This window comes from Citrobacter sp. RHBSTW-00599, assembly GCF_013784065.1.
GTDB lineage: Bacteria > Pseudomonadota > Gammaproteobacteria > Enterobacterales > Enterobacteriaceae > Citrobacter > Citrobacter braakii.
This window is the reverse complement of the sequence record NZ_CP056717.1, coordinates 573,764-689,106: the sequence shown is the minus strand read 5'-3', so window position 1 is coordinate 689,106 and position 115,343 is coordinate 573,764. Positions and strand designations below refer to the sequence as shown.

Genomic DNA, 115,343 nt, shown 5'->3' with positions numbered 1-115,343 from the left:
TAAACGACACCCTGACCGAGGTCGCGGATGGCCTTCTGCGCGACCTCGGGCATGATGTTAAAATCGTGCGCGCCGACAGCGACTATGACATTTCTGATGAAGTACAGAACTTCGTCTGGGCCGATGTGGTTATCTGGCAAATGCCTGGCTGGTGGATGGGTGCGCCGTGGACCGTGAAAAAATACATTGATGACGTGTTTACCGAAGGTCACGGTACGCTGTACGCCAGCGATGGTCGCACGCGTTCAGATGCGTCTAAAAAATACGGCTCCGGTGGGCTGATTCAGGGCAAAAAATACATGCTGTCACTGACCTGGAACGCACCGATGGAAGCTTTCACTGAAAAAGATCAGTTCTTCCATGGCGTTGGCGTTGATGGCGTTTATCTCCCGTTCCATAAAGCAAACCAGTTCCTGGGAATGGAAGCGCTGCCGACCTTTATCACCAATGACGTGATTAAAATGCCGGACGTCCCGCGTTATATCGCAGAATATCGCAAGCATCTGAGCGAAATTTTTGGTTAACTGGTAACCTGGAATTAGAAGGAGTTAACCATGCTTACCGTTATTGCAGAAATCCGTACACGTCCAGGTCAACATCACCGCCAGGCGGTACTGGATCAATTCGCTAAAATCGTTCCAACCGTACTGAAAGAGGAAGGCTGCCACGGCTACGCGCCGATGGTCGATCATGCAGCTGGCGTTAGTTTTCAGACCACAGCCCCGGACTCAATCGTGATGGTTGAACAGTGGGAAAGCATTGCGCATCTTGAAGCGCATTTGCAGACACCGCATATGAAAGCCTATAGCGAAGCCGTGAAAGGCGACGTGCTGGACATGAGTATTCGTATTCTGGAGTCTGGCATTTAAGATTGTCGATTTGCCGGATAACGCCATAAACAGACGTATCCGGCTTATATTGCAATCCTCAGGCCTGGTAAGCCCAGCGCCACCAGGCATTCACGGTCAATTACCCTTCGAGATCCGCCAGGTCGCCTTTCTCCTGCAACCAGTTACGGCGATCTTCAGAACGCTTCTTGGCCAGCAGCATATCCATCATTGCGTTGGTACGCTGATCGTCTTCGTCCTCAATGATGAGCTGCACCAGGCGGCGGGTATTCGGATCCAGCGTGGTTTCACGCAGCTGCATCGGGTTCATTTCACCCAGACCTTTAAAGCGCTGCACGTTCGGCTTGCCTTTCTTGCGCTTTAACTGCTCCAGCACGCCCGCTTTCTCTTCTTCCGTCAGCGCGTAATACACCTCTTTACCGAGGTCGATACGGTATAACGGCGGCAGCGCCACATAGACGTGACCGTGTTTCACCAGCGTACGGAAGTGTTTCACAAACAGCGCGCACAGCAGCGTGGCGATGTGCAAACCATCGGAATCCGCATCCGCCAGAATACAGATCTTACCGTAGCGCAGCTGGCTCAGATCATCACTGTCCGGATCGATGCCGATCGCCACCGAAATATCGTGAACTTCCTGCGAAGCCAACACTTCATCGGAAGAGACTTCCCAGGTGTTGAGGATCTTACCTTTCAGCGGCATGATCGCCTGATATTCACGATCGCGCGCCTGTTTCGCCGATCCGCCCGCCGAGTCACCTTCGACGAGAAACAGTTCGGTGCGATTAAGATCCTGTGCGGTACAGTCCGCCAGTTTCCCCGGCAACGCCGGACCGCTGGTCAACTTCTTACGCACCACTTTTTTCGCCGCACGCAGACGACGTTGGGCGCTGGAAATCGCCATCTCAGCCAGCAGTTCGGCTGATTGCACGTTCTGGTTCAGCCACAGGCTGAAAGCATCTTTCACCACGCCAGAGACGAATGCCGCGCACTGCCGCGAAGAGAGGCGCTCTTTGGTTTGTCCGGCAAACTGCGGATCCTGCATTTTTACTGACAGCACGTAAGCACAGCGATCCCAGATATCTTCCGCCGACAGCTTCACGCCGCGCGGCAGAATATTGCGGTATTCACAGAACTCGCGCATTGCATCCAGCAGACCCTGGCGCAGGCCGTTAACGTGCGTACCGCCCTGCATGGTTGGGATCAGGTTCACATAGCTTTCAGTCAGCAGCTCGCCGCCTTCCGGCAGCCAGAGCAGCGCCCAGTCCACGGTTTCTGTTTCACCGCTGAAATTACCGATAAACGGTTTTTCCGGCAGCGTCGGCAGGCCATTCACCGCTTCGCTCAGATAGTCATTCAGGCCATCCTGGTAGCACCAGCGCTGTTCACTGTTATTGACCTCATCCTTAAAGGTGATCTCAACGCCTGGGCACAGCACCGCTTTGGCTTTCAGTACGTGCGTTAAGCGCGAAACGGAAAAACGCGGGCTGTCAAAGAAGCTTTCATCCGGCCAGAAGTGCACGCTGGTTCCGGTATTGCGTTTACCGCAGGTACCGACAACCTGTAAATCCTGCACCTTATCGCCGTTCTCAAACGCGATGTTGTACACCTGCCCGTCGCGGCGCACGTTCACTTCCACACGCTTCGACAGGGCGTTGACCACGGAGATCCCTACCCCATGTAAACCACCAGAGAACTGATAGTTTTTGTTGGAGAACTTACCGCCTGCGTGCAGACGACAGAGGATCAGCTCTACCGCCGGAACGCCCTCTTCAGGGTGAATGTCTACCGGCATGCCGCGGCCATCATCAATAACTTCCAGAGACTGGTCGGCATGTAAAATCACGTCCACGCGTTTTGCGTGGCCCGCCAGTGCTTCATCCACACTGTTATCAATCACTTCCTGTCCAAGATGGTTCGGACGGGTTGTATCGGTGTACATCCCCGGGCGACGGCGTACCGGCTCAAGCCCAGTGAGTACCTCAATGGCATCAGCGTTATAAGTTTGCGTCATGGTTTAAATAAGCAATTCGAATTGATCGTCAGAAACTGTGCAGTCCAAGGAAATCGACAATCGGGTTGAAATAATCTTCGAAGCCCGTGAATGCGTGGTTTCCGCCCTCAATAACTGTCTGGCGGCAGGAGGCGTAATACGCCACCGCCTGGCGGTAGTCCAACACTTCATCGCCCGTTTGTTGAAGCAGCCAGATCAAATCCGGCGCTTCCAGCGGGTCAATCTGCATGACTTTAAGATCGTAAATATGGCGTGACTCTAGCACATATTGCTGCCCCGTGTAGGGGTTCTCGTTTTGACCGAGATAGTCGACCAGCAGTTCATAAGGTCGGACAGCAGGGTTCACCACCACCGCGGGCAGCATAAAACATTGCGACAGCCAGGTGGCGTAATAGCCTCCTAGCGAGGAACCGACAATTCCCAGCGACTCTCCGCCATGTTCAAGAATGATCGATTCCAGCATCTCTGCGGCCTGGGCCGGATACGGTGGCAACTGGGGTACGATCATCTCAACGTGCGGATGATGCTCCGCCAGCCAGTTTTTCAGCAAACATGCCTTCGCCGAACGAGGAGAACTATTAAATCCGTGAAGATAAAGAAGCGTAGACATCAGTAGCCTTCTGAAGCGGTATCAGGGTGGAACCGATTACCCTGCAGACGGCGTACCTGAGTCTGCAACGTCCCGTCAGCAAAAAGCTCCAGCGTCCGCCAGCCGGGGCTGATGGTATCTAGCGTAAAGTTTGAACAGTGTGGCTTAAACTGCACACAGGTCGACGGCGTCGCCAGCAGGCGGCGTCCGTTCCAGTCCAAATCCAGTTCCTGATGAATATGCCCGCACAACAAATACTTGGCACGAGGATAATTCACCAGCACGTTATCCAGCTCTGCGGCATTACGCAGGCTATGCTGATCGAGCCAGCTACAGCCTGCTGGCAGAGGATGATGATGCAGAAGCAGCAAAGTATTGCGCTCAGGCGCATCGGCAAGTTTACGTTCCAGCCATTCGAGCTGAAATTCGCTTAATTCACCGTGGGGAACGCCGAACACCTGGCTGTCCAACAACAGGATTTGCCACTGTTCACCAATAAAGACGCGTTTAGCGGGTGAGATCCCCGCGTCCTGTAGCGCGCTGTACATTGCCGGCTGAAAATCGTGATTGCCCGGTAGCCAAACGCAGGGCGCACGAAAGCTTGCGATGCCCTCAGCAAAATGCTGATAGGCCGCAGCGGATTGATCCTGCGCCAAATCACCAGTCGCGACGATCAGATCGTATTCAGGCGACTCTGCATGTATTGCATCCAGTACGGATTGATAGCTGTCCCAGGTGTTTACACCCAGCAGCGTTTCATGCTTTTCGGCAAACAGGTGAGTGTCTGTAATTTGTAAGATCCTGACTCTGGCCTCACCAGCCAAAGGAAGGGTTAACAGGCTTTCCAAATGGTGTCCTTAGGTTTCACGACGCTAATAAACCGGAATCGCCATCGCTCCATGTGCTAAACAGTACCGTAACCAGTCGGCCAGAAACTGATTAATTTGATGCTTTTCGTCGCGTTGATGCAACTTTTTATTTGGATAATCATACCGCGCTTTGAAGCGAAAGATCTGCTGACTCGAACACACTTCGGCCACCCTCGCGTCATGATACAGGCGGACTGTCAATGACGGCAGGCTCCAGTAAGTGACCGCGGGTGCCGTTTGTTCGATCGCGACAAGCGTAGTGTATCGGGTCGATTCAACGATCGTTAACCGATATTGTGCGTTTGCGACCTGATAGCTCACTGTTTCATCGGCTGCGTCATTACGCGGCAGCAGACGGCGCAATTGCGAATAGTTGGTTTCGCACAGGCGCATCATTTCAGGGAAGTCAGGTGTGTAACGCTTCATTTTTTCCACTCAGTTTTTAACTCTTGATAGTGCAGCTGTAACCATTGCAAGGCGATAACAGAAGCCGCGTTGTCGATTTTCCCCTCTTCAACCCATTGATAAGCCTGCTCCCGGCTCACCACATGAACACGAATATCTTCGTTTTCATCAGCCAGACCGTGGATCCCGCTCGCGGTCGTGGCGTCCACTTCGCCAACTAAAATAGACAGGCGCTCACTGGTGCCGCCAGGGCTTGCCAGATAGCTCAGAACGGGCTTGGTACGTTTAACTTCCAGCCCGGCCTCTTCCATCGCTTCACGACGAGCCACATCCTCAACGGTTTCGCCCTCTTCAATCATTCCGGCCACCATTTCCAGGAGCCAAGGGCTTTCGCTGGTATCAAACGCTGCGATACGGATCTGCTCGACCAAAACAACTTCGTCCCGCTCAGGGTCAAAGGGTAGCAAGACTGCCGCGTGTCCGCGCTCAAAAATTTCGCGCTTTACCTCACCGCTCATACCGCCGTTAAACAGGCGATGGCGGAACCGATAAAGATCCAGTGAAAAAAAACCGCGGTATAGCGTTTCTCGTGCAATAATTTCTACATCATTTTTAGTGAAAGTCATTGGCAAGTTGTCTGGTTTACGCATTGTGCTGTCCTGAAACCAATAGTGATTAAAATGTGAATTTCAAGGTCGTTTGACTGATGTTTGAACGCCCTTGTGTTAAATTGATGCAAATTAACGCCGTATGGCACGTAACGCCAACTTTTTGAAGTGGCGGATTCTGCTAGAATCAGCAAATATTTTTACAATTTGATCAGCGCTAAATACTGCTTCACAACAAGGAATGCAAATGAAGAAATTGCTCCCCATCCTTATCGGCCTGAGCCTGTCGGGGTTCACTACTTTGAGCCAGGCAGAAAACCTGATGCAGGTTTATCAGCAAGCACGCCTGAGCAACCCGGAATTGCGTAAATCCGCCGCCGATCGCGATGCTGCATTCGAAAAAATTAACGAAGCGCGTAGCCCATTACTGCCGCAACTAGGTTTAGGTGCCGATTACACCTACAGCAATGGCTACCGTGATGCAAATGGCGTCAACTCCAACGCAACCAGCGCGTCATTACAATTGACTCAGACGCTGTTCGACATGTCTAAATGGCGTGCCCTGACGCTGCAAGAAAAATCAGCAGGCATCCAGGACGTAACGTATCAGACCGATCAGCAAACGCTGATCCTGAATACCGCTACCGCTTATTTTAACGTACTGAACGCGATTGACGTGCTGTCTTACACTCAGGCACAGAAAGATGCGGTCTATCGTCAGTTAGATCAGACCACACAGCGTTTTAACGTGGGCCTGGTCGCCATCACTGACGTACAGAACGCCCGTTCACAATACGATACCGTACTGGCGAACGAAGTTACCGCGCGTAACAATCTCGACAACGCGGTAGAACAGCTGCGCCAGGTGACCGGTAACTACTACCCGGAACTGGCTTCGCTGAACGTTGATGGCTTTAAAACCAACAAACCGCAGGCGGTGAACGCGCTGCTGAAAGAAGCAGAAAACCGCAACCTCTCATTATTGCAGGCGCGTTTGAGCCAGGATCTGGCGCGTGAACAGATTCGTCTGGCGCAGGATGGTCACTTACCGACGCTGGGTTTGACCGCCTCTACCGGCGTTTCTGACACCTCCTACAACGGGTCGAAAACCAACACCTCCCAGTATGACGACAGCAACATGGGCCAGAACAAAATTGGTCTGAACTTCTCGCTGCCGCTGTACCAGGGCGGGATGGTTAACTCGCAGGTGAAACAAGCGCAGTACAACTTTGTTGGTGCGAGCGAACAACTGGAAAGCGCGCACCGCAGCGTGGTGCAAACCGTGCGTTCTTCGTTCAACAACATTAATGCTTCTATCAGTAGCATTAACGCGTACAAACAAGCGGTTGTCTCTGCCCAAAGCTCTTTAGATGCGATGGAAGCAGGCTATTCCGTAGGTACCCGTACCATCGTGGATGTGTTGGATGCCACCACCACGCTGTACAACGCCAAGCAGCAACTGGCGAATGCGCGTTATACCTATCTTATCAACCAGCTTAACGTCAAATCTGCGCTCGGTACGCTGAACGAGCAGGATCTGGTGGCGCTGAACAATACGCTGGGTAAACCGATCCCGACTTCTCCGGATAACGTAGCGCCGCAAAATCCGCAGCAAGATGCCGCGGTGAATGACTTTAACAGCAACGGCAATATGCCTGCGGCTCAACCAACGGCTGCACGTTCAACCAGCAGCAACGGTAACAACCCGTTCCGTAACTGATGCTGATGACGGGGCTTCGGCCCCGTCTGAACGTAAGGCAACGTAAAGATCCGCCCCTTCTTCCGCATTCTCGCCTCTTCCCGCTTCAATTTCGACCAGTCATCCTCTATTCTGAGCAGAGTTACCACTGGGTCCTGGAAGACATAAATGAAACGGACAAAATCTATACATCACGCCTCGTTCCGCAAAAGCTGGAGCGCGCGCCACCTGACTCCTGTCGCTCTGGCAGTTACCGCTGTTTTTATGCTCGCGGGCTGTGAAAAGAGTGACGAAACGGTTTCGCTTTATCAGAACGCGGACGACTGCTCTGCAGCTAATCCGGGTAAAAGCGCCGAATGTACCACTGCGTTTAACAATGCGCTGAAAGAAGCTGAACGCACCGCGCCAAAATACGCCACTCGCGAAGACTGTATCGCTGAATTCGGCGAAGGCCAGTGCCAACAGGCACCTGCACAAGCGGGCATGGCGCCGACCGGTGAAGGCCAGGCTCAGGCGCAGAATCAAAGCAGCGGCAGCTTCTGGATGCCGCTAATGGCAGGCTATATGATGGGCCGCATGATGGGTGGCGGTATGGGCGCTCAGCAGCCGCTGTTCAGCTCGAAAAATCCGGCCAGCCCGGCATACGGCAAATATACGGATGCCGGCGGCAAAAACTACGGCGCCGCAACGCCGGGTCGCACCATGACCGTACCGAAAACCGCCATGGCGCCGAAACCGGCTACCACCTCTACCGTAACCCGCGGTGGATTTGGCGAATCTGTGGCTAAACAGAGCACCATGCAGCGTAGCGCAAGCGGTACTACCACACGTTCAATGGGCGGCTGATCGTCATGGAAAGAGTCAGTATTGTTGAGCGCCCGGACTGGCGCGATAAAGCCACCGAATACGGTTTCAACTTTCACACTATGTACGGCGAGCCGTACTGGTGTGAGGATGCGTATTATAAGCTCACGCTTGCTCAGGTCGAAAAGCTGGAAGAGGTCACCGCAGAGCTGCATCAAATGTGCCTCAAAGTGGTGGAAAGGGTCATCGCCAGCGATGAGCTGATGACTAAGTTTCGCATTCCGAAGCATACCTGGGGCTTTGTCCGCCAGTCCTGGCTGACACAGCAGCCGTCGCTCTATTCGCGTCTCGATCTGGCGTGGGACGGCACGGGCGAGCCTAAGCTGTTAGAAAACAACGCCGATACGCCAACCTCTCTGTACGAAGCTGCGTTTTTCCAGTGGATCTGGCTGGAAGACCAACTCAATGCAGGCAACCTGCCGGAAGGCAGCGATCAATTCAACAGTCTGCAGGAAAAGCTGATCGAGCGTTTCGCCGAGCTGCGTGAGCAGTATGGTTTTCAGTTGCTACATCTGACCTGTTGTCGCGATACGGTGGAAGACCGCGGAACGATCCAGTATCTGCAGGATTGCGCTGCCGAAGCTGAAATCGCCACTGAATTCCTCTATGTCGAAGATATTGGTCTTGGTGAAAAAGGTCAGTTCACGGATATGCAGGATCAGGTCATTGCTAACCTGTTCAAGCTCTATCCGTGGGAATTCATGCTGCGCGAAATGTTCTCCACCAAGCTGGAAGACGCTGGCGTTCGCTGGCTGGAACCAGCCTGGAAGAGCATCATCTCCAACAAAGCGTTATTACCGCTGTTGTGGGAAATGTTCCCGGATCATCCGAATCTGCTGCCTGCGTATTTCGCCGAAGATGACTATCCTCAGATGGATAAATTCGTCGTAAAGCCGATCTTCTCACGTGAAGGCGCGAACGTTTCCATTATCGAAAACGGTAAAACGATCGAAGCAGTGGAAGGGCCGTACGGCGAAGAAGGTATGATCGTGCAGCAGTTCCATCAGCTACCGAAGTTTGGCGACAGCTATATGTTGATCGGCAGCTGGCTAATCAACGATCAACCAGCTGGCATTGGCATTCGCGAAGACCGCGCGTTGATCACGCAGGATCTCTCGCGTTTCTATCCGCATATTTTTGTCGAATGACTGAGAGTGCCGGGTGGTGGCTGCGTCTTACCCGGCCTACAGCATGAACTGTAGGCTCGATAAGCGCAGCGCCATCGGGCATTTATCATCCGACCTGCACCGACAACATACTCAAACTTCCCATCTCAATCCCGTCAACAGGAATAGTCACCGGCTCTTTGCCGTCCCAGGCACCTAATACATACAGCAGCGGCAGATAGTGATCCGGTGTCGGGTTCGATAACGATCCCCCTTCATGATCGAGATAGTTCACCAGCGGGTGCTGTTCAACCGGTCCCTGCCATGTCAGATTTGCTTTAACATATTCGTTGAATGAGGTCGCCCACGGATATGGCGTGTTCTCACCATGCCAACGCGCAGTGCGCAGGTTATGTACCACGTTGCCGCTGGCTACCAGCATAATGCCCTCATCACGCAGTGCCGCCAGCTTGCGGCCAATTTCAAAATGCCAGGCCGCAGGTTTAGTACTGTCAATGCTCAGCTGCACCATCGGAATATCCGCATGCGGGTACATCTTGATCAGCACGCCCCATGAACCGTGGTCAAAACCCCACGCCTCTTTGTCTAAGGTAACGGGCACCGGGGCCAGCAAGTCAACCAGATGCTGCGCCAGTTCCGGTGATCCAGGAGCCGGGTAATGGGTGTCATACAGCGCCTGCGGAAAACCGCCAAAATCGTGGATCGTTTTAGGCGCTTCCATCGCCGTCACGCCCGTGCCACGAGTGAACCAATGCGCCGAGACCACCACAATGGCTTTCGGGCGCGGCAACGTTTCCCCCAGTTGCTGCCAGGCGCGGGTATAAACGTTATCTTCCAGAACATTCATCGGGCTACCGTGACCCAAAAACAATGCTGGCATACGAGTTGAAGACATGATGATATCCTTACTGAGGGAGTCATTTTGATACCACCACAATACGCTTATTCGGCTGATGAAGAACTCAGATAACCATGATGAAGATCATCAGTTATTTTGACGATCCGACCCGGACAGCAGATTGATAAGGAGTTTTATTTGTCGATGTCAGTACCTTTACTTCTGACTTTACTGGCAGGCGCCGCCACGTTTATCGGCGCATTTCTCGGCGTGTTAGGGCAAAAACCCTCCAACCGCGTGCTCGCCTTTTCGTTAGGCTTCGCCGCAGGGATTATGTTACTGATCTCACTGATGGAGATGCTCCCAGCCGCACTGGCTGCTGAAGGCATGTCGCCGGTATTGGGCTACGGAATGTTTATCGTTGGCTTACTGGGATACTTTGGCCTGGACCGCCTATTGCCGCACGCGCACCCTCAGGATCTGGTACAGAAAACCACGCGGCCACTGCCCGGCTCCATTAAACGTACCGCGATTTTATTAACGCTCGGCATTAGCCTGCACAACTTCCCGGAAGGGATAGCGACGTTTGTTACCGCCAGCAGCAACCTCGAGCTGGGCTTTGGTATTGCCCTTGCCGTCGCATTACACAATATTCCTGAAGGATTAGCCGTTGCGGGTCCAGTCTATGCAGCCACGGGCTCCAAACGTACGGCGATATTCTGGGCCGGAATCTCGGGCATGGCGGAAATCCTGGGCGGCGTACTGGCGTGGTTAATTCTGGGGAGCCTGATCTCACCGGTAGTGATGGCGGCAATAATGGCAGCAGTCGCAGGAATTATGGTGGCGCTGTCCGTCGATGAGCTAATGCCGTTGGCAAAAGAGATCGACCCGAATAATAATCCCAGCTATGGGGTACTTTGTGGAATGTCGGTGATGGGGTTAAGTCTTGTCATCCTCCAGTCCATGGGGATCGGCTAATTCAGAGGGCGGATGCCACCCTGCTAATTTACAGCATCCGCTCATCCATAGCAGAACGTGAAGGACTATTCCTGTTCCTTAACCGCGCTGTTATCTTCGCCAGAACGACGAAAGAGTTTGTTTCGCGCCTCGAGTAATGCATCCCGGTCTTGCCGAAATGCCCGACAATAACGCTTCATATGGCAATAATAACCAACTGCAACGAGTGCAATTAATACAATCCAGTACCAGGCGATAAACATTCTTTTACCCTTAAAATTTAACATCATTAAACATTTAACGTTAAAATTTTACACAACCTTATTCTTACATACTCCTATAGTGGCATATTCCAGAAACAAATATATGATTTCGATCATATAAATCAGCAGCTATGCAAATAGTTGACACAGTTATAAAAAATAAAACAATGTCGACAAGATCACACTGCGCAATAATAAATATTGCCCTTAAAATAACGCACTCATACCATCCAAAAAATAATAAAAATTAGCGCCTGCAAAATAATACACCTCATCAATATTAATATATTCACCATAAAAGTAGCATCGGCAATACCATTTTTTATTATATTCACATCGTAAAAACATAATATATTCAGCACTGTTATATCTAAAGATAATATAAGGAGATATATCCATGTTTACACAGTACCGAAAAACACTTCTAGCCGGAACGCTTGCACTGACGTTTGGCTTTGTCGCAGGTAATTCATTTGCCGCTGGTTTCCAACCAGCCCAGCCCGCAGGAAAATTGGGTGCGATAATCGTTGACCCATACGGAAACGCCCCTCTTACCGCACTGGTTGAATTAGATAGTCACGTTATTTCGGATGTTAAAGTTACCGTTCATGGTAAAGGTGAAAAAGGAGTCCCAATTACCTATGCCGTCGGCAAAGAATCCCTCGCCACCTACGATGGGGTTCCTATTTTTGGCCTTTATCAAAAGTTCGCTAATAAGGTCACTGTTGAATATAAAGAAAATGGCAAGGCCATCAAGGAAGATTACGTGGTGCAAACATCTGCCATCGTTAATCACTACATGGATAACCGTTCTATTTCCGATTTACAGCAAACAAACGTTATTAAGGTCGCACCTGGCTTTGAAGACCGTCTCTATCTGGTGAATACCCACACCTTTACCGCGCAGGGCGCAGAATTCCACTGGCATGGTGAAAAAGATAAAAATGCCGGTATCCTGGATGCAGGTCCGGCCGGTGGCGCATTACCCTTTGATATCGCACCCTTTACCTTTGTCGTTGATACGGAAGGTGAATATCGTTGGTGGCTGGATCAGGACACTTTCTATGACGGTCATGACATGGATATCAACAAGCGCGGTTACCTGATGGGCATACGAGAGACACCGCGCGGCACCTTCACCGCCGTACAGGGCCAGCACTGGTATGAATTCGATATGATGGGCCAGATTCTGGCCGACCATAAGCTGCCGCGCGGATTCCTCGACGCATCGCATGAGTCCGTCGAAACGGTGAACGGCACCGTACTGCTTCGCGTGGGTAAACGGGACTATCGCAAGGAAGATGGCATTCACGTCCAAACTATCCGCGACCAGATTATTGAAGTCGACAAATCCGGTCGTGTTGTTGACGTGTGGGATCTGACAAAAATTCTCGATCCGATGCGTGATGCACTGCTGGGTGCGTTGGATGCGGGCGCGGTATGCGTCAACGTGGACCTCGCTCATGCCGGCCAGCAGGCAAAACTGGAGCCAGATACCCCCTACGGTGACGCCCTCGGCGTGGGTGCTGGTCGTAACTGGGCGCACGTTAACTCCATCGCCTTTGACGCCAAAGACGACGCCATCATTATCTCTTCCCGCCATCAGGGGGTTGTCAAAATCGGTCGCGATAAACAGGTGAAGTGGATCCTTGCACCGTCTAAAGGCTGGAATAAGGCGCTGGCAAGCAAGCTGTTAAAACCGATTGATGATAAAGGCAACGCACTGAAATGTGATGAAAATGGCAAGTGCGAGAATACCGATTTCGATTTTACCTACACTCAACACACCGCATGGCTCTCCAGCAAAGGAACGCTTACCATTTTTGACAACGGCGATGGCCGCGGACTCGAACAACCGGCGTTACCAACAATGAAATACTCCCGTTTCGTCGAATATAAAATTGACGAGAAAAAAGGGACCGTCCAGCAAATTTGGGAGTACGGAAAAGAGCGCGGTTATGATTTTTATAGCCCTATCACCTCGGTTATCGAATATCAAAAAGATCGCGACACCATGTTTGGCTTTGGTGGTTCGATTAATTTATTTGACGTTGGACAGCCAACCATCGGCAAAATCAACGAAATTGACTACAAAACAAAAGAAGTCAAAGTCGAAATTAATGTCCTGTCCGATAAGCCAAATCAAACTCACTACCGTGCATTGCTGGTTCATCCACGCCAAATGTTTAAATAATTACATTAGATTAAGGATTAATTATGTCATCTAAATGGATCACTTCATTATTTAAAAGCGTGGTATTAACCGCCGCGCTTGCCTCACCGTTTGCAGCATCAGCGTTTACTGAAGGCACTGATTATATGGTTCTGGAAAAACCAATTCCCAACGCCGATAAGACGTTGATCAAAGTATTCAGTTACGCCTGCCCATTTTGCTACAAATATGATAAAGCCGTGACAGGGCCCGTGTCAGACAAAGTCGCCGATGTCGTTACTTTCACTCCGTTTCATCTGGAAACCAAAGGGGAATACGGTAAACAGGCCAGCGAAATCTTTGCCGTAATGATTGCCAGGGACATGGCTGCAGGTATTTCATTGTTTGACGCCAAATCACAGTTTAAAAAAGCCAAGTTCGCTTATTACGCCGCCTACCACGATAAGAAAGAGCGCTGGTCAGAGGGTAAAGATCCCGCCTCATTCATCAAAACAGGGTTGGATGCAGCGGGCATGAGCCAGGCTGATTTTGACGCGGCATTGAAGGATCCAGCCGTCCAGCAAACGCTGGAGAAATGGAAAGCAGCATATGATGTCGCCAAAATCCAGGGCGTTCCGGCTTACGTCGTCAATGGTAAATACCTGATCTACACCAAAAATATCAAATCTATTGATTCCATGGCTGAGCTTGTCAGAGAGCTCGCGAAAAAATAAACAGGGACCCGGCTATGGCTTTCATAAAAGGATCGTGGCGAGACTTATGTAATACACCGGTTGATACCCTGGTGAGATGGCAGGAACAGCGCTTTCTGTGGCTGTTGATGGCTTGCGCAATGGGTGGATTGATTATTCTGGCGCATTCGTTCTTCCAAATCTATCTCTACATGGCCCCCTGCGAACAATGTGTCTACATTCGCTTTGCCATGCTGGTGATGGTTTTTGGCGGATTGATTGCGGCAATCAACCCCAAAAATGTTGTTCTGAAGCTCATCGGTTGTATCGCGGCATTTTACGGCAGCATCCTGGGCATTAAGTTCTCCATCAAACTTAACGGCATTCATTATGCTGTACATAACCCGGACCCGGATTCGCTGTTTGGCGTACAGGGATGCTCCACCGATCCGACATTCCCTTTTAATTTGCCTCTGGCCAACTGGGCACCGGAGTGGTTTAAACCCACAGGAGATTGCGGCTATGACGCTCCCATTGTTCCCGACGGCGTGGCGCTCAGCAGTACGCAAAAGTGGTTTGTCGATCTGTACCAGCAGTCAGAAGGCTGGTATCTGATCCCGCCTTGGCATTTTATGAACATGGCGCAGGCCTGTTTGTTGGCCTTTAGTTTGTGCTTACTGTTGCTCGTCATTATGAGCGGCGCATGGGCATTACAGCGGGTGAGAACCAAATAATCGGAGCAAGAAACAAAAAAACCGAAGCCTGGAAGATGGCTTCGGTTTTTTATGCTTACCGCGACTAACGTGGTAATTTGCGATTAGCTGGCTTTGCGCTCATGCGCCTGACGATAAGCCACCAGGTCTTCGATAGTAACTACCGCCATATTATGCTTGCCGGCAAATTCGATACATTCTGGCGCACGCGCCATGGTGCCATCGTCATTGGTCAGTTCGCACAGCACGCCTGCCGGTTTAAACCCTGCCAGCGTCATCAGGTCGATGGTTGCTTCAGTGTGACCACCGCGGGTCAACACGCCACCTGCCTGAGCACGCAGCGGGAAAACGTGCCCCGGACGGTTAAGATCGGAAGGTTTAGCGCCATCCTGAATTGCCGCACGCACCGTAGTAACACGGTCCGCAGCGGAAACGCCGGTAGTCACGCCTTCTGCGGCTTCAATGGTCACGGTAAAACCGGTACCGTAAGCGCTGGTGTTATTTTCCACCATCATTGGCAGATCGAGCTGTTTGCGTCGGTCTTCAGTGATGCACAGGCATACAATACCGCTGCCGTGACGGATGGTCAGAGCCATCTGTTCAACAGTCATGGTTTCTGCCGGGAAAATCATATCGCCTTCGTTTTCACGATCTTCGTCGTCAAGCACCATCACACCGCGTCCTTCACGCAGCGCAGACAGCGCAAGTTCAACACGTTCGAAAGGCGTACCAAAAGAGGAAAGTAGCGTCTGATTCATGGTAAAAAAACCTCACTAAAATTATGGTTACCAGAATCAGGGCAGTCTTAGGAGTACCGTCTAAGCGGCAAAAAAATAACGTGAGCGGGTCCATGCCCGACTGGATCGTTACTCTCTCCCATCCGGACTCTAACCGTCGGCCCCGGAATTACACCGGATCTGCTGACCTTTGAGTTTGCACCCAAAGCGCTCGCGGGCTTTCAACCTGAGTTGATTTACCGCCGGTGGGGAATTTCGCCCCGCCCTGAGAATAAGCGAGTTAACTATAACGCTATTGATTACCTTCATCAACGCCTTTGCTCGTCTTAGCTTCACACAATTCTGGTTTATGCCTGTGCCAGTTCGCACTACAATAGGCAACAACACGTACCAGTTCAGGGAAACCACAATGATTGACCCGAAAAAAATTGAGCAGATTGCTCGTCAGGTTCACGAGTCGATGCCGAAAGGGATCCGCGAGTTTGGCGAAGACGTCGAGAAGAAAATTCGTCAAACGCTGCAGTCACAGCTGACCCGTCTGGATCTGGTAAGCCGTGAAGAGTTTGATGTACAGACTCAGGTTTTGCTGCGTACCCGTGAAAAGCTGGCGCTACTTGAGCAACGTCTGACTGAGCTGGAATCGCGTGAAAAAACGGCAGAAGTTAAACCTGCTCCCGCGATCCCGTCAGTCGATCCGCAAGAGTAAAAACGACAACGGGCCGCAAGGCCCGTTTTTTCTGTTAGTGTTCCAGTTCTAGCTTCCTGGCCTCCGTCGCCTGCTGGCAGTACAGCGCATAGCGTTTGCAAAACCAGCTACGATGTTCTTCATCCATATTCCCAGTTATCGCCTGGATATCTACGGGATGGCCCTCAGCTTGCATCCTGGCAAAACTACGGGCCAGGAAATCGAAATTGTTCATTGAATACATATTGCTGTTCATGAGCATACCCTCCAGTTATTGAATATCTGTTAAGGCCATATGCTTTTTCTAATTTCAGTATTTCCCTGGATGCGAAGTTATTCTGTACATATTGTGCGCAAAAGCACTGCGCTGGTTCACAGTTTCCCACGAAATCTAAGAGGGGTCGGATTTAAGGTCAGCGTGACGCACGCTTATTGTAACGTCATGTAAAAGTAAATCGGGAGGAGAAATCCCCTCTCCCCTTATTCCTTTACTTTAGGTTGAAGAAAACAGCAGCATCAATAGCAAGAAACGTATCGAATCCAAAAGTTCGATACGTTTCCAGCATTTGTTATTTATCGCTGTCTTTTTGGATCTTCTTGATGATATTGGTCGTTGAGCAGCCATCTTCAAAGTTCAGCACCAGCACTTCTCCGCCGTTCGCCCACACTTCTTTGCTGCCCGCAATATCTTCCGGCTTATAGTCGCCGCCTTTTACCAGCAGATCCGGCAGGATGCCGGCAATCAGACGCTGTGGTGTGTCTTCTTCAAAAGAGACCACCCAGTCGACGGCTTCCAGCGCGCCCAGCACGATCATGCGCTGTTCCAGCGGGTTGACCGGACGCGTTTCGCCTTTCAGACGTTTGGTCGAAGCATCGCTGTTTACCGCCACGATCAGACGATCGCCCAGCTTGCGCGCATTCGCCAGATAGGAAACGTGGCCCGCATGTAGGATGTCGAACACGCCGTTGGTCATCACCACTTTCTCACCGCGCTTGCGGGCGCTGGCTACGGCCTGTTTCAGCTCAGACTCGCTCATCACGCCAAAGCCAGTGTCGGCCCGACCGCGCACGGCGTTTTCCAGTTCAATCGGGGAAACGGTTGAAGTCCCCAGTTTACCGACGACAACACCCGCTGCGGCATTAGCAAAATAGCACGCCTCTTCCAGAGTGTTCCCCGCCGCCAGCGTCGCAGCCAGCACGCCGATCACCGTATCGCCCGCCCCCGTCACGTCATACACTTCCTGCGCCTGCGTCGGCATATGCAGTGGCGATTTGCCCGGTTGCAGCAGCGTCATACCCTGTTCGGAACGCGTGATCAGCAGCGCGGAAAGGTCGAAATCTGCAATCACTTTCATGCCGCGCTCAACCAGTTCATCTTCGCTTTTGCACTTACCGGCCACCGCTTCAAATTCAGACAAATTCGGCGTCAGCAGCGTTGCGCCACGATAGCGTTCAAAATCGGTCCCTTTCGGATCGATAAGCACCGGCACCCCAGCCTTACGCGCCAGAGCAATCATCTGCTGCACGCTTGCCAGCGCGCCTTTGGCGTAATCGGAGAGTACCAAAGCGCCAATGGAGCCCAGAGCCTGGTTAATACGCTCATGCAGTGGCTGCGGATCCACGCCTTCAAAACCTTCTTCGAAATCCAGGCGAATCAGTTGCTGGTTGCGGGAAAGCACGCGCAGTTTGGTGATCGTCGGATGAGTTGGCACAGAAACGAAGTCACATTTTACGTTCACATCCGCCAGCGTTTTGCTCAGCGCACGCGCCGCGTCGTCAATCCCAGTCAGGCCAACCAGACGCGAATTCGCTCCCAGAGAGGCAATGTTCATCGCCACGTTTGCTGCGCCACCGGGACGTTCTTCAATGGTATCAACCTTCACCACCGGAACCGGCGCTTCAGGTGAAATACGGCTGGTAGGACCGTACCAGTAGCGATCTAGCATCACATCACCGACAACCATGACTCCTGCACGTTCAAACTCTGGCAGCGTTACTTTCATTCCTGTCTCCTGAGAGATTCTCTGAGGGTCTTAAAATTTGCGCGCGATAATAGCACACTTCACTCGGCAACCAGCCACTTCTGCCAGCTGTCACGCACCAGCGTACGTTCAGCGTCGAAGTGCTCCGGCGCCACATGGCCCGGAAGTTCCTGCAATGCAAGATGATGAAGTTCATCGCGCAGCGTCGTATAAGCACGGGTAAGCGCCAGCGCTTCCTGCTCATCCATAATGTCGTTTTGCGCCAGTAACTCCAGAATGCGCACGTTATCCGACCAGCGCGTCAGCTTCGGTTTTTCATGCGCATAGCGCAGCACCAGGTATTGCGTAATAAACTCAATGTCGGTGATGCCGCCTTCATCCGCTTTGATATCAAAACGATCGCGATGCTTATTGCCCAAATGGGCCCGCATTTTCTCACGCATTTCGCGCACATCGGTCTGCAAGGTTTTCGCATCGCGGACGAGGGTCATGATATCGCGACGAATCGCATCAAACTGAGAGGTCAACCGTGGGTCGCCGTACACCACTCGAGCGCGCACCAGCGCTTGATGCTCCCACGTCCAGGCTTCGTTGCGCTGGTAATCAGCGAAAGCCTCGGTTGATGTCACCAGCATTCCCGCCGCGCCGGACGGACGCAACCGCGCATCCACTTCATACAAAATACCGGATGAGGTGCGGGTGCTGAAAAGGTGCATAATGCGCTGCGACAGACGCAAATAGAACTGTCGCCCGTCAATCTCACGCTCACCATCCGTCATCACGTCCATAGGACAGTCATGCAGGAAGATCAAATCAAGATCCGAACTGTAGCCCAGCTCCCAGCCGCCCAGTTTGCCATACCCGACGACGGCAAAACCGCGCCCCTCGCGCCCGTCAAGATGAGTGGGTTGCCCGTAGCGAGCGACCATCTGCATCCACGCCTGCTGGACTACCGCATCAATAATAGCTTCCGCCAGCCAGGTTAAGTGGTCGCTCACCTTCATCACCGGCAGCGTACCAGCGATATCTGCCGCGGCAATGCGCAGCAACTGCGTTTGCTTAAACTGACGCAGCGCTTCCAACTGCTGCTCTTCGTCATCTTCCGGCACGCGCAGCAAATACTGACGCAGTTCATCACGGTAGGCATCCGTCGCAGTGGGTTGATACAAGGTGTTCGGATCCAGCAGTTCATCGAGCAACAGCGGATACCGCGCCAGCTGGCTGGCGATCATCGGCGAAGCGGCACATAACGAAATCAGATGCTTAAGCGCTCCGGGGAATTCGCTCAGCAGCTCCAGATAGGTCGTACGGGTCACAATGCCTACCAGCAGCGGTGTGATGCGCGACAGCGGGACTGAGGCGTCGTCACGCGAACAGACATCGCTCAGCAGATGTGGCATTAAGTGATCCAGCACCTGGCGTCCGCGTGGGCCAATGGTGCGTTTATCCAGCTCTTTGCGAAAATCGGCAATCAGAGACAGCACGCGCCGGCGATCGTCATCCGCCAGATGCGTCAGCACCGGCGTGGTGTCATCTTCCTGTAATGCGTCCTGCCACAGTTCACGCCACTGTTCTGAGAGCGACTCTTCCTGGGTTTCTGCTTCGTCATCGCCAATCAACTCGTTAAACACCCGGCGCACGTTGTCCATATGACTGGCCAGCACATCGGTTAGCTGCTGCCAGTCATCGACGTTCATCCCCCACGCCAGCCGCGCGCGGTTCAGTTCATCGCCTGGCAACGTCTGGGTCTGCTCATCATTGATACTTTGCAGCAGGTTCTCCAGACGACGTAAATAGAGATAGGCTGCGCGCAGTTGTTCCGCGTCGGTATCTGACAGCAGGTGCAACGCATTGATGGCGCTGAGCGTGGGTAACAGCGAGCGGGATTGCAATGACGGCTCGCGCCCACCGCGAATAAGCTGGAATACCTGCACGATAAATTCGATTTCACGAATACCGCCCGCGCCCAACTTAATGTTGTCTTTCAGGCCACGGCGGCGCACTTCGCGGGCAATCATTCCTTTCATGTTACGCAGAGACTGGATCACGCTGAAATCAATATAGCGGCGGAAGACAAAAGGCCGCAGCATAGCGCGAAGCTCACTGACGTAAGTACCGTCGGAATCGCCCATAATGCGGGCTTTGACCATCGCATAGCGTTCCCAGTCGCGCCCTTGTTCCTGGTAATAATCCTCCAGCGCGGAGAAGCTCAGCACCAGCGGGCCGCTGTCGCCAAACGGGCGTAAACGCATATCCACCCGATAGACAAATCCATCCATTGTGGGCTGATCCAGCACTTTGATAAGCCGCTGGCCCATACGGGTAAAGAACTGCGCGTTATCCAGCTCGCGACGTCCACCCTGCGTACTGCCGTGCTCCGGCCAGGCAAAAATCAGATCGATATCAGAGGAAAAATTGAGTTCGCCGCCGCCCAGTTTCCCCATGCCTAAAATCAGCAGCGGTTGCGCAACACCTTGTGGATTACAGGGCGTACCCCATTCACGACAGCAGGCGGCGTATAACCAGTCACGCGCGGCGACGATCAACGTTTCAGCCAAATGGCTTAGCTGCTGCAAGATACTCTCTTCCGTCACCAGCGACAGCGTCTGCGCCCAGGCGATACGCACCATGATGCGACGGCGAAACAGGCGCAGCTCACGCATAAGCGTGTTTTCATCGCTAACGTCGACCAATGCTTGCTGTAACCAATCAGCATAGTGTTGCCATTCATCCGCCCCGGGTGGCGTGCTCTCCAGTTCGACCAGCCATTCGGGATGGGCAATAATGCTGTCGCGAAAAAAATCACTGAATGTAAGCACTGACTTCGCCTGAATGCTAAGCGAGGACTCAGATATTGCTGCTGGCAGCCGCTCAACAACGGTCGGCCAGTACTGCTGTAACGGTGAAGAGAGCTGCTTCATTTATGGATTATCCTTTGAATAGTACCGGGCAGCGGCATGTTGCCTTATCCAGCCTGCATGACGCTTCCGCCCATCGCGTAAGCCTGATAAGCGCAGCGCCATCAGGCATCCCGGCCTCACCCTGATTATCGTTTTCCGCTGTGCAGCCAGAACGGTTCCAAAGCAATCGCCTCGTTGCGGAAGTGTTCAATTTCAATGTATTGGTTGGCCGCAATGGCGTGACGTAAACCCTGCCAGGTGGCGATCCATTCCGATGCGACCTTTTCGTCGTAGTATCCCGCCAGCATCAGCATGCTATCAATGTTGCGCGTCAGGCGCGGAAGCTGATCGGCGTACTGATCGCCCAGCGGCTGAGCAAAAGCTGTTTTCAGCTCAGCGGCATGGCGCGAGAGATGGGTATCTGAGAAACGCTTAAAGGAGTCGGCTATTTTACCCTGCGCCTTCGCATCAAGGAACGGCTGCCACCCTTTGGTCACCAGCCATTCGGTCAGCGCCAGCTTGGCCATCGCCGTTTGCGTGCTGTAAACCGCGGAAACGGCAGAAACGTCAGACGCAATGATCGCTTCCGACTGGGTCAGCAAATCACGTAAGTGAGCACTCGCTTTTCGCGGCACATTACCGCCAAACAGCATCAGAATGTGACGCACCAGGCCCATCGCAGCCAGCACCTCGGCTTTCGCCCCTTTGACGCCGCGCACCCACAGCTCTTCATGGTACTGCCACTGTGATAATGCCAGCTCCAGCGCCGCTTCCAGCCCTTGCTCAATACTCGCTTTTGCCGGAACCTTCAAAATGCGCGTCGGTTTGAGTTCACGCGGTGCATTCCCCTGAGCCAGATGATAGCCGCGCGCCGCTTTACTCAGGCTGCCCTGGCGTAAACCGGTTTGCGATACCAGCTGGTTTGCCAGCTTCAATACCGCACGGGTATCGCCGCTTAACAGCTCCAGTTCAAGCTCACAGATAGGTTCAGCCAACTCGCCCGCTTTCACTTCCCCGAGATCGAGGGCCATTTCAATGCGGCTACCGTCGATATCAAGGTGCCATTTCTCACGGTAAAAATCGGTGCTGAAGAGCGGCTGTACCTGAGAGGCAAGTTCAGCGGGCAGTTTGCCATCAGGCCAGACTTCCGTTGGAAACAGGGAGAGATCCAACTCTGGCGCGTTCAGCGCAACGTTAAACTCCGGCCGCTGATGCAGGCCACCCGTCACTCGTCCGGCAATTTTCATGGTCATTTCGTAATGACCGTTCTCACCGCGAATACGCAGCCCCATATCGTGACCACGCAGCCACGCATCCGGCGTTTCGTAGTAGATATTCAGCAACTGGCTGGGCGCATGATGCTCTCCCCCCAGCGTATTCAGACGTTCACGTAGCGCATCTACAGCGTCACTATTGACGATAAATTTTAATTCGATTTCCTGGGCCATGGTCTTGTACTTATGGGTTATGTCACAGTTGAGAAAACTGACTGCGAACTAAGCTCGTTCTTTATGGTCAGTAGATAGTATTTTGCGCCAAATTGCCATGCAACGAGCAATTTGACGGGCGTAAAAGTTTTGGGTGGTGGCAAAAAGGACACAGATGATTCCGATTGATGTCGAATGCTTTGCGTAGAGACACTGATGCCACTACTATCGTTCCACTTTCTATGACAATAACGACAGCCTGATGCCAAAATTACGCCTGATTGGATTAACTTTACTCGCACTTAGCGCCACTGCAGTCTCTCATGCCGAAGAAAAGCGCTATGTTTCTGACGAACTGAACACCTGGGTCCGCAGCGGTCCGGGAGATAATTATCGCCTCGTGGGTACGGTTAACGCCGGCGAGGAAGTCACGCTATTACAGACCGATGCCAACACTAACTACGCCCAGGTGAAAGACAGCACCGGACGTACCGCCTGGATCCCACTGAAAGAGCTGAACAGTACGCCGAGCCTGCGTACCCGCGTTCCCGATCTGGAAAACCAGGTCAAGACCTTGACCGATAAGCTCAATAATATCGACACCACGTGGAATCAGCGCACCGCCGATATGCAGCAAAAAGTGTCGCAAAGCGACAGCGTAATCGACGGGCTGAAACAAGAAAACCAGAAGCTGAGGAACGAGCTTATCGTGGCGCAAAAGAAGGTCAGCGCAGCCAACCTTCAGCTTGATGACAAACAGCGCACCATCATCATGCAGTGGTTTATGTACGGCGGCGGCGTGCTGGGTCTTGGTTTGTTGCTCGGCCTGGTTCTGCCACACATGATCCCCAGCCGTAAACGCAAAGATCGCTGGATGAACTGAATCGCCTTCTCCGCCGCACTGACATATGATTAAGGGATCATAATTTCAAAAGGAAAGTGGCGTGAAGATTTATCTGGTCGGTGGTGCTGTTCGGGATGCGTTATTAGGGCTACCGATTAAAGATAAAGATTGGGTTGTTGTCGGCGCCACGCCGCAAGAGATGCTCGACGCGGGCTACCAGCAGGTAGGCCGCGATTTTCCCGTGTTTCTGCATCCGCAAACCCGGGAAGAGTATGCGCTGGCGCGTACCGAACGCAAATCAGGCTCGGGGTATACCGGATTCACCTGCTACGCCGCGCCGGATGTGACGCTGGAGGCCGATCTTCAGCGTCGCGATCTGACCATCAACGCAATGGCCCGCGATGACGACGGCGAGATTATCGATCCGTATAACGGATGCGACGATCTGGAAAACCGTCTGCTACGCCATGTGTCCCCCGCCTTTAGCGAAGATCCATTGCGCGTGCTGCGCGTGGCGCGCTTTGCTGCCCGCTATGCGCACCTCGGTTTTCGTATCGCTGAAGAAACCATGACGCTGATGCGCGATATGAACGCCGCAGGGGAACTGGAACACCTGACGCCAGAGCGGGTGTGGAAAGAAACGGAAGGTGCTTTAACCACCCGTAACCCACAGGTATTTTTTCAGGTCCTGCGCGACTGCGGCGCACTGCACGTCCTGTTTCCGGAAGTAGATGCCCTGTTTGGCGTTCCCGCGCCCGCGCAATGGCATCCGGAAATTGATACCGGTATTCACACGCTGATGACGCTGTCGATGGCGGCCATGTTAAGTCCGGAGGTCGACGTGCGTTTTGCCACGCTGTGCCACGATCTTGGCAAGGCATTGACGCCAAAAGCGCTGTGGCCACGCCACCACGGTCACGGTCCGGCTGGCGTGAAGCTGGTCGAACAACTGTGCCAACGCCTGCGCGTGCCGAATGACATCCGTGATTTAGCCAAACTGGTAGCCGAGTTCCACGACCTCATTCATACCTTCCCGATCCTGCAGCCGAAAACCATCGTTAAGCTGTTTGATTCCATCGATGCCTGGCGCAAACCGCAGCGCGTGGAGCAAATCGCCCTGACCAGCGAGGCCGACGTGCGTGGGCGGACCGGTTTTGAAGCGGCGGATTATCCGCAAGGCAGGCTGTTGCGTGAAGCCTGGCAGGTTGCGCAGGCGGTACCAACGAAAGACGTCGTTGAGGCGGGATTCAAAGGTCAGGCTATTCGCGAGGAACTGACCCGGCGTCGGATCGCGGCGGTGGCCGCCTGGAAAGAACAACGTTGCCCGAAAGCGTAGACAGAGCATTGCCGGATAAGCGTTAACGCCGCTATCCGGCAAGCTAGCAAAATCAGAAGAACACGACGTAAACGGCTGCCGCCACAATAAAGCGGTAAATCGCAAACGGAATAAACGAGATGCGCTTAATCAGCAGCAGGAAGGTTTTGATCGCCACCAACGCCACGATAAACGCCGTCACGAAACCAACTGCAAACATCGGAATATCTGATGCGCTGAGGAACGTCCAGCTTTTGTAGAGATCCAGCGCCGTTGCGCCCATCATCATCGGCACGGCCAGCAGGAAGGAGAATTCGGAGGCCGCGTAACGGCTTACTCCCATCAGCATACCGCCAGAAATCGTCGCCCCGGAACGAGAAAAACCCGGCCACAGCGCCAGACACTGGAAACAGCCAATCATAAACGCCTGGCGATAGGTCATATCATCCAGACCCGGCGCACGCGGCTCTTTCGGCTTCAGGCATTCTGCGGCAATCAGCAGCACGCCCCCTACCACCAGCGCATACATGACGTTGATCGGGTTAAACAGCGATTTGATGATGTCGTGGAAAATCAGTCCCAGTACGACGGCAGGAACCATCCCCAACAGGATATGGCCCAGCGTCAGCCGACCTTTGCCAGTGCCTTCATGTGGGACCTTACCGAAGTGAATGCCAATCAGGCCAAACAGACGTCGCCAGAACATCACCACGACCGCCAGGATAGAGCCCAACTGGATAACCACTTCAAATGTTTTTGCGGTGTCACCCTCAAAACCCAGCAAGTGGCCAACAATAATCATATGGCCGGTACTGGAAACGGGTAAAAACTCCGTCAATCCTTCGACCACACCCAAAATTGCCGCCACCAGCAGCGAGTGCATATCACTCATTAATGAACCTCTAGATAGATAAACCACGGCGAAAACGAGCCGACATAAAGACCCTTTTATACCCGTTTGGTTTAGATATTATTATTTTAATTATTTTCTTTCAGATTATTGCCACGCTCAATGATAACCCCGACGTTCGCCGCACGGGCAACCGCGCCAGGTTTACTGAGTTTGATCCGCACCCATGGAGAATTAAAACGGCTAAGCAGCAGATCCGCCACCTCTTCCGCCACGCGTTCGACCAGCGCAAAGCGCCCGCCTTCCACATGATTAACAACCGTTTGAGCAATATCAGCATAGCTCAGGCAATCAGCCACATCATCGCTTTTAGCCGATTTACGGTTGTCCCACGCCATTTCGATATCGAACACCAACTGTTGTTCGATCGTTTGTTCCCAGTCGTAAACACCAATAGTGGTGATTACAGAAAGTTGCTCTATAAATACAATATCCATCACGACCTGCCTGCTTTTTGGCTAACCCGGATACCACTTCCGGCGAAATATGCGTATTATCCACAGAAGTAGCGTTTTACACGACATTTTCAAAACGGAACAGCTTATGAGTGCAATCGCGCCTGGAATGATTATCTTCGCGTACCTCTGTGGCTCAATTTCCAGTGCTATTCTGGTATGCCGCCTTGCTGGATTACCGGACCCGCGTGACAGCGGATCTGGGAATCCGGGCGCGACAAACGTATTGCGCATCGGTGGCAAAGGAGCCGCCGTCGCGGTGCTGATTTTCGACGTCCTGAAAGGTATGTTACCCGTCTGGGGTGCCTATGCGCTAGGCATTAGCCCCTTCTGGCTGGGATTGATCGCGATCGCCGCCTGTCTGGGTCACATTTGGCCGGTCTTCTTCGGCTTTAAAGGTGGGAAAGGCGTTGCCACCGCCTTTGGCGCAATTGCGCCGATTGGTTGGGACTTAACCGGCGTGATGGCCGGAACCTGGCTGCTGACCGTCTTATTAAGCGGCTATTCATCATTAGGCGCTATCGTCAGCGCGCTGATCGCCCCCTTTTACGTCTGGTGGTTCAATCCCCAGTTCACTTTCCCGGTGTCCATGCTGTCGTGCTTAATTCTGCTACGCCACCATGACAACATTCAGCGTCTGTGGCGTCGTCAGGAGCCAAAGATCTGGACCAAGCTGAAGAAAAAACGCGAAAGAGACCCAGAGTGATTTTAATGTCGGATAGCGACGCAACAGCGTCTTATCCGGCGTGGGGAATGTGATACCCCTCTACCGGTTTGCCTAATCGGTGCTGGCACCACGTCGCCAGAAACTCCACGCACACCCGAAGCTTCACGCTGCGATACAGCGGCTCCTGATAAACCGCCCAGATATTGGCGCTTTGCGCATAGTCCGGCAGCACGCGCACCAGTTCACCGCTTGCCAGAAACGGCTGCAGGTCCCATTCGGAACGCAGCATAATCCCTTTTCCCTGTAGCGCCCACTGCAACACAATCTCGCCGCTGTTAGAGGAAAGATGTCCCGCCACCTTGACCGACTTTTTCTCCTGGCCGTTATCCAGCTCCCACACCCCGTGGGTCATATCGCGTTCTTTAGTGACCAGGCAATCATGACGACTTAATTCCTGCAGCGTTGTCGGCTCACCGTATTTTTGTAAATACGTCGGCGCTGCACATAATATTCTTCTATTTTTCGTTAACAAATGCGCAATATAATAATCCGGAATCTCGTCATTAATACGAATATCCAAATCGATATTATCCTGCGCCAAATCAATTTGCCGATCATAAAGTTCAAAATGCACCTGTAATTCAGGATAGCTATGCATCAGTTCGGTAATAGCCGGTGCAATATAACTGCGCCCAAAGCCAAAGCTACAGCCGATACGAATCATCCCTGCCGGGCGCGTTTTGAGTTGCGTGACGTCATCGACCAGATGCTGATAGCCCGCAAGAATAGCCTGCGCATGTTCATAACAACGTTGACCACTCTCCGTGAGTATCACGCCGCGCGCGGAGCGGCTTAGCAGCGTCGTCCCCAGCGTGGACTCAAGGATCTGAATGCGTTTCGTCACAAACGCGGGTGTTTGGCCCAGCGCCGCGGCGGCGGCACTGAAGCTGCCGCTATGAACAATTTCAACCAGGACCTGCAGGTCTTTCGCGAGGGGATACGTGTTCAGCATGATAGGTATATCCGTAAAGTTGTTAACCGCAGTGTAATTCCCTCATGCGTATTAAACCCTGCCTTTGCGCAATTTTTATTGCTTATCTGAACATCATTCACGATCTGTTAATTGGATATTCACAGTGGCAAATAATATAAACCCACATTTTTAGTGGTAGTTTGTGGCGGAGAATTTATTTCCAGATAAATAAAAGAACTGGAGTTAACAAGATGAGCAATCAAAATAACCAAAATGCGATAACTACGCTGACAAACATTGTCGCCGATTTTACCGCCATGATTTCTACCCGCATGCCTGACGACGTCGTAGATAAATTAACACAGCTGCGTGAAGGCGAAACTTCGCCGATGGGTAAAATCATCTACCACACCATGTTTGACAACATGCAGAAAGCTATCGACCTGAACCGTCCGGCCTGTCAGGACACCGGCGAGATTATGTTCTTTGTGAAGGTCGGCTCCCGTTTTCCGCTGCTGGGCGAACTGCAAAGCATCCTGAAACAGGCCGTTGAAGACGCCACGGTAAAAGCGCCGCTGCGCCATAACGCGGTCGAGATTTTTGACGAAGTGAATACCGGCAAAAATACCGGTACCGGTGTGCCGTGGGTCACCTGGGACATCATCCCTGATAACGACGACGCGGAAATCGAAGTCTACATGGCAGGCGGCGGTTGTACGCTGCCGGGACGTTCAAAAGTGTTAATGCCTTCTGAAGGCTACGAGGGCGTGGTGAAATTTGTCTTCGAAAATATCTCCACGTTGGCAGTCAACGCTTGCCCGCCAGTGCTGGTGGGCGTAGGTATTGCCACCTCCGTGGAAACCGCCGCCGTCCTTTCTCGTAAAGCGGTGCTACGTCCTATCGGATCACGTCATCCGAATCCAAAAGCGGCCGAACTGGAACTGCGTCTGGAAGAAGGGCTGAACCGTCTGGGCATTGGCCCGCAAGGGTTGACCGGGAATAGCTCGGTGATGGGCGTGCATATCGAATCCGCCGCACGCCATCCGTCGACTATCGGCGTTGCCGTTTCTACCGGCTGCTGGGCACACCGTCGCGGCACGCTGTTGGTTCATGCTGACCTCTCCTTCGAAAACCTGTCTCACACCCGGAGCGCGTTATGAAAAAGATCCTCACAACCCCGATCAAAGCCGAAGATCTGGCCGACATTCGCGTTGGCGATGTCATCTACCTGACCGGTACGCTGGTGACCTGCCGTGACGTGTGTCACCGCCGCCTGATCGAACTGAAGCGCCCGATTCCTTATGACCTGAACGGCAAAGCCATTTTCCACGCGGGGCCCATCGTACGTAAGAACGGTGAAAAATGGGAGATGGTCTCCGTTGGCCCAACCACCAGCATGCGTATGGAAGCGTTTGAGAAAGACTTTATCGAGCAGACGGGCGTCAAACTGGTGGTCGGCAAGGGCGGCATGGGACCGCTAACGGAAGCAGGCTGCAAGCAGTTTAAAGCGCTGCACGTAATCTTCCCGGCAGGTTGTGCGGTCGTGGCGGCAACCCAGGTTGAAGAGATCGAAGAGGTACACTGGACCGAACTTGGCATGCCGGAATCCCTGTGGGTATGTCGGGTGAAAGAGTTCGGCCCGCTGATCGTTTCCATCGATACCCACGGCAATAACCTGATCGCCGAAAACAAAAAGCTGTTCGCCGAACGTCGCGATCCTATCGTCGATGAAATCTGCGAGCACGTGCACTACATCAAATAACCCTCCCGGAGAGGCGCTGCGCCTCTCCCTTTTCGTAGGGATACAACAATGGCACCTTTAGCTGGTTGGTGGCGATACCTGGCTCCGCTGGTGGTCATCGCCATTATTGCTGTACTGCCCGTCCCCAACGGCCTTGAGAGCCACACCTGGCTCTATTTTGCCGTTTTTACCGGTGTGATTGTGGGGCTTATTCTGGAACCTGTACCGGGCGCGGTGGTGGCGATGATTGGCATTTCGATCATCGCCGTCCTTTCACCGTGGCTGCTGTTCAGCCCGGAGCAACTCGTGCAGGACGGTTTTAAATTTACCGCCAAATCGCTGTCATGGGCGGTCTCTGGTTTTTCAAACTCGGTAATCTGGCTTATCTTCGCGGCCTTTATGTTTGGTACCGGCTATGAGAAAACCGGGCTCGGTCGACGTATCGCGCTGATGCTGGTGAAAAAGATGGGGCACCGGACGCTATTTCTTGGCTATGCGGTGATGTTCTCTGAACTTATCCTCGCTCCCGTCACGCCATCCAACTCCGCGCGCGGGGCCGGAATAATCTACCCGATTATCCGCAACCTACCGCCGCTGTATAACTCGCAGCCCAATAGCGCCAGTTCTCGCTCCATTGGCTCGTACATTATGTGGATGGGCATTGTCGCCGACTGCGTCACCAGCGCCATTTTCTTAACGGCGATGGCGCCAAACCTGCTGTTAATCGGCCTGATGAAAGGCGCGTCCCACACGGCGCTGAGCTGGGGCGACTGGTTCTTAGGCATGCTGCCGCTGAGTATTTTACTGGTGCTGATTGTGCCCTGGCTGGCGTACGTGTTGTATCCACCGGTGCTGAAATCCGGTGATCAGGTTCCGCGCTGGGCGGATACAGAGCTAAAAGCAATGGGACCGCTCTGCGCACGCGAGAAAAAGATGTTGGTGCTGATGGTCGGCGCACTGGTGCTGTGGATCTTCGGCGGCGATTACATTGACGCCGCGATGGTCGGATACAGCGTAGTGGCGTTGATGCTGGTACTGCGCATCATTAGCTGGGATGACATCGTCAGTAATAAAGCCGCGTGGAACGTCTTTTTCTGGCTGGCCTCGCTGATAACGCTGGCGACCGGACTCAATAACACCGGTTTTATTACCTGGTTCGGCAAGCTGCTGGCAAACGGGTTGAGCGGCTATTCGCCGATGATGGTGATGGTGGCGCTCATTGTGGTGTTCTATCTGCTGCGCTACTTCTTTGCCAGCGCCACGGCGTATACCTCCGCCCTGGCGCCGATGATGATTGCCGCCGCACTGGCAATGCCGGAAATTCCACTTCCGGTCTTCTGCCTGATGGTCGGCGCAGCCATTGGTCTCGGCAGCATTCTGACCCCGTATGCCACCGGTCCTAGCCCTATCTACTACGGCAGCGGCTATTTGCCTACGGTGGATTACTGGCGACTCGGTGCTATTTTTGGCCTGATTTTCCTTGTGCTACTGGTGATTACCGGTCTGGTCTGGATGCCCCTCGTTTTACTGTAAAACCCCATTGGGGCGGCATATTGTCGCCCCTTTATCCATAAGCTTCTCATATGATCGATTTCCCGATGTGCTGAGGCATACTTTTTTGTATGCAAACACCCTCATGCTGATAAGGGAAACGCTCTGGACACGGTTGCGCACGAGACACTCACACGGGGCTGGCAGGCCGAACTGGATCTGCATTTCACCCGCACTGGGCACAACACGGTGCTCGCCTCGGCGCGTCATCATGGTCCATTGACGGTTCAGCGCCCGTTTTACCCGGAAGAGGACGTCTGCCACCTCTATTTGCTTCATCCACCCGCGGGGATCGTCGGCGGGGATGAACTACACATTGCCGTAACTCTCAACGAAAACAGCCATGCGTTAATCACCCAGCCCGGCGCGGGAAAGTTTTATCGCAGCGGTGGGCCGCAGGCGTTGCTGCGCCAACATTTCACGCTCGCGCCGCACGCCACGTTGGAGTGGCTCCCCCAGGATACGATCCTCTTTCCCGGCGCCAACGCCACTATCCAGTCCGTCTTTCACATCGCGTCAGAGAGTCGACTGCTGGCCTGGGATCTGCTGTGCCTTGGGCGACCGGTTATGCAGGAGTCCTTCAGCCACGGCACGCTGCAAAACCGTCTGGAAGTGTGGCGAGATGGGCAGCCGCTGCTGATAGAGCGCTTGCAGTTGCAGAAGGGGGAGCTGAGCGGCGTCGCGCACCATCCCTGGGTCGGCACGTTGCTGTGTTATCCGGCCACTGAAAACATGCTGGAAGGTACGCGCGAGCGGCTGACGCCGCTTGGCGATTACGCCGGGGCAACGCTTAACGACTCACTGCTGACGATCCGCTTTCTTGCCGACGACAACCCGATTGTTCAGCGCGTTATGCGTGACATCTGGCAATTTCTGCGCCCGCTTTTGACACACAAACCGCCCGTACTACCGCGAATCTGGCAAACCTAAGAGACCCCGTATGGAACTGACCCCCAGAGAAAAAGACAAGTTGTTGCTGTTTACCGCCGCGCTGGTGGCAGAACGTCGCCTGGCCCGCGGGCTGAAGCTGAACTATCCGGAATCGGTGGCGCTAATTAGCGCTTTCATCATGGAAGGGGCACGCGATGGTCAAACCGTGGCCTCGCTGATGGAAGACGGGCGTCACGTCCTGCGCCGCGATCAGGTGATGGAAGGCGTTCCGGAGATGATCCCAGATATTCAGGTTGAAGCGACGTTTCCGGACGGATCAAAGCTGGTCACCGTCCACAACCCGATCGTTTAAGGAGCGGCAATGATCCCTGGTGAATATCAGATAGCCAAAGGCAATATCGCGCTCAATCAGGGGCGGGAAACCTGTACGATCGTGGTGGAAAACCATGGCGACAGACCCATCCAGGTGGGATCGCACTATCACTTTTCCGAGGTGAACCCGGCGCTGCGCTTTGACAGGCGGGCTGCACGCGGCTTTCGTCTAAACATTCCTGCGGGCACGGCGGTACGTTTTGAGCCGGGACAAAAACGCGAAGTCGAACTGGTACGCGTCGCTGGCGCACAAAGGATCGTGGGTTTTCGCAGCGAAGTGATGGGCGCGCTGGAGGCAAATGATGAGTGAAATTTCACGGCAGGCGTACGCCGACATGTTTGGCCCAACCACCGGCGATAAGGTACGTCTGGCGGATACCGACCTGTGGATTGAGGTGGAAAAAGACTTCACCACCTACGGCGAAGAGGTCAAATTCGGCGGCGGGAAAGTGATCCGCGACGGCATGGGCCAGGGACAAATGCGCGCGCAAGCGTGTGTGGACCTGGTGATAACCAACGCCCTGATCGTCGATCACTGGGGGATCGTGAAAGCGGATATCGGCATCAAGGACGCCAGGATCTTCGCCATCGGTAAAGCGGGTAATCCTGATATTCAGCCCGACGTCACGATCCCGATCGGCGTGGGAACTGAAGTCATCGCCGGGGAAGGCAAGATCGTCACCGCGGGCGGCGTGGATACGCATATTCACTGGATCTGTCCACAGCAGGCACAGGAGGCGCTGGTTTCCGGCGTAACGACGATGATCGGCGGCGGCACCGGCCCGGCAGCAGGAACTAACGCCACCACCTGCACGCCGGGTCCGTGGTACATCGCGCGCATGCTGCAGGCGGCAGACGCCTTGCCGGTTAACATCGGTTTGCTGGGTAAAGGCAACGGCTCAAACCCTGACGCCCTGCGCGAGCAAATCACCGCGGGCGCCATTGGCCTGAAAATCCATGAAGATTGGGGCGCCACGCCAGCCACCATCAACTGTTCCCTGGAAGTGGCAGAGGAGATGGATATCCAGGTGGCGCTGCACAGCGATACGCTCAATGAGTCCGGTTTCGTTGAAGATACGCTGGCGGCGATTGGCGATCGCACCATTCATACCTTCCACACCGAAGGCGCGGGCGGCGGCCATGCGCCAGATATCATCACCGCCTGCGCGCATCCGAATATTCTGCCCTCCTCCACTAACCCGACGCTGCCCTATACCGTCAACACCATCGACGAGCATCTCGACATGCTGATGGTTTGCCACCACCTCGATCCGGATATCGCCGAAGACGTGGCCTTTGCCGAATCACGCATTCGCCGGGAAACGATCGCTGCCGAAGATGTGCTGCATGACATTGGCGCGTTTTCCCTGACCTCGTCCGATTCACAGGCGATGGGGCGCGTGGGCGAAGTGATCCTGCGCACCTGGCAGGTGGCGCACCGCATGAAGGTTCAGCGTGGTCCGCTGGCGGAAGAAACAGGCGACAACGACAACCAGCGCGTTAAACGCTACGTCGCCAAATACACCATCAACCCGGCGCTAACCCACGGCATCGCCCACGAAGTTGGCTCCGTTGAGCCTGGCAAACTGGCCGATCTGGTGCTGTGGTCCCCAGCCTTTTTTGGCGTAAAACCAGCGACGATCGTAAAGGGCGGGATGATCGCCTGTGCGCCGATGGGCGATATCAACGCCTCGATCCCCACCCCGCAGCCGGTGCATTACCGCATGATGTTCGGCGCACTTGGCGCGGCGCGGCATCGTACTCGGCTGACCTTTATTTCGCAGGCCGCTAACGCGCAAAACATCCCGCAGCAGCTCAATTTGCAAAGCGCCATCGCCGTCGTCAAAGGCTGTCGGACGGTGAAAAAGGCCGACATGATCCACAACGGCCTGCAACCCAATATCACCGTCGATGCTCAGACTTATGAGGTGCGCATTGATGGCGAACTTATCACCAGCGAACCGGCAGACGTTTTGCCGATGGCGCAACGCTATTTCCTGTTTTGAGGAGTGACGATGATCTACCTGACCCAACGCCTTGACCACGCCCACCGCGTCACCGCAAGCGTCACGCTACCCATTGATATTCGAGTAAAAAGCCGTGCCAGAGTGACGCTGAACGACGGTCGCGAAGCCGGGCTAATGCTTCCGCGCGGTTTGCTGTTACGCAGTGGTGATCTGCTGACCACCGAAGATGGCAGCGAGGTGATCGAAGTGATCGCCGCGCCGGAGTCGGTTTCCGTGGTGCGCTGCGCCGATCCTTTCCTGCTCGCCAAAGCCTGTTATCACCTCGGCAATCGCCACGTTCCGCTGCAAATTCTGCCGGATGAGTTGCGCTACCATCACGATCATGTGCTGGACGCCATGTTGCGCCAGTTCAGCCTGGAGGTGACGTTCGCTCAACTACCGTTTGAACCGGAAGCAGGCGCTTATGCCAGTGAATCACACGGGCATCATCACGCCCATGCGCACTGATGCATAACATCCAACAGCTGCGTCTGATGCAGCTCGCCAGCAGCGCTCTCCCGGTGGGGTCGTTTACCTGGTCCCAGGGTCTGGAGTGGGCGGTTGAAATCGGCTGGGTGAAAAGCGCCGATGACTTCTCTGACTGGCAAATCCAGCAGATGGAGCAGAACTTCTTTACCGTCGACCTACCGCTACTGGCGAGACTGTATCGCGCCTGCGAGCAGGACGATCTCGCTGCAGCACGCCGCTGGAGCGCTTACCTGTTGGCCTGTCGGGAAACCCGCGAACTACGGGATGAAGAACGCAGTCGGGGCGCGGCGTTTACGCGGCTGGTCACCGACTGGGAAGCGGATTGCTCGCGGGAGTGGCGCGCGCTCTTTGTCGACAGCCAACTCTGCGGTATGGCCTGGCTGGGCGTGCGCTGGAAAATCCCCCTGACGGAGCTGGCGTTAAGCCTCGGCTACAGCTGGATTGAGAGCGCAGTGATGGCTGGCGTCAAACTGGTCCCTTTTGGGCAGCAGGCGGCCCAGCGTTTGATCTTTGCGCTCTGCAACCGGTATGCACAAGGTCTGGCACAGGCGCTGGCGTGTCCTGACGCCAGCCTCGGCTCCGCAACGCCGTTGGCGGCCATCGCATCTGCCCGGCATGAAACCCAATATTCCCGATTATTCCGCTCCTGAGGAGAAAAAATGAGTAACAACAAGCATCCCCTGCGCGTGGGCGTTGGCGGCCCGGTTGGCTCCGGCAAAACGGCGCTGCTGGAAGCGTTATGCAAATCCATGCGCAGCAGCTATCAACTGGCGGTGGTAACCAACGATATCTATACCAAAGAAGATCAGCGCATTCTCACCGAAGCAGGCGCACTGGAGCCAGACAGGATCGTCGGCGTGGAAACCGGCGGTTGCCCGCATACCGCTATCCGTGAAGATGCGTCGATGAATCTGGCCGCCGTAGAGGCGCTGAGCGAGAAATTCGGCAATCTGGATCTGATTTTTGTGGAAAGCGGCGGCGATAACCTGAGCGCCACCTTCAGCCCGGAATTAGCGGATCTGACGATCTATGTGATCGACGTTGCCGAAGGTGAGAAGATCCCGCGTAAGGGTGGCCCGGGGATCACCAAATCTGATTTTCTGGTGATCAATAAAACCGATCTGGCCCCTTACGTGGGCGCCTCGCTGGAGGTGATGGAGCGCGATACCCTACGCATGCGCGGCGAGCGTCCGTGGACGTTTAGTAATTTAAAATCCGGAGAAGGTCTGGAAAAAATTATCGCGTTTCTGGAAGAGAAAGGGATGCTGCGGGAGTAGAGTATTGCCCGGTGGCGCTACGCTTACCGGGCCTACAATATTATGTGCTTATGCCGCCGGTAATTCCGCCAGCGGCCAGCGAGGACGCACGGTCACGCCAAGATCCGCCGTTGCACCCGCTTTAAAACGCACCATGCCCGCGTAGGCGATCATCGCCCCGTTATCGGTGCAAAATTCCGGACGCGCGTAAAACACTTCGCCACGACGCTTTTGCATCATCTCGGCCAGTTTTGCACGCAGCGTACGGTTAGCGCTCACGCCCCCCGCCATCACCAGACGTTTAAAACCGGTTTGATCCAGCGCGCGTTTACACTTGATCATCAGCGTATCAACCACAGCATCTTCAAACGCACGGGCGATATCTGCACGCGTCTGATCGTCATTTTCGTTATTACGAATGGTATTCGCGGCGAAAGTTTTCAGGCCGGAGAAGCTGAAATCCAGACCCGGACGGTCGGTCATCGGGCGCGGGAAGACAAAGCGTTTTTCAACGCCTTGCGATGCAAGCTTTGACAGCATTGGGCCGCCAGGATAATCCAGCCCCAGCAGCTTGGCCGTTTTATCGAACGCTTCACCAGCGGCATCATCTATCGATTCACCCAGCAATTCATACTGCCCAATACCGGTGACGCTGATCAGTTGCGTGTGACCGCCGGAAACCAGCAGCGCAACGAACGGGAAAGCAGGGGGATTATCTTCCAGCATCGGCGCCAGCAGATGCCCTTCCATATGGTGTACAGGAATTGCCGGTACGCCCCAGGCGAACGCCAGCGAACGTCCTACGGTTGCGCCGACCAGCAGCGCGCCAACCAGACCAGGACCTGCGGTATACGCCACCGCATCAATCTCTTTTGCCGTCAGTCCCGCTTCTTTCAGCGCGGCCTGGATCAGCGGTACGGTTTTACGTACGTGATCGCGCGAGGCCAGTTCTGGCACTACGCCGCCGTAGTCAGCGTGTAATTTCACCTGACTATACAATTGGTTGGCTAAAAGACCTTTTTCATCGTCGTAAATGGCGATGCCGGTTTCATCGCAGGATGTTTCAATACCCAGTACACGCATGACTTGTTTTACCTCGCTCTATTACCGCGCAGTGTAGGACCAATGCGGGTTGATGTAAAACTTTGTTCGCCCCAGGAGTTCCGCTCGTGTATACTCCTTATCCTTATAAAAGTCCCTTTCAAAATCGCGTCGGTGCTTTACAAAGCAGCAGCAATTGCAGTAAAATTCCGCACCATTTTGAAATAAGCTGGCGTTGATGCCAGCGGCAAACCGAATTTATAAAGGTGAGAGTTACATGCCGGTAATTAAAGTACGTGAAAACGAGCCGTTCGACGTAGCACTGCGTCGCTTCAAGCGTTCATGCGAAAAAGCAGGTGTTCTGGCGGAAGTTCGTCGTCGTGAGTTCTATGAAAAACCGACTACTGAACGTAAGCGCGCTAAAGCTTCTGCTGTGAAACGTCACGCGAAGAAACTGGCTCGCGAAAACGCACGCCGTACTCGTCTGTACTAATCCATTGAGAGCCAAGGCTCTCAATTCAGACAGAGTTGTAGTTGTAAGGCCGTGCTTCCGGAAGGAATGCGCGGCTTGTTTTCGTTTATACGCGTCATCATTCAAGCTGCCTCTGCGTTGGCTGCAGTCGTTCCCTCCAGTCACGTACTGATGTACGCTCCTGAGGATTCGCTCCCTTGCCGTATTGAAGCATCTTGAATGATTTTGTGTATATAAGTCATAAAAAAATAAACGGGGCATATGGCTGGACGAATTCCACGCGTATTTATAAATGACCTGCTGGCAAGAACCGACATTGTCGATCTCATCGACGCGCGGGTAAAGCTGAAGAAGCAGGGCAAAAATTATCACGCGTGCTGTCCGTTCCATAACGAAAAAACCCCCTCTTTCACCGTAAACGGTGAGAAACAGTTTTATCACTGCTTTGGGTGTGGCGCACATGGCAACGCCGTCGACTTTCTCATGAACTACGACAAGCTCGAGTTTGTGGAAACCGTCGAAGAACTGGCCGCAATGCACAACCTTGAAGTGCCCTATGAAGCAGGCAGTGGCCCTAGTCAGATAGAGCGCCATCAACGGCAAAGCCTTTATCAATTGATGGACGGCCTGAACACTTTTTATCAACAGTCTTTGATGCAACCCGCCGCTACCCCCGCGCGCCAGTACCTGGAAAAGCGAGGATTAAGTAGCGACGTTATCACCCGTTTTGCTATTGGTTTTGCGCCCCCCGGCTGGGACAACGTCCTGAAACGGTTTGGCGGCAATGCTGAGAATCGTAAATCGCTGGTCGATGCGGGAATGTTGGTCACCAACGATCAGGGACGCAGTTACGATCGCTTCCGCGAACGGGTGATGTTCCCCATCCGCGACAAACGTGGGCGAGTCATTGGTTTTGGTGGACGCGTGCTGGGCGATGCCCTGCCGAAGTATCTCAACTCCCCGGAAACCGATATTTTCCATAAAGGTCGCCAGCTGTATGGCCTTTATGAAGCCCAGCAGGATAACGCCGATCCGCAGCGCCTGTTAGTGGTAGAAGGCTATATGGATGTGGTGGCGCTGGCGCAATACGGCATTAACTACGCTGTGGCATCCCTCGGGACGTCAACCACCGCCGATCACATCCAGTTGTTGTTCCGCGCGACGAACAACGTAATTTGCTGTTACGACGGTGACCGTGCCGGACGCGACGCAGCATGGCGCGCGCTGGAAACCGCACTGCCCTATATGACAGACGGACGCCAGCTACGCTTTATGTTTTTACCTGACGGCGAAGACCCCGATACGCTGGTGCGTAAAGAAGGGAAAGAGGCCTTCGAAGCCCGGATGGAGCAGGCGCTGCCACTCTCCGCGTTTTTATTTAACAGCCTGATGCCGCAGGTGGATTTGAGTACTCCAGACGGACGCGCACAGCTCAGCACGCTGGCATTACCGCTGATTACACAGGTACCAGGCGAAACGTTACGCATTTATCTGCGACAGGAGTTGGGAAACAAGCTCGGCATTCTGGATGACAGCCAGCTTGAACGTTTAATGCCAAAACTGGCAGAAAATGGGGCTTCCCGCCCTGTTCCACAGCTAAAACGTACGACCATGCGTATACTTATAGGGTTGCTGGTACAGAACCCGGGTCTCGCCCCGCTGGTTCCGCCGTTAGGTGCACTGGATAGCAATAAGCTGCCTGGACTTGGCTTATTCAGAGAACTGGTCAACACTTGTCTGGCTCAGCCAGGTCTGACCACCGGACAACTTTTAGAACACTATCGTGGCACAAATGATGCTGCGACCCTTGAAAAACTGTCGATGTGGGACGATATAGCAGATAAAGATATCGCAGAAAAAACCTTCACCGACTCACTCAACCATATGTTTGATTCGATGCTTGAGCTGCGCCAGGAAGAGTTGATAGCTCGTGAGCGCACACACGGTTTAAGCAGCGAAGAACGCCGGGAACTCTGGACGCTGAACCAGGAACTGGCCAAGAAATAACAGAAAGACAAAAGTATTTAACGGCTTAACTGCCGAATATCGCTCGGGAAGCCCCCGACAGCCGCACGGAGAGGCAGCGGCAAAATATAAGTATGCCCTCGTTTTGCCGTTGGCGGTTTTACCGCCCAACACCAATCAAACGAATTAAGTGTGGATACCGTCTTATGGAGCAAAACCCGCAGTCACAGCTGAAGCTACTTGTCCAACGTGGTAAGGAGCAAGGCTATCTGACCTATGCCGAGGTCAATGACCATCTGCCGGAAGATATCGTCGATTCAGATCAAATCGAAGACATCATCCAAATGATCAATGACATGGGTATTCAGGTGATGGAAGAAGCACCTGATGCCGATGATCTGCTGCTTGCTGAAACCTCCAACAGCACCGATGAAGACGCGGAAGAAGCGGCTGCCCAGGTTCTGTCCAGCGTTGAGTCCGAAATCGGTCGTACAACTGACCCGGTCCGCATGTACATGCGTGAAATGGGTACCGTTGAACTGTTAACCCGTGAAGGCGAAATCGACATCGCTAAACGCATCGAAGACGGGATTAACCAGGTTCAATGCTCCGTTGCCGAATACCCGGAAGCCATCACCTACCTGCTTGAGCAATACGATCGTGTAGAAGCTGAAGAAGCGCGTCTTTCCGATCTGATCACCGGCTTTGTCGATCCGAACGCGGAAGAAGACATGGCGCCAACGGCGACACACGTCGGTTCTGAGCTCTCTCAGGAAGAGATGGATGACGATGCAGACGAAGATGAAGAAGATGACGACGACAGCAGCGATGACGACAACAGCATCGACCCTGAATTAGCGCGTGAAAAATTCGGTGAACTGCGTACTCAGTACGAAATCACTCGCGACACCATCAAAGCGAAAGGCCGCAGCCATGCTGCCGCGCAGGAAGAAATTCAGAAGCTGTCTGAAGTGTTCAAACAGTTCCGCCTGGTACCGAAGCAGTTCGACTACCTGGTAAACAGCATGCGCGTCATGATGGACCGCGTGCGTACTCAGGAACGTCTGATCATGAAGCTCTGCGTTGAGCAGTGCAAAATGCCGAAGAAAAACTTCATCACCCTGTTCACTGGCAACGAAACCAGCGAAACCTGGTTCAACGCGGCAATCGCGATGAACAAACCGTGGTCTGAAAAACTGCACGACGTGGCAGATGATGTTCACCGCGGACTGCAGAAACTGCAGCAGATTGAAGAAGAAACCGGCCTGACCATCGAGCAGGTTAAAGACATCAACCGTCGCATGTCCATCGGTGAAGCGAAAGCCCGCCGTGCGAAAAAAGAGATGGTTGAAGCGAACTTACGTCTGGTTATCTCTATCGCCAAGAAATACACCAACCGTGGTCTGCAGTTCCTGGATTTGATTCAGGAAGGTAACATCGGTCTGATGAAAGCGGTTGATAAGTTTGAATACCGTCGTGGTTACAAGTTCTCTACCTATGCAACCTGGTGGATCCGTCAGGCGATCACCCGCTCGATCGCGGATCAGGCACGTACCATCCGTATCCCGGTACATATGATTGAGACCATCAACAAGCTCAACCGTATCTCCCGTCAGATGCTGCAAGAGATGGGCCGCGAGCCGACGCCGGAAGAGCTGGCTGAACGCATGCTGATGCCGGAAGACAAGATCCGTAAAGTGCTGAAGATCGCTAAAGAGCCTATCTCCATGGAAACGCCGATCGGCGACGATGAAGATTCGCATCTGGGTGATTTCATCGAGGATACCACCCTCGAGCTGCCGCTGGATTCTGCTACCACCGAGAGCCTGCGTGCCGCAACGCACGACGTTCTGGCTGGCCTGACCGCCCGTGAAGCAAAAGTTCTGCGTATGCGTTTCGGTATCGATATGAATACCGACCACACGCTGGAAGAAGTCGGTAAACAGTTCGACGTTACCCGCGAACGTATCCGTCAGATCGAAGCGAAAGCGCTGCGTAAACTGCGCCACCCGAGCCGCTCTGAAGTGCTGCGTAGCTTCCTCGACGATTAATCTCGCCGCATAAGCATAAACGCCACCGCAAGGTGGCGTTTTTCTTTATAGTCCCCGTCTGGCCAGGGCGTCATTCACTTCCCGATACGCCTCCACCAGTTTATCCAGCGTAATCCGGCTTAACCCGCTGGGATTCGGCAAAACCCATATTTGCGTCGCGCCAATAGTCAGCGTTTGTTTTCCCCACTGCGCCCCACGCTGGCTGAGGCCCTGCTCAAATGCCTGCTTCCCAAGGATTGCGAGTCCGGCGGGCTGATACTCTTCTATTTTCTCAATGAGCTTACGACCGCCGTTGCGCATCTCCTGTAACTTCACTTCATTGGCTTGCACCGTCGGTCTGTCGACAAATTTAGTCACGCCGCAACGGAAGTCCAGCAAGTGTTGTGCCTCTTCGGGTTTGAGCTGGCGATCGGTAAATCCCGCCTGATGGATGACCTTCCAGAAGCGATTAGCGGGATGTGCAAAGGGGAATCCTGTACCTGCGGAAGACAACCCCGGATTGATGCCGCAAAACACCACCCGCAGCCCCGGCGCCAGTATGTCCTTAACCATAATTACTCCCATCAATACATCAGAGGAACAAGTATAACGGACTGAAAATACATTGTTTATAAAAACAGCATCCGTACGCTTATGTCTGGATTGCAACGCGGAGTTACTTTATAATCCACCGCCACGGCCCCTTAGCTCAGTGGTTAGAGCAGGCGACTCATAATCGCTTGGTCGCTGGTTCAAGTCCAGCAGGGGCCACCAAGATTCAAGGGCTTGCGAGAAATCGCAGGTCCTTTTTTTTGAGGGCTCTTCCGTAGATGTTGGCACGAGCCAAAAGGATTCCTGCTGGAACAAATCAATATCTGTTCGCACTAAAATGTGAAATAAGAGCCGGGAAGAATACGGCAGGCGGGGCCTGAAGATATATTACGGGATGCCTCTGTCCAGCAACAAGCTGGTCACTGTCCCCCTCTGGACGTCGCCATCCAGAGATGGAAACGTCCGTTAGAGTTTGATTCGATAGTCAGCTCAAACTAGCTCTTTGAGCTGCTCCTGCATATAAGTTGAAAAATACTCTGGGTTCTTGATAAGGATGCGGTTACCGGAGGCCACTTTTTCTGCCCATCCGGCCACTTTTTTCGTGAACTCGGGATTCCATCCCTCCTGCTCACCCCGTGCCATCACAGCTTCTGGACTTGCTGGCACACCTAAGTCATGCAAATACTTTAAGATTCCCTTAGCGGTACTTTCATCCATTGAATGGGGTACTGACGCCGAAGTGTTCATACCACCAATAAAATCCAATGCTTTCTCAATTGCTGTTGGCATGCTCTTATCCTTAAAATTAACCACGTGAGAGACACATTTATACTATGTACCCAACTCCGCCGGGATATCAAAGAGAACATCACCTTTATTTGATTTACCCCGCAGCTAAACGCTTGCGGCGGCTGTTTTCTGCACGATTAATTCGCTATCCCGGCCAAAACCAGCCCGGTCGCTACCGCATTACGCGGCCCTTCGGTACCACGGATGTTGCCCTGTCCGGCAACCACGCCGTAATGCGCCAGCGCGTCGGTGATCATCTGCGGGATTTCGAAATCCAGCGAGGAGCCGCCCACCAGCACCACAAAAGTCATATCACGAATAGAGCCCCCGGGTGATACCTGGCGTAAAGCGCGCAGGCAGTTGGTCACAAAAACCTTCTCTTTGGCCTGTCGGCGCACCAACCGAATTTTTTCCAGCGAGGTCTGGTTATCTACGGGGATCAGCTCGCCGTTTTTCAGATAAACGACTTTGGCAAACACTGACGGACTGAGCGGTTCGCGAAAAAACTCCACCGCGCCGTTTTCGTGGCGAATGCTGAACAGGCTCTCCACTTTTGCCAGCGGGTATTTTTTAATTTCCTCCGCCAGATACGGATCGCTTAAGCCCAGCTCGGTTTGAATCAACAGGCTGACCATATTCCCCGCGCCAGCCAGATGGACCGCTTTCACAACGCCATCGCTATTGATAATGGCGGCATCGGTGGAGCCTGCGCCTAAATCGAGGATCGCCAGCGGTGCAGCACATCCGGGCGTTGTTAACGCACCGGCGACAGCCATGTTGGCCTCCACGCCGCCGACTTCAACCGGGATGTTTAAACGGGCGCTCAGCTCACTGGCGATGGCCTGCATCTGTAAGCGATCGGATTTCACCATCGCCGCAATGCCTACGGCGTTCTCCATTGAACACTCCCCGGCAATACCGCCCTGCACCTTGCGGGGAATAAACGTATCCACCGCCAACAGATCCTGAATATACACCGCGTTCATGTCGTGACCGGTCAGCGAGGCCATCACCTTACGCACTCGCTCCAGCATGCCGCCTGCATGCGTACCTGCTTCACCACGAATATCGCACACGGGCGCACAGGTGCTCATCGCCTGCATAATGGCCTGTGCGCCTTGCGCTACGTCGGCTTCGCCGCCGCGCTTTTCGCCGCGGATAAAGATCTTACCCGCCGGGATCACCCTTGAGCGCACATCACCCTGCGGGGTTTTCAGCACCACGGCGGAACGGTTGCCAATTAGCGCTCTGGCGATGGGGACGATAGTTTGCGTTTCCTCGGGCGTCAGGGTAAAGAAGGTCGCGATGCCGTAAGGATTCGACAGCACTCGCACCACCTGTCCAGGGGCCGCCACTTCCACCGCCGCCAGCACACCTTCCGGCACCTTCTCCAGCAGGGTGACTTCATCTACCACCGGCATTGTTCGACGCAGACGATTGTTCACCAGCACGCCATCATCTTTTTTGAGGATCGCCGCTACCACGTTGACCCCGCGATCCAGCGCCTCATTGATAAACCAAACCGCCTCGAGGAAATCCCTCTCCTCACCGACCAGTGGGATCCAGCCCTGGGCAAACCTATCTTCACTCAACGCCGCCAGCTTCTCCACGGCGATGATGGTTCCCATTCCCACGCCAACGCCGCCGGGCGTTTGCGGGTTATGCCCAATCATTGTTGATTCGGTAATGATGGTTTCAGTGATGGTTTCCATCGCCACATCGCCAATCACCGGTGCCGCCTCGTTGATGCAGATTTTCGCCACGTCCTGAAGCGACCACGGGGTGTTATTCAGCGCCTGCTGCAGGGAGGCCACCACCCCGGCAATATTGTCCCGTGTGCCTTTCATACCGGTCGTGGCGACAATTCCGCTGGCGATAAACCGGCCATGCTGCGCCAACGCCACTTCGGTGGTGGCGTTGCCGATATCAATCCCTGCAATTAACGGCATACAACCTCCGTCACTGGCTGCCTTTACGCAGCTTGTTTCTCTGCTGATACACCTCTGCCGACTCGCGGACAAACTCGGCGTTCACCGTGGCATGCCAGGTATGTTCTAGTTCATCGGCAATGGCCTGAAGCTCGGCGAATGAAGAACGAAACGGCCGCAGCGCGTTGTAAATTTCAAGAATACGGGCATCCGGGATTGCTATAAGCTCCGCCGCACGACGGAAATTACGCGCCACGGCGTGACGCTGCATCTGTTCGGCAATCTGCGCCTGGTACTCCAGCGTTTGCTGAGAAATACGCACATCCTGCGGACCTACGCGGCCCGCCAGCACATTCTCAAGGGTAATCTCGGTTAGCGGTTTGCCGGTAGGAGTCTGGATTTTCTCCGGGCAGCGGGTCGCTAATGGATAATCCTGCGCGGTCATGATGTTGTCGTTCATGGTCATTCCCTTACGAGTGCAATATGCAGCGTGACAGGCGCAGCATCCTGCACCACGTGTTTGGTTTCTTTGATATGAAACAGCGCGGCCTTGGCCATAAATTTGGGGCGTACCATCTGGTCATTAACCACTGGCACTGGCGAAGGCGACTCTTTACGTGCATAGCGCGCGGCGTTTTTACCAATCTGTCGATAGGTTTCCAGCGTCAGCAGCGGAGCCTGAGAGAACAGCTCAAGGTTGCTCAGAGGCAGCAGATCGCGCTGATGAATCACCGTGGTTCCTTTCGACTGGATACCAATCCCGATGCCAGAACCGCTGAGATTTGCCGCATCCCATGCCATAAATGAAACATCCGAGGTGCGCAGAATCCTCACCACCCGAGCATGCAGGCCCTCTTCTTCAATGCCGGCAACCAGTTCTTTCAAAATCGCTTTGTGCGGCATATCAATCAATGTTTTGTGCTGATACTTATCAAAGGCCGGGCCGACGCCTATCACGACTTCATCCACGCGTTCGTCCGCTTTAGCCGCCTCGCCTTCGCTCACCTGCAAGGTGAAAACCGGCTTACGTTCAGTTGTGCATTCCACTGTGTACCGCCTTATTCGATCGAGCCGGGCTGAACCACGCCCGCAATATTTTTAATTTCCGCCCAACGTTCGGCAGAGATGCGATAGCCGGTGCCGGGTCCCTGATAATCGTTGATGTCATTAACGGCGCTGACGACGTCGAACTGACGATCCAGAATGGCCGACGTTTGCAGATAATCACCAGTAACACGCTGCCTCAGCATGTTGAGGATATTGCTGGCGATGTCTTCGAAGCCGCTGGAACTCAACGCGCCGACGATATCCAGCCCGGTGATATTGCTTTTCATCATCTCTTCCACGGCAGCCAAATCTTCCACCACATTGCGCGCGGGCATATCTTTGCTGCCGTGAGCGTAAGTGGCGGCGTCCACCTCTTCATCGCTAATCAGCGGCAGGCCCAGTTCGCGGAACACCGCCTGAATGGCGCGCGCGGCCTTATTGCGGATGGCGATTGTCTCCTCTTCCGTGACCGGACGCAGGCCCCCGTCAACCATCAGATCGCGTTGCAGAATGTTGTAATCATCGAAGTCTTCAGCGTCGAAGTTCGACCCGGCAAACATGTTGTCGTAGTTCGGTACCGCGCTATAGCCGGAGAAGATAAAGTCGGTGCCCGGCAGCATCTGCATCAGGGTGCGGGCAGTACGACGAATATCGGAGTGGGAAAAGGTCTGGTCATTGGCGGAGGCCACTTCAAGGTCGAGCATTGAGGCAATCAGGTTTTCCGCCAGCACCGCGCGAATCCCCGACGGCACAGCGCCGGTCATGCCGATACAGCTGACCGCACCGTTTTGTAACCCCTGTACGCCCGCGCCTTTGGTGATAAAAATGCAACGCGACTCCAGATAAAGCATCGATTTACTTTCGGAATAGCCCATCAGCGCTTCCGAGCCGGTGCCGGAGGTGTAGCGCATCTTCAGGCCACGAGAAGCATACGCCGAGGCAAGAAACGCTTTTGACCACGGCGTATCATCGCCATCGGTAAACACCGACTCCGTGCCATATACCGACACCGTTTCGGCGTAGCTGGTTAGCCCGCGCATTCCCAGTTCCAGCTCCGTGGCCTCTTCAACGGAGCATTGCGTCAGCACGCCGGGGCGACCGCATTGGGACCCCACCAGCAGCGCCAGGGCGTTAAACGGCGCATAGCGGGCGATCCCGACCGTTGTTTCCTGTTCGGAAAAGCCACGGATCCCCGCTTCAGCAGCGTCGGCAGCAATCTGTACCGGGTTATCTTTCAGGTTGGTCACGTGGCACTGATTGGAGGGGGTGCGTCTGGCGCGCATTTTTTGCAGCGCCATCATCATCTCCACCACGTTCATTTGCGCCATCACCTCCACCGCTTTCGCCGGGGTGATGGCAGTCGTAATGGCAATGATCTCTTCCCGACTGACGTGGATATCCACCAGCATTCTGGCGATCTCCAGCGCGTCGAGCTGCATGGCGCGCTCGGCCTCGGGCACGTTAATCGCGTAATCGGCAATGAACCGGTCAATCATGTCGAACTCGGCGCGGCTCTTGCCGTCCAGCTCAACAATACGACCATTTTCCACCTTCACCGACGAAGCCGGATCGTAAGGGCTTTCCATTGCGATCAGCCCCTCTTCAGGCCATTCGCCAATTAGCCCATCCTGATTTACAGGCCGCTGGGCAAGCACTTCGAATCGTTTTGATCTTCTCATAGTTTATGGACTCAAAAGATAAAAAATAGGGACGCCGGGCCGTATTGCCGGGGACACAACACCCGGCATTCGCCTTTCATCAGCAATAGCCGAACTCTAAATGAGCAGGACAATAAAAAAATAAAATTAATTTCGTTCCAATTTGGCACGTAATAAAAAACCATCGTTTCATATTGAAACGCGGCTCAGGAATATTCACCGCGAATTGTGACGAGGTTAAATGATCATTATCAATAAACACCGCAACAGGAAACTGAACGTAATATTTTTGAAATTCCCACCCTATTGACTTAATAACGCGGGGCGAGAAAATAAGATAAAGCCAATGATAAAAATAGCTGTTGCGCGATATTTTCGTGACCTCAGCCCTACAACCTTTTCAGGAGAGACTGTGAATAAGAGCCAACAAATCGCCACCATTACGCTGGCGGCTGCAAAGAAAATGGCGCAGGCCGTCGAGGCTAAAGCGCTTGAAATCAACGTTCCGGTGGTGTTTTCCGTGGTGGATCACGGCGGGAACACGCTGCTAATGCAACGTATGGACGACGCGTTTGTCACCAGCTGTGATATCTCTCTTAATAAAGCTTATACCGCCTGCTGCCTGCGACAGGGTACCCATGAAATTACCGATGCGGTACAACCAGGTGCCTCTCTATATGGCTTGCAGCTCACCAATCAACAACGAATTGTTATTTTTGGCGGCGGTTTACCTGTCATATTAAACGGCAAAGTAATCGGTGCCGTTGGCGTAAGTGGCGGTACCGTCGAACAAGACAGATTATTAGCAGAAACCGCATTGAATTGTTTCTCTGAATTATAATTTAAATCTAAGAAGGTATATTATGAGCTATCGTATGTTTGATTACCTGGTGCCAAATGTGAACTTCTTTGGCCCCAATGCTATTTCCGTGGTCGGCGAACGCTGCAAACTGTTGGGCGGTAAAAAAGCGCTGCTGGTCACTGATAAAGGTCTGCGGGCGATTAAAGACGGCGCGGTAGATAAAACCCTCACACATCTGCGTGAAGCCGGTATTGACGTCGTGGTTTTTGACGGCGTTGAGCCAAACCCCAAAGACACCAACGTGCGCGACGGCCTGGAGGTCTTTCGGAAAGAGCATTGCGACATCATCGTTACCGTTGGCGGCGGTAGCCCGCATGACTGCGGTAAAGGCATCGGTATCGCCGCGACTCACGAAGGGGATCTCTACAGCTATGCCGGAATTGAAACCCTGACCAACCCGCTGCCGCCGATCGTAGCGGTGAATACCACCGCCGGGACCGCCAGCGAAGTCACCCGCCACTGCGTGCTGACCAATACCAAAACCAAAGTGAAGTTTGTGATTGTCAGCTGGCGCAACCTGCCGTCGGTCTCTATTAACGATCCGCTGCTGATGCTCGGCAAGCCAGCCCCACTGACTGCGGCCACCGGGATGGACGCCCTGACCCACGCCGTGGAAGCCTACATTTCCAAAGATGCCAACCCGGTCACCGACGCTGCCGCTATCCAGGCGATCCGCCTGATCTCCCGTAACTTGCGTCAGGCCGTGGCGCTGGGCAGCAACCTGAAAGCTCGCGAGAACATGGCCTACGCCTCCCTGCTGGCGGGTATGGCCTTCAACAACGCCAACCTCGGCTACGTTCACGCGATGGCGCATCAGCTTGGCGGTCTTTACGACATGCCGCACGGCGTGGCGAATGCCGTACTGCTGCCGCACGTGGCACGCTATAACCTGATCGCTAACCCGGAAAAATTTGCCGACATCGCAGAGTTTATGGGCGAGAACACGGACGGACTCTCCACCATGGATGCCGCCGAGCTGGCCATTCATGCTATTGCCCGCCTCTCCGCCGACATCGGTATTCCGCAGCATCTGCGCGATCTGGGCGTCAAAGAAGCCGATTTCCCGTATATGGCGGAAATGGCACTGAAGGACGGCAACGCCTTCTCCAACCCGCGCAAAGGGAACGAGAAAGAAATTGCCGAGATCTTCCGTCAGGCATTCTGATAACGCAGGGGGCGCAATGTCACTTTCATCACCGGGCGTACATCTGTTTTATCACTCACGCTGGCAGGGTACTCGCGTGCTTGATGAGCTGTGCTGGGGGCTGGAAGAGCAAGGCGTTCCCTGCCGGGCAATCTGTTGCGACGATCATGACTGCGCGCTGGCGCTCGGCAAACTGGCGGCCAAAAGTTCGGCGCTGCGCGTGGGTCTCGGTCTCAACGCCACCGGTGATATTGCCTTAACCCATGCCCAGTTGCCCGAGGATCGGGCGCTGGTCTGCGGACATACCCGCGCCGGGACAGCACAGATCCGCACGCTCGGTGCCAATGCCGGTCAACTGGTTAAAGTTCTTCCCTTCAGCGAGATAAAATAAATGTACCGCATCTATACCCGAACCGGTGATAACGGCACGACCGCGCTGTTTGGCGGCAGCCGTATCGATAAAGACGACATCCGCGTTGAGGCCTACGGCACGGTGGATGAACTGATTTCCCAGCTTGGCGTCTGCTATGCCAGCACGCGCCAGGCCGAGCTACGCCAGGAATTGCACGCTATGCAGAAGATGCTGTTCGTACTGGGGGCGGAACTCGCCAGCGATCAGAAAGGACTCACACGCTTAAAACAGCGTATTGGCAAAGAGGATATTCAGGCGCTGGAGCAGCTTATTGACCGCAATATGGCGCAAAGCGGCCCGCTCAAAGAGTTTGTTATTCCGGGGAAAAATCTGGCATCGGCACAACTGCACGTTGCGCGAACCCTGACGCGTCGGCTGGAGCGGATCCTCATTGCGATGGGCAGAACGCTGACGTTACGCGATGAGGCCAGGCGTTATATCAACCGGCTGTCGGATGCGCTGTTCTCGATGGCCAGAATCGAAGAAACTACTCCAGATGTTTGCGCTTAAACTGGCTGGCATCAATGTCGTACTGCTTCATCTTACGCCACAAGGTGGTGCGACCAATATTCAGCAGTTGCGACATCTCCTGAACACGCCCACTGGTCACGCGGGCGGCATGGATAATCGCCTCTTTCTCGATGGCGGTAAAGGTCAGGCTGGCGGGCAGCAGTGAAGACGCCGTTTCCAGACCAGGACGTTCGGCAAACAGATAATCCGGCAGATTGCTCAGCCGAATATGGCCGTTATCACTGCTGATGGCGATGTTTTCAATAATGCTGTTCAGCTCAAAATCATTACCCGGCCACGAATAGGCCACCAGCTGTGCCAATGCGTCGTCGTCGATCTTCAGGCTGGATGAAAAGCGTTTTTTCAGGCTATTCAACCGCGTATAAATCAGCGATGGAATACTGTTACGCCGCGCCCGCAGCGGCGGGATAACGATCTCAAAAGAGTGCAGCGCGTAATACAACTGACGGCTAAAGCGGTTTTGCTCCACCAGATTCGCGAGATCAACCGTGGTGGTAGCGATCACTTTGACATCCACCGGAATCAGCCGCCGGGCATCCAGGCGTGTTAAAACGCCCTGCTTAATCACCTGCAGCAACGCGGATTGTAACTCCGGCGCCAGATATTCAATTTTTTCCAGAAACAGCGTGCCGCCGTTCGCCAGTTCAAGACGGCTCAGCCGACCGTTTTCATCATCAGTAGGCGCACTGCCCATAAAATCCTGCCCCAGTACGCTGTTGGCATACAGCTGGCAGTTCACGGCGATATACGGCCCGCTGGCGCGTTCGCTTTCATTGTGAATGGCCTGACTCAGTAGCTCTTTACCGACGCCCTCTTCCCCGCACAGCAGGATCGGGAAACTTCCCCTCGCCGCCTGACGACCGAAATGGATCAAGCGTCGGGTTTCTGGATCGTCTGTCGACATCTGCTCAAAGGTGTGGCTCACCTTGCCGAGCTGGCTGGTCATCAGTTGACGCATTTGCTCCACCGGATGCAGCAGCAGGATAAAGCTGTTGCCCTGCTCTTCAACAATCGGTTTCAGGGTGATGACGGCATCAACAAACTGGTGCTGGCTTTCAAAGGTGACTTCGACATGATTCAGGCCGCGGGCATGTTTGATCGCCCGACGCAGCAGCATGGGGAGATTGAGCAGGTCGTTAATATTCTTCCCCTGGCTGGCCTGCGCGTCGAGATGCAAAAGCAGCGCCGCGCGCGCATTGAGGAACTGCAATACGCCCTGTTCGTTCCAGGCCATCACGCCATCATCCATACTCTCCAGCAGCCCGTACATCTGGTTCAGATGGCGGTTGGATTCAGCCAGCAGGCTGTCAGTCAGCAATGAGTTGCCGACTTCTCTGGCAATCGCCAGCGTCAGGGATAAATCAGAAACGCACTCATGCTCTACCAGACAGCACAGCGAGATGGAGCCAAACAGTCGACCATGGTTATCGAATACTGGCGTAGAGCAGAACGACCACGGATGCAACGCCTGTTTAAAGTGCTGATCGCCAGAGGTTTTTGTCGGTTGCCCCGGCATCGTCGCCAGCGACAACGCGCAGCTGCCAATAATGCTTTCCGCACAGTAACTGCCGTCGCGAAAACCGAGCTCCGCCAGTTGCTCCACCGTCTGCGGATCGCCGCAACGGCTGAGAATACAGGCTGATTCATCCAGAATTAGCAACGCGCACGGACGGCCGTCCATAAACTCCCAGGCATCTTCCAGCGCGGCCTGAGCAATCGTCAGCAGCGCCGTTTTGCGACGACAGATCGACTCAAAGGTCAGGCCCTGCGCCTGATGCGGCGCCTGCCAGGTTTCCCGCTGCATAAACTTGCCGCAACGATGCCATGACTGGGCAATGACCGAAGAGACTTCCTTCCCAATGTCCTGAGTGTGCGTCGTCATATCCCTTTCCGCTGTTTTACCATAGACAACCCCTCCGGCAGAGACTGTCAGAGGGGGGAGAAGATGCCGGATAAAAACTTACCGACGACTGATTAACGCGCCAGCCACTGCTGTCCCAGCAGGTCTGCCGTCAGTATCGCGGCATGTACGCTCTCAGGCGTCACCGGGAACGGCATATTGTGGATGGTTTCACCTTCTGCGCAGGTCGCTTTGGCTACGGCCATGATCTTGCCGTCAATGTCGTCTTTCACGCCCATTTCCGCTAACGTTACCGGCAGGCCTACTTTCTGACAGAAATTCAGCACGGTTTCGATCTCTTCCATCGGGCTGTTTTGCAGCACCAGCTGCGCCAGCGTACCAAAGGCGACTTTTTCACCGTGGTACAAATGGTGACACTCTTCCAGAATCGTAAAACCGTTGTGGATAGCATGCGCCCCTGCAAGACCGCTGCTTTCAAAGCCGATGCCGCTGAGGTAAGTGTTCGCTTCGACAATACGCTCCAGCGCATCAGTCACCACGCCAGCCTGCGCGGCAAAGCGTGCCTTTTCGCCTTCCGCCAGCAGGGTATCATAGCACAGGCGCGCCAGGCTCAGCGCCGCTACGGTGGACTGTCCGCCCGCCATGCTGGTCGCTCTGGCGTCATAACAGGCTTTCGCTTCAAACCAGGTTGAGAGCGCATCGCCCATCCCGGCCACCAGCAGGCGTACCGGCGCTTTGGCAATGATTGCGGTGTCCATCACCACCATATCCGGGTTTTTCGGGTAGATCAGATACTCTTCAAACTCACCGGCTTCGGTATAGATAACCGACAGCGCGCTGGTTGGCGCATCGGTAGAGGCGATAGTCGGGATCACCACCACCGGTAGCTTCTGGTAGTAACCAATCGCTTTGGCGGTATCCAACGTTTTCCCGCCGCCAATCCCAACCACGCCGCGGCAACCGTGCTGTTTCAGAATGGCAATCAGGCGATTAATTTCAATATGGCTGCATTCACCGTTGAAGCGTTCCGCGTGGCAGCTAATGTCGTGGCTGTGCAGGCCATTGAGTACCTTCTCTCCCGCCAGCTTCATCACGAAGTCATCCGCAATCACGAAAAAGCTGTCCGCCAGATTTTTAGCGTATTGACCAAATAAGGTGGAAGCGTCAGGGCCCTGGAGATATTTGGCTGGAGATTGAATAACTTTTAGCATTCCTTTCATCCTCAAATAAGTACATGTTTTTACATGGTGAGCCCTGGCGTTAACCTGTTTGGCCTGTTGCTGTCGGCAAAAACAGGAGGTACCGGAGCGATGCAATAACTGTATGGCGAGGCGTGAACAAAAAAATCTTTCGTCATTTTGTTCTGATATGAAACAGATAAAAACGACGAACGTTCCATTCTGGAACGCTTATCCACAAAAATGATAAGGTTTGCGATCCCGATCCGTACATTTACCCCCAAATCTCCGGCAAACACGAAGCTCAGTTCCTCTTTTACTCATGCAGTTGTATTAAAACCGGCAAAAAAAAGGCTGACTGCGCCGTATGAGCGGCGCTGATCGCAGGAGAAAAAAGTCGAGCGAGCTCGCATTATGATCATTCCCCGTCTTTTTAAGTTTCATTTCGGAACAAAAAACAGCATCAACGTTCCGTAATGAAACTCATTTTAGCGTTGTTTTTTTCCACGCTGACTTCGCCAGAATCTCTTCATTGCCTCCGCACCATGATCCTACATTCGGGGGTTTGTCTTTCACTCAACCTCGAGGAGCCGTTATGTCTCAATTCTTTTTTAACCAACGCACCCATCTTGTGAGCGACGTCATCGACGGGGCGATTATCGCCAGCCCGTGGAATAACCTGGCGCGTCTGGAAAGCGATCCGGCCATTCGCATCGTGGTCCGTCGTGACCTTAATAAAAATAACGTAGCGGTCATTTCCGGCGGCGGTTCGGGACACGAACCCGCGCACGTTGGGTTTATCGGTAAAGGCATGCTAACCGCTGCGGTCTGCGGCGATGTTTTCGCCTCCCCGAGCGTGGATGCAGTACTGACCGCCATTCAGGCGGTGACCGGTGAGGCTGGCTGTTTGTTGATTGTGAAAAACTACACCGGTGACCGTCTTAATTTCGGTCTCGCCGCCGAGAAGGCGCGTCGCCTTGGCTATAACGTTGAAATGCTGATTGTCGGCGACGACATCTCCCTGCCGGATAACAAACACCCACGTGGCATTGCGGGAACTATCCTGGTGCATAAAATCGCAGGCTATTTTGCCGAACGCGGCTATAACCTCGCCACCGTCCTGCGTGAAGCGCAGTACGCAGCCAGCAACACCTTTAGCCTGGGCGTAGCGCTTTCCAGCTGTCATCTGCCGCAAGAAACCGACGCAGCCCCTCGTCATCATCCGGGTCATGCGGAGCTGGGTATGGGCATTCACGGCGAACCAGGCGCATCGGTTATCGACACCCAAAACAGTGCGCAAGTGGTAAACCTGATGGTGGATAAACTGCTGGCCGCCCTGCCTGAAACCGGTCGTCTGGCGGTGATGATTAATAATCTTGGCGGCGTTTCCGTGGCCGAAATGGCCATCATCACCCGCGAACTCGCCAGCAGCCCGCTGCACTCGCGTATCGACTGGCTAATTGGCCCGGCCTCGCTGGTCACCGCGCTGGATATGAAAGGCTTCTCACTGACGGCCATAGTGCTGGAAGAGAGCATCGAAAAAGCACTGCTCACCGAAGTGGAAACCAGCAACTGGCCGACGCCGGTCCCACCACGTGAAATCACCTGTGTAGCGTCATCTCAGCGTAGCGCCCGCGTGGAATTCCAGCCTTCGGCAAACGCCCTGGTGGCCGGGATTGTGGAGCTGGTCACCGCAACCCTTTCCGATCTGGAGACTCATCTGAATGCGCTGGATGCCAAAGTCGGCGATGGCGATACCGGTTCGACCTTTGCCGCCGGCGCGCGTGAAATTGCCAGCCTGCTGCATCGCCAGCAACTGCCGCTGGATAACCTTGCCACGCTGTTCGCGCTGATTGGCGAACGTCTGACCGTGGTGATGGGCGGTTCCAGCGGTGTGCTGATGTCAATCTTCTTTACCGCCGCCGGGCAGAAACTGGAACAGGGCGCTAACGTTGTCGAAGCGCTAAATACGGGGCTGGCGCAGATGAAGTTCTACGGCGGCGCAGACGAAGGCGATCGCACGATGATTGATGCGCTGCAACCGGCCCTGACTTCGCTGCTCACACAGCCGAAAAATCTGCAGGCCGCATTCGACGCCGCGCAAGCGGGAGCCGAACGAACCTGTTTGTCGAGCAAAGCCAATGCGGGTCGCGCATCGTATCTGAGCAGCGAAAGCCTGCTCGGAAACATGGACCCCGGCGCGCACGCCGTAGCGATGGTGTTTAAAGCGCTAGCGGAGAGTGAGCTGGGCTAAGATGTAACAAGGAGCGCTTCTCAGGTATTTACTGCCTGATGGCGCTTCGCTTATCAGGCAGAACGTTAACGATACACGCGGATCCCGCCCTCTACGCCGCGACTAAACAGTACCTGCCAAAGTTCAATATCTCTGGCGCGGAAAGCCCCGGCGCAGGCGCATAAATAGTAGTTAAACATTCTTCTGAAGGTGGCGGAATAACGTGATGACAGCTCCGGCCATGCTTGATTAAAGCGCTCGTGCCACGCCATTAGCGTTTTATCGTAATCGCTGCCAAAGTTATGCCAGTCTTCCATCACAAACCGCGATTCGCTGGCTTCGGCAATATGGGAGATCGCCGGTAAGCAGCCGTTCGGGAAAATGTATTTATTGATCCACGGATCGACGCTCATCCCTTTTTTATTGCTACCAATGGTATGTAGCAGGAACAGTCCGTCCGGTTTTAAACAACGGTCGGCGATGCTGAAATAAGTGTCGTAGTTTTTTGGCCCGACATGTTCAAACATCCCCACGGAGACAATGCGATCGTAGTGTTTATCGAGGTCGCGATAATCCTGCAGCAGAATCTTAACGTCCAGTCCTTCACAGCGCTGCTGCGCCATTTTTTGCTGCTCTTTGGAAATGGTGACGCCTTCCACCGCCACGCCATAATGACGCGCCGCATATTCCGCCAGCCCACCCCAGCCACAACCAATATCGAGTAAACGCATACCCGGTTTAAGTTGTAGCTTCTCACAGATCATTTTTAATTTAGCATTTTGCGCATCGTCTAATGTGGTCGCATCTTTCCAGTAAGCGCAGGAATATTGCATATGCGGATCAAGCATCAGCGCAAAGAGATCGTTACCAATATCATAATGTTCTTTGCCGACAATCCACGCGCGGCTCCGCGACTGCAAATTAAACAGGCGTGCGCTGGCAATACGTAAAATATCTTTCAGGTTACCCGGCATCTGCTGGTCAAGTTTTGCTTTCAGGATTTTGCAGAACAGAATATCGAGCCGCTCGCAGTCCCACCAGCCTTCCATATAGCTTTCGCCAAGCCCTAATGAACCTTGTTGCAGTACCCGTTTAAAGAAACCGGCATGATGAAGTTGAATGTCCCAGGCACGGGAGCCATTAATCCTGATATCTGCTTGCGAAAGCAGCTCTTTTCCCATTCGGGTCCAGTTATCATTTGTTTCATTGACGATGACAGCATCTGAACAAAGCGAGTTCATGGTATTTACCAAAGGTGGGCTAAAAATTCTTACGCAAGATTATTATGGAAAAAAGAGTGTATGTATTATGATCCGCGGACAAGATCTATCGAGCAGCGGACACACCATCGGGAGCATTGACGATCTATTTATGGAAACTCTCGTGCAAAAACAGTGGAACTCCTTCCCGGATAACTCCATGACGGAACTGCCGCAGGATGTTTACTTTCGCTCGTATGTCCTGGAAGCCAATCATCATGTTCCACAGCATTCACACTCTTTTATGCAGTTTCATTTCGCCCGCAAAGGCAGTATGCGTATTGATGTTGCCGGCAAGTGCTGGATAATCCCGGCGCATTATGGCATCTGGATCCCGAATCATACGGAGCATGCGGTTTGGGCATTGGATGATGTGCATTTAGAGAATCTGGATATTAAACCGAGCTTTCTTGAAGAGAGCATCAATGAATGTAAAGTGGTGGCTATCAGTGATTTCGCCAGAGAGTTTATTCATTACGCCACGAATTTAATTTCGGGCCATTATGATAGCCAGTCAAAAGAGGGCAAGCTGGTTAGCGTCCTGGTCGACATTATTCTGCAGCTTCCGGAAGTCGCTTTTGTATTACCCTGGCCGCAGGATCGCGAATTAACCAAAGTTTGCCGAACAATACAAGAATCCCCGGCGCTGGAGCATTCGGTTGAATACTGGGCGCAGCATCTGGGTATGTCTGCCCGTACCTTTTCACGCCATTTCAAAAAAGAAACCGGATTGCCTTTCAGCGTCTGGAAGCAAAAAATGCGTATTCTGGAATCCGTATTAATGCTGAAGAAAAATAAAAGCGTGACCGCCGTGGCGCTCGACGTAGGGTATTCAAGCACCGCGGCATTTAGCTACGCATTCCGCCAGGCGTTTGGCGTTCCGCCATCTAATTACTGATTAACGACGCTGATGCCAGTAAGCCGCTGCGCGAACAAGTTGCTGATCGAACGCCTCGCTTTCAAAGCGAGCACTCAGGTTTTTGACCACCTTACCTTCGCCGGTAATCCAGATGTAGTAATCATCTGCGGGTACGCTTAGCTGCGATAAGTGTTCATTCACCGCCTGTTCGTCATGGCCGATAAACCACTGAATAGTAAATCCGTCAAGATGGGCAAAATAGTCCTGGTACGCGGCATCCTGCACACTTACCAGCGCCGTGATGTTCGGACGTACCGCTAAACGGCTGAGCGACTCCAGGCGTCGGCGCAGCGCAGGCATTCCCGATTCATCACACACGTAAACCTGATACGCATAGTCCTCTGGCACCACCAAAGAACCGCGCGGTCCACCTACCGTCAGCTTGTCACCCTCGCGGGCATTCATCGCCCACGTACTTGCCACGCCACCGTCATGAATATAGAAATCCAGTGCCAGCTCATGGCGTGCTTCGTCATACAACGGCGTGTAATCACGGGATATCGGACGCACGCCGTCAGCCCAGACAATACCTTCATCGGTGACAACCGGCGGCACAAAGTGGCTGCCCGGTTCAGGGAAAAAGACCTTGGTATGGTCATCAAAGCCGTGTGAGCTAAAACCATCCAGAGCGTCACCGCCCAGTACAATGCGCTGAAATCCCGCGCTAATACGTTCGACGCGCAGGACAGTAAGTTCCCGAAAACGCAGTTCATTGCGAACGCGCTGCGGGTAGCGTGAGGTGTTTTTTGTCATTTTTTCGCCTTCGGAAAGATAATACGATATATCTAAATTAATTTTTAAATGATAATGATTGCTAATCAGCAAGATTGCAAGCACTTTTTTGATATAGTCGACTTCTGATTAACTGACTAACGCACGCCTTTAAAAAAGATAAAAATCATCAAGTTAAATAAAAAATATTTTATAGCCTTGCACCAAAACAATATTTAGATATAAATTAGATATATCTAAAACACATCAGGAGACGATGATGCAAAACCATCATGAAGGTTGCTGCAAGCATACAGAGCACCAACACGAAGGCTGCTGCAAGGGTGAAGGACATCACCACGAAGGCCGCCACAACGAACACCATGCAGGTTGCTGCAAAGGTGAAGAACATCGCCATGAAGGCTGCAACAAAGAACATCACCACGAACAGGGTTGTGGACACCGCCACGGTCGCGGCGGCGGTCGTCGCCAGCGCTTCTTCGGTCACGGAGAATTACGCCTGGTCATTCTGGATATCCTGACCCGCGATGCCAGCCACGGCTATGAGCTGATTAAAGCGATTGAAACCCTGACTCAGGGCAACTATACCCCGAGCCCGGGCGTCGTCTATCCGACGCTGGATTTCTTGCAGGATCAAGAGCTGATCACCATCAGCGACGAGGAAGGTGGGCGTAAACAGATTGCGATCACAACCCAGGGCCAGCAGTGGCTGGATGAAAATCGTGAGCATCTGGAACATATCCACGAACGTATTAAAGCCCGCTGCGTGGGTTTTGAATTACGCAAGAACCCGCAGATGAAACGCGCGCTGGAGAACTTCAAAGCCGTGCTGGACCTACGGGTCAATCATGGTGATACCAGCGATGCGCAGATCAAAAAAATCATCGGTATTATCGATCGCGCTGCGCTGGATATTACTCAACTGGATTAATCTACAGAGCAGGCGGAACGCGTTTGCCCTGCGTTCCGCCTTTATCGTTAATATTAATGTAGCACCGTAACCGCATCTTCCAGACGACCAGCGCGATGTTTCACCATCGCGGAAATCTGGGCGCTCTCTTCAACCAGTTCGGCGTTTTTCTGCGTAATGTTGCTTAATTCATTCACTGCGCGAGTCAGGCTCGAAAGACCATCTGACTGTTCCAGCGTTGAGTGACTGATTTGGGCGATCAACTGCGTCACGTTTTGCACCTGCGCCACAATATCATCCATCGTGCGCCCTGCGGCGTGAACCTGGTCGGATCCGGACTGCACCTTATCGGCGCTGGCATCAATCAGCTTGCGGATATCATTGGCTGCACTGGCGCTGCGGCTGGCAAGATGACGCACTTCTCCCGCCACCACGGCGAACCCTTTCCCCTGCTCACCCGCCCGTGCGGCTTCAACAGCGGCGTTCAGGGCCAGAATATTAGTCTGGAAAGCAATATCGTTAATCAGCGTGGTAATGGTGCCGATCCGCTGGGTGCTGTTGGCGATATCGTCCATAGTTTTGATGACGGTATCCATCGCCTCGCCGCCGTGCGTCGCCGCGCTGCTGGCTGCAATGGAGAGCTTGTCGGCCGCGGCGGCGGTCTCTGAGTTTTGCTTCACCGATGCCGCCATCTGATTCATGGTGGTCACCGTTTCCTGCACGTTCTCTACGGTCTGCTGCGTATGCTTGTTTAAATCATCGCTGCCTTTCGCCAGCGTTTCGCTGTCGCTGCGCACACAGCTCACCTGACTGGAGACATCATGGATGAGCCAACGGCACATTAGCCCCAGTTGCCCAACCGCTCGCAGCATCAGGCCCAGTTCATCACTGCGGTTAAGATGCGACACGCTGTTTCGTTCACCGGTCGCCACTTTTAGCGCCTGACGAGCGACATTCTCAATAGGACGCACAATCTGCCATTCGAAAATAGCCGTTCCCAGCATCATCACCAGCGCGCTTATCAGCATTAACGGCCATTCGGCGCCCATTTGCTGCAATGCGGCCGCCAGTACGATAAACATAATTGCCATTACGCTGCGCACTCGCCAGCGAATCGGCAGCGCCGGGAGTTTACCCAGCCAGCCTTTGCGTACCACCAGTCCTTTATGGATACGTCGGTTGCAACGCCCTTCATTCAGCGCTTTATATAAAGGCTCTACCGCCGCAATCTCCTCGTCAGTGGCCCGGGTACGAATCGACATATATCCGGTGACACGACCTTCCCGCACCATCGGCACCGCATTGGCCCTTACCCAGTAGTGATCGCCATTCTTACGCCGGTTTTTCACAATCCCGCTCCATGGCTCGCCCTGTTTCAGGGTGTACCACATATCCGCAAACGCCGCTTTTGGCATATCCGGATGACGAACCAGATTGTGCGGCTTATCAAGCAATTCATTCAGTTGATAGCCACTGACCTGGACAAAAGTATCGTTCGCGTGGGTGATATAGCTTTGTAAATCGGTGGTCGACATGAGGGTGATATCATCATCCAGCGGTGTATTTTGCTGACTAACGTAGGGATGAGAAGACATGATTGCGTCCTGTGCAGGTTATCTGGTTGTTAACTCTTTCGGCTTATGTTATTTCGGCGATAATTTTTTTATCTTTAGTTGTTAAATTTGATTTAGATCGCAATTTGCGATTAAACCTCAAAATCTGTACGCATTCTAATCCATTGATTTAAAATACTTTCATCCAGTAACTATTCAACTGCACTTCTACCAACGCACCGTCACAGTGCAAATATTGCTCACTTTTAGCGCAGAAAAGTGCTTTTCCGATCTGTTTTCGCGGTCTTAACCTGGGCAAAATGCCAGCAAATGTTAAACATCAGCATTAAATGTTGCGTGAATGAGATGTTTCCTGGTGTTTATCCCGATTTTTGCTAAGCGCGCCGGAATGGCGCAATCACTGCAATACTTAAATCAGTATCATGTGATACGCGAGCTCCGGGAGCATATTTTGAACAGGTTACCTTCCAGCGCATCGGCCCTGGCCTGCAGCGCACACGCACTGAATCTCATCGAAAAGCGCACGCTTGATCATGAGGAAATGAAATCATTAAACCGAGAGGTGATTGAATACTTCAAGGAGCATGTCAATCCGGGGTTCTTAGAGTATCGAAAATCTGTAACTGCAGGCGGGGATTACGGAGCCGTAGAGTGGCAAGCGGGAAGCCTGAATACGCTTGTCGACACCCAGGGGCAGGAGTTCGTCGATTGCCTGGGTGGATTTGGAATTTTCAACGTGGGGCACCGTAATCCAGTCGTGGTTTCCGCCGTACAGAATCAACTCGCGAAACAACCTCTGCACAGCCAGGAGTTACTTGACCCTCTGCGGGCCATGCTGGCAAAAACCCTCGCCGCGCTGGCACCAGGTAAACTGAAATACAGTTTTTTCTGTAACAGCGGGACCGAGTCGGTTGAAGCCGCTCTGAAGCTGGCGAAAGCGTATCAATCGCCGCGCGGTAAATTTACGTTCATTGCCACCAGCGGCGCATTCCACGGCAAATCATTGGGAGCACTGTCCGCCACGGCTAAATCAACCTTCCGCAAACCCTTTATGCCGCTGCTGCCAGGTTTCCGCCATGTACCGTTTGGCGATATTAACGCGATGCGCACCATGCTCAGCGAGTGTAAAAAGACTGGTGACGACGTCGCAGCCGTGATCCTCGAACCTATCCAGGGTGAAGGGGGCGTGATCCTGCCACCGCAAGGGTATTTGCCCGCCGTGCGTAAACTTTGCGATGAGTTTGGCGCGCTGATGATCCTTGATGAAGTGCAGACCGGCATGGGTCGTACCGGCAAAATGTTCGCCTGCGAGCACGAAAACGTGCAGCCCGACATTATGTGTCTGGCCAAGGCGCTGGGCGGCGGCGTGATGCCAATTGGCGCAACTATTGCCACCGAAGAGGTGTTTTCCGTCCTGTTCGACAATCCCTTCTTGCATACCACCACGTTTGGCGGCAACCCGCTCGCTTGTGCGGCTGCGTTAGCCACCATTAACGTCCTGCTGGAGCAAAATTTACCGGCTCAGGCGGAGCAGAAAGGCGATATGTTGCTGGATGGTTTCCGCCAGCTTGCGCGGGAGTACCCAGACCTGGTGCATGATGTACGCGGTAAAGGCATGCTGATGGCAATTGAGTTTGTCGATAATGAAATCGGCTACAACTTTGCCAGTGAGATGTTCCGCCAGCGGGTACTGGTTGCCGGCACGCTAAACAATGCAAAGACGATCCGTATCGAACCGCCGTTAACGTTAACGATCGAGCAATGCGATCTGGTATTGCGATCGACACGCAAAGCCCTGGCAGCATTACGGGTGAGCGTGGAGCAGGTGTAATACATGTCGGATGGCGCTGCGCATCTCAGGCTTACGGGATCAAATGTAGGTCGGCTAAAAGCCGTAGCCGCCATCCGGCAATTAGCACAACTTAAACAATCCGCACACCCGCAGGCATAAGGCGTTCTGGCGTCAGCAGCACGCTTTCGCTGCCATCGTCCGTCTCAGCGCAGAGCAACATGCATTCTGACGTTTCCCCGCGCATTTTGGCCTTTTGCAGATTACACAGCACCACCACCGTTTTCCCCATCAATTCCTCTTCGCTGTAATAAGGCACCAGGCTGGTCACGGTTTGCAGCGTACGCTCTCCCACATCCACCTGCACGATATACAGCTTATCAGCATTGTCATGGCGCTTTACCTGTGCGATTTTTCCAACACGTATTTCCATTCGGGCAAAATCAGCAAATGCGACGGTATCCATTGTGTTCTCCTTTGGTAAAATTTTACTAAATACTAGCAAAATATTTCCTTGGCATGGTTCTCAAAAGCGGGAAAATGACGTAGTCATCACACTCTAAAAGCCCAGTCTTACCCCAGGCATGTCAATTAAACGTACTTTTTTTACTGAAAACAGATGAATAGATAAGCACTTCATTTACAATGCGCAGGTAAATCAGGGAAAAGGCAAACATGGCAACACTTAAAGACATCGCAATCGAAGCTGGCGTGTCCCTGGCGACAGTGTCCCGGGTTTTAAACGATGACCCCACGCTGAATGTAAAAGAAGAGACCAAGCATCGCATTCTGGAGATCGCGGAAAAACTGGAGTACAAAACCAGCAGTGCTCGTAAAAACCAGACCAGCGCGCTCGGCCCCCAGCATATTCTGGCGCTCTACAGCTACCAGCAGGATTTGGAAATCAACGATCCTTACTATCTCGCGATCCGTCACGGAATAGAAACCCAGTGTGAGAAGCTGGGGATCGAACTGACCAACTGCTATGAGCACAGTGGGCTGCCGGAGAGCAAAAACATTACCGGCATTCTTATTGTCGGCAAGCCTTCTCCGGTTTTGCGTAATGCAGCAGCAGCGCTTACTGACAACATCTGCTTTATCGATTTCCATGAACCCGGCAGCGAATATGACGCCGTCGATATCGATCTGGCCCGCATCAGTAAAGAGAGTATCGACTACTTCATCGCCCAGGGCGTCACTCGCATTGGCTTCATCGGCGGTGAAGACGAACCCGGCAAGGCAGATATCCGTGAAGCCGCGTTTGTCGAATACGGTCGTCTGCAGCAGGTCGTTTCTGAACAGGACATCTATCGCGGCGGTTTCTCCAGTTCATCAGGGTATGAACTGGCCAAAAAAATGCTGGCGAAAGCCGACTATCCCGGTGCCCTGTTTGTGGCTTCAGACTCGATTGCTATTGGCGTTCTGCGCGCCATTCACGAGCGTGGCCTGAACATTCCGCAGGACATTTCGCTGATTAGCGTTAATGATATCCCGACAGCGCGCTTCACCTTTCCTCCGCTTTCCACCGTTCGCATCCATTCAGAAATGATGGGCAGTCAGGGCGTCAACCTGCTGTTTGAGAAAGCCCGCGATGGGCGTGCGCTTCCTCTGCTGGTTTTTGTTCCCAGCAAGCTGAAACTGCGCGGCACCACCCGCTAAAATCCCCAGTAAACACGCCCGGTTTCTTCTGATGCCGGGCGCGCATTGTCATGCATTATTTTCTGCGCCCCATTATTTTCGTGATCCAGTTAAAGTAAATCACCTCACTCACTATATTTTAGTAAAACTTTTACTAAAATCACCATCAATTACACTTACTCACCATTACAATGAATGGTTCCGATTTTTCTCCACCGGGAGGCCTTATGAATCGCTGGGAAAACATTCAGCTCACCCACGAAAATCGACTGGCGCCACGCGCATATTTTTTCTCTTATGACTCCGTTGCGCAGGCTCGCTCGTTTGCCCGCGAAACCAGCAGCCTCTTTCAGTTGCTAAGCGGTCAGTGGAATTTTCAGTTCTTTGAGCATCCGCTGCAGGTGCCGGAAACCTTTACGTCGCAGTTTATGAATGACTGGGGCAGCATCACCGTCCCAGGCATGTGGCAGATGGAAGGACATGGCAAACTGCAGTATACCGACGAAGGTTTTCCTTTCCCGATTGATGTCCCCTACGTTCCGACCAATAACCCCACCGGAGCCTACCAGCGCATTTTCTCCCTCAGCGAAGGCTGGCTGGGCAAACAAACGCTGATTAAATTTGATGGCGTAGAAACCTACTTCGAAGTTTACGTGAATGGTCAGTACGTCGGTTTCAGCAAAGGCAGCCGCCTGACGGCTGAATTTGATATCAGCGCGGTGGTGAAGACCGGTGACAACCTGCTGTGCGTTCGCGTAATGCAATGGGCTGATTCCACTTACGTTGAAGACCAGGACATGTGGTGGTCGGCGGGAATTTTCCGCGACGTCTATCTGGTAGGCAAACAGGCGACCCATATTCAGGATTTTACCGTTCGCACCGAGTTCGATGATGACTATCGCGACGCTACCCTCACCTGCGACATTGCGCTGGAAAACCTGGCTGCCACGCCAGCGATGGCGTCGCTCGAATACACCTTGTTTGACGGTGAGCAGGCGCTGCATAGCGGCGTGATTAACAATCTGGCAGTGGATCAACACACCCTCACCGCTTTTAATTTCAAGGTTAGCGCGCCGCAGCAGTGGTCAGCGGAATCGCCGTATCTTTATCATCTGGTGATGACGCTGAAAGATGCCAACGGCAATCTCCTTGAGGTCGTGCCACAGCGGGTCGGATTCCGCGATATCAAAGTTCGCGACGGTCTGTTTTACATCAATAACCGCTACGTGATGCTGCATGGCGTTAACCGCCACGACAACGATCATCTAAAAGGCCGTGCGGTTGGCATGGATCGCGTTGAAAAAGATCTGCTGTTAATGAAGCAGCACAACATCAATTCCGTGCGTACCGCCCATTACCCGAACGATCCGCGCTTCTATGAATTGTGCGATATCTACGGTCTGTTCGTGATGGCCGAAACCGACGTTGAATCTCACGGCTTCGCCAATATCGGCGATATCAGCCGGATAACGGACGATCCGCTGTGGGAAAACGTCTACGTTGAGCGCATCGTGCGCCACATCCATGCACAAAAAAACCACCCGTCGATCGTCATCTGGTCGCTCGGCAACGAATCCGGATACGGCTGTAACATCCGCGCCATGTATCACGCCGCGAAAGCGCTGGATGACACGCGTCTGATCCATTACGAAGAAGATCGTGACGCCGAAGTGGTGGATATCATCTCCACCATGTACACCCGTGTGCCGCTGATGAATGAGTTTGGCGAATATCCACATCCTAAGCCGCGCATCATCTGCGAATATGCTCACGCCATGGGCAACGGTCCCGGCGGGCTGACGGAATATCAGAACGTCTTTTATCAGCATGACTGCATTCAGGGACACTATGTCTGGGAGTGGTGCGATCACGGGATTCAGGCCAAAGATGACGACGGCAACGTCTGGTACAAATATGGCGGCGACTACGGCGACTATCCGAACAATTATAACTTCTGCCTTGATGGCCTGATTTATTCCGATCAAACCCCGGGGCCGGGTCTGCAGGAATACAAGCAGGTGATTGCGCCAGTAAAAGTACGCGCACAGGATCTGGCTCGCGGCGAGCTACGGGTAGAAAACAAACTGTGGTTTACCACGCTTGACGACTACACCTTGCATATTGAGGTTCGCGCCGAGGGAGATACGCTTTCTGCTCAGCAGATAAAACTGCGCGACGTCCCTCCTGACAGCGATACCCTGGTGCAATGCACACTGCCGGAGCTGGATGCGCGCGAAGCGTTCCTCAACGTCATCGTGACGAAAGATTCCCGTACGGCATACAGCGAAGCCGGGCACCACATCGCGACTTATCAGTTCCCGCTGAAGGCCAGAACGGCGGCTGCCGTACCGTTTAGCCAGCAAAACGCTACCCCTCTGACGCTGGAAGACAGCCGCCAGAGCTGCACCATACGCGGTTATAACTTCCTTCTGACCTTCTCAAAACTGAACGGTAAGCCCATTAGCTGGACCGTTAACGGTGAGGAGCTGATTACCCGCGAGCCGAAGATTAATTTCTTCAAACCAACCATTGATAACCACAAACAAGAGTTCGAAGGCCTTTGGCAACCAAATCATTTACAGATTATGCAGGAGCATCTGCGCGATTTTGCCATTGAGCAAACCGATGACGCGCTGTTGATAACCAGCCAGACGATTATCGCCCCGCCGGTATTTGATTTCGGTATGCGCTGTACCTACCGCTGGCGGATTGCCGCAGACGGTCAGTTGAACGTGGAGCTTTCCGGCCAGCCTTACGGCGAGTACCGGGACATTATTCCGTGCATCGGCTTCACGATGGGCATCAACGGCGATTTGGGGCAAGTGGCGTATTACGGACGTGGTCCCGGTGAAAACTATGCCGATAGCCAGCAGGCCAACATCATCGATATCTGGCGCAGCAGCGTGGATGAGATGTTCGAAAACTATCCGTTCCCGCAAAACAACGGCAATCGTCAGGACGTGCGCTGGGCAACGCTAACCAACCGCCACGGCAACGGTCTGCTGGTGGTTCCGCAGCACCCTGTCAACCTGAGCGCCTGGCGCTATACGCCAGAAAATATCTTTACCGCACAGCACTGTAATGCGCTGCAGCGCAGCGATGACATCACCCTGAATCTGGACCACCAGGTGCTGGGCTTAGGCTCCAACTCCTGGGGAAGCGAGGTGCTTGATTCCTGGCGCGTCTGGTTCCGTTCGTTCAGCTACGGCTTCACGTTGTTGCCGGTTTCCGGTAGCGAATCTAGCGCTCAAACCGCCGCCAGCCGCGTCTTTGGTACCGGGTTCTTTTCCACGAATTTGCACAGTGAGAATACAAAATGAGGATCATCGACAACTTAGCGCAGTTCCAACAAATTTACGCATCCGGGAAGAAGTGGCAGCGCTGCGTCGAAGCGATTGAAAATATTGATAATATTCAACCAGGCGTCGCCCACTCTATCGGTGATTCCCTGAGCTATCGCGTGGAGACAGACTCCGCAACCGATGCGCTGTTTACCGGTCATCGTCGTTATTTTGAGATCCATTACTACCTGCAAGGACAGCAAAAAATAGAGTATGCCGCCAAAGAGGATCTCCAGGTGGTTGAATATTATCGCGATGAAACCGATCGCGAATATCTGAAAGGCTGTGGAAAAACCGTAGAAGTGCGCGAAGGACAAATGGTTATTTGTGACAACCATGAAGCCTATCGTTTTATTTGTAATAACGCAGTGAAAAAAGTCGTACTCAAAGTCACCATCGAAGATGGTTATTTTCATAATAAATAAAAACACAGGCGGCGCCGACGTTGCGCCGCCAGTACCCTATAATAATCAGGAATCGGAGATGTGCTATGTCTGATACCAAACGTAATACCATCGGCAAGTTCGGCTTACTTTCACTCACCTTTGCCGCGGTTTATAGTTTTAATAACGTTATCAACAATAATATTGAGCTTGGTCTGGCATCCGCACCGATGTTTTTCCTCGCGACGATCTTCTACTTTATTCCGTTCTGCTTAATCATCGCTGAATTTGTTTCGCTGAATAAAAACTCCGAAGCCGGTGTCTATGCATGGGTGAAAAGTTCGCTGGGCGGACGTTGGGCATTTATTACCGCCTACACCTATTGGTTCGTTAACCTGTTCTTTTTTACCTCGCTGTTACCCCGTGTTATCGCCTACGCCTCATATGCTTTTTTAGGCTACGAATACATTCTGACGCCGTTCGCAACCACTGTATTAAGTATGGTGCTGTTTGCCTTCTCCACCTGGGTTTCGACCAACGGCGCAAAAATGTTAGGACCAATTACTTCGGTCACCTCCACATTGATGCTGCTGCTGACCCTGTCCTACATCCTGCTGGCGGGTACTGCGCTGGTTGGCGGCGTACAGCCTGCTGACCCTATCACCGTAGACGCAATGATCCCGAATTTTAACTGGGCCTTCCTCGGTATCACCACCTGGATCTTTATGGCGGCAGGCGGTGCGGAGTCGGTGGCAGTGTACGTCAACGACGTCAAGGGCGGGTCCAAATCGTTCGTGAAGGTTATTATCATTGCCGGGATTTTTATTGGCGTGCTCTATTCCATCTCCTCGGTACTGATCAACGTCTTCGTGAGCAGCAAAGAGCTGAAATTTACCGGTGGTTCGGTACAGGTATTCCACGGCCTGGCGGCATACTTTGGCCTGCCGGAACTGATCGTTAACCGCTTTGTCGGCCTGGTCTCCTTTACCGCGATGTTCGGCTCTCTGCTGATGTGGACCGCAACGCCGGTGAAAATTTTCTTCTCTGAAATTCCGGCGGGTATTTTCGGTAAAAAAACCGTCGAACTGAATGAAAACGGCGTTCCGGCCCGCGCAGCCTGGATTCAGTTCCTGATTGTTATCCCGCTGATGATTATCCCAACGCTCGGCTCCAATACCGTGCAGGATTTAATGAACACCATCATCAACATGACAGCCGCCGCATCGATGCTGCCGCCGCTGTTTATTATGCTGGCTTACCTGAATCTGCGCGCAAAACTGGACCACTTACCGCGCGACTTCCGTATGGGTTCGCAAAAAACCGGCATTATTGTGGTATCGATGCTGATTGTCCTTTTCACCATCGGGTTTATTGCCTCGACCTTCCCGACCGGTGGTAACATCATGACCATTATTTTCTATAACGTCGGGGGGATTGTTATTTTCCTCGGTTTTGCCTGGTGGAAATACAGTAAATACATCAAAGGGCTAACCAAAGAAGAAAAAGCTATTGAGGCGGCTCCCGCGTCAGATATTAATTAAAATATCAATAACGATTAGAGCTGTCTGTTTTCTTGCTCACCTGAAATACAATGTGAAATTAAATATACAGACTTGCAGGGCATTTATTGCCCTGCAAGTCTGTTGCGTATTTTCATTATTTGCAGAAAAGATTCGTCCACCAGCGGCCGCAACGTGTGAATCGATACCCCTTGCCAGAAGGAGGTTTAGCAACCCAGGACGCTCTGCGGCATTTATTCAACCCCCAGATGCCGCCACAGTTTGTCCAGCGGCATTGTCGCCAGCGCCACACACTCATCGGCGGCGCCGTACCAGACGTGCAGCGTCTCATCGCGGATCAGCGCCCCACAGGTGAACACCACGTTGCCGAAGAAGCCTTCGCGCTCGTAGGGCGCATCTGGCTCCAGCAACGGTACCGGTGATTTCGCCAGAATGCGGGTCGGCTCGTTGAGATCCAGCAGCAGCGCGCCAAGGCAGTAGCGCTGATCGGCATCCACACCGTGGTAGATCTCCAGCCAGCCGCGATCGGTTTTTAATACCGGCGCGCCGCCGCCTGATTTACGGCAGTCCCAGGCATCGCCGGACCGTCCCAGCAGGTGGCGATGGTTGCCCCAGTGCAACATATCCGGCGACTCGCAGATCCAGATTTCCGGATGACCGAAGTGGCACGGGGCCGGACGGGTCAGGGCGTGATATTTACCGGCGATCTTTTCCGGGAAAAAGCAGACGTCGCGGTTGTCCGGGCAGAGGATCAACCCTTTTTTCTCCACCGTGACAAAATCTTTGGTCACCGCTAACGCGGTAGAGATCCCCAGCGACGACACCGCCGAGTAGTTGATGTACGCGGTATCATCGATGCGGGTGATCCGCGCATCTTCGCAGCCGAACTCTTCATATTGCGTATCGGCGATGATAAACGGCTGGCTGTCAATCCGGAAGTTCACCCCGTCGCGACTGCGCGCCAGACGCAGATGCGACATAGAGGTCAGCCACACCCGCGCCGGATCGCTTTTCAGCACGATCACCCGCGGATCGCTGAAATCATAGCGTTCATCGCGACGATCGAAACTCGCGGTGGCCTGTACCCAGCCCGCATCGGTTTTTTCCAACAGCGGTACGACACGCTGCTGCGGGTCGGAATTGATCACGCTTTCCGCCACTCGCAGCAGCAAAACGATCTCCCCGTCACACTCCGTTACGCCAGCATTGAAAACACAATCGACCTTCCTTCCGGGCAGTGAAGGCGTCACGTCCGCCGGGGTAATCAACGGGTTTTTACTGTGCCTGTCCATGTACTCTCCTTTTGATCAAACATTGATTCTTGCCAATCCATTGCGCGTCCTCTCCGTACAGCACTTCAGCCTCAATCTCCTGCCACGGATTGCGAACGGGCGCACCAAAGTTGATGGCGACCCAGACCTGCTCCGCCGCCGTCGAACGGGTAAACCAGACGCATTCGTCAGTGAGGTCAAGCGAGTCCTGCTGTCCCTGATGCAGCGCCGCAACGCGGCGGCGCAGGGCGATCAGCCGTCGGTACTGATGCCAGAACGATGTCTCATCCTGCTGCTGGCGCTCCGCGTTAATCAGGGCGATATCGCCGCCGACGGGCATCCACGGCGCGACGGAGGAAAATCCGCCAAAGGGGGCGTCGCGCCAGGGCAGCGGCGCGCGCGAACCATCCCGCGAATGTTCAATAGCCAGCGCCAGCGCCTGCTGTGGGCTGCTGCCTGCGGCAAGGGCGGTGCGGTAATGGGTTTTTCCCTGAATATCAAAAAGCTGCTCTGCCGTTTGCGGACGGTAGTCGGTCACCCCCAGCTCTTCTCCCTGGAAGATAAACGGCACGCCGCTCACCGTTAGCTGAAGCGCCAGCACCGCCAGCGCCCGCCCGGTATCGCGCTCGTTTTCGCCAAAGCGGCTGATCATCCGCGACATATCATGGCTGGAGAAAAACAGCGTCGGTAAACCCGACTGCGCAGCCAGCGTGGTTTTTAACTGGCTGAAAAGACGGGAAACATCAAAGGTTTTCTGGCTGCCGATATTAAAATTAAACACCACGTCCATCAGCTGAGGGCTTTGATAGCGGCTGAGCACGTCAGGGTCTTCGCTGCCGATTTCGCCAATCAGGAAATAGTCCCCCTGCGCCCGAACATGGGCACACAGTCGTTGCAGCGTCTCCGGGAGTCGCGGCTGATTGATGTCAAATTCATGGCGCTGCTCGCCGTTCTCTTCCGGGTTATCAGGCCCAATGCCGTCGGTAGTAAGAAAGTTGATGACGTCAAAGCGAAAACCGTCCACCCCCTGCGTAACCCAGAAATCCACCACCCGGTAAATTTCCTGTTCCACCGCGGGGTTGGCCCAGTTGAGATCCACCTGGCCGGGCGCGAATTTATGGTAATAAAATTCGCCGGTGTCAGGCTCCGCGGTCCACGCGCTGCCGGAAAAGAAAGAACGCCAGTTATTCGGCTGGCGGCGAAAAAGGAAATAATCACGATAGCGGCTGTCCGGATTATTCCACGCATCGCAAAACCAGGGATGTTCTGAGGAGACGTGATTGACCACCAGATCGATAATCACCCGAATGCCTCTGGCGTGGCAGCCGTCAACCACCCGGCGAAAATCGTCGAGAGTGCCGAAACGGGCGTCAACGGCGCAGTAATCGCTGATATCGTAGCCGTTATCCACCAGCGGAGAGGGATAAAACGGCGTGATCCACACCGCGCCGATGCCCAGCGCCTGCAAATAATCCAGCCGGGAAATCAGGCCCGGAAAATCGCCCAGCCCGTCGTTATTGCCGTCGCAAAACGAAGGCAGATAAATTTGATAACAGGTACACGCCTGCCACCACGGTTGCTTTTTCACCGTCACGTTCCTTATTTCAGTGATAACGACATGCCTTCGAGGAAGTATTTTCTGAACAGAATAAACAGGACAACGATTGGCAGCATCTGCACCACCGACCCCGCCAGCACCGGTCCCAGGTAGATGCCGTAGGATTTGCTGAAGGTGGCGAGCAGCACCGAAAACGGCATTTTGTCCACTTCGCGCATCACGATCAGCGGCCAGAGGAAGTTGTCCCATGAGCTGGAAAAGGTGAACAGTGCGACAATCGCCAGAATGGATTTATTCAGCGGCATCATCACATGCCGCAAGATCCCCCACAGGCTGGCGTGATCGAGCCTTGCGGCATACAGGTAATCATTCGGCGTGCCTTTAAAGCTCTGCGAAACCATAAAAATGCCCCAGGCGCTCATCGCATACGGCAGGATCATCGCCCCGTAGCTGTTGATCAGCCCCAGTTCACGCATCAGGACAAACTGTGGAATGATGAACATAAAGACCGGGAAAACCATCTGCACAATCAACAGGTTGCGAAACGCATTTTTGCCGCGAAACTCGGTTTTCGCGACGGCATATCCCACCAGCATTGAGGTCAGCGTGACGCAGACGGTAATGGTGAGCGACACGAACAGCGAGTTAACCAGGGTGCGCAAAAAAGGTTTGTCCGCCCGGTTGCTGTTATCGAACAGAAAAGCGTAATTATCCAGCGTCAGATGACCGGAAAACAGCCCGGTCGTGTAGATTTGCGCCGTCGGTTTCAACGAGGAGATCACCATCCAGATAAAAGGATAAAGCCAGGTGAGCGCCAGCAAAAACATCACGGCGTGAATGAGCAGCGTTAAAGGAGTCAGTTTCTTCATTCACACAATCTCGATATGTTTTTCGAATACTTTGCGGAAGACCCAGATGGCGAGGAAACTGCATGCCGCAACGATAATCGACATGGTCGCCGCCCAGGTTGGCTTCATTTTCTGGAACGCCACTTCATACATCACCACCATCGGACTGGTGGTGCTGTTGAGCGGCCCGCCGCCGGTGATAAGATACGGCTCGGTAAAGATGCTGAACGCCACGGTAATCGCCAGCACCATCACCATCACGATTTGCGCGTTCATCATCGGCAGGGTAATCGCCCAACTTTGCTTAAACTTCCCGGTTTTATCCAACTGCGCCGCGCTGTAAATATCCGCGGGGATCGCCACCATCCCGGAATAGAGAATCAGCCCGTAATAACCGACGAATTTCCAGGTAACAATTAACGCAATGGATAACATGGCGCAGTCAGGGTTGGTAAACCAGGGCACAGAGATGCCGAAACTGGCCTGTAAAAATTGATTGACCGGCCCGTATTCGCTGAACAGTTTTGCAAAGACGATGGAATAGGCCACCCCCGAAGAGATATTCGCCAGTAAAAAGCTCAGGGCAATAAAACTTTTCCCGTACTTAATTTTTCGTAATCCCGCGGCAAACAGCAGCGAGGCAAGAAAGACAATCGGGATATACCACATTAAAAAACGGCACACGTTCCACATCGACTGCCAGAATAACGCGTCATGAAACACGCCAATGATATTCTGTAATCCGCTAAACGTCGGCGTGCCAATAAATTGCCAGTTCGTCACGCTAAGCACGACCAGCCAGCACAGCGGATAAAACCAGAACAGCAACGAATAACCGATCCACGTGGAGGCCAACAGGCCTCCGGTGCGGGATTCATATCCAGCCATTTTTTCCCCTTATTTCGCCAGCAACGTGTTAATTTCCTGCGCGGATTTATCGAGGGTGGCTGCCGGATCGGCGTGGTTGAAAATGACCTGCTCCAGCATCTGCGTCATGCTGCGCTGAATCTCCGTGGTTTGCGTAGTGGCCGCTGGCGGCAGCGCGACGTCCACGTAAGATGCGATCGCCTTCTCCAGCGGGTTTTTCTCAAAGTAATTCACAAACAGCGGATTACTCATTAAATCACTGCGTGCTGGCGGCATACCGGTCAGCTCCAGCCAGCTCCGGTCGTGCTCGGCGTTGTTAAAGACCCACTGAATAAACGCCCACGCCTGCGCTTTGCGCTTGCTGGAACTGAAGATAACCACCCCTTTGCTGTCGCCGAACGTATACGGGTGCGCGTCGCCTTTCTCGGTGAGCATCGGCCCAATTTGCAGCGTTTTGAGGATCTCCGGATACTGCTTGTGATAGCGAGCGATATCCCACGGACCGCGCGCGGATGCCAGCACCTGTCCGGTCGCTAACGGATCGTCGGCGGCGGTGAAGTCGTAGCTGCTCCACTTGCTGTTAAAGACTTTCCCCATAAAGGTCAGTACCGCCTGTCCGGCAGGATCGGCAAACGTCGCCTGATGACCCGCGAGGTAAGGTTTACCGCCGTTTTGCGCATAATAAAGCGGAATAAAATCGAACCAGCGTTCCCACCAGTTTTTCCCGGCGGTCATCTGGATAACATAGCCGTTATTATCCGCCGCCCGGCGCTCTGCCAGCTGATAAAGCTCATCATAACGGGTCGGAACATGGTCAAAACCATACTGCTTGAGTAAATCGCCCCGCCACCACCAGACGATAGGATTAATATAGATTGGCAGAACGTGTTGCTCGCCGTTTAATTGCCAGGCAGGAATAATTTTGCCCATCTGTCGGTTATTAACGAGTTCATTAAAACCACTCATTTTAGACAGGTCTTCAAGCTGACCAATTTCCACCAACTGGCTGGCAAAACCGATAAAGATATTACTGGAAATATCGGGTTCCGTGCCGGAAGCCAGCGCGTTCATTATTGCCTCTTCAGAACTGCTGGCGGCAGGAATGGGCGTAAATTCGACCGGGGTATGCGCCGGGTCTTTATTCCATTCTTTAACCATAGTATTCCAGAAGGCTTCTTCATTTTCGTTTGGTGCCACCCACATTTTAATTGGCGTTTTTGCTGTCTCTGCGGATTTTTTATCATCCGGACCGCAACCAGAAATACAAAATGCGAATAGTACACAGGCTGTTAATTTAGCTAATATTACAATTCTCACGATAATTCTCCATTTACTTTCAATAAGTATTGATTTACCGCTACCCTGCTATTGAATGGAGCGTAAATTAACACCCCCTTTTTATGTTTAACGTTAAACAAATCACAAAACGATTTTTGTTTAACGTTAAACTTTGCATCAACGTTCAACGCAATGGACGATAGAAATAAATAATTCACGCCAATATATAAACCCAACAAATATATTAAAAATGAAAATAAACGTTAATGATAATAAAGATAAGAAACGTATTACGATAAAATCATTGGCCAAGATTATGGGTATTTCCCATACCACGGTGTCGAACGCATGGAATAATCCGGAAAAATTATCTCCGGAGCTGCGCCAGCGAATTTTGCAATATGCCAGCGAGCTTGGCTTTCAGGGACCGGACAAGCTGGCGCGCGCGCTGCGTACCGGTAAATCTGACACCATCGGCGTGATATTCAACGACTCTATGAGTTACGTGTTTATCGATCCCCACGACATTGCGCTGATGCGGGGGATCGCCGTCCAGTGTGAAGAACAAAACGTCAATCTGGTCTTGATCCCTTTGCGTAAGCGGCAACAGACGCCGCTCAACACCCTGGTTGATGGCTATATTCTCAACGCCACGCATAACAATGCGGCCATGATCCAGCACGCGCTGGCTCATGGGCGTCCGGTGGTCACGCTCGATTTTCAGTTTCCCGACCACAGCAGCGTCTCCATCGATAACGCCTGCGCCATGCGCGATATTGCCCGCTATCTGGCCGATAAAGGTCATCGACATTTCGGCATCATCGCCTTTCCGTCACAGCCCTCCGCGCAGGGAATGTGCGATCTGACCGCCCCCGTCACCGGCGACAACCTGCTGATGCTCTCCCGCGTGAATGCCTGCCGGGAGGTTTTCCAGCAGCGCGGCTTCGCCCTTGATACGTGCTGGCTGTATCAAACCCGACACGATGAAGAACACGGCGAACAGGCGGCCAAAGCGTTACTGGAAACCCATTCGGAGATCACTGCGCTTATCTGCCTTTCCGATCGCTTCGCCGTCGGCGCGATCCACTACTGCCAACGGCAGCAGCTGGCGGTTCCGCAGCGGGTTGCCGTTACCGGTTTCGATAATCTCGCCGTTGAGGTGGCGGGAATACGCCTGACCACCATCGCGCAAGACGCGGAAAAGAAAGGGGAAATGGCCGTCAAATTGCTGCTCACCAGAGGACCGGTGACCCACTATGAATTGCCTTACCAGCTCATCATTCGGGAGTCAGCCTGACTCATTAATTACAGAAGAGTAGATTATGGATGAACTAACCTGTTTTAAAGCCTACGACATTCGCGGTGAGGTTGGCGTCAACCTGACGCCGGATATCGCCTTTCGCATCGGTCGCGCTTACGCCGCCTGGCGCCATCCGCGCCGGGTAGTGATCGGCGCCGACATTCGCCTTAGCTCGGAATCGTTAAAATCCGCCGTGACCGACGGGCTGATTTCCAGCGGCGTGGATGTTATCGACCTTGGTCTGTCAGGCACCGAAGAGATCTATTTCGCCACCCGGGAACTGCGTGCCGACGGCGGCATTCAGATTACCGCCAGCCATAACCCGGCGCAGTACAATGGTATGAAACTGGTGCGCGAAGAGGCGCGTCCGATCAGTAACGACAACGGCCTGCTGGAGATAAAAGCGCTGGCGGAGCGCAACGACTTTGCTCCGATTGTCCATCGTGGCAGCCTCATCCCTTATGATAATCGCCCCGCCTGGATTGCCTGCCTGCTGCGCTTCCTTCAGCATCCGCCGACTCGCCCGCTACGTATTGTGACCAACGCCGGACATGGCACCGTCGGGCCTGCGCTTGACGCGATCGCCGACGGACTAGCCCGTGCGGGCGTTCAGATTGAGTTTATTCGACTGCACCATCAGCCGGACGGTCATTTCCCCGCAGGCGTGCCCAATCCGATGCTGACGGAAAACCGCCTCATCACCCAGCAGGCGGTTATCGAGAATCAGGCTGATTTCGGCATCGCCTGGGATGGCGATTTCGATCGCTGCTTCTTCTTTGATGAGTGTGGCCGCTTTATTGAGAGCTACTACCTGGTTGGCCTGTTCGCCGAGCACTTCCTGCAACGCTCCGCAGGCAGTCACATCATTCTCGACCCGCGCCTGACGTGGAATACGCTGGACGTTGTAACTCGCTGCGGCGGAATCCCGGTCATCAGCAAAACCGGGCATGCCTTTATCAAAGCGCGAATGCGCGAAGAGGACGCGGTCTACGGCGGAGAAATGAGCGGCCACCACTACTTCCGCGATTTTGGCTATTGCGACAGCGGAATGATCCCACTGGTATTGCTGCTGCAAATTATCGGCAGCGACAGCCGTCCGCTGTCGGCGTATATCGAACACGCCCAGGTACGCTTTCCGGTTTCCGGCGAAATCAATCTGACGGTGGCCGATCCGCAATCGGTCATGCAATCCATCGCCGCTCACTATCTGCAAGCCGGCGGCCTGCGTGACGATTGCGATGGGTTGAGCATCGACTTCGTTGACTGGCGCTTCAACTTACGCGCCTCCAACACCGAGCCGCTGCTGCGCCTGAACGTGGAAACCCGCGCGGATACGGCACTGCTGGCGCGCAAAACCGATGAACTTTTAACGCTGATTGCAGCCTGGGATTCTGACAAGGAGAGGTTATGACCGCGCTAAGCCTGAGCAATATTCATAAAGCCTGGGGCAAGAACACCATCATTGAAAATCTGTCGCTGGAGATCGCCTCCGGGGAGTTCATTGTGCTGGTTGGCCCTTCCGGATGCGGGAAATCCACGCTGCTGCGGATCATCGCCGGACTGGAAATCCCCGACGGCGGTAAACTGGTGATGGGGGGAAAAGAGGTCACCAGGCTTGCGGCGGGCAAACGCAACCTGTCGATGGTGTTTCAGTCCTACGCCCTCTACCCGCATATGACCGTCAGGGAAAATCTGTCATTCGGTTTACGTAATATCAATACGCCCGCCGCCGAGATTGATAAGCGGGTCGCTCACGCCGCCAGCATGCTGAAGCTGGAAGAGATGCTGGACAGGCTGCCGCAGAATCTGTCCGGCGGGCAGCGCCAACGTGTGGCGATCGGGCGTTCTATTGTCCAGCAACCGGAACTGTTTCTGTTTGATGAACCGCTGTCTAACCTGGATGCCGCGTTGCGGGTCGGGATGCGCCAGGAGATCCAGCAACTGCATAACACCCTGAAAAACACCATGATCTATGTAACGCACGATCAGGTGGAGGCGATGACGCTGGCCGATCGCATCGTGGTGCTTTACAAGGGAAAAATTGAGCAGGTGGGCACGCCGCTGGAGCTGTATAACACCCCGGCAAACCTGTTTGTCGCTGAGTTTATCGGCACGCCGAAAATCAATGTTCTGCCAGCGGTATGGCGCGAAGGCGCGCTGCATATCGCCGATAACCTTGTCTTCCGCCTCACCCGTCAGCCAGCAGGCGTTAGCGACGGGGACAAGCTGTTTGTCGCCATCCGCCCGGAGCATATGCAGTACCAGCAGACCGGGGATTTCACATTGCAAGGTCGTACCCGGCTGTGTGAATTACAGGGCGACTCCACGCTGGTGTGGTTGGATTTAGCCGGCCACCCCGTGTGCCTGAAGTCTTTTCAACAGCTTAGCTTCATGCCGGATACACCACTTACGCTCACCGTACAAGAGTCGCACCTGCATCTCTTTGACGGTCTGGGTAAACGACTGGCGTTCTGACCCACTTGCCCTTGCGTCCGCAGGGGCATTTTTTGAATCCCATCACAATCACGGCATTCCCCTTTTCCCTTTTACGCGGCGACGGCTAAATTATTAACTCATCCGACCACATAACAATAATTTTACATACTGGACACCTTTATGAGCTATCCGTCGCTGTTCGCCCCGCTCGATTTAGGCTTCACCACGCTTAAAAACCGCGTGCTGATGGGTTCAATGCATACCGGGCTGGAGGAGTATCCCGACGGTGCAGAACGGCTGGCCGCGTTCTACGCCGAACGCGCCCGTCACGGCGTAGCGTTAATTGTGAGCGGAGGTATTGCGCCTGCGCTTTCCGGCGTGGGGATGGAAGGCGGCGCGATGCTGAACGACACCAGCCAGCTTGCACATCATCGCGTCATTACCGACGCCGTGCATGACGAAGGCGGCAAAATCGCCCTGCAAATCCTGCATACCGGGCGTTACAGCTACCAGCCGCATCTGGTGGCACCTTCTGCCATTCAGGCGCCAATCAACCGCTTTACGCCGCATGAGCTGACGCACGATGAGGTGCTGCAGTTGATTGAAGATTTCGCCCACTGCGCTCAACTGGCGCGGGAAGCGGGCTATGATGGCGTCGAAGTGATGGGCTCGGAAGGCTATCTCATCAACGAATTCCTGACTCTGCGCACCAATCAGCGCAATGACGAATGGGGCGGCGAGTATGCCAACCGCATGCGTTTTGCCGTGGAAGTGGTGCGCGCGGTACGCCAGCGTGCCGGAAATGACTTTATTATTATCTTCCGCCTGTCGATGCTCGATCTGGTGGAAAATGGCGGAACCTTCGACGAAACCGTCCAGCTGGCGCAAGCGATAGAAGCCGCAGGGGCGACCATTATTAACACCGGTATTGGCTGGCATGAGGCGCGTATTCCCACTATCGCCACCCCGGTGCCGCGCGGCGCGTTTAGTTGGGTGACTCGTAAGCTGAAAGGGCATGTGACGATCCCACTGGTCACCACCAACCGCATTAACGATCCTCAAGTCGCCGATGACATTCTGGCCCGTGGCGATGCCGATATGGTGTCGATGGCCCGTCCGTTCCTCGCCGATGCCGAACTGCTGTCAAAAGCGCAAACCGGGCGAGCGGATGAGATCAATACCTGTATCGGCTGTAACCAGGCCTGCCTGGATCAGATCTTCGTCGGCAAAGTCACCTCTTGCCTGGTGAATCCGCGCGCCTGCCATGAGACCAAAATGCCGATCGTTGCCGCCACTGTGCCGAAAAATCTGGCGGTTGTCGGAGCAGGTCCTGCAGGCCTCGCCTTCGCCATTAATGCCGCCGCACGCGGTCATCACGTGACATTGTTTGACGCGCATAGCGAGATTGGCGGGCAGTTTAATATCGCTAAGCAGATCCCCGGCAAAGAAGAATTTTATGAAACCCTGCGCTACTACCGCCGGATGATCGATGTGACTGGCGTGTCGCTGAAGCTGAATCACTTTGTCAGCGCACGCGATCTGTCCCCCTTCGATGAAGTGATCCTCGCCAGCGGGATCGAGCCACGTATGCCACCGATCGAGGGGATCGCACATCCTAAAGTGCTGAGCTATCTCGACGTCCTGCGCGATAAAATGCCGGTGGGCAAACGCGTGGCGATTGTTGGCTGCGGCGGGATCGGTTTTGATACCGCCATGTATTTGAGCCAGCCCGGTGAGCCCACCAGCCAAAACATTGCGGAATTCTGCGTGGAATGGGGGATCGACACCAGCCTGCAACAGCCTGGCGGCTTACGCCTGGAAGGCCCGCACTTATCCCGCAGCCCGCGCCAGATAGTGATGTTGCAGCGCAAAGCCAGCAAACCGGGACAAGGTTTAGGGAAAACGACGGGCTGGATCCATCGCGCCACCCTGCTCTCACGCGGCGTGAAAATGATCCCGGCAGTTAGCTATCAGAAAATTGATGATGATGGGTTACACGTCGTGTTGAACGGTGAACCGTTGATCTTTAACGTGGATAACGTGGTGATTTGCGCCGGACAAGAGCCGCGCCGTGAACTGGTTGATCCACTCCACGCGGCAGGTAAAACGGTACATCTGATCGGCGGCTGCGATGTGGCGATGGAGCTGGATGCCCGGCGCGCTATTGCCCAAGGGACGACGCTGGCGCTGGAAATTTAACAGTATGTATTTCGTAGGCCGGATAAGGCGGTCACGCCGCCATCCGGCACACACGATTAGCGGCGGCGACCGGTTTTGACCGCTTTTAGCACCACGAATTTATTATTGGTGGCGATGGTCACGCAGTTGCCGAAAATCTTCTTCAGCTTGTGGAAGTAGTCAAGGTGACGGTTAGCCACAATGTACAGCTCACCGTTGATTTTCAGGCAGCGGCGAGCGTGGTTGAACATCTCCCAGGCAATGTTATCCGTCAGCGCGTGCTTCTGGTGGAACGGTGGGTTGCACAGCACGGCGTTAAAGCGGAACGGTTCGACGCCCGACAGCGCGTTGTTGATCATAAACTCACAGCGATCCAGCGCTTCAGGCATGTTACTTTCCACGTTCAAGCGGCTTGAAGCCACCGCCATCGGCGATTCATCAACAAATACCACGCTGGCTTCCGGGTTCTTCGCCAGCAGCGTCATACCGATGACGCCGTTACCACAGCCGAGGTCAACAATCTCCCCTTCGAGGTTTTCCGGCAGATTCTCGATAAAAAAGCGCGCGCCGATATCCAGTCCGGTACGGGAGAAGACGTTGGCGTGGTTATGGATAGTCCATTCGGTACCTTCCAGCTTCCAGCTTAGCGTTTGCGAGGCAGCGGCCAGCTCAGGTTTGCTGAACGTACAGTTGATTAAACGGGCTTTTTTCCAGGCCAGCGTCGTGGTGGTTGGACCCAATACTTTTTCAAACAGCTCCAGCGTTGAGGTATGCACATCACGCGCTTTTGCCCCGGCGATGATACGCGTTCGCGGCGTTACCACTTCGCGCAGCGCGCGCAGTTGCTGCTCCAGCAGCGCCATGGTTTTTGGCAGCTTAATCAGCACCACGCCCGGCGCCTGCGGGTAGTCAGCCGTACTGTCGAGGAACTTGACGCTCGACTCGGCAATATCGTTGTGACGCAGGTTCTCGCGTGTGGCAAGCTCGCTGAGATAAGAATCGCCGATGCTGTACGGCGAATGTTGCGCCAGCGCACAGCCCAGCGCGCCAAAGGTATCATTCAGGATTAGCACCGGGCCGCTAATCTCGGTATCGTCCAGCTGTTGCAGCAGATATTCATCTGCCGCTTCCCACGCCAGCAGCGGGTTAACGTCATCCGTTTCCGGGAAACGTTTAAGTGACAGCGAACGGAAACCGTTGTCTATGTGGCTCATCGGCCCTCCTGAATGGTAAAATTTCGGCGTATCCCTGAAAAGGGTGCGTGAGTATACACTTTTTATGATTGGCATGGGCAAAGATGAACCAACTAACTTATCTCCAGGGCTACCCGGAACATTTGCTTTCTCAGGTGAGAACGCTGATTGCTGAACAGCGTCTGGGCACAGTGCTGGAGAAGCGCTATCCGGGGACGCATGATTTCGCGACCGACAAAGCGCTCTGGCAATATACTCAGGATCTGAAAAATCAGTTCCTGCGTAATGCCCCGCCGCTGAATAAAGTCATGTATGACAGCAAGATACACGTTCTGAAGAATGCGCTGGGGCTGCATACCGCCGTATCTCGCGTGCAGGGCGGTAAGCTAAAAGCCAAAGCGGAGATCCGCGTTGCCACCGTGTTTCGCAATGCCCCTGAACCTTTTTTACGCATGATCGTCGTTCATGAACTGGCGCATCTGAAAGAAAAAGAGCACGACAAAGCGTTTTACCAGCTGTGCTGTCATATGGAGCCTCAGTATCATCAGCTGGAGTTCGATACCCGCCTGTGGTTAACGCAACAATCGTTAAAGCAAACTGCGTAGTTGCGCACTGGCTTTGTCTTCAGGGCATGCTAAATTGACGAAAGGATCCCTTTTCGCAGCCTGAAGGCCATTATGATACGTTTCGCAGTAATTGGCACAAACTGGATCACCCGCCAGTTTGTCGATGCCGCCCATGAAACCGGCAAATATAAGTTAACCGCGGTCTATTCCCGTAGCCTCGAGCAGGCGCAGACCTTCGCCAACGATTACCCCGTCGAGCATCTGTTTACCTCGCTGGAAGCGATGGCGCAAAGCGAGGCGATCGACGCCGTCTACATCGCCAGTCCAAACTCCCTACACTTCCCGCAGACCGAGCTGTTTTTGCGGCACAAAAAGCATGTTATTTGCGAAAAGCCGCTGGCCTCAAACCTGGCGCAAGCCGAAGCCGCTATCGCCTGCGCGCGCGAAAATCAGGTCGTGTTGTTTGAAGCGTTTAAGACCGCCAGCTTGCCTAACTTCCTGCTGTTGCAGCAATCTCTACCCAAAGTCGGAAGAATCAGGAAAGCGTTTATTAATTACTGCCAGTACTCCTCGCGTTACCAGCGCTATCTGGACGGTGAAAATCCGAACACGTTTAATCCGGCGTTCTCAAATGGCTCGATCATGGATATCGGTTTTTACTGCCTGGCCTCAGCGGTTGCGCTGTGGGGTGAGCCGCAAAGCGTTCAGGCCAGCGCCAGTCTGCTGGAAAGCGGCGTAGATGCCCACGGCGTGGTGGTGATGAATTACGGTGATTTCAGCGTCACACTCCAGCACTCAAAAGTAAGCGACTCGGTGTTAGCCAGTGAAATTCAGGGTGAGCAGGGATCGCTGGTGATCGAGCATATTTCCGAGTGTCAGAAAGTGTGCTTCGTTCCTCGCGGGGGGAAAACCCAGGATCTGACGACGCCTCAGCACATCAATACTATGCTGTATGAGGCAGAGGCTTTTGCTCATTTGGTTGAATCCGGCGAAGTGGATCACCCCGCACTGGCCGTCAGCCGTATCACCGCCAAACTGCAAACAGAGATTCGCCGCCAGACCGGCGTGATTTTCCCGGCAGATGAAGCGGTAACATCGCTGACAGCGTAAAGGTATGTAAAACGAATGTTGCAGGCCATTGACTGAATGCATGGCCTGTAATATTTTGTAACCCGCAAAGGGGAGTAACTTCGTTGTCGGTTGATCGTCATTACGATGTGTGAAAAACCACATCCGGTCGCCGGGCGATAACAAAGGAATACGCCATCGTATTCCTTTGTTGTTGTAAGTGAGACCTTGCCGAATGGCAAGGTCTATGCATAAAAAGCAGCGGCTAACGTCATTCGGCGTTGGCCGTTTTTTTTATGCATGGGGAAATACAATGAATACTGTCGGCACACCGTTGTTATGGGGTGGCTTCGCTGTCGTGGTGGTAATTATGCTGGCCATCGACCTGCTGTTGCAGGGTCGTCGTGGCGCGCATACGATGTCGATGAAGCAGGCTGCGGCCTGGTCAATCGTTTGGGTAACGCTGTCGTTACTGTTTAACGCCGTCTTCTGGTGGTACCTGGCACAAACCCAGGGCCGCGCCGTTGCCGACCCACAGGCGCTGGCGTTCCTTACCGGCTATTTGATCGAAAAATCGCTGGCAGTAGATAACGTCTTTGTCTGGTTGATGCTGTTCAGCTACTTCTCCGTACCGCCTGCGTTGCAGCGTCGGGTACTGGTGTATGGCGTGCTGGGAGCCATTGTTCTGCGTACGATCATGATCTTCGCCGGCAGTTGGCTTATCACCCAATTTGAGTGGCTGTTGTACGTGTTCGGTGCATTCCTGCTGTTTACCGGCGTGAAGATGGCGCTGGCGAAAGAAGATGCTTCCGGTATTGGCGACAGACCGTTAGTACGCTGGCTGCGCGGTCATTTGCGCATGACCGATACCATCGAAGATGAAAAATTCTTCGTGCGTAAAAACGGCATGCTGTTTGTTACGCCGCTGATGCTGGTGTTGATTCTGGTTGAGCTGAGCGACGTCATTTTTGCCGTCGACAGTATTCCGGCTATCTTTGCCGTCACTACCGACCCGTTCATCGTGTTGACCTCAAACCTGTTTGCTATTTTGGGTCTGCGCGCAATGTACTTCCTGCTGGCGGGCGTGGCGGAGCGTTTCTCCATGCTGAAGTACGGTTTGTCGGTCATTCTGGTGTTTATCGGTATTAAGATGCTGATCGTCGATTTCTACCATATCCCGATCGCTATCTCGTTAGGCGTGGTATTTGGCATTCTGTTTGTGACGCTGATTGTGAACGCCTGGGTCAACCACCAGCACGATAAAAAGCAGCAAATACAGTAAGTTTCATCTGCTAGCTGAAAAGCCCGACAGCACACTGCGTGCGTCGGGCTTTTTGTTTATCATGTCAAAATAATGTTAACTCAAAGTTATAAAATATGATCTCAACGCGAAATCCAGGATATTTCGCTTCCAGAACCCCGTTCTTTCCTTATACTCAGCCATGCAAACATTTGCCTCATCCTGAAAGATGCGTCTACAGAACGCACAAAGGCAGGGCAACAACACAATGAAAGGATTACTACATGACTACGCAACGTTCATCGGGGCTATTCTCGCGCTTGGCGCAAGGGAGCCTGGTTAAACAAATTTTGATCGGTTTGGTTCTGGGGATTTTACTGGCACTGGTGTCAAAACCTGCGGCAGAAGCCGTTGGTTTACTGGGTACTCTGTTCGTCGGCGCGTTAAAAGCCGTCGCACCAATTCTGGTTCTGATGCTGGTAATGGCTTCTATCGCCAACCACCAGCACGGGCAAAAAACCAATATCCGCCCAATCCTGTTCCTCTACCTGCTCGGAACATTTTCCGCAGCGTTAGCGGCCGTTGTCTTCAGCTTCGCCTTCCCATCGACACTGCATCTTTCCAGCAGCGCCAGCGATATCGTACCGCCGTCCGGCATTATCGAAGTGATGCGTGGTCTGCTAATGAGCATGGTTTCTAACCCAATTGATGCACTGCTTAACGCCAACTACATCGGCATCCTGGTTTGGGCCGTCGGTCTGGGCTTTGCGCTGCGTCACGGTAATGAAACGACCAAAAATCTGGTCAACGATATGTCCAACGCTGTCACCTTTATGGTGAAGCTGGTGATTCGTTTCGCGCCGATCGGTATCTTCGGCCTGGTCTCCTCCACGCTGGCAACCACCGGTTTCGCCACGCTTTGGGGCTACGCACATCTGCTGACCGTGCTGGTAGGCTGTATGCTGCTGGTAGCGTTGGTGGTCAACCCGCTGCTGGTATTCTGGAAAATTCGCCGCAACCCATATCCGTTAGTGCTGGCCTGTCTGCGTGAAAGCGGCGTATACGCCTTCTTTACCCGCAGCTCCGCGGCAAACATTCCGGTGAATATGGCGCTGTGTGAGAAGCTGAACCTGGATCGTGATACCTATTCGGTGTCTATCCCGCTGGGAGCCACCATCAACATGGCTGGCGCGGCGATCACCATTACCGTGTTGACGCTGGCGGCGGTAAATACGTTGGGTATTCCGGTCGATTTACCGACGGCGCTGTTACTGAGCGTGGTGGCTTCGCTGTGCGCCTGCGGCGCATCGGGCGTGGCGGGCGGTTCTCTGCTGCTGATCCCACTGGCATGTAATATGTTCGGTATCCCGAATGACATCGCCATGCAGGTCGTTGCCGTTGGCTTTATCATCGGCGTATTGCAGGATTCCTGTGAAACGGCGCTGAACTCTTCTACAGACGTCCTGTTTACCGCTGCGGCCTGCCAGGCTGAAGACGAACGTCTGGCAAATAACGCCCTGCGCGGCTAATCTCTGCCCCTCCGTCACCGGACGGAGGGGTTCTCTTCTTGTACGCTTTTTTCAATTTTGAATGGATCAATTCCGCGTTTTTGCATCCGCCGGAAGCGAATAATGTTCAGGCCGTTCATCACCAGAAAACTACCTTCGATCATCGTCCCACCAATCGATCCCAACCAGAAATTATGGATAACCCAACAGGCGGTTGCGCACCACATTACGCAGCGCACGGTCAGCCCCTGGCAGCGAAACAGCGCCCAGGTGCTGGCCAGCGTGCCGATAATCGGCAACAGCTCCATCGCATGCTGTAATTTCGCCAGCCCGAGAACCAGGGTGAGGATAATAAAAACGGTCATTACCCATAGTTTGCGGGTATGCATCGAGACGAGTGTGCGGATGGTGTTTAGCTCTGCACTCATTCCCGCAGGCCAGGCGCCCATCAGAAAAAAATGCACGCCAATGGTGGCGCTGTAGACGGCAAGTTGCAGCCGGAACCGGCGCTCATCTCGATTGAAAAAGGTGGTAATGCCGATCAAAAAGGCGATGACACCTACGCCCTGGGCCAGCCAATACGCGGTCATGGGAGATCCTTGTGAGGAAACGCAAATACAAACGGCGCCCCATATTATGAAACGCCGTTTTTAAAATCCACTCCATTTCGATTACCCAATAGATTTCGTGCTACCGCAAGGCGGTAAGTTCAGACATCCCCGGGAGCTTACTGGAGTAAGTGACCGGGGTGAATGGACGCAGCCAACGCGGCTGTCACGCGAAAGATGAAGGGTAATTACAATGTTACGCCGCTTTTAAAGATAGCCAGTTCCCGGAAATCGTTGCGCTCGTTGCAGGTTTGCTTGCCATTGGCGAACTCAACGATCGTATCGACAAACTCGCTCAGCAGCTGAGGCATCGCTTTACCGTGGATCAGCTGTCCGGCGTCAAAATCGATCCAGTGTTTTTTCTTGGCCGCCAGCTCGCTGTTGGTCGCTATTTTCACCGTCGGCACAAAACCGCCGTACGGCGTACCGCGGCCGGTGCTGAACAGCACCATATGACAGCCCGCGCCCGCGAGGGCACTGGTAGCAACCGCATCGTTACCCGGCGCGCTCAGTAAGTTCAGGCCGTGTGTCTTCAGGCGTTCGCCGTAGCGCAGTACGTCCACCACCTGGCTGGAGCCCGCTTTTTGCGTGCAGCCCAGAGATTTATCTTCCAGCGTGGTGATCCCGCCCGCTTTGTTGCCCGGCGATGGATTCTCGTAAATCGGCTGGTCGTGAGCAATGAAGTACTGCTTAAAGTCATTGACCATGGTCACCAGCTTGCCAAAGGTTTCTTCGTCACGGCAGTGGTCCATCAGCAGCTGCTCGGCACCGAACATTTCCGGTACTTCAGTCAGCACGGTGGTGCCGCCGTTGGCAATCACGTAGTCGGAAAAACGCCCCAGCATCGGGTTGGCGGTAATACCGGACAGGCCGTCAGAGCCGCCGCATTCCAGACCAAACTTCAGCTCGCCCAGCTTACCCGGCTCACGCTTATCGTTACGTATCACGTTGTACAACTGATGGAGATGTTCAATCCCCGCTTCCACTTCGTCTTCCTGATGTTGGCAGACCATAAAGTGAACACGCTCAGGATCGTACTCGCCTAAAGTTTCGCGGAAGGCATCAACCTGGTTGTTTTCACAGCCCAGGCCGACCACCAGCACCGCACCCGCATTCGGGTGGCGCACCATATTTTGCAGCATGGTACGGGTGTTGATGTGGTCATCACCCAGCTGTGAACAGCCGTAGGTGTGACTGAAAAGATGCACGCCGTCGATACCCTCGGCGTCGTTGGTCTCTTTCAGAAAGCGGTTCTGCATCTGACGCGCCATAGCGTTGACGCAGCCGACCGTCGGCAGGATCCACAGTTCGTTGCGCACGCCGACCTCGCCGTTGGCGCGACGGTAGATCTGTACATCGCGATCGGCGGGTTGAACAAGCTCTGCCTGAAAATCAGGGTGGTAGCTATACGTGTCCAGGTCGCTCAGATTCGTGCGCGTGTTGTGAGCATGAATATGCTCACCCGCCGCCACGTCCACCAACGTATGACCGATTGGCAAACCGTATTTAATGACGTTTTCGCCTTGCGCAATATCGCATAAAGCGAATTTATGGCCACGAGAAACCGCTTGGCGCAGGATTACCGCTTGCCCATCAACGGTGACTTCGGTTCCTTCAGCCAAATCAGCGAGCGCTACCGCGACGTTATCCAGCGTATGGATCTTGATGTATTGCATACCTTCACCCAGGCCTTAGTTCAGTTCAATGGCGAAATAATCACGCGCATTGTTGAAGCAAATATTTCTGACCATTTCACCCAACAGCTGGATATCTGCCGGCGCTTCACCTGCAGCAACCCAACGGCCAATCATCTGGCACAGGATGCGACGGAAGTATTCATGGCGCGTGTATGACAGGAAGCTACGGCTATCGGTCAGCATGCCGACGAAACGGCTCAGCAGACCGAGCTGGGCCAGCTGCGTCATCTGACGTTCCATACCGTCTTTCTGATCGTTGAACCACCAGCCGGAACCGAACTGCATCTTGCCCGGCATACCTTCGCCCTGGAAGTTGCCGATCATGGTGCCCAGCACTTCGTTATCGCGCGGGTTCAGGCAGTAGAGAATGGTTTTCGGCAGCAGGTTCTGTTCGTTCTGCTTGCTCAGCAGTTTGGACAGCTCTTCGGCCATCGGGCGATCGTTGATGGAGTCGAAGCCGACATCCGCACCCAACAGTTTGAACTGACGCAGGTTGTTATTACGCAGCGCGCCGATATGGTACTGCTGTACCCATTCACGACGCGCGTATTCCGCACCGAGGAACACCAGCACCGCGGTTTTAAACTGGGCAACTTCATGCTCGCTCAGCGTTTCACCCGCCAGGCGGCGTGACAGAATGCTATCCAGTTCAGATTCGTTAGATTCAGCAAACAGCACCACGTCCAGCGCGTGGTCAGAGACTTTACAGCCGTGAGCCGCAAAGTGATCCAGACGTTTGGTCAGCGCAGCTTGCAGGTCGCTGAAGCGGCGGATATCCGTGTCAGACACCTCACCGAGCTTCGCCATATAGTCATTAAAGGTCGCCTGCTCAATGTTAAAGGCTTTATCCGGACGCCAGCTCGGCAGCACTTTCACATCAAAGCTTGCGTCTTTAGCAACGGCCGCGTGATGCTCCAGAGAGTCGATCGGGTCATCGGTGGTACCGACCATTTTCACGTTCATCTGCTGCATGATGCCGCGTGCGGAGAATTTGTCCTGCGCCAGCAGTTCATTGCACTGGTTCCAGATTTCGTCAGCCGTTGCCGGAGACAGCAGCTTACCTGTAATACCAAACGGGCGACGTAATTCGAGGTGGGTCCAATGGTACAGCGGGTTACCGATTGTGTGCGGAACCGTGGCGGCCCAGGCGTCAAACTTCTCGCGATCGGACGCATCGCCGGTACACAGGCGCTCAGCGACGCCGTTAGTACGCATCGCACGCCACTTGTAGTGGTCACCCTTCAGCCAGATGTCATACAGGTTATTAAAACGGTAGTTTTCCGCGATTTGTTGCGGTGGCAAATGGCAGTGGTAGTCGAAGATTGGCTGGTCTTTGGCGTAATCATGATACAGACGGCGGGCAAATTCGGTGTCCAACAGGAAATCTTCAGTCATAAACGGGGTCATTATCGTCTTCCTCTCAGCGAGTGCGTCAGATTGCTTATGTTTTGATGTTGACAAAGTTATCACACCAATTTCCATGCACTGAAGATATTTTCGTGAGTTAGATCAACAAATGGCGACAAAAAAATTACTCTCAAAGAGGTAAACCTCGCGCCAAGCCGCACCAGCACTGGCTTTGCTGAATCGAAATAATGACCACACGAAGATTCACACTTTTGTGATGGCACTCACCTTTTAAAGCTGTATGACAAGTTATCTTTTTGCCGTCGCGATACATAAGCCGACGGAATGCAAATTACCGATGTATCACCATCGGATTAACCGGTACGGAAACCGAATTAGCACAAATATTGACATGGCAGAGTTCGGGGAGTACCGGCTTTTTTTCGGTTACCCCCTCGTAAAAGAACATCCTCCTCCCTGAACTGGAAGATGACCGCTCGTTCGCGGACATAACAAAACGATGAGGTTTTACATGCGTAAAATTAAAGGGTTACGTTGGTACATGATCGCACTGGTGACGCTTGGCACCGTGCTGGGTTACCTGACACGTAACACTGTGGCGGCAGCTGCGCCAACTCTGATGGAAGAGTTACACATCTCCACCCAACAGTATTCCTATATCATCGCAGCGTATTCTGCTGCTTACACCGTAATGCAACCCGTTGCCGGCTATGTGCTCGATGTGCTCGGCACAAAAATTGGTTACGCGATGTTCGCCGTTCTGTGGGCCGTCTTCTGTGGCGCGACCGCACTGGCTGGTAGCTGGGGTGGACTGGCGCTGGCGCGAGGCGCAGTCGGTGCCGCTGAAGCTGCGATGATCCCTGCGGGTCTGAAAGCCAGTTCTGAATGGTTCCCGGCAAAAGAACGTTCAATCGCCGTGGGTTACTTTAACGTCGGTTCCTCTATCGGCGCGATGATTGCTCCGCCGCTGGTCGTCTGGGCTATCGTCATGCACAGCTGGCAGATGGCATTCATTATTTCCGGTGCCCTGAGCTTTATCTGGGCCATGTGCTGGTTAGTATTTTACAAACACCCACGCGACCAGAAAAAACTGTCTGATGAAGAACGTGATTACATTCTGAATGGTCAGGAATCACAGCATAAAAACAGCACCGCCAAGAAAATGTCTCTCGGTCAGATCCTGCGTAACCGCCAGTTCTGGGGCATCGCGCTGCCGCGTTTCCTGGCAGAGCCGGCCTGGGGTACCTTCAACGCCTGGATCCCGCTGTTCATGTTTAAAGTCTACGGCTTTAACCTGAAAGAGATTGCGATGTTTGCCTGGATGCCGATGCTGTTTGCTGACCTGGGTTGTATCGTAGGGGGTTACTTACCGCCGCTGTTCCAGCGCTGGTTCGGCGTTAACCTGATCGTTTCCCGTAAAATGGTCGTCACCATGGGCGCATTGCTGATGATTGGCCCAGGGATGATCGGTCTGTTCACCAGCCCGTACATTGCTATCGCCCTGCTGTGCGTCGGCGGCTTTGCTCACCAGGCGCTGTCCGGTGCGCTGATCACGCTCTCTTCTGACGTATTTGGTCGTAATGAAGTGGCAACCGCGAACGGTCTGACCGGTATGTCCGCATGGCTTGCAAGTACGCTGTTTGCGCTGGTCGTTGGCGCGCTGGCTGACACCATCGGCTTCAGCCCGCTGTTCGCCGTACTGGCGGTATTCGACCTGCTCGGCGCGTTAGTCATCTGGACGGTATTGCAGAACAAATCGGCCAGCGAGGTAGAGTCAGCTTCGCAAACTGGCGATCCCGCTGCGCAAAGTTAACCAGATACGATTTAACAAGGTTATGTAATGCTAAGCCGCCAGTCATCTGGCGGCTTTTTTATCGCCGCGAGTGGAGCCGTAATCGCAAAAGTGGTATAACAAATAGAGTCTGCCGTATCATGCCTGGAGCGCATATGGAAATCACCGAACCACGACGTTTGTACCAACAACTTGCCGCTGATCTGAAAGAACGCATTGAGCAGGGTGTCTACCTGGTGGGTGACAAACTCCCCGCCGAGCGCTTTATCGCCGATGAAAAAAATGTCAGCCGTACCGTGGTTCGTGAAGCGATTATCATGCTCGAGGTTGAGGGCTACGTTGAAGTACGTAAAGGATCGGGGATCCACGTCATTTCAAACCAACCCAAACACTATGTCGCGCCAGATGAAAGTCTGGAGTTCGCCAGCTACGGTCCGTTTGAGCTGCTCCAGGCTCGCCAGCTCATAGAAAGCAACATTGCTGAGTTTGCCGCCACCCAGGTGACCAAACAGGACATCATGAAACTGATGGAAATTCAGGAGAAGTCGCGTAACGAAAAAAGCTTTCGTGACTCCGAGTGGGATCTCCAGTTCCATGTGCAGGTCGCGCTGGCAACACAGAACTCTGCCCTGGCCGCGATTGTTGAAAAAATGTGGACTCAGCGTATTCACAACCCCTACTGGAAGAAGCTGCACGACCACATCGACCTGCGCACGATAGATAACTGGTGCGACGACCATGACCAGATCCTGCGGGCGCTGATTCGCAAAGATCCACACGCCGCCAAACTGGCGATGTGGCAGCATCTTGAGAACACAAAGCAGATGCTGTTTAACGAAACCAGCGATGATTTTGAATTCAACGCAGACCGTTATCTTTTTACCGATAATCCCGTCATTCATCTCGATACGGCAGCTAACGGCGCAAAATAAACAATCTTAACGATGCAGGCGCGGCAAAGCGCCTGTTTCTGACGCTTGGTAAGCATTAGGTATAAAGTGTCAGCCTGTGTAAATCCTCTCGCCTCCCTCCATTGCGATAAGCAAAATCACAGGACAACACCCGTAATTTCTATAACGGACTACGTTGACCTTTGTTACAATTAGTTGTTATTTGAATTTTTGTGTTTGAGAGCTTGCTTACTTCACAACTTTACAGGGAATAGTTCAGGCCGTGAATTTGTGTCAGACCGCGATCCATGTAAAAAACACCAATAAAATTGCGGCGTTACAAACTCCAGAATACCGGCATGACGACAACCGATTCTCCAGGAATATTGAATGGAACTACTGACTCAATTACTGAATGCTTTATGGGCTCAGGATTTTGAAACGCTGGCCAATCCCTCCATGATTGGCATGCTCTATTTCGTACTGTTTACCATTTTGTTTCTGGAAAATGGACTGCTGCCAGCAGCCTTTTTACCTGGCGACAGTCTACTGGTACTGGTCGGCGTACTTATCGCTAAAGGCGCGATGGGTTTTCCGCAAACGGTACTGCTGCTCACCACCGCGGCCAGCCTGGGTTGCTGGCTCAGCTATATCCAGGGGAGATGGCTGGGAAATACCCGCACCGTTCAAAACTGGCTGTCTCATCTACCCGCGCACTACCATCAGCGCGCACATCATCTGTTCCATAAGCATGGCTTGTCTGCCCTGTTGGTCGGTCGCTTTATCGCGTTTGTCAGAACATTACTGCCGACCATCGCAGGATTGTCCGGTCTGAACAATGCGCGCTTTCAGTTCTTTAACTGGATGAGCGGACTGCTTTGGGTTCTGATTCTCACAACGCTTGGCTATCTGCTGGGCAAAACGCCAGTGTTTCTCAAATATGAAGATCAGCTGATGTCTTGTCTGATGCTGCTTCCCGTGGTGTTACTGGTGTTTGGTCTGGCAGGTTCCCTGGTTGTGCTTTGGAAAAAGAAATACGGGAACCGAGGGTAAATTATGCTGAAATCATGCATAACACTCCGACGACTGGCCTGGACGACTACTTTTATGCTGTTTATCGGCGCGCTGCTCCTGACCTGGTCGGTCATCCGCCAGCAGGAGTCAACGCTTGCCATTCGTGCTGTAAACCAGGGAGCCACCATGCCTGATGGCTTCTCTATCTGGCATCACCTGGACGCCAACGGCATTCGCTTTAAAAGCATTACTCCGCAAAATGACGCGCTGCTGATCACCTTTGATTCCAGCGCGCAAAGCGCAGCCGCAAAGGTCGTGCTGGACCGAACGTTACCGCACGGTTTCGTTATTGCTCAGCAGGATGATGATAATCAGGCGGTACAGTGGTTATCCCGCTTACGTGATACCCCGCACCGTTTTGGTTAATCTCCAGGAATCTGAATTAGATCACTCACTTTGGTGATTTCATCATTTAGCGCCTATGATTAATAAACTGGGTTTATGACCCATTGCTTTATTATTCTGGAGCATCGGCCAAAGCCACAAGGTCGAATCACAATGGAAGGTTCAAGAATGAAATACCGCATCGCTTTAGCAATTAGTCTTTTCGCTCTCAGTGCCGGCAGTTACGCCTCCACCCTCTGTCAGGAAAAAGAACAGGATATTCAGCGGGAGATAAGCTATGCCGAAAAGCACAACAATCAAAACCGCATCAATGGTCTGAACAAAGCGCTGAGCGAAGTTCGGGCAAATTGTACTGACAGCAAACTGCGCGCCGACCATCAGAAAAAAATCGCCGAGCAGAAAAATGAGATAGCCGAGCGTCAACGTGATTTGGCCGAGGCGAAGCAAAAAGGCGATGCGGATAAGATAGCCAAGCGCGAACATAAGCTTGCGGAAGCTCAGCAAGAGCTGAAAGAACTCGAGACACGCGATTACTAAGTACGGTAACTAGCCACTCAACTGGAGAAAACTATGTCGAAAGATAATGCTACGGAAAACCTGCGCGCTGAGCTGAAATCTCTTGCGGATACGCTTGAAGAAGTACTTAGCTCCTCTGGCGATAAGTCGAAGGAAGAGATGAGTAAAATTCGCAGTAAAGCCGAACATGCGTTACGCGAGAGCCGCCATCGTCTGAGCGAAACCAGCGATGTGATTGCCAAACAGACCCGTGAGGCCGCGGCAAAAGCCGATAACTACGTACGCGAAAATCCATGGACAGGCGTCGGCATTGGCGCTGCAGTCGGTGTGGTACTTGGTGTACTGCTGTCGCGCCGTTAATAATGGCAGACTCTCAACACGCACAAGGTCCAGGCAAAGGCGTACTGGGTATTGGACAGCGGATCCTGACGATTCTCGTTGAGATCGTAGAGACGCGGCTGCGGCTGGCCGTCGTTGAGCTGGAAGAGGAAAAAGCCAATCTCATCCAGATCCTGCTGATGCTTGGGCTGACCATGCTGTTCGCGGCGTTTGGTCTGATGAGTCTGATGGTGCTTATCATCTGGGCCATAGACCCGCAGTATCGCCTGAACGCCATGATTGCCACCACCGTTGTGCTGTTGCTTTTAGCGCTTATCGGCGGGCTATGGACGCTGAGTAAAGCGCGTAAAACAACGCTGCTACGCCATACGCGCAATGAACTCGCTAACGACAGGCAGGCCCTGGAGGATGATGCATAATGAGCAGTAAAGTCGAACGTCAACAACGTAAGGCGCAACTGCTTGGACAGATCCAGCAGCAAAGGCTGGATCTGTCTGCCACTCGCCGCGACTGGCTGGAAGCCACCGAAGTTTACGATCGTGGCTGGAAGACGCTGCTGAACCTGCGTGGCTGGGTGTTGGTCGGAAGCAGTATTATGGCGGTTCGCACCATTCGTAACCCGAATCTGCTGGTACGCTGGGCTAAACGCGGCTTTAGCGTGTGGAGCATCTGGCGTCTGGTTAAATCGACCATCAGACAACAGCAACTGCGCGGCTGATCACCTCTCCTTCCCCTAACCTCAAATTTTTTGAAAATTTCTGACAGTTTTCCTTGCTAACAATTGTCATTAGCCGCGTTTATGATTCTCTCCATCGACAGCAACGACGCACTCTGCGACGTCGTTGCACAAAAAAACACAATAAGCCGCCTGGGTGGTTTCCTGGAGAGTATGATGAAGAAATTAGAAGATGTTGGTGTACTGGTAGCACGCATTCTGATGCCAATCCTGTTTATTACCGCAGGTTGGGGAAAAATCACCGGATATGCGGGTACCCAACAGTACATGGAAGCCATGGGCGTCCCAGGATTTATGTTACCGCTGGTTATCCTGCTTGAGTTTGGCGGCGGTCTGGCCATCCTGTTTGGTTTCCTGACCCGTACTACTGCGCTGTTCACCGCGGGCTTCACGCTGCTGACGGCGTTCCTCTTCCACAGCAACTTTGCTGAAGGTGTGAACTCTCTGATGTTTATGAAAAACCTGACCATCGCAGGCGGCTTCCTGCTGCTGGCTATCACCGGTCCGGGCGCATTCAGCATCGACCGTGTACTGAATAAAAAATGGTAAGCGAGCTATACTAAACGCATCAAAAAGCGAGGAGACATCTCCTCGCTTTTGCTATCTGAGGAGGCGAAAACATGGGACAACTCATTGACGGCGTATGGCATGACACCTGGTATGACACCAAATCAACCGGGGGAAAATTTCAACGCTCTGCATCAGCTTTCCGTAACTGGCTCACCGCGGATGGCGCACCGGGTCCAACGGGCGAAGGGGGTTTCGCCGCCGAAAAAGACCGCTATCATCTCTACGTTTCTCTGGCCTGTCCGTGGGCACATCGCACGCTGATCTTGCGTAAACTCAAAGGGCTGGAACCGTTTATTTCCGTTTCCGTTGTGCATCCGCTGATGCTGGAAAACGGCTGGACCTTTGACGATAACTTCCCGGCGGCAACCGGCGATACCCTGTATCAGCACGAATTTCTTTATCAACTCTATTTACACGCCGATCCGCACTACAGCGGTCGGGTGACCGTTCCGGTGCTGTGGGACAAAAAGAACCACACCATTGTCAGCAACGAATCTGCAGATATCATCCGTATGTTTAACACTGCGTTTGATGCGCTGGGCGCGAAAGCCGGGGATTACTATCCACCCGCTCTGCAAACTAAAATCGACGAGCTCAACGGCTGGATTTATGACAACGTCAATAACGGCGTGTATAAAGCCGGATTTGCCACCAGTCAGGAAGCCTACGACGACGCCGTAGAAAAAGTCTTTCAATCTCTGGCGCGACTGGAGCAGATCCTTGGGCAACATCGCTACCTGACCGGGGACCAGTTAACAGAGGCCGATATTCGCCTGTGGACCACGCTGGTGCGCTTTGATCCTGTGTATGTGACGCACTTCAAGTGCGACAAACACCGGATTAGCGACTATCTGAACCTGTACGGTTTCCTGCGCGATATCTACCAGATGCCAGGCATTGCGGAGACCGTTAATTTCGATCACATCCGCAATCACTACTTCCGTAGCCACAAAACCATTAACCCGACCGGCATTATTTCTGTCGGACCGTGGCAGGACCTCAACGAACCCCACGGGCGTGATGACCGTTTTGCCTGATTTACACGGGTCCCCTTTGGGGGCCAAATAATTAATACTGCAAATATTTACCAGCATTCCATTCACGGCTATTCTTAATTTGATTGCTTTAAAAACAAGTAATTGAATACAGAACGAGGCAAAAATGGATTGGTATTTAAACGTATTAAAGAACTACTTTGGTTTTGGGGGCCGCGCGCGTCGTAAAGAATACTGGATGTTTGTGCTGGTCAACATCATCTTTACGTTCGTGCTGGGCATTCTGGACAGAATGCTTGGCTGGGAACGCGCCGGAGGGGAAGGCATATTAACGACGATTTATGGGGTTCTGGTCTTTATCCCGTGGTGGGCGGTGCAGTTCCGGCGTTTACATGACACCGACCGCTCGGCCTGGTGGCTACTGGTGCTGCTGATCCCGATCGTAGGCTGGTTGGTAATCATCATTTTCAACTGTCAAAACGGGACTCAGGGGAGCAACCGCTTCGGCGCGGACCCGAAACAACTGTCCTGATGTAATACACCATCTTGTCGGCCGGATAAGGTGCATTTGCACCGCATCCGGCGTAACAGCCCTGCTATTTACCCGCAAACAGCTTGGGAATTTCCCGCAAACACCAGGATTTCGCTTCGCCCATGCTGTCTCGACGCCAGGCCATAATAATATCAATTTCGCTTGTCGATTCCGGGCTAACCACACGCAACCGACCCGCCGCAATGTCCTCTTCCACCAGCGGGTATGGCATCGTCGCCACGCCAAGGCCGGCCAACAGCGCCTGGCGTTTATCTTCTATCGAACTCACCGTCAGACGCGGCTGTTTATCCAGCAGTTGAACCGTCAGCACCGGGCGTTCGCGGGCCGTGTCCGCCACCGCGATTCCGCGGTACTTCACGCGGGTGACTTCCGATAACGGTTCCGGCTCCTGATGAATTGGATGATCCGGGGCCGCCACATATACGTTCATCAGCGAGTACAGCTTGCGCGAGTTGATTTCCGAAGATGAGCGAAAATGCATATCCGGCGCAATCACGATATCCGCCCGCCCCTGCTCCAGACGCTCCCACGCCCCGGCCAGAACTTCGGTAATAACGGAAAGCTGGGTATTGGCCTTCCCGGCAAGTCTGTCGATCAGCGGGAAAAACGCCGCCGTCGGCACCAGCGCTTCGGTGACGATGGTCAGATGCGTTTCCCAACCGCGAGCCAGCGCTTCGGCATCGGTAGTCAGCTTATCCGCAGCTTCCAGCAGTACACGCCCACGTTCCAGCAGCATACGCCCGACGTTGGTGAATTTTGTGCGATGACCTGAACGGTCGAACAACACGACGTCCAGCTCTTCCTCCAGCTTCTGCATGGTATAGCTGAGCGCGGAAGGAACGCGCCCCAGTTCGTCCGCTGCGGCGGCAAAGCTGCCACGCCGGTCTATTGCGTCCATGACGCGTAACGCCTCAAGCGTTAAAGCCCTTTCTTTGGCCATCTCGTTCTCATTCAGGAAATTTGAACATACCGGGCAGAATATCTGGCTAACAATGCAGCGTCTAGCCATTTAACATAAAAGGAAGTAAAGAGAGGTCAAGAACTATGATTACTACCCGTACAGCCAAACAATGCGGGCAAGCAGACTACGGCTGGCTGCAGGCCCGTTATACCTTCTCCTTTGGACACTATTTTGATCCTAAACTGCTGGGTTATGCCTCGCTGCGTGTTCTGAACCAGGAAGTTCTGGCACCGGGAGCCTCTTTCCAGCCACGTACCTATCCGAAGGTAGATATCGTCAATCTGATCCTTGAAGGGGAAGCGGAGTACCGCGACAGTGAAGGGAACCATATCCAGGCCAAGGCAGGAGAAGTTTTACTGCTCGCCACACAGCCGGGAATTAGCTACAGCGAACACAATATCAGCAAAGATAAACCGTTAACCCGAATGCAGCTCTGGCTGGATGCCTGCCCGCAGCGCGAAAACGCCTGCGTACAGAAAGCCACGCTGAGTGCCGGTAAGCATCAGTTGCTTGCCTCGCCGGATGGAGAACAAGGCAGCCTGCATCTGCGTCAACAGGTATGGGTGCACCACGTTGAACTGCAACAAGGTGAATCGCTGAGTTTTCAGTTACATGGGCCGCGGGCTTACTTACAGTCGATCCACGGCAGATTCCATGCGGTGACATCTGGCGCCGAAAAGGAAGCGCTCACCTGCGGCGATGGCGCATTTATTCGTGACGAAACTAACATAACGTTAGTCGCCGATACCGCGCTGCGCGCTTTGCTGATAGATTTGCCCGTATAGTCAGGGAAAACAATGGAGTACGACTATTGAGCAAGAAATCATCAAAAAAACGCCAGCCGCAGGTTGAGCCGAAAAAACAAGATACTGTGACCTTCGGCTATGAAGAAATGCTGACAGAGCTGGAAGCGATTGTGGCGGATGCCGAGCTACGGCTGGAAGACGAAGAAGCCGCCTGAAAAGGCGGCTTAGAGTTATGCCGGGGGCGATTCCGCCTTATCCGGCCTGCAGATTAATGTGCCTTACTGGCCATGATCTCAATGATCTGCTTGTCGGTTTCCTGCATCGAGCGACATGCCAGCGCACACAGGTTCGTGATCGATTGCTCCACGTTATGTGCCACAATCCCTTCATTGCCGGTCACAGCGGTATCATCCAGCGCCATCAGCACCGCTTTCCACGCCGCAGATGCGCTGGTTGAAACTTTCATCGCGCAGCTGTTTGAGGCGCCATCGCAAATCATTCCGCTCACGTCGCCAATCATGCTGCTGATTGCCATCGCGATGGTGTTGTAGCGACCATCAACGATCCACGCCATCCCCGCCGCGGCGCCCATCGCCGCCGTGGTTGCCGCACACAATGCAGACAAACGCGGAAGCTGATGATGGATGTAGATAGCGCTCAGGTGAGACAACATCAGCGCACGCGCCAGTTTTTCTTCATCCGCACCAAAGTGCTCAGCCACCACCATTACCGGAACGGTCGCGGTAATCCCCTGATTACCGGAGCCCGAGTTGCTCATTGCCGGAAGCGTCGCCCCGCCCATTCGCGCATCCGATGCCGCACTGGTGCGGATCAGAATAGAGGTGGAGAGATCGTTCGCCAGCAAGCCACGCGCGCACTGCTTCTCAAGCGTGGTTCCGATGTGCAAGCCCCAGTTACCGCGCAGCCCTTCCTGGGACAGCGCACCGTTCAGTTTCGCCGCATCGAGAATAAAGCGGATTGACTCAAACGGTACCGCGTTCACGAACGCCAGAATCTCTTCCAGCGATGTGTGAGACAATACCGCCAACGGCGACTCTTGCTCCTCTTCCTGAGCGTTCTGTTCTGTCGTGAACACCACGCCCTTATTGGTCTCAATGTGCACAATGTTGGTATGACCACCAACAATCGTCACGCACGCCCATCCCTCAGCGCTATAAACCTTCGCACGGGAGAAGAGAATGTCCTCGCATGGCTCCTGCAGCATCACCGCGACCTTCCCGGCGGTAAGCATCGCTTTCGCATCGGCAATCGCTTGAGGCGAGGCGTCTTTCAGTACCTCTAAACCGGCGTGGGCATTTCCCCCCAGCGCACCCAGTGCCGCCGCGACAGGCAGCCCAACCATTCCGGTACCCGGCACGGTAACGCCCATGCCGTTTTTCATCAGGTTCGGTGAGACCCACGCATCAATGCGTTCAACCGCGCCGTCCAGCTCAGAGGAGGCGACCGCTGCCGCCAGAGCCAGAGAGATAGGTTCCGTGCAGCCCAGCGCAGGCTTAACTTCTTCCTGCACCGCGCGGATAAAACTATCCCATAATGGATTCAATGTAGTCTCAAACATAACAACAACCTTTGCTCAGATATCTCAGGAAAATGCCAGGAACGGAGAAACGCACAGCAGCAGGCCCGTGACAATAATCAGATACAGGGAAGCGCCTTTGTATTTGTGCAGTGCAGGAACTTTGTAGACCAGCCAGGCCGGGATCAGACATCCCACCATGCCGAAGATAGGGCTACAAATAGAAGTGAAGCTCAGTACCGGCGCATTGAGCACAATGGCTCCCCACGCCAGCAGGATAGCGAAAACCATAATGCCGCGCTGAACCAGGGTCTCATTGATTTTCTCGGCTGGCATTTTGCGGCGCAGCACGTTCATCACGATCCCTTGAGTGGCTTCACGGAACCCTAAGTAAACGCCGAAGAAAGCGGTCATTACGGCAAAGATGTTCAGAATAACGCTGACGATTTTCACCCAGCCAGCACCCGCGCCGCTGATAAACTGCGCGGCAATCGCCAGAGCGGAAATGTTCTGCTCATAAGCTTTAACCGCTTCGTCATGGCCCATCGCCAGCGTGAAGGAAACGGCGTAGAAAAAGACGGTCACAAACAGAATACCGAACGCAATATTCATGGCTCGCAGGGCTTTATGGCGTGCCACTTCAATGGATTTATTGCGAGAACGATAGGAGATAACCATCGGGCTTAAGGTCTGAATAAACAGAATCGAAGTCAGGGTAAACGGCAGCGTGATAATCGCGTTTTTGATCAACAGTGCCATCGGCGGCAGTGAACCTACGTTATATAAATGCCACATCCCAACCATCGACACGCCAAGCGCCGCCACCACCAGCAGCTTGGTCAGTACCATACCGGTGGAGATTTTAAACAGCAGTTTTTCCCCGCGGGACGAGATAGCCACCAGGATGCAAATCAGCACCAGGCCATAGAACGGGCTGTCGGACAGTAACCCTTCAGTAACACCAAAAGTATGCAGGTAGGAGGCGCTATCGTTGGTGATGGCGGTGGAATAGACGAACATCCAGATAACCAGCATCACAAAATACAACGCACCTAACAGGATGCCCCAGTTCTTACCCAGATAGCCGCTGATTACGCTCGGGTAGTCTTTACACTCTGGGGACTCAGCCAGCGTATTAATAAACAGACGCTGGAACAGATACATGGCTGGGTAACCGATGATAGAGGAGAGCAAAAACACCCACAGCCCCATCAAACCCACCTGGACGGGAAGAAAAACAATCCCCGCACCAATTGCCATACCGATACTCATAATGACCCAGCCGGTGTCCATGCTGTCGAATTTAATGGCTTCGCGCCATTCACTTTCGGTCATTCCCGCCCGACGTGCCGGAGCAGATGCGTCGAGTATTACGCTGTTATTCGTTGCCGTTTCCATAATTTTCCGCTCAATGTGTAGGTAGAGGTTTTTATATTTTTTTCGTACTGCCTCAATGCGATACGCAGTACTACGGTGCAGGTGAGCTATTGGAGTAATGAGGAAATCATACGCGCAGGATCAGAGAAAAACTTCACAAACAAACCCCTGTAATTTCTAAAAGTTAAGAAATATTTTCTCTTTTATTTCCATATAAAGAATTGAATTTCTATATTTGAAGCAGATCACAACAAAAAAGGCGCACTAACGTGCACCTTTTTTTATCATGCCATATTGATTAATTTATTGCTGGATAGCGCTGCGCTGACCAGGCACGGCTTTTCACCTCAGGTACAAACCACTTTAATTGCCAGCCCACCGCGTGAGGTTTCACGGTATTTGTCGTTCATATCTTTGCCCGTTTCATACATGGTCTCGATCACTTTATCGAGCGAAACGCGTGGTTCTGACGTTCGACGTAGCGCCATGCGCGCGGCGTTGACGGCTTTTACTGCGTTGATCGCATTACGTTCAATGCACGGTATTTGCACCTGTCCGGCTACCGGATCGCAGGTCAGCCCCAGGTTATGCTCCATGGCGATTTCCGCTGCAATGCAGACCTGCGACGGGCTACCGCCCAGCAGTTCCGTCAGACCGGCAGCCGCCATTGAACAGGCTACGCCAATCTCACCCTGGCAGCCCACCTCAGCACCAGAAATAGAGGCGTTCATCTTATACAGCGCGCCTATCGCCCCCGCGGCCAGCAAATAGCGGGCAATGGAGTTCGCATTCACCGGACGGCGGAACTTGTCGTAATAGGCCAATACGGCGGGAATAATCCCACATGCACCGTTGGTCGGCGCCGTCACAACCCGGCAGCCGGCGGCGTTTTCTTCGCTCACGGCCAGCGCGAACATGTTGATCCAGTCAATAACGTTCATCGGGTCGCTGGACAGATTATCGCTGGAAACCAGCAACCGACGTAACGCCACGGCGCGACGCGGAACGTTAAGCGGCCCCGGCAGGACGCCTTCGGTGTTCATGCCGCGCTCAATCCCGGCGTGCATGACGTCCCAAATGGCGGCAAAGCCAGCATCGATTTCCTCTTTGCTGCGCATCGCCAGCTCGTTTTGCATCATCAAGCCGGAAACAGACAGCCCATTGCGCTCGCACAGTTTCAGCAGTTCGCTGGCGGAATGAAAATTGTAGGGCACGTGTGCTTCAACATCATGCACCTGCCCAAATTGCTCCTCTTCAATGATAAAACCACCGCCGACGGAGTAATAGGTTTTGCTTAATAGCCTCTCGGTGCCGTTCCACGCGGTGATACGCATGCCATTTTCATGGCGCGGCAGCGTTTCGGTATGAAAGAGAATATTTTCATCTGGAGAGAAATCGACAACATGCGCGCCCTCAGCAACCGGCAAACGTCCGGTACGGGCCACTTCCTGAGTAAAACCAGCGATTGAGTCTATATTAACGTTTTGCGGACTGTTACCGGCCAGCCCCATCATGATCGCGACATCTGTCGCATGACCTTTCCCGGTCAGGGAAAGCGATCCGTAAAGATCGACCACAATATGTGTGGTTCTGGGGAGTTCTCCGCTGCTGACCAACAGATCGATAAAGCTTTTACCTGCGTTCATTGGCCCCACGGTATGGGAGCTGGAAGGTCCAATGCCAATCTTGAAAATATCGAATGCGCTAATCATATCCACACCCTCGGATTGCCGTTCAGTGAAGACCAGGTTTCACACTCATTAAGGATTGGGGCGATCCTGAGATCGCCCCGCAAGGGATTACAGCGTGTCGCCACGTACGGCGATGGCTTCAATCTCCAGCTTCACATCCTTTGGTAAGCGGGCGACCTGTACGCAACTGCGCGTGGGGTAGGTAGCCTGATGCTCATCAAAGAACTGCTGGTACACCTGGTTAATGGTGGCGAAGTCGTTCAGGTCGGATACGAAAACGGTAGTCTTCACGATATCGCTCACTTTCAAACCTGCGGACTCGACGATCGCTTTCACGTTTTCCAGGCTTTGACGTGCCTGATCGGCCACGTTTTCTGCCACTTCACCGGTCTGTGGACACACCGGGATTTGACCTGACGTCAACACCATGCTGCCCAGATCCACGCCCTGTACGTAAGGCCCAATCGCCCCTGGCGCACATTCGGTTGCAATAACTTTTCTCATAATCCCTCCGGCGTCAGAGCGCCTGGGTGAAAGTACGTGAAATAACATCCTGCTGCTGTTCACGGGTCAACGCGTTGAAGCGCACCGCATAGCCAGACACGCGGATCGTCAGGTTCGGATAATTTTCCGGGTGCTCAATGGCATCCATCAACATTTCACGGTTCATAACGTTAACGTTCAGATGCTGCCCACCTTCCACATGCGCTTCGTGGTGGAAGTAACCGTCCAGCAGACCAACCAGGTTGGTTTTACGCACCCCATCTTCTTTGCCCAGTGCAGCCGGCACAATGGAGAAGGTGTACGAGATACCGTCTTTGGCATAGGTAAACGGCAGTTTGGCCACTGAGGTTAACGACGCAACCGCGCCTTTACGATCGCGACCGTGCATCGGGTTAGCCCCTGGTGCAAACGGCGTACCTGCGCGACGTCCGTCCGGTGTGTTACCGGTTTTCTGTCCGTACACCACGTTGGAGGTGATGGTCAGGATGGACTGCGTCGGCACCGCGTTACGGTAGGTTGGCAACACCTTAATTTTCTTCATGAAGCGTTCGACCAGGTCGCAGGCAATGCTGTCTACTCGCTCGTCGTTGTTGCCGTATTGCGGATAGTCGCCTTCGATTTCGAAATCGACAGCCAGACCGTTTTCATCACGAATCGGTTTCACGCGGGCGTATTTGATAGCCGATAGAGAATCCGCCGCCACGGACAGACCCGCCATACCACAAGCCATCGTGCGATAGACATCACGATCGTGTAGCGCCATCAGCGAAGCTTCATAGCTGTACTTGTCGTGCATATAGTGGATGATGTTCAGCGCGCTGATGTACTGCACGGCCAGCCAGTCCATAAAGTGGTCCAGGCTCTCCATCACCGTATCGTAATCCAGCACGTCATCCATCAGCGGTGCCGTTTTCGGCCCAACCTGAATTTTCAGCTTCTCATCCACGCCGCCGTTGATTGCGTACAGCAACGTTTTGGCGAGGTTGGCACGCGCACCGAAGAACTGCATTTGTTTGCCGATAACCATCGGGCTTACGCAGCAGGCAATGGCATAGTCATCGCTGTCAAAGTCGGCACGCATCAAATCGTCGTTTTCATACTGCAAAGACGAGGTGATGATAGACACCTGGGCGGCGTACTTTTTGAAGGCAATCGGCAGCGCTTCAGACCACAGCACCGTCAGGTTCGGCTCAGGCGCCGGTCCCATGGTGTGCAGCGTATGCAGGTAGCGGAACGAGTTTTTCGTTACCAGCGTGCGGCCATCCAGCCCCATGCCGCCGATAACTTCAGTCGCCCAGATAGGGTCGCCTGAGAACAGGGTGTCGAATTCCGGCGTACGCAGGAAGCGCACCATACGGATCTTCATAATGAAGTGGTCGATCAGCTCCTGCGCCTGCTGCTCGTTTAAAATTCCCGCTTTGAAATCGCGCTCAATGTAGATGTCGAGGAACGATGCGGTACGGCCCAACGACATTGCGCCGCCGTTCTGAGATTTCACCGCAGCCAGGTAAGCAAAGTAAACCCACTGCACCGCTTCCTGCGCATTACGCGCCGGGCGGGAGATATCGCAGCCGTACTTCGCTGCCATTTCCTGCATCTGCAGCAGGGCGCGACGGTGCTCAGACAGCTCTTCGCGCAGGCGAATCGTGGCTTCAAGATTCTGGCCCCACTCCAGGTTCGACTGGAGATCGGCAAACTGCAGTTCACGCTCGCGTACCAGGTAGCGGATACCGTACAACGCGACGCGACGATAGTCGCCGATGATACGACCACGGCCATAGCCGTCCGGCAGACCGGTCAGCACGCCGGATTTACGGCAGCGCAGCATATCCGGAGAGTAGGCGTCGAATACGCCCTGGTTATGGGTTTTACGCAGTTCAGTAAACTGGTATTCAAAATCAGCATCCATCTCACGACCATAAGCATCAAAAGAGCTTTTGATCATGTTGATGCCGCCAAACGGATGCAGAGCACGCTTGAGCGGCTTATCCGTTTGCAGACCAACGATTTTTTCCAGTTCTTGTTCAATATAACCCGCATCATGTGCGGTTATCGTGGTGGCAATATTGGTATCGAAATCAACCGGCGCGTGCGTCGAGTTTTCAATACGGATGCCCGCCATGACTTTTTCCCACAATGCAGTGGTCGCTGGCGTTGCTTCGGCGAGGAAAGATTCATCCCCTTCATAAGGCGTATAGTTGTGCTGAATAAAATCACGGACATTAATTTCTTCTTTCCAGTCCGTACCTTTAAAGCCATTCCAGGCTTCGGCATACAGCATATCGCTGGTATCGATATTTACCTTCATGAAAAATAATCTCTCTGCTGAAAATTAATTATGCAAATTCTACTGGTATATTAATTTTGCCTAACGCAATGGCATCACGCGCAATCATTTTCTCTTCATTTGTGGGAATAACCGCACAAATAACACGAGCATCTTTATTAGAGATAATTCTTTCGCCATGGGAATTTGGCAGGCTATTCATCTCGCTGTCGATATTCACCCCTAAAACGGCGAGATGTTCAATAACCAGACGACGAATTAATACCGAGTTCTCACCTATTCCACCGGTGAAAATAATCCCATCAAGACGATGCAGCGAAGCGGCATGTCCGGCGATATGGCGCGCGATACGATGCACAAACGTTTTAATCGCCAGCTGCGCACGCTCATGTCCCTCGTGCCAGGCTTTTTCTAACGTACGTAAGTCAGAGGACAAACCGGAAATACCCAGTAAACCGGACTCTTTATTCACAACGCGCTCAAGGTCGCTCAGCGTCTGGTTGGTTTCGCTGGCAATCCACGCCATGGCGCCGAAATCGACGTCACCGCTGCGTGTGCCCATCATCAACCCTTCCAACGGCGTCATGCCCATTGAGGTATCAACGCTCTGCCCGTTACGCACCGCGCAGATTGACGCGCCGTTCCCCAGGTGAGCCACAACCAGACCGGAGTCATCACTCTGCAGCTCAAGAAGCTCATGCGCTCGCTGAGATACATAGCGGTGCGACGTGCCGTGGAAGCCATAACGGCGAACGCCTAACTCCTCAAAATATTTCCACGGTAGACCGTAAAGATAGGCCTCAGGGGCCATCGTCTGGTGGAAGCTGGTATCAAATACCGCAACCTGCTGCACGCCTGGGAAAAGGTGCTGTGCGGATTCAATCCCACTGAGGTTCGCATAATTATGTAACGGTGCTAAAGGCGATACCCGGCGAATATTATCGATAACGTCGTCAGTAATAATTGCTGATTCGGTAAAGATATTTCCACCGTGGGCAATGCGGTGGCCAATTAAGGCCACGCTGTCCATTAAATTACGTTTTTCCAGTTCAACGGCGATTGCTTTTAATGCGTCTTCGTAGCTGTGGTGAGCCAGCTTAGCTGGCTCTCCTCCATTAATTGCTATGAACGCATTTTCAGAGTTAATACCGTCCGCGATTCCCGCCATTAAAACTTCACAGTTCGCTGCATCCAGCACTGAGAATTTAATGGAAGACGAACCACAGTTAATAACCAGTACTACCGGAAACTCATTCATTTCACTACTCCGCTCATCCTGAGCTTAAGGATTAAAACAGTTTGTAGACAATGTTCAGGATAGTCAGCAGACCAATCACGGTAACAAACACGTTATCCAGACGGCCACGGTATTTCGCCAGTGACGGCGCTTTACGGATGGCATACATCGGCAGCAGGCAGAGCAGAGAGGCAATAATCGGCGCGCCCATTGCTTCAATCAGGTCCAGGATGTTCGGGTTGGCGTAAGCCACAACCCAGGTGGAGCCCATGATGAAGATCATGCTGATGGTATTAAGTTTGCCAGCGGAAACCTTAGTTTTATCGCCTTTGTAACCAAACTTCAGCACCAGACCGTTCAGACCTTCCAGCGTGCCCAGGTAGTGGCCGAAGAAAGATTTGAAGATAGCAACCAGTGCGATGATTGAAGCGCCGTACTCCAGAACGGTCGCGAAGGTGGACTTCGAACCGGACAGTGAAGCGAAGTGGTTCGCCAGGTAAGACAGTACTGGAATGTTCTGCGCTTTCGCATCCGCCATGTTTGCCGGAGAGAGCGTGAACAGGCAGCTAAAGGCAAAGAACATCACCACGGCAACCATCAGCATACTGGCGCGGGAGATGATTTTTGAACATTTCTGCTCGGTAAATTCGCGGCCGTAATCTTTCTCATACTCTTCACGTTTAGAGACCACGAAGGAAGAAACGATTGGTGAGAAGTTGAAAGAGAACACCATGATGGAAATACCCAGCCACACGGTAACCAGGATGCCGTCATGGCCAGTCAGAGCGATATTGCTGAGATCAACCTGATCGATAACCGCAGAGTTCCAGTAAGGAATCAGTGACAGAGAGATCAGCACCAGGCTGGCAATAAACGGCCATACCAGGTAGCTCATCACTTTAACCATCAGATCCTTACCAAACCAGATGACGAATGCCATCAGCAGCAGCAGGAACAGTGCCACGAAGCCACGGTTTAACGCTGGCATCTGCAACTGGTTTTCCCAAAAGGTCATAAAGGTGTTGGTAATGGTGACGCCATAAATCCACAGCAGCGGACAAATCGCAAAGAAGTAGAGGAACGTGATAACCACGCCGCCCGTTTTACCAAAGTGCTCTTCAACCGTTTCTGTGATGTTACCGGAAGGGTTAGAACCGGAAAGACACAGGCGTGCCAGCGCACGGTGGCAATAGAAGGCGATGGGGTATGCTAACACCAGCATTATCAGAATGGGGATCAGTCCGCCAAAACCTGCGCGGATAGGGAAGAACAGCACCCCGGCGCCGATGGCTGTACCAAATAAACCCAGTGTCCAGGTGGTGTCCGATTTGCGCCAGGACGACTGTTTTGTCTGGCTGGATACAATGCTATCAGTAGTACTCATATCCTATCCTCAACGAAGTATATTAAGCGTCAACTAAACCAGTAATTTGAGATACACGAGAAAGGTCGATATTACCGCCAGAAATAATGCTGACTGTTTTTCTGTTCTGGATATAGCTATCTAATTTCCCGCTTAATAATGCTGCGCAAGCCAGCGCACCGGCACCTTCAGTCACAACTTTATTTCGCTGAATTAATGCCACCATGCTGTTGCGAATTTCATCTTCGCTGACCAGGACAATGTCATCCACCAACTCACGAACAATTTCATACGTTAAAGTACCCGGGCGGGAAACGTCACAACCATCCGCCAGGGTGCCGGTCGTTCGGTGCGTGGTTATTTCTCCAGCGTGGAAAGAAGCCGCCATGCCATGAACATTTTCAGACTGTACGCCAATAATTTTAATAGTCGGGTTAATAGATTTAATTGCCACCGCAATACCAGCAATCAGTCCGCCACCACCAATTGGCACAATCACGTTATCGACATCGTACAGATCTTCCAGAATTTCCAGACCAATAGTGCCCTGACCAGCAATCACTTTCGGGTCATCATAGGGTGGAATAAAGATACGGCCTTCAGTTTCCACAATCTCGCTAACCTTAGCGATGGTGTCGTTGAAGTTGTCGCCGTGCAGCACAACCTCTGCGGAATAATCGCAGGTTGCAGCAACTTTAGACTTCGGCGCGCCTTTCGGCATGACCACTTTGCCGTCGATTCCGAGCATGGCGCAGGAGAGAGAAACCCCTTGCGCATGGTTACCTGCAGAGCAAGCCACCACGCCCTTACATCTTTCAGCTTCGGTTAATGAACTGAGCTTGTTAAACGCACCACGGATTTTAAATGAACCGGTACGCTGCATATTTTCAAACTTGAGGAAAATTTCCCCTTTGCAACGTTCACTAAAATAGTTAGAGCGAGGCATTCCCGTTTTATAAATTTTCCCCGCCAGTCTTTTTTTCGCTTCGAGGATATCTTCAATTGCAACTGGGAGATCGTATGTAATGTGCATTAGAACCTCTTACTAGGGTATTAAAGTAAATAGATAGCCATGACCATTGTCAGATATAGACAGATGGCGTTGATTTCGTGTTAAAACAAATTCAATCTTTAATCAATTTCAATTAATTGCCTTCGTCTCCGACAATTATATGATGAATACTCTTTGGCTAATTCCACCAAAATAGATGCTGCTTTTTTAATTCGATAATTTTTCGACCATACGGCGGCATAACGCGCGACGGGTAAGGTTTCTTCTACCGGGATAGTAATAAACTGGTTTGAGCCAAATGGTGTGGTCATATCGCAGGGAATTACTGTTAAGAAATCAGCATTGAGAACAAGATTATAAATCGTAACGACGGAGTCTGTTTTAACGATGTTTTCACTGCTGATGCCATTATTTTGTAACGTGGTTAGAAGTTCACTGTAGTACCCCATATTCGTTTGTGGCAACACCCACTGTTCGTTTTTCAACGCGCTCAGCGAGGTGATGCCGGTGCATGTTCGGGACTTGCTGGCAACCAGGATGAAGTCTGACTCAAAGAGCGGTTCAACATGCAGATCGTGCAGTTTCATCTCATCACTCAGCGTACCGATCGCGAAGTCCAGACGCCCGTCACGAATCGCAGGTAAGAACGAGGAGAGCTGAGCTTCATACATGGAAACCTGCGCTTTCGGGAACACTTCTTTGAATTTTTTAATCATGCCGGACATGATGGTGAAGGCAATCAGTGAAGGAAAGCCAAACGACACATCAACGACCGCATTGCTCGTCATGCTGTTCATCTCATCAACCATGTTCTTCATTTCACGGGTAATAGATTCAGACCATGAGAGCATAACCTGACCTGCCTGAGTTAATGTCACACCAGTATTTTTGCGTACGACTAACTCAATACCGAAATAAGCTTCTACATCATTAATGATTTTGCTGACAGCCGGTTGAGTTAAACCTAATTCTTTTGCAGCTGAGCCGATAGAACCGCTTCTAATGACTTCCTGAAAGACCACTAAGTGCTGTGTTTTAGGGAGTGTAATAGTATTCATATCGACCTGCGCTAATTACTTTGTTGACGGCAGGAAGTGTACCAAATTAAGCGAACGAGGATATGTGCTACCACTCACAAATCCCCTTGACTTACATTTTGTAAGACTATTATTTAAATTGAAATCACTTAATAATCATATAGATATGAAATATCGATCTCACTTTATCCTGACTTTAATCAAAAAAAGATGGGGGGATAACGATTTTTTATGGCTATAACAACACCATTTCTCCTGCTATTTCTTAAAACCACGAAAGGCTATATTTCAATCAATTACAGAGTAATTACCAGGCAAAACAGCGCTTAAATTTAATAAGCAACTTATCAAATATAATTATATTTTATCGTTTATAGTGGTCAAATAACGTTATGCATCACGTTTTTTAGCCTTATTTGTTTGTAAAGAAACATTGCATTTATTAATATTTAAACCAAAACATACAAATAATCATCACATGCAACATTGCATTAACAGTAGTTTTGTACAATTTATCAGCCAGTAATTTTGTGATGGCGATCGATTGCGTTCGATTATTCTCGATAAAAACGTATCGCGCAGCGTTTTGTGCTAGTCATCACAAAAAATGAAATATCCCGCGAGACATTCCCTTAGATAAAAGAAGTTTAGCGCGTAAATAAAGGTCAAATAACGATGAAATGAATGGGAAATAAAGGGCCAGATTCGTGGTGAACCAACTACAACACGACAGGAAAAACGTCTGCCGGATGGCAGTGTAAACGTCTTATCCGGTCTATAAAGCAAAAAACCTCGCCGAAGCGGGGTTTTTATAAAGAGTGAAGTTGACCGATAAGCCGCGTTCTTTTGAGCATAGCGTCGTGGACAGTCTGCCTATAAAGCAAAAAACCTCGCCGAAGCGGGGTTTTTATAAAGAGGTGAAGCTGACCGATAAGCCGCGTTCTTTTGAGTATAGCGTCGTGGACAGTCTGCCTACAAAGCAAAAACCCCGCCGAAGCGGGGTTTTATAAAGAGGTGAAGCTGACCGATAAGCCGGGTTCTGTCGTGGACAGTCATTCATCTAGGCCAGCAATCGCTCACTGGCTCAAGCAGCCTACCCGGGTTCAGTACGGGCCGTACCTTGTGAACCCCTATTTGGCCTTGCTCCGGGTGGAGTTTACCGTGCCACGGACTGTTACCAGCCGCGCGGTGCGCTCTTACCGCACCCTTTCACCCTTACCTGATCCCACTTGCGTGGGCCATCGGCGGTTTGCTCTCTGTTGCACTGGTCGTGGGTTTCCCCCCCAGGCGTTACCTGGCACCCTGCCCTATGGAGCCCGGACTTTCCTCCCCTCCGCCCGTCTCCCCCGAAGAGGACGACGACGAAGCGGCGACTGTCTGGTCAGCTTCGGCGCGAAGTATAGAGGGTTTGCGGGGCATTGTCACCCCGCACTGCGCATTCCTATCGCCAACGTGGCGGCGATGTTTCTTGAAGCGCGATAAATATTATCAAATGCCCCACGAAAGGCCTCTTCCAGCGTGCTGATGGTGGTTAATACGCTAAACACCGCATCGATACCATATTGATGCACCACCTCCACATCGCGCGTCAGGCTACCGCCAATACCAATTACCGGCTTGTGGTACTTCTTCGCGACATTCGCCACACCCACCGGCACTTTGCCGTGAATGCTCTGGCTGTCAATCCGCCCTTCTCCGGTCACCACCAGCGTACAGTCATGAATATGCTCTTCCAGATTGAGCGCCTGGGTCACAATCTCAATACCACTGCGCAACTCCGCACCTAAAAAAGCCATTAACGCGGCGCCCATTCCGCCTGCCGCACCAGAGCCAGGAACGTCTTTCACATCAACCCGCAGCGATTTTTTAATGATGTCGGCATAGTGAGACAGATTGCGGTCCAGTTCGATAATGCGTTCTTCCGTCGCCCCTTTCTGCGGGCCAAAAATGCGCGAAGCGCCAGTATCGCCGGTAAGTGGATTGGTTACATCGCAGGCCACGCGAATTGAGCAGGTTTTTAAGCGCGGATCCAGGCCCGTTATATCGATGGTGTTCAGACTCTCCAGGCTTCCACCACCGTTGCCAATCTCTGTCCCGTTGGCGTCGCAGAGTTTCGCCCCCAGCGCCTGCACCATACCCGCGCCGCCGTCGTTGGTCGCACTACCGCCAATACCAATAATGATGCTCTGCGCACCGCTATCCAGCGCCTGCAAAATCAACTCCCCGGTGCCGCGCGACGTGGTGACTAACGGGTTACGCTTTTCAGGTGGAACCAACGCCAGACCGCTGGCTGCCGCCATTTCGATAAACGCGGTTTTACCATCTCCAGACATGCCCCAGCAGGCATTCACTTTTTCGCCCAGCGGCCCTGTCACCCACGCTGAATGTTCACTCCCCTGCGTAGCGGCAATCATGGCTTCGACCGTTCCTTCACCGCCATCGGCAACCGGGACAGAAACATATTGCGCATCGGGGAAAATTTCCCGAAATCCTTTTTCTATTGCCTGAGCTACCTCGGTGGCAGAAAGGCTTTCTTTATAAGAGTCTGGGGCAATTACGATTTTCATAGTTATGTAGCCTGACAGTGCCGCGCAAGGCAAGAAATACAGGGCGCGCATCCGCGCCCTTCTTGTTAGCGAGTGACTTCCACTTTCGCCAGTTTTTCGTAGTAGCATGCGAGTGCGCTATGATCGGCGGTGCCCAGCCCATCTGCGCGTAGCGCCTGCATCATCTCCATGACTGCAGCAGTCAGCGGTAACTGAGCGCCAACGCCATGAGAGGTATCCAGCGCGTTCGCCAGATCTTTAATATGCAGGTCGATACGGAAACCCGGCTTAAAGTTTCTGTCCATAACCATCGGCGCTTTCGCATCCAGTACGGTGCTTCCCGCCAGCCCACCACGGATCGCCTGATACACCAGATCCGGGTTTACGCCCGCTTTGGTCGCCAGCGTCAGCGCTTCCGACATCGCCGCAATGTTCAGCGCCACAATCACCTGATTCGCCAGCTTGGTGACGTTACCTGCACCGATATCACCGGTATGTACCACGGAACCTGCCATCGCCTTCATCAGATCGTAATATTTGTCAAAAATCGCTTTATCACCGCCAACCATCACCGACAGAGTACCGTCGATAGCTTTCGGTTCGCCGCCGCTTACCGGCGCGTCCAGCATATCCACGCCTTTCGC

Annotated in this window: 108 protein-coding genes, 1 tRNA gene, 1 other RNA gene and 1 riboswitch (2 of these 111 running past the window's edge); of the genes, 60 read left to right on the top strand and 50 right to left on the bottom strand. The window is 53.2% G+C overall.

The window, feature by feature from the left end; all coding sequences use genetic code 11:
• Together HV243_RS03345 and HV243_RS03340 are read left to right on the top strand one after the other, a co-directional pair.
• On the top strand, window positions 1-524 hold the 3' portion of the coding sequence (locus HV243_RS03345; protein WP_016154514.1) for an NAD(P)H-dependent oxidoreductase. It extends 58 nt beyond the left edge of the window; only the last 524 of its 582 coding nucleotides appear in the window; its start codon lies off the left edge, out of view; the stop codon is at window positions 522-524.
• Between the two features lie 30 nt (window positions 525-554).
• Complete coding sequence (locus tag HV243_RS03340) at window positions 555-869, top strand: putative quinol monooxygenase (protein WP_016154515.1); 315 nt, start codon at window positions 555-557, stop codon at window positions 867-869.
• 100 nt (window positions 870-969) lie between these two features.
• Here the strand turns inward: HV243_RS03340 and parE are convergent, their stop codons facing one another.
• From parE to nudF, 5 genes are read right to left on the bottom strand one after another with little or no spacing between them, the layout of a single operon-like run.
• Entirely contained in the window at window positions 970-2,862 is a 1,893-nt protein-coding gene (gene parE / locus HV243_RS03335) for a DNA topoisomerase IV subunit B (RefSeq protein ID WP_046276169.1), read from the bottom strand.
• 28 nt (window positions 2,863-2,890) lie between these two features.
• Window positions 2,891-3,472, bottom strand: coding sequence for an esterase YqiA (yqiA, locus tag HV243_RS03330; RefSeq protein WP_003024575.1), 582 nt, complete (start codon window positions 3,470-3,472; stop codon window positions 2,891-2,893).
• Window positions 3,472-4,299 carry a 3',5'-cyclic-AMP phosphodiesterase gene (gene cpdA, locus HV243_RS03325; protein ID WP_016154517.1) on the bottom strand — a complete coding sequence of 276 codons (828 nt, stop codon included), beginning with the start codon at window positions 4,297-4,299 and terminating at the stop codon, window positions 3,472-3,474. The genes yqiA and cpdA overlap by 1 nt, the downstream gene beginning before the upstream one ends.
• A 24-nt stretch (window positions 4,300-4,323) precedes the next feature.
• Entirely contained in the window at window positions 4,324-4,746 is a 423-nt protein-coding gene (locus HV243_RS03320) for a DUF1249 family protein (RefSeq protein ID WP_016154518.1), read from the bottom strand.
• Window positions 4,743-5,375: an ADP-ribose diphosphatase gene (gene nudF / locus HV243_RS03315; RefSeq protein WP_016154519.1), complete on the bottom strand. Its 633-nt coding sequence runs from the start codon at window positions 5,373-5,375 to the stop codon at window positions 4,743-4,745. The genes HV243_RS03320 and nudF overlap by 4 nt, the downstream gene beginning before the upstream one ends.
• 199 nt (window positions 5,376-5,574) lie before the next feature.
• Here nudF and tolC point away from each other — a divergent pair, with 199 nt between their 5' ends.
• The 3 genes from tolC to HV243_RS03300 all read left to right on the top strand — a co-directional run bounded on the left by tolC (window position 5,575) and on the right by HV243_RS03300 (window position 9,044).
• Window positions 5,575-7,053 carry an outer membrane channel protein TolC gene (gene tolC, locus HV243_RS03310; RefSeq protein WP_100250039.1) on the top strand — a complete coding sequence of 493 codons (1,479 nt, stop codon included), beginning with the start codon at window positions 5,575-5,577 and terminating at the stop codon, window positions 7,051-7,053.
• 147 nt (window positions 7,054-7,200) lie between these two features.
• Complete coding sequence (locus tag HV243_RS03305; protein WP_016154521.1) at window positions 7,201-7,878, top strand: DUF1190 family protein; 678 nt, start codon at window positions 7,201-7,203, stop codon at window positions 7,876-7,878.
• A 5-nt stretch (window positions 7,879-7,883) separates the two neighbouring features.
• Complete coding sequence (locus tag HV243_RS03300) at window positions 7,884-9,044, top strand: glutathionylspermidine synthase family protein (RefSeq protein ID WP_019077698.1); 1,161 nt, start codon at window positions 7,884-7,886, stop codon at window positions 9,042-9,044.
• A gap of 85 nt (window positions 9,045-9,129) precedes the next feature.
• Here HV243_RS03300 and ygiD read toward each other — a convergent pair whose 3' ends face one another.
• Entirely contained in the window at window positions 9,130-9,918 is a 789-nt protein-coding gene (ygiD, locus tag HV243_RS03295) for a 4,5-DOPA dioxygenase extradiol (protein ID WP_016154523.1), read from the bottom strand.
• A gap of 147 nt (window positions 9,919-10,065) precedes the next feature.
• Here ygiD and zupT point away from each other — a divergent pair, with 147 nt between their 5' ends.
• The gene (gene zupT / locus HV243_RS03290) at window positions 10,066-10,839 is read left to right on the top strand and encodes a zinc transporter ZupT (protein ID WP_016157488.1); all 774 of its coding nucleotides are present in this window, start codon (window positions 10,066-10,068) and stop codon (window positions 10,837-10,839) included.
• A gap of 65 nt (window positions 10,840-10,904) precedes the next feature.
• Here zupT and HV243_RS03285 read toward each other — a convergent pair whose 3' ends face one another.
• Window positions 10,905-11,081 carry a hypothetical protein gene (locus tag HV243_RS03285; protein ID WP_016154525.1) on the bottom strand — a complete coding sequence of 59 codons (177 nt, stop codon included), beginning with the start codon at window positions 11,079-11,081 and terminating at the stop codon, window positions 10,905-10,907.
• Window positions 11,082-11,478: 397 nt separating this feature from the next.
• On the opposite strand from HV243_RS03285, the gene HV243_RS03280 reads away from it, so the two are divergent.
• Genes HV243_RS03280 through dsbI form a run of 3 tightly spaced genes read left to right on the top strand, consistent with a single transcriptional unit; the run spans window position 11,479 to window position 14,659 of the window.
• Window positions 11,479-13,275, top strand: a complete 1,797-nt coding sequence (locus HV243_RS03280; RefSeq protein WP_053388753.1) for an aryl-sulfate sulfotransferase — start codon at window positions 11,479-11,481, stop codon at window positions 13,273-13,275.
• A gap of 23 nt (window positions 13,276-13,298) precedes the next feature.
• Window positions 13,299-13,967, top strand: a complete 669-nt coding sequence (locus HV243_RS03275) for a thiol:disulfide interchange protein DsbA/DsbL (protein ID WP_019077701.1) — start codon at window positions 13,299-13,301, stop codon at window positions 13,965-13,967.
• A gap of 14 nt (window positions 13,968-13,981) precedes the next feature.
• The gene (gene dsbI / locus HV243_RS03270) at window positions 13,982-14,659 is read left to right on the top strand and encodes a protein-disulfide oxidoreductase DsbI (protein WP_053388752.1); all 678 of its coding nucleotides are present in this window, start codon (window positions 13,982-13,984) and stop codon (window positions 14,657-14,659) included.
• Window positions 14,660-14,742: 83 nt separating this feature from the next.
• On the opposite strand, the gene ribB is transcribed toward dsbI, so the two are convergent.
• Window positions 14,743-15,396: a 3,4-dihydroxy-2-butanone-4-phosphate synthase gene (ribB, locus tag HV243_RS03265; RefSeq protein ID WP_016154529.1), complete on the bottom strand. Its 654-nt coding sequence runs from the start codon at window positions 15,394-15,396 to the stop codon at window positions 14,743-14,745.
• 106 nt (window positions 15,397-15,502) lie between these two features.
• Window positions 15,503-15,652, bottom strand: a riboswitch (FMN riboswitch).
• Between the two features lie 132 nt (window positions 15,653-15,784).
• Between ribB and ubiK the strand changes: the two genes are divergently transcribed.
• The gene (gene ubiK / locus HV243_RS03260) at window positions 15,785-16,081 is read left to right on the top strand and encodes a ubiquinone biosynthesis accessory factor UbiK (protein WP_003024618.1); all 297 of its coding nucleotides are present in this window, start codon (window positions 15,785-15,787) and stop codon (window positions 16,079-16,081) included.
• 34 nt (window positions 16,082-16,115) lie between these two features.
• On the opposite strand, the gene glgS is transcribed toward ubiK, so the two are convergent.
• From glgS to HV243_RS03240, 4 genes are all read right to left on the bottom strand, one after another.
• Entirely contained in the window at window positions 16,116-16,322 is a 207-nt protein-coding gene (glgS, locus tag HV243_RS03255; protein ID WP_019077704.1) for a cell surface composition regulator GlgS, read from the bottom strand.
• A gap of 307 nt (window positions 16,323-16,629) precedes the next feature.
• Window positions 16,630-18,063 carry a bifunctional D-glycero-beta-D-manno-heptose-7-phosphate kinase/D-glycero-beta-D-manno-heptose 1-phosphate adenylyltransferase HldE gene (hldE, locus tag HV243_RS03250; RefSeq protein WP_016154530.1) on the bottom strand — a complete coding sequence of 478 codons (1,434 nt, stop codon included), beginning with the start codon at window positions 18,061-18,063 and terminating at the stop codon, window positions 16,630-16,632.
• Between the two features lie 59 nt (window positions 18,064-18,122).
• Window positions 18,123-20,963: a bifunctional [glutamate--ammonia ligase]-adenylyl-L-tyrosine phosphorylase/[glutamate--ammonia-ligase] adenylyltransferase gene (glnE, locus tag HV243_RS03245; RefSeq protein WP_053388751.1), complete on the bottom strand. Its 2,841-nt coding sequence runs from the start codon at window positions 20,961-20,963 to the stop codon at window positions 18,123-18,125.
• 125 nt (window positions 20,964-21,088) lie between these two features.
• Complete coding sequence (locus tag HV243_RS03240) at window positions 21,089-22,390, bottom strand: inorganic triphosphatase (RefSeq protein ID WP_046276260.1); 1,302 nt, start codon at window positions 22,388-22,390, stop codon at window positions 21,089-21,091.
• 241 nt (window positions 22,391-22,631) lie between these two features.
• Between HV243_RS03240 and HV243_RS03235 the strand changes: the two genes are divergently transcribed.
• Together HV243_RS03235 and HV243_RS03230 are read left to right on the top strand one after the other, a co-directional pair.
• On the top strand, window positions 22,632-23,252 hold the full coding sequence (locus HV243_RS03235) for a TIGR04211 family SH3 domain-containing protein (RefSeq protein WP_016154533.1): 621 nt from the start codon (window positions 22,632-22,634) through the stop codon (window positions 23,250-23,252).
• 61 nt (window positions 23,253-23,313) lie between these two features.
• The gene (locus tag HV243_RS03230; RefSeq protein WP_053388750.1) at window positions 23,314-24,549 is read left to right on the top strand and encodes a multifunctional CCA addition/repair protein; all 1,236 of its coding nucleotides are present in this window, start codon (window positions 23,314-23,316) and stop codon (window positions 24,547-24,549) included.
• Between the two features lie 52 nt (window positions 24,550-24,601).
• On the opposite strand, the gene bacA is transcribed toward HV243_RS03230, so the two are convergent.
• Together bacA and folB are read right to left on the bottom strand one after the other, a co-directional pair.
• The gene (gene bacA, locus HV243_RS03225) at window positions 24,602-25,420 is read right to left on the bottom strand and encodes an undecaprenyl-diphosphate phosphatase (RefSeq protein ID WP_053388749.1); all 819 of its coding nucleotides are present in this window, start codon (window positions 25,418-25,420) and stop codon (window positions 24,602-24,604) included.
• A gap of 86 nt (window positions 25,421-25,506) precedes the next feature.
• Window positions 25,507-25,875, bottom strand: coding sequence for a bifunctional dihydroneopterin aldolase/7,8-dihydroneopterin epimerase (gene folB, locus HV243_RS03220; protein ID WP_003828442.1), 369 nt, complete (start codon window positions 25,873-25,875; stop codon window positions 25,507-25,509).
• 106 nt (window positions 25,876-25,981) lie between these two features.
• On the opposite strand from folB, the gene plsY reads away from it, so the two are divergent.
• Complete coding sequence (gene plsY / locus HV243_RS03215) at window positions 25,982-26,599, top strand: glycerol-3-phosphate 1-O-acyltransferase PlsY (protein WP_016154536.1); 618 nt, start codon at window positions 25,982-25,984, stop codon at window positions 26,597-26,599.
• Between the two features lie 31 nt (window positions 26,600-26,630).
• On the opposite strand, the gene HV243_RS03210 is transcribed toward plsY, so the two are convergent.
• The gene (locus HV243_RS03210) at window positions 26,631-27,572 is read right to left on the bottom strand and encodes a LysR family transcriptional regulator (protein WP_016157496.1); all 942 of its coding nucleotides are present in this window, start codon (window positions 27,570-27,572) and stop codon (window positions 26,631-26,633) included.
• A 212-nt stretch (window positions 27,573-27,784) separates the two neighbouring features.
• Between HV243_RS03210 and ttdA the strand changes: the two genes are divergently transcribed.
• The 10 genes from ttdA (at window position 27,785) to ureG (ending at window position 35,860) form a co-directional block, all read left to right on the top strand.
• Window positions 27,785-28,693, top strand: coding sequence for a L(+)-tartrate dehydratase subunit alpha (ttdA, locus tag HV243_RS03205; protein ID WP_047358656.1), 909 nt, complete (start codon window positions 27,785-27,787; stop codon window positions 28,691-28,693).
• Window positions 28,690-29,295, top strand: coding sequence for a L(+)-tartrate dehydratase subunit beta (gene ttdB, locus HV243_RS03200; protein ID WP_016154539.1), 606 nt, complete (start codon window positions 28,690-28,692; stop codon window positions 29,293-29,295). Before ttdA ends, ttdB begins: the two co-directional genes overlap by 4 nt.
• Window positions 29,296-29,343: 48 nt before the next feature.
• Window positions 29,344-30,807 carry an anion permease gene (locus HV243_RS03195; RefSeq protein ID WP_053388748.1) on the top strand — a complete coding sequence of 488 codons (1,464 nt, stop codon included), beginning with the start codon at window positions 29,344-29,346 and terminating at the stop codon, window positions 30,805-30,807.
• 123 nt (window positions 30,808-30,930) lie between these two features.
• Window positions 30,931-31,755, top strand: a complete 825-nt coding sequence (locus HV243_RS03190; protein WP_207389482.1) for an urease accessory protein UreD — start codon at window positions 30,931-30,933, stop codon at window positions 31,753-31,755.
• Window positions 31,756-31,765: 10 nt separating this feature from the next.
• Window positions 31,766-32,068: an urease subunit gamma gene (locus HV243_RS03185; protein WP_016154542.1), complete on the top strand. Its 303-nt coding sequence runs from the start codon at window positions 31,766-31,768 to the stop codon at window positions 32,066-32,068.
• A 9-nt stretch (window positions 32,069-32,077) separates the two neighbouring features.
• Window positions 32,078-32,398: an urease subunit beta gene (locus HV243_RS03180; RefSeq protein WP_016154543.1), complete on the top strand. Its 321-nt coding sequence runs from the start codon at window positions 32,078-32,080 to the stop codon at window positions 32,396-32,398.
• Complete coding sequence (gene ureC / locus HV243_RS03175; protein WP_016154544.1) at window positions 32,391-34,094, top strand: urease subunit alpha; 1,704 nt, start codon at window positions 32,391-32,393, stop codon at window positions 34,092-34,094. Before HV243_RS03180 ends, ureC begins: the two co-directional genes overlap by 8 nt.
• 9 nt (window positions 34,095-34,103) lie before the next feature.
• On the top strand, window positions 34,104-34,562 hold the full coding sequence (gene ureE / locus HV243_RS03170; protein WP_016157501.1) for an urease accessory protein UreE: 459 nt from the start codon (window positions 34,104-34,106) through the stop codon (window positions 34,560-34,562).
• The gene (locus HV243_RS03165; protein ID WP_053388746.1) at window positions 34,562-35,233 is read left to right on the top strand and encodes an urease accessory protein UreF; all 672 of its coding nucleotides are present in this window, start codon (window positions 34,562-34,564) and stop codon (window positions 35,231-35,233) included. The genes ureE and HV243_RS03165 overlap by 1 nt, the downstream gene beginning before the upstream one ends.
• A gap of 9 nt (window positions 35,234-35,242) precedes the next feature.
• On the top strand, window positions 35,243-35,860 hold the full coding sequence (ureG, locus tag HV243_RS03160; protein ID WP_016154547.1) for an urease accessory protein UreG: 618 nt from the start codon (window positions 35,243-35,245) through the stop codon (window positions 35,858-35,860).
• A 48-nt stretch (window positions 35,861-35,908) separates the two neighbouring features.
• On the opposite strand, the gene tsaD is transcribed toward ureG, so the two are convergent.
• On the bottom strand, window positions 35,909-36,922 hold the full coding sequence (tsaD, locus tag HV243_RS03155) for a tRNA (adenosine(37)-N6)-threonylcarbamoyltransferase complex transferase subunit TsaD (RefSeq protein ID WP_003024694.1): 1,014 nt from the start codon (window positions 36,920-36,922) through the stop codon (window positions 35,909-35,911).
• Between the two features lie 235 nt (window positions 36,923-37,157).
• On the opposite strand from tsaD, the gene rpsU reads away from it, so the two are divergent.
• The 3 genes from rpsU (at window position 37,158) to rpoD (ending at window position 41,368) form a co-directional block, all read left to right on the top strand.
• Window positions 37,158-37,373, top strand: coding sequence for a 30S ribosomal protein S21 (gene rpsU, locus HV243_RS03150; RefSeq protein ID WP_001144069.1), 216 nt, complete (start codon window positions 37,158-37,160; stop codon window positions 37,371-37,373).
• Window positions 37,374-37,613: 240 nt separating this feature from the next.
• On the top strand, window positions 37,614-39,359 hold the full coding sequence (dnaG, locus tag HV243_RS03145) for a DNA primase (RefSeq protein ID WP_019077713.1): 1,746 nt from the start codon (window positions 37,614-37,616) through the stop codon (window positions 39,357-39,359).
• 164 nt (window positions 39,360-39,523) lie between these two features.
• Window positions 39,524-41,368, top strand: a complete 1,845-nt coding sequence (gene rpoD, locus HV243_RS03140) for an RNA polymerase sigma factor RpoD (RefSeq protein WP_016154549.1) — start codon at window positions 39,524-39,526, stop codon at window positions 41,366-41,368.
• A 45-nt stretch (window positions 41,369-41,413) separates the two neighbouring features.
• Here the strand turns inward: rpoD and mug are convergent, their stop codons facing one another.
• Window positions 41,414-41,920 (bottom strand): G/U mismatch-specific DNA glycosylase, encoded by a 507-nt coding sequence (gene mug, locus HV243_RS03135; protein ID WP_053388745.1) that lies wholly within the window; start codon window positions 41,918-41,920, stop codon window positions 41,414-41,416.
• A 125-nt stretch (window positions 41,921-42,045) separates the two neighbouring features.
• Here mug and HV243_RS03130 point away from each other — a divergent pair.
• Window positions 42,046-42,121: transfer RNA gene (locus tag HV243_RS03130), tRNA-Ile, on the top strand.
• A gap of 267 nt (window positions 42,122-42,388) precedes the next feature.
• On the opposite strand, the gene HV243_RS03125 is transcribed toward HV243_RS03130, so the two are convergent.
• From HV243_RS03125 to HV243_RS03105, 5 genes are all read right to left on the bottom strand, one after another.
• Window positions 42,389-42,712 carry a DUF1889 family protein gene (locus tag HV243_RS03125; RefSeq protein WP_071524484.1) on the bottom strand — a complete coding sequence of 108 codons (324 nt, stop codon included), beginning with the start codon at window positions 42,710-42,712 and terminating at the stop codon, window positions 42,389-42,391.
• 113 nt (window positions 42,713-42,825) lie between these two features.
• On the bottom strand, window positions 42,826-44,637 hold the full coding sequence (locus HV243_RS03120; RefSeq protein WP_053389290.1) for a diol dehydratase reactivase subunit alpha: 1,812 nt from the start codon (window positions 44,635-44,637) through the stop codon (window positions 42,826-42,828).
• A 10-nt stretch (window positions 44,638-44,647) separates the two neighbouring features.
• Window positions 44,648-45,076 carry a diol dehydratase small subunit gene (locus tag HV243_RS03115; RefSeq protein ID WP_053389289.1) on the bottom strand — a complete coding sequence of 143 codons (429 nt, stop codon included), beginning with the start codon at window positions 45,074-45,076 and terminating at the stop codon, window positions 44,648-44,650.
• Between the two features lie 2 nt (window positions 45,077-45,078).
• A complete protein-coding gene (locus tag HV243_RS03110; RefSeq protein WP_016154579.1) occupies window positions 45,079-45,663 on the bottom strand; it encodes a propanediol/glycerol family dehydratase medium subunit in 585 nt (194 codons plus the stop codon).
• A gap of 11 nt (window positions 45,664-45,674) precedes the next feature.
• Window positions 45,675-47,342: a propanediol/glycerol family dehydratase large subunit gene (locus HV243_RS03105; RefSeq protein ID WP_016157510.1), complete on the bottom strand. Its 1,668-nt coding sequence runs from the start codon at window positions 47,340-47,342 to the stop codon at window positions 45,675-45,677.
• Window positions 47,343-47,733: 391 nt separating this feature from the next.
• Between HV243_RS03105 and HV243_RS03100 the strand changes: the two genes are divergently transcribed.
• Genes HV243_RS03100 through HV243_RS03085 form a run of 4 tightly spaced genes read left to right on the top strand, consistent with a single transcriptional unit; the run spans window position 47,734 to window position 50,249 of the window.
• On the top strand, window positions 47,734-48,162 hold the full coding sequence (locus HV243_RS03100; RefSeq protein ID WP_019077737.1) for a heme-binding protein: 429 nt from the start codon (window positions 47,734-47,736) through the stop codon (window positions 48,160-48,162).
• Between the two features lie 22 nt (window positions 48,163-48,184).
• Window positions 48,185-49,348, top strand: a complete 1,164-nt coding sequence (gene dhaT / locus HV243_RS03095; RefSeq protein WP_053389288.1) for a 1,3-propanediol dehydrogenase — start codon at window positions 48,185-48,187, stop codon at window positions 49,346-49,348.
• A gap of 16 nt (window positions 49,349-49,364) precedes the next feature.
• Window positions 49,365-49,718: a glycerol dehydratase reactivase beta/small subunit family protein gene (locus HV243_RS03090; RefSeq protein ID WP_016154583.1), complete on the top strand. Its 354-nt coding sequence runs from the start codon at window positions 49,365-49,367 to the stop codon at window positions 49,716-49,718.
• Window positions 49,719-50,249 carry a cob(I)yrinic acid a,c-diamide adenosyltransferase gene (locus HV243_RS03085; RefSeq protein WP_053389287.1) on the top strand — a complete coding sequence of 177 codons (531 nt, stop codon included), beginning with the start codon at window positions 49,719-49,721 and terminating at the stop codon, window positions 50,247-50,249.
• Here the strand turns inward: HV243_RS03085 and dhaR are convergent.
• Both dhaR and HV243_RS03075 read right to left on the bottom strand, forming a co-directional pair.
• On the bottom strand, window positions 50,227-52,152 hold the full coding sequence (gene dhaR / locus HV243_RS03080; RefSeq protein WP_053389286.1) for a dihydroxyacetone kinase operon transcriptional regulator DhaR: 1,926 nt from the start codon (window positions 52,150-52,152) through the stop codon (window positions 50,227-50,229). The genes HV243_RS03085 and dhaR overlap by 23 nt on opposite strands.
• A gap of 92 nt (window positions 52,153-52,244) precedes the next feature.
• Window positions 52,245-53,342 carry a glycerol dehydrogenase gene (locus HV243_RS03075; RefSeq protein WP_016154586.1) on the bottom strand — a complete coding sequence of 366 codons (1,098 nt, stop codon included), beginning with the start codon at window positions 53,340-53,342 and terminating at the stop codon, window positions 52,245-52,247.
• Between the two features lie 562 nt (window positions 53,343-53,904).
• On the opposite strand from HV243_RS03075, the gene HV243_RS03070 reads away from it, so the two are divergent.
• Entirely contained in the window at window positions 53,905-55,563 is a 1,659-nt protein-coding gene (locus HV243_RS03070) for a glycerone kinase (RefSeq protein WP_053389285.1), read from the top strand.
• 65 nt (window positions 55,564-55,628) lie between these two features.
• Here HV243_RS03070 and cfa read toward each other — a convergent pair whose 3' ends face one another.
• Entirely contained in the window at window positions 55,629-56,783 is a 1,155-nt protein-coding gene (cfa, locus tag HV243_RS03065; protein ID WP_019077741.1) for a cyclopropane fatty acyl phospholipid synthase, read from the bottom strand.
• Window positions 56,784-56,850: 67 nt separating this feature from the next.
• On the opposite strand from cfa, the gene HV243_RS03060 reads away from it, so the two are divergent.
• Window positions 56,851-57,699: a helix-turn-helix transcriptional regulator gene (locus HV243_RS03060; protein ID WP_016154589.1), complete on the top strand. Its 849-nt coding sequence runs from the start codon at window positions 56,851-56,853 to the stop codon at window positions 57,697-57,699.
• Here HV243_RS03060 and HV243_RS03055 read toward each other — a convergent pair whose 3' ends face one another.
• Window positions 57,700-58,473, bottom strand: a complete 774-nt coding sequence (locus HV243_RS03055; protein WP_046276265.1) for a siderophore-interacting protein — start codon at window positions 58,471-58,473, stop codon at window positions 57,700-57,702. It lies immediately after the preceding gene.
• A 235-nt stretch (window positions 58,474-58,708) separates the two neighbouring features.
• Between HV243_RS03055 and HV243_RS03050 the strand changes: the two genes are divergently transcribed.
• A complete protein-coding gene (locus tag HV243_RS03050; protein ID WP_161623113.1) occupies window positions 58,709-59,383 on the top strand; it encodes a PadR family transcriptional regulator in 675 nt (224 codons plus the stop codon).
• 53 nt (window positions 59,384-59,436) lie between these two features.
• On the opposite strand, the gene HV243_RS03045 is transcribed toward HV243_RS03050, so the two are convergent.
• The gene (locus tag HV243_RS03045; RefSeq protein WP_053389284.1) at window positions 59,437-60,957 is read right to left on the bottom strand and encodes a PAS domain-containing methyl-accepting chemotaxis protein; all 1,521 of its coding nucleotides are present in this window, start codon (window positions 60,955-60,957) and stop codon (window positions 59,437-59,439) included.
• 430 nt (window positions 60,958-61,387) lie between these two features.
• Between HV243_RS03045 and ygjG the strand changes: the two genes are divergently transcribed.
• Window positions 61,388-62,767 carry a putrescine aminotransferase gene (ygjG, locus tag HV243_RS03040; protein WP_049259762.1) on the top strand — a complete coding sequence of 460 codons (1,380 nt, stop codon included), beginning with the start codon at window positions 61,388-61,390 and terminating at the stop codon, window positions 62,765-62,767.
• 91 nt (window positions 62,768-62,858) lie between these two features.
• On the opposite strand, the gene HV243_RS03035 is transcribed toward ygjG, so the two are convergent.
• Entirely contained in the window at window positions 62,859-63,191 is a 333-nt protein-coding gene (locus HV243_RS03035; protein ID WP_016157522.1) for a tRNA-binding protein, read from the bottom strand.
• Between the two features lie 209 nt (window positions 63,192-63,400).
• Between HV243_RS03035 and ebgR the strand changes: the two genes are divergently transcribed.
• The 4 genes from ebgR (at window position 63,401) to HV243_RS03015 (ending at window position 69,628) form a co-directional block, all read left to right on the top strand.
• A complete protein-coding gene (gene ebgR / locus HV243_RS03030) occupies window positions 63,401-64,384 on the top strand; it encodes a transcriptional regulator EbgR (protein WP_053389283.1) in 984 nt (327 codons plus the stop codon).
• A 206-nt stretch (window positions 64,385-64,590) separates the two neighbouring features.
• The gene (gene ebgA, locus HV243_RS03025) at window positions 64,591-67,683 is read left to right on the top strand and encodes a beta-galactosidase subunit alpha (protein ID WP_053389282.1); all 3,093 of its coding nucleotides are present in this window, start codon (window positions 64,591-64,593) and stop codon (window positions 67,681-67,683) included.
• Entirely contained in the window at window positions 67,680-68,129 is a 450-nt protein-coding gene (locus HV243_RS03020) for a beta-galactosidase subunit beta (RefSeq protein ID WP_016154597.1), read from the top strand. Before ebgA ends, HV243_RS03020 begins: the two co-directional genes overlap by 4 nt.
• Before the next feature lie 65 nt (window positions 68,130-68,194).
• Window positions 68,195-69,628: an amino acid permease gene (locus tag HV243_RS03015; protein WP_016154598.1), complete on the top strand. Its 1,434-nt coding sequence runs from the start codon at window positions 68,195-68,197 to the stop codon at window positions 69,626-69,628.
• 212 nt (window positions 69,629-69,840) lie between these two features.
• Here the strand turns inward: HV243_RS03015 and HV243_RS03010 are convergent, their stop codons facing one another.
• The 5 genes from HV243_RS03010 to HV243_RS02990 are packed head-to-tail and all read right to left on the bottom strand — an operon-like array spanning window position 69,841 to window position 75,468.
• Window positions 69,841-70,899, bottom strand: coding sequence for a glycoside hydrolase family 130 protein (locus HV243_RS03010; RefSeq protein ID WP_019077748.1), 1,059 nt, complete (start codon window positions 70,897-70,899; stop codon window positions 69,841-69,843).
• Window positions 70,883-72,466 (bottom strand): alpha-glucosidase, encoded by a 1,584-nt coding sequence (locus tag HV243_RS03005; protein WP_053389281.1) that lies wholly within the window; start codon window positions 72,464-72,466, stop codon window positions 70,883-70,885. The genes HV243_RS03010 and HV243_RS03005 overlap by 17 nt, the downstream gene beginning before the upstream one ends.
• Window positions 72,467-72,477: 11 nt before the next feature.
• Entirely contained in the window at window positions 72,478-73,305 is an 828-nt protein-coding gene (locus tag HV243_RS03000; RefSeq protein ID WP_053389280.1) for a carbohydrate ABC transporter permease, read from the bottom strand.
• Window positions 73,306-74,172 (bottom strand): sugar ABC transporter permease, encoded by an 867-nt coding sequence (locus HV243_RS02995; RefSeq protein WP_016154602.1) that lies wholly within the window; start codon window positions 74,170-74,172, stop codon window positions 73,306-73,308.
• 9 nt (window positions 74,173-74,181) lie between these two features.
• Window positions 74,182-75,468 carry an ABC transporter substrate-binding protein gene (locus tag HV243_RS02990; RefSeq protein ID WP_047358956.1) on the bottom strand — a complete coding sequence of 429 codons (1,287 nt, stop codon included), beginning with the start codon at window positions 75,466-75,468 and terminating at the stop codon, window positions 74,182-74,184.
• Window positions 75,469-75,679: 211 nt separating this feature from the next.
• Here HV243_RS02990 and HV243_RS02985 point away from each other — a divergent pair, with 211 nt between their 5' ends.
• From HV243_RS02985 to HV243_RS02970, 4 genes are all read left to right on the top strand, one after another.
• Window positions 75,680-76,726 carry a LacI family DNA-binding transcriptional regulator gene (locus tag HV243_RS02985; protein WP_053389279.1) on the top strand — a complete coding sequence of 349 codons (1,047 nt, stop codon included), beginning with the start codon at window positions 75,680-75,682 and terminating at the stop codon, window positions 76,724-76,726.
• 25 nt (window positions 76,727-76,751) lie between these two features.
• Window positions 76,752-78,140, top strand: coding sequence for a phosphomannomutase/phosphoglucomutase (locus tag HV243_RS02980; protein WP_047414090.1), 1,389 nt, complete (start codon window positions 76,752-76,754; stop codon window positions 78,138-78,140).
• The gene (gene ugpC / locus HV243_RS02975) at window positions 78,137-79,204 is read left to right on the top strand and encodes a sn-glycerol-3-phosphate ABC transporter ATP-binding protein UgpC (RefSeq protein ID WP_049040409.1); all 1,068 of its coding nucleotides are present in this window, start codon (window positions 78,137-78,139) and stop codon (window positions 79,202-79,204) included. Before HV243_RS02980 ends, ugpC begins: the two co-directional genes overlap by 4 nt.
• Window positions 79,205-79,345: 141 nt before the next feature.
• Window positions 79,346-81,364, top strand: a complete 2,019-nt coding sequence (locus tag HV243_RS02970; protein ID WP_053389278.1) for an NADPH-dependent 2,4-dienoyl-CoA reductase — start codon at window positions 79,346-79,348, stop codon at window positions 81,362-81,364.
• Between the two features lie 56 nt (window positions 81,365-81,420).
• Here the strand turns inward: HV243_RS02970 and rlmG are convergent, their stop codons facing one another.
• Window positions 81,421-82,557, bottom strand: coding sequence for a 23S rRNA (guanine(1835)-N(2))-methyltransferase RlmG (gene rlmG / locus HV243_RS02965; protein ID WP_053389277.1), 1,137 nt, complete (start codon window positions 82,555-82,557; stop codon window positions 81,421-81,423).
• Between the two features lie 83 nt (window positions 82,558-82,640).
• Here rlmG and HV243_RS02960 point away from each other — a divergent pair, with 83 nt between their 5' ends.
• The 4 genes from HV243_RS02960 to sstT all read left to right on the top strand — a co-directional run bounded on the left by HV243_RS02960 (window position 82,641) and on the right by sstT (window position 86,939).
• Complete coding sequence (locus HV243_RS02960; RefSeq protein ID WP_053389276.1) at window positions 82,641-83,141, top strand: M48 family metallopeptidase; 501 nt, start codon at window positions 82,641-82,643, stop codon at window positions 83,139-83,141.
• Window positions 83,142-83,213: 72 nt separating this feature from the next.
• Window positions 83,214-84,212, top strand: a complete 999-nt coding sequence (locus HV243_RS02955; RefSeq protein ID WP_016154610.1) for a Gfo/Idh/MocA family oxidoreductase — start codon at window positions 83,214-83,216, stop codon at window positions 84,210-84,212.
• A gap of 271 nt (window positions 84,213-84,483) precedes the next feature.
• Complete coding sequence (locus HV243_RS02950; RefSeq protein WP_053389292.1) at window positions 84,484-85,452, top strand: TerC family protein; 969 nt, start codon at window positions 84,484-84,486, stop codon at window positions 85,450-85,452.
• Window positions 85,453-85,694: 242 nt separating this feature from the next.
• The gene (gene sstT / locus HV243_RS02945; RefSeq protein ID WP_016154612.1) at window positions 85,695-86,939 is read left to right on the top strand and encodes a serine/threonine transporter SstT; all 1,245 of its coding nucleotides are present in this window, start codon (window positions 85,695-85,697) and stop codon (window positions 86,937-86,939) included.
• A gap of 14 nt (window positions 86,940-86,953) precedes the next feature.
• On the opposite strand, the gene HV243_RS02940 is transcribed toward sstT, so the two are convergent.
• From HV243_RS02940 to uxaC, 3 genes are all read right to left on the bottom strand, one after another.
• Window positions 86,954-87,508, bottom strand: coding sequence for a YgjV family protein (locus HV243_RS02940; protein WP_016154613.1), 555 nt, complete (start codon window positions 87,506-87,508; stop codon window positions 86,954-86,956).
• Between the two features lie 206 nt (window positions 87,509-87,714).
• Window positions 87,715-89,202 (bottom strand): altronate dehydratase family protein, encoded by a 1,488-nt coding sequence (locus HV243_RS02935; RefSeq protein WP_046274730.1) that lies wholly within the window; start codon window positions 89,200-89,202, stop codon window positions 87,715-87,717.
• A 15-nt stretch (window positions 89,203-89,217) separates the two neighbouring features.
• Window positions 89,218-90,630 (bottom strand): glucuronate isomerase, encoded by a 1,413-nt coding sequence (gene uxaC, locus HV243_RS02930; protein ID WP_053389275.1) that lies wholly within the window; start codon window positions 90,628-90,630, stop codon window positions 89,218-89,220.
• 472 nt (window positions 90,631-91,102) lie between these two features.
• On the opposite strand from uxaC, the gene HV243_RS02925 reads away from it, so the two are divergent.
• From HV243_RS02925 to HV243_RS02875, 11 genes are all read left to right on the top strand, one after another.
• Window positions 91,103-92,404 carry an MFS transporter gene (locus HV243_RS02925; RefSeq protein ID WP_016154616.1) on the top strand — a complete coding sequence of 434 codons (1,302 nt, stop codon included), beginning with the start codon at window positions 91,103-91,105 and terminating at the stop codon, window positions 92,402-92,404.
• 134 nt (window positions 92,405-92,538) lie between these two features.
• Window positions 92,539-93,315 (top strand): transcriptional regulator ExuR, encoded by a 777-nt coding sequence (gene exuR / locus HV243_RS02920; protein ID WP_046274732.1) that lies wholly within the window; start codon window positions 92,539-92,541, stop codon window positions 93,313-93,315.
• 348 nt (window positions 93,316-93,663) lie between these two features.
• Entirely contained in the window at window positions 93,664-94,326 is a 663-nt protein-coding gene (gene yqjA / locus HV243_RS02915) for a DedA family general envelope maintenance protein YqjA (protein WP_003024820.1), read from the top strand.
• 18 nt (window positions 94,327-94,344) lie between these two features.
• The gene (mzrA, locus tag HV243_RS02910) at window positions 94,345-94,713 is read left to right on the top strand and encodes an EnvZ/OmpR regulon moderator MzrA (protein ID WP_029139667.1); all 369 of its coding nucleotides are present in this window, start codon (window positions 94,345-94,347) and stop codon (window positions 94,711-94,713) included.
• 147 nt (window positions 94,714-94,860) lie between these two features.
• Window positions 94,861-95,229 (top strand): DUF1090 domain-containing protein, encoded by a 369-nt coding sequence (locus tag HV243_RS02905; RefSeq protein ID WP_016154619.1) that lies wholly within the window; start codon window positions 94,861-94,863, stop codon window positions 95,227-95,229.
• A 33-nt stretch (window positions 95,230-95,262) separates the two neighbouring features.
• The gene (locus HV243_RS02900; protein ID WP_003024832.1) at window positions 95,263-95,568 is read left to right on the top strand and encodes a YqjD family protein; all 306 of its coding nucleotides are present in this window, start codon (window positions 95,263-95,265) and stop codon (window positions 95,566-95,568) included.
• Window positions 95,569-95,570: 2 nt separating this feature from the next.
• Complete coding sequence (locus tag HV243_RS02895; RefSeq protein WP_016157537.1) at window positions 95,571-95,966, top strand: phage holin family protein; 396 nt, start codon at window positions 95,571-95,573, stop codon at window positions 95,964-95,966.
• Complete coding sequence (locus HV243_RS02890; RefSeq protein WP_003024845.1) at window positions 95,966-96,265, top strand: YqjK-like family protein; 300 nt, start codon at window positions 95,966-95,968, stop codon at window positions 96,263-96,265. Before HV243_RS02895 ends, HV243_RS02890 begins: the two co-directional genes overlap by 1 nt.
• Before the next feature lie 174 nt (window positions 96,266-96,439).
• Entirely contained in the window at window positions 96,440-96,832 is a 393-nt protein-coding gene (locus tag HV243_RS02885) for a DoxX family protein (RefSeq protein ID WP_003024847.1), read from the top strand.
• A 71-nt stretch (window positions 96,833-96,903) separates the two neighbouring features.
• A complete protein-coding gene (yqjG, locus tag HV243_RS02880; RefSeq protein ID WP_016154622.1) occupies window positions 96,904-97,890 on the top strand; it encodes a glutathionyl-hydroquinone reductase YqjG in 987 nt (328 codons plus the stop codon).
• A 124-nt stretch (window positions 97,891-98,014) separates the two neighbouring features.
• Window positions 98,015-98,380: a DUF805 domain-containing protein gene (locus HV243_RS02875; protein ID WP_016154623.1), complete on the top strand. Its 366-nt coding sequence runs from the start codon at window positions 98,015-98,017 to the stop codon at window positions 98,378-98,380.
• Between the two features lie 64 nt (window positions 98,381-98,444).
• Here HV243_RS02875 and yhaJ read toward each other — a convergent pair whose 3' ends face one another.
• Window positions 98,445-99,341, bottom strand: coding sequence for a DNA-binding transcriptional regulator YhaJ (yhaJ, locus tag HV243_RS02870; protein WP_016154624.1), 897 nt, complete (start codon window positions 99,339-99,341; stop codon window positions 98,445-98,447).
• Between the two features lie 104 nt (window positions 99,342-99,445).
• Between yhaJ and HV243_RS02865 the strand changes: the two genes are divergently transcribed.
• Both HV243_RS02865 and HV243_RS02860 read left to right on the top strand, forming a co-directional pair.
• On the top strand, window positions 99,446-100,147 hold the full coding sequence (locus HV243_RS02865) for a pirin family protein (protein ID WP_016157539.1): 702 nt from the start codon (window positions 99,446-99,448) through the stop codon (window positions 100,145-100,147).
• 26 nt (window positions 100,148-100,173) lie between these two features.
• A complete protein-coding gene (locus tag HV243_RS02860; RefSeq protein ID WP_016157540.1) occupies window positions 100,174-100,323 on the top strand; it encodes a hypothetical protein in 150 nt (49 codons plus the stop codon).
• Between the two features lie 53 nt (window positions 100,324-100,376).
• On the opposite strand, the gene HV243_RS02855 is transcribed toward HV243_RS02860, so the two are convergent.
• The 12 genes from HV243_RS02855 to garR all read right to left on the bottom strand — a co-directional run.
• On the bottom strand, window positions 100,377-101,687 hold the full coding sequence (locus HV243_RS02855; RefSeq protein WP_016154627.1) for a serine dehydratase subunit alpha family protein: 1,311 nt from the start codon (window positions 101,685-101,687) through the stop codon (window positions 100,377-100,379).
• Between the two features lie 24 nt (window positions 101,688-101,711).
• On the bottom strand, window positions 101,712-103,043 hold the full coding sequence (locus HV243_RS02850; RefSeq protein WP_016157542.1) for an amino acid permease: 1,332 nt from the start codon (window positions 103,041-103,043) through the stop codon (window positions 101,712-101,714).
• Window positions 103,044-103,369: 326 nt separating this feature from the next.
• On the bottom strand, window positions 103,370-104,734 hold the full coding sequence (gene tdcG, locus HV243_RS02845; RefSeq protein WP_047413964.1) for an L-serine ammonia-lyase: 1,365 nt from the start codon (window positions 104,732-104,734) through the stop codon (window positions 103,370-103,372).
• Between the two features lie 87 nt (window positions 104,735-104,821).
• Window positions 104,822-105,217 (bottom strand): enamine/imine deaminase, encoded by a 396-nt coding sequence (locus tag HV243_RS02840; RefSeq protein WP_016154630.1) that lies wholly within the window; start codon window positions 105,215-105,217, stop codon window positions 104,822-104,824.
• A 13-nt stretch (window positions 105,218-105,230) separates the two neighbouring features.
• Window positions 105,231-107,525, bottom strand: coding sequence for a formate C-acetyltransferase (gene pflB, locus HV243_RS02835; RefSeq protein ID WP_016154631.1), 2,295 nt, complete (start codon window positions 107,523-107,525; stop codon window positions 105,231-105,233).
• Window positions 107,526-107,553: 28 nt separating this feature from the next.
• Window positions 107,554-108,762, bottom strand: coding sequence for a propionate kinase (gene tdcD, locus HV243_RS02830; protein WP_016154632.1), 1,209 nt, complete (start codon window positions 108,760-108,762; stop codon window positions 107,554-107,556).
• Between the two features lie 31 nt (window positions 108,763-108,793).
• On the bottom strand, window positions 108,794-110,125 hold the full coding sequence (gene tdcC / locus HV243_RS02825; protein WP_016154633.1) for a threonine/serine transporter TdcC: 1,332 nt from the start codon (window positions 110,123-110,125) through the stop codon (window positions 108,794-108,796).
• Between the two features lie 22 nt (window positions 110,126-110,147).
• Window positions 110,148-111,137, bottom strand: a complete 990-nt coding sequence (tdcB, locus tag HV243_RS02820) for a bifunctional threonine ammonia-lyase/L-serine ammonia-lyase TdcB (RefSeq protein WP_003828594.1) — start codon at window positions 111,135-111,137, stop codon at window positions 110,148-110,150.
• A 98-nt stretch (window positions 111,138-111,235) separates the two neighbouring features.
• Window positions 111,236-112,174 carry a transcriptional regulator TdcA gene (tdcA, locus tag HV243_RS02815; RefSeq protein WP_003828596.1) on the bottom strand — a complete coding sequence of 313 codons (939 nt, stop codon included), beginning with the start codon at window positions 112,172-112,174 and terminating at the stop codon, window positions 111,236-111,238.
• A gap of 991 nt (window positions 112,175-113,165) precedes the next feature.
• Window positions 113,166-113,542: RNase P RNA component class A (rnpB, locus tag HV243_RS02810), an RNA gene on the bottom strand.
• Between the two features lie 32 nt (window positions 113,543-113,574).
• On the bottom strand, window positions 113,575-114,720 hold the full coding sequence (garK, locus tag HV243_RS02805; protein ID WP_047358544.1) for a glycerate 2-kinase: 1,146 nt from the start codon (window positions 114,718-114,720) through the stop codon (window positions 113,575-113,577).
• Between the two features lie 65 nt (window positions 114,721-114,785).
• Window positions 114,786-115,343, bottom strand: partial view of a 2-hydroxy-3-oxopropionate reductase gene (gene garR, locus HV243_RS02800; RefSeq protein ID WP_016154635.1) — the 3' portion only. It continues 333 nt past the right edge of the window; only the last 558 of its 891 coding nucleotides appear in the window; its start codon lies beyond the right edge, outside the window; its stop codon occupies window positions 114,786-114,788.

Bases quoted from the DNA above. Each gene is read 5' to 3' on its own strand.
- HV243_RS03340 (WP_016154515.1), top strand. From the start codon at position 555: ATGCTTACCGTTATTGCAGAAATCCGTACACGTCCAGGTCAACATCAC.
- parE (WP_046276169.1), bottom strand. From the start codon at position 2,862: ATGACGCAAACTTATAACGCTGATGCCATTGAGGTACTCACTGGGCTT.
- yqiA (WP_003024575.1), bottom strand. From the start codon at position 3,472: ATGTCTACGCTTCTTTATCTTCACGGATTTAATAGTTCTCCTCGTTCG.
- HV243_RS03320 (WP_016154518.1), bottom strand. From the start codon at position 4,746: ATGAAGCGTTACACACCTGACTTCCCTGAAATGATGCGCCTGTGCGAA.
- nudF (WP_016154519.1), bottom strand. From the start codon at position 5,375: ATGCGTAAACCAGACAACTTGCCAATGACTTTCACTAAAAATGATGTA.
- tolC (WP_100250039.1), top strand. From the start codon at position 5,575: ATGCAAATGAAGAAATTGCTCCCCATCCTTATCGGCCTGAGCCTGTCG.
- HV243_RS03305 (WP_016154521.1), top strand. From the start codon at position 7,201: ATGAAACGGACAAAATCTATACATCACGCCTCGTTCCGCAAAAGCTGG.
- HV243_RS03300 (WP_019077698.1), top strand. From the start codon at position 7,884: ATGGAAAGAGTCAGTATTGTTGAGCGCCCGGACTGGCGCGATAAAGCC.
- ygiD (WP_016154523.1), bottom strand. From the start codon at position 9,918: ATGTCTTCAACTCGTATGCCAGCATTGTTTTTGGGTCACGGTAGCCCG.
- zupT (WP_016157488.1), top strand. From the start codon at position 10,066: ATGTCAGTACCTTTACTTCTGACTTTACTGGCAGGCGCCGCCACGTTT.
- HV243_RS03285 (WP_016154525.1), bottom strand. From the start codon at position 11,081: ATGTTTATCGCCTGGTACTGGATTGTATTAATTGCACTCGTTGCAGTT.
- HV243_RS03280 (WP_053388753.1), top strand. From the start codon at position 11,479: ATGTTTACACAGTACCGAAAAACACTTCTAGCCGGAACGCTTGCACTG.
- HV243_RS03275 (WP_019077701.1), top strand. From the start codon at position 13,299: ATGTCATCTAAATGGATCACTTCATTATTTAAAAGCGTGGTATTAACC.
- dsbI (WP_053388752.1), top strand. From the start codon at position 13,982: ATGGCTTTCATAAAAGGATCGTGGCGAGACTTATGTAATACACCGGTT.
- ribB (WP_016154529.1), bottom strand. From the start codon at position 15,396: ATGAATCAGACGCTACTTTCCTCTTTTGGTACGCCTTTCGAACGTGTT.
- ubiK (WP_003024618.1), top strand. From the start codon at position 15,785: ATGATTGACCCGAAAAAAATTGAGCAGATTGCTCGTCAGGTTCACGAG.
- glgS (WP_019077704.1), bottom strand. From the start codon at position 16,322: ATGCTCATGAACAGCAATATGTATTCAATGAACAATTTCGATTTCCTG.
- hldE (WP_016154530.1), bottom strand. From the start codon at position 18,063: ATGAAAGTAACGCTGCCAGAGTTTGAACGTGCAGGAGTCATGGTTGTC.
- glnE (WP_053388751.1), bottom strand. From the start codon at position 20,963: ATGAAGCAGCTCTCTTCACCGTTACAGCAGTACTGGCCGACCGTTGTT.
- HV243_RS03240 (WP_046276260.1), bottom strand. From the start codon at position 22,390: ATGGCCCAGGAAATCGAATTAAAATTTATCGTCAATAGTGACGCTGTA.
- HV243_RS03235 (WP_016154533.1), top strand. From the start codon at position 22,632: ATGCCAAAATTACGCCTGATTGGATTAACTTTACTCGCACTTAGCGCC.
- bacA (WP_053388749.1), bottom strand. From the start codon at position 25,420: ATGAGTGATATGCACTCGCTGCTGGTGGCGGCAATTTTGGGTGTGGTC.
- folB (WP_003828442.1), bottom strand. From the start codon at position 25,875: ATGGATATTGTATTTATAGAGCAACTTTCTGTAATCACCACTATTGGT.
- plsY (WP_016154536.1), top strand. From the start codon at position 25,982: ATGAGTGCAATCGCGCCTGGAATGATTATCTTCGCGTACCTCTGTGGC.
- HV243_RS03210 (WP_016157496.1), bottom strand. From the start codon at position 27,572: ATGCTGAACACGTATCCCCTCGCGAAAGACCTGCAGGTCCTGGTTGAA.
- ttdA (WP_047358656.1), top strand. From the start codon at position 27,785: ATGAGCAATCAAAATAACCAAAATGCGATAACTACGCTGACAAACATT.
- ttdB (WP_016154539.1), top strand. From the start codon at position 28,690: ATGAAAAAGATCCTCACAACCCCGATCAAAGCCGAAGATCTGGCCGAC.
- HV243_RS03195 (WP_053388748.1), top strand. From the start codon at position 29,344: ATGGCACCTTTAGCTGGTTGGTGGCGATACCTGGCTCCGCTGGTGGTC.
- HV243_RS03185 (WP_016154542.1), top strand. From the start codon at position 31,766: ATGGAACTGACCCCCAGAGAAAAAGACAAGTTGTTGCTGTTTACCGCC.
- HV243_RS03180 (WP_016154543.1), top strand. From the start codon at position 32,078: ATGATCCCTGGTGAATATCAGATAGCCAAAGGCAATATCGCGCTCAAT.
- ureC (WP_016154544.1), top strand. From the start codon at position 32,391: ATGAGTGAAATTTCACGGCAGGCGTACGCCGACATGTTTGGCCCAACC.
- ureE (WP_016157501.1), top strand. From the start codon at position 34,104: ATGATCTACCTGACCCAACGCCTTGACCACGCCCACCGCGTCACCGCA.
- HV243_RS03165 (WP_053388746.1), top strand. From the start codon at position 34,562: ATGCATAACATCCAACAGCTGCGTCTGATGCAGCTCGCCAGCAGCGCT.
- ureG (WP_016154547.1), top strand. From the start codon at position 35,243: ATGAGTAACAACAAGCATCCCCTGCGCGTGGGCGTTGGCGGCCCGGTT.
- tsaD (WP_003024694.1), bottom strand. From the start codon at position 36,922: ATGCGTGTACTGGGTATTGAAACATCCTGCGATGAAACCGGCATCGCC.
- rpsU (WP_001144069.1), top strand. From the start codon at position 37,158: ATGCCGGTAATTAAAGTACGTGAAAACGAGCCGTTCGACGTAGCACTG.
- dnaG (WP_019077713.1), top strand. From the start codon at position 37,614: ATGGCTGGACGAATTCCACGCGTATTTATAAATGACCTGCTGGCAAGA.
- rpoD (WP_016154549.1), top strand. From the start codon at position 39,524: ATGGAGCAAAACCCGCAGTCACAGCTGAAGCTACTTGTCCAACGTGGT.
- mug (WP_053388745.1), bottom strand. From the start codon at position 41,920: ATGGTTAAGGACATACTGGCGCCGGGGCTGCGGGTGGTGTTTTGCGGC.
- HV243_RS03120 (WP_053389290.1), bottom strand. From the start codon at position 44,637: ATGCCGTTAATTGCAGGGATTGATATCGGCAACGCCACCACCGAAGTG.
- HV243_RS03115 (WP_053389289.1), bottom strand. From the start codon at position 45,076: ATGAACGACAACATCATGACCGCGCAGGATTATCCATTAGCGACCCGC.
- HV243_RS03105 (WP_016157510.1), bottom strand. From the start codon at position 47,342: ATGAGAAGATCAAAACGATTCGAAGTGCTTGCCCAGCGGCCTGTAAAT.
- dhaT (WP_053389288.1), top strand. From the start codon at position 48,185: ATGAGCTATCGTATGTTTGATTACCTGGTGCCAAATGTGAACTTCTTT.
- HV243_RS03090 (WP_016154583.1), top strand. From the start codon at position 49,365: ATGTCACTTTCATCACCGGGCGTACATCTGTTTTATCACTCACGCTGG.
- HV243_RS03085 (WP_053389287.1), top strand. From the start codon at position 49,719: ATGTACCGCATCTATACCCGAACCGGTGATAACGGCACGACCGCGCTG.
- dhaR (WP_053389286.1), bottom strand. From the start codon at position 52,152: ATGACGACGCACACTCAGGACATTGGGAAGGAAGTCTCTTCGGTCATT.
- HV243_RS03075 (WP_016154586.1), bottom strand. From the start codon at position 53,342: ATGCTAAAAGTTATTCAATCTCCAGCCAAATATCTCCAGGGCCCTGAC.
- HV243_RS03070 (WP_053389285.1), top strand. From the start codon at position 53,905: ATGTCTCAATTCTTTTTTAACCAACGCACCCATCTTGTGAGCGACGTC.
- cfa (WP_019077741.1), bottom strand. From the start codon at position 56,783: ATGAACTCGCTTTGTTCAGATGCTGTCATCGTCAATGAAACAAATGAT.
- HV243_RS03060 (WP_016154589.1), top strand. From the start codon at position 56,851: ATGATCCGCGGACAAGATCTATCGAGCAGCGGACACACCATCGGGAGC.
- HV243_RS03055 (WP_046276265.1), bottom strand. From the start codon at position 58,473: ATGACAAAAAACACCTCACGCTACCCGCAGCGCGTTCGCAATGAACTG.
- HV243_RS03050 (WP_161623113.1), top strand. From the start codon at position 58,709: ATGATGCAAAACCATCATGAAGGTTGCTGCAAGCATACAGAGCACCAA.
- HV243_RS03045 (WP_053389284.1), bottom strand. From the start codon at position 60,957: ATGTCTTCTCATCCCTACGTTAGTCAGCAAAATACACCGCTGGATGAT.
- HV243_RS03035 (WP_016157522.1), bottom strand. From the start codon at position 63,191: ATGGATACCGTCGCATTTGCTGATTTTGCCCGAATGGAAATACGTGTT.
- ebgR (WP_053389283.1), top strand. From the start codon at position 63,401: ATGGCAACACTTAAAGACATCGCAATCGAAGCTGGCGTGTCCCTGGCG.
- ebgA (WP_053389282.1), top strand. From the start codon at position 64,591: ATGAATCGCTGGGAAAACATTCAGCTCACCCACGAAAATCGACTGGCG.
- HV243_RS03020 (WP_016154597.1), top strand. From the start codon at position 67,680: ATGAGGATCATCGACAACTTAGCGCAGTTCCAACAAATTTACGCATCC.
- HV243_RS03015 (WP_016154598.1), top strand. From the start codon at position 68,195: ATGTCTGATACCAAACGTAATACCATCGGCAAGTTCGGCTTACTTTCA.
- HV243_RS03010 (WP_019077748.1), bottom strand. From the start codon at position 70,899: ATGGACAGGCACAGTAAAAACCCGTTGATTACCCCGGCGGACGTGACG.
- HV243_RS03000 (WP_053389280.1), bottom strand. From the start codon at position 73,305: ATGAAGAAACTGACTCCTTTAACGCTGCTCATTCACGCCGTGATGTTT.
- HV243_RS02995 (WP_016154602.1), bottom strand. From the start codon at position 74,172: ATGGCTGGATATGAATCCCGCACCGGAGGCCTGTTGGCCTCCACGTGG.
- HV243_RS02985 (WP_053389279.1), top strand. From the start codon at position 75,680: ATGAAAATAAACGTTAATGATAATAAAGATAAGAAACGTATTACGATA.
- HV243_RS02980 (WP_047414090.1), top strand. From the start codon at position 76,752: ATGGATGAACTAACCTGTTTTAAAGCCTACGACATTCGCGGTGAGGTT.
- ugpC (WP_049040409.1), top strand. From the start codon at position 78,137: ATGACCGCGCTAAGCCTGAGCAATATTCATAAAGCCTGGGGCAAGAAC.
- HV243_RS02970 (WP_053389278.1), top strand. From the start codon at position 79,346: ATGAGCTATCCGTCGCTGTTCGCCCCGCTCGATTTAGGCTTCACCACG.
- rlmG (WP_053389277.1), bottom strand. From the start codon at position 82,557: ATGAGCCACATAGACAACGGTTTCCGTTCGCTGTCACTTAAACGTTTC.
- HV243_RS02960 (WP_053389276.1), top strand. From the start codon at position 82,641: ATGAACCAACTAACTTATCTCCAGGGCTACCCGGAACATTTGCTTTCT.
- HV243_RS02955 (WP_016154610.1), top strand. From the start codon at position 83,214: ATGATACGTTTCGCAGTAATTGGCACAAACTGGATCACCCGCCAGTTT.
- HV243_RS02950 (WP_053389292.1), top strand. From the start codon at position 84,484: ATGAATACTGTCGGCACACCGTTGTTATGGGGTGGCTTCGCTGTCGTG.
- sstT (WP_016154612.1), top strand. From the start codon at position 85,695: ATGACTACGCAACGTTCATCGGGGCTATTCTCGCGCTTGGCGCAAGGG.
- HV243_RS02940 (WP_016154613.1), bottom strand. From the start codon at position 87,508: ATGACCGCGTATTGGCTGGCCCAGGGCGTAGGTGTCATCGCCTTTTTG.
- HV243_RS02935 (WP_046274730.1), bottom strand. From the start codon at position 89,202: ATGCAATACATCAAGATCCATACGCTGGATAACGTCGCGGTAGCGCTC.
- uxaC (WP_053389275.1), bottom strand. From the start codon at position 90,630: ATGACCCCGTTTATGACTGAAGATTTCCTGTTGGACACCGAATTTGCC.
- HV243_RS02925 (WP_016154616.1), top strand. From the start codon at position 91,103: ATGCGTAAAATTAAAGGGTTACGTTGGTACATGATCGCACTGGTGACG.
- exuR (WP_046274732.1), top strand. From the start codon at position 92,539: ATGGAAATCACCGAACCACGACGTTTGTACCAACAACTTGCCGCTGAT.
- yqjA (WP_003024820.1), top strand. From the start codon at position 93,664: ATGGAACTACTGACTCAATTACTGAATGCTTTATGGGCTCAGGATTTT.
- HV243_RS02905 (WP_016154619.1), top strand. From the start codon at position 94,861: ATGAAATACCGCATCGCTTTAGCAATTAGTCTTTTCGCTCTCAGTGCC.
- HV243_RS02900 (WP_003024832.1), top strand. From the start codon at position 95,263: ATGTCGAAAGATAATGCTACGGAAAACCTGCGCGCTGAGCTGAAATCT.
- HV243_RS02895 (WP_016157537.1), top strand. From the start codon at position 95,571: ATGGCAGACTCTCAACACGCACAAGGTCCAGGCAAAGGCGTACTGGGT.
- HV243_RS02890 (WP_003024845.1), top strand. From the start codon at position 95,966: ATGAGCAGTAAAGTCGAACGTCAACAACGTAAGGCGCAACTGCTTGGA.
- HV243_RS02885 (WP_003024847.1), top strand. From the start codon at position 96,440: ATGAAGAAATTAGAAGATGTTGGTGTACTGGTAGCACGCATTCTGATG.
- yqjG (WP_016154622.1), top strand. From the start codon at position 96,904: ATGGGACAACTCATTGACGGCGTATGGCATGACACCTGGTATGACACC.
- HV243_RS02875 (WP_016154623.1), top strand. From the start codon at position 98,015: ATGGATTGGTATTTAAACGTATTAAAGAACTACTTTGGTTTTGGGGGC.
- yhaJ (WP_016154624.1), bottom strand. From the start codon at position 99,341: ATGGCCAAAGAAAGGGCTTTAACGCTTGAGGCGTTACGCGTCATGGAC.
- HV243_RS02865 (WP_016157539.1), top strand. From the start codon at position 99,446: ATGATTACTACCCGTACAGCCAAACAATGCGGGCAAGCAGACTACGGC.
- HV243_RS02855 (WP_016154627.1), bottom strand. From the start codon at position 101,687: ATGTTTGAGACTACATTGAATCCATTATGGGATAGTTTTATCCGCGCG.
- HV243_RS02850 (WP_016157542.1), bottom strand. From the start codon at position 103,043: ATGGAAACGGCAACGAATAACAGCGTAATACTCGACGCATCTGCTCCG.
- tdcG (WP_047413964.1), bottom strand. From the start codon at position 104,734: ATGATTAGCGCATTCGATATTTTCAAGATTGGCATTGGACCTTCCAGC.
- HV243_RS02840 (WP_016154630.1), bottom strand. From the start codon at position 105,217: ATGAGAAAAGTTATTGCAACCGAATGTGCGCCAGGGGCGATTGGGCCT.
- pflB (WP_016154631.1), bottom strand. From the start codon at position 107,525: ATGAAGGTAAATATCGATACCAGCGATATGCTGTATGCCGAAGCCTGG.
- tdcD (WP_016154632.1), bottom strand. From the start codon at position 108,762: ATGAATGAGTTTCCGGTAGTACTGGTTATTAACTGTGGTTCGTCTTCC.
- tdcC (WP_016154633.1), bottom strand. From the start codon at position 110,125: ATGAGTACTACTGATAGCATTGTATCCAGCCAGACAAAACAGTCGTCC.
- tdcB (WP_003828594.1), bottom strand. From the start codon at position 111,137: ATGCACATTACATACGATCTCCCAGTTGCAATTGAAGATATCCTCGAA.
- tdcA (WP_003828596.1), bottom strand. From the start codon at position 112,174: ATGAATACTATTACACTCCCTAAAACACAGCACTTAGTGGTCTTTCAG.
- garK (WP_047358544.1), bottom strand. From the start codon at position 114,720: ATGAAAATCGTAATTGCCCCAGACTCTTATAAAGAAAGCCTTTCTGCC.